General features: G+C 42.6%; 108 protein-coding genes (2 of these 108 running past the window's edge). 87 read left to right on the top strand and 21 right to left on the bottom strand.

Features of this window, described 5'->3' with window-relative positions; translation table 11 throughout:
• The 8 genes from H6550_12595 to H6550_12560 all read left to right on the top strand — a co-directional run.
• A protein-coding gene (locus tag H6550_12595; GenBank protein ID MCB9046963.1) for a mechanosensitive ion channel family protein crosses the window boundary here: on the top strand, nt 1-537 show its 3' portion. 378 nt of this gene lie to the left of the window's left edge; only the last 537 of its 915 coding nucleotides appear in the window; the start codon falls outside the window, past its left edge; the stop codon is at nt 535-537.
• A gap of 90 nt (nt 538-627) precedes the next feature.
• A complete protein-coding gene (locus H6550_12590; protein ID MCB9046962.1) occupies nt 628-1,077 on the top strand; it encodes a VOC family protein in 450 nt (149 codons plus the stop codon).
• Between the two features lie 81 nt (nt 1,078-1,158).
• A complete protein-coding gene (locus tag H6550_12585; GenBank protein MCB9046961.1) occupies nt 1,159-2,010 on the top strand; it encodes a tetratricopeptide repeat protein in 852 nt (283 codons plus the stop codon).
• Between the two features lie 150 nt (nt 2,011-2,160).
• Nucleotides 2,161-2,388, top strand: a complete 228-nt coding sequence (locus H6550_12580) for a hypothetical protein (GenBank protein ID MCB9046960.1) — start codon at nt 2,161-2,163, stop codon at nt 2,386-2,388.
• Between the two features lie 206 nt (nt 2,389-2,594).
• The gene (locus H6550_12575) at nt 2,595-3,452 is read left to right on the top strand and encodes a helix-turn-helix transcriptional regulator (protein MCB9046959.1); all 858 of its coding nucleotides are present in this window, start codon (nt 2,595-2,597) and stop codon (nt 3,450-3,452) included.
• Nucleotides 3,453-3,515: 63 nt separating this feature from the next.
• Nucleotides 3,516-4,451 carry a hypothetical protein gene (locus tag H6550_12570; protein MCB9046958.1) on the top strand — a complete coding sequence of 312 codons (936 nt, stop codon included), beginning with the start codon at nt 3,516-3,518 and terminating at the stop codon, nt 4,449-4,451.
• 463 nt (nt 4,452-4,914) lie between these two features.
• The gene (gene phaC, locus H6550_12565; GenBank protein ID MCB9046957.1) at nt 4,915-5,970 is read left to right on the top strand and encodes a class III poly(R)-hydroxyalkanoic acid synthase subunit PhaC; all 1,056 of its coding nucleotides are present in this window, start codon (nt 4,915-4,917) and stop codon (nt 5,968-5,970) included.
• A 68-nt stretch (nt 5,971-6,038) separates the two neighbouring features.
• The gene (locus H6550_12560; protein MCB9046956.1) at nt 6,039-6,905 is read left to right on the top strand and encodes an alpha/beta hydrolase; all 867 of its coding nucleotides are present in this window, start codon (nt 6,039-6,041) and stop codon (nt 6,903-6,905) included.
• Here H6550_12560 and H6550_12555 read toward each other — a convergent pair.
• The 3 genes from H6550_12555 to H6550_12545 form a co-directional block, all read right to left on the bottom strand.
• Nucleotides 6,895-7,641 carry a polyphosphate kinase gene (locus tag H6550_12555; GenBank protein ID MCB9046955.1) on the bottom strand — a complete coding sequence of 249 codons (747 nt, stop codon included), beginning with the start codon at nt 7,639-7,641 and terminating at the stop codon, nt 6,895-6,897. The two genes, H6550_12560 and H6550_12555, sit on opposite strands and share 11 nt — an antisense overlap.
• Before the next feature lie 10 nt (nt 7,642-7,651).
• A complete protein-coding gene (locus H6550_12550) occupies nt 7,652-9,913 on the bottom strand; it encodes a hypothetical protein (protein ID MCB9046954.1) in 2,262 nt (753 codons plus the stop codon).
• Between the two features lie 81 nt (nt 9,914-9,994).
• A complete protein-coding gene (locus tag H6550_12545) occupies nt 9,995-11,287 on the bottom strand; it encodes a serine hydroxymethyltransferase (protein MCB9046953.1) in 1,293 nt (430 codons plus the stop codon).
• Nucleotides 11,288-11,861: 574 nt separating this feature from the next.
• Between H6550_12545 and tsaD the strand changes: the two genes are divergently transcribed.
• Together tsaD and H6550_12535 are read left to right on the top strand one after the other, a co-directional pair.
• Nucleotides 11,862-12,872 carry a tRNA (adenosine(37)-N6)-threonylcarbamoyltransferase complex transferase subunit TsaD gene (tsaD, locus tag H6550_12540; GenBank protein MCB9046952.1) on the top strand — a complete coding sequence of 337 codons (1,011 nt, stop codon included), beginning with the start codon at nt 11,862-11,864 and terminating at the stop codon, nt 12,870-12,872.
• Nucleotides 12,872-13,582 (top strand): methyltransferase, encoded by a 711-nt coding sequence (locus tag H6550_12535; GenBank protein MCB9046951.1) that lies wholly within the window; start codon nt 12,872-12,874, stop codon nt 13,580-13,582. Before tsaD ends, H6550_12535 begins: the two co-directional genes overlap by 1 nt.
• Here H6550_12535 and H6550_12530 read toward each other — a convergent pair whose 3' ends face one another.
• Nucleotides 13,583-14,869, bottom strand: a complete 1,287-nt coding sequence (locus H6550_12530) for a chloride channel protein (GenBank protein ID MCB9046950.1) — start codon at nt 14,867-14,869, stop codon at nt 13,583-13,585.
• 522 nt (nt 14,870-15,391) lie between these two features.
• On the opposite strand from H6550_12530, the gene H6550_12525 reads away from it, so the two are divergent.
• From H6550_12525 to H6550_12320, 42 genes are all read left to right on the top strand, one after another.
• Nucleotides 15,392-17,863 (top strand): polysaccharide biosynthesis tyrosine autokinase, encoded by a 2,472-nt coding sequence (locus H6550_12525; protein ID MCB9046949.1) that lies wholly within the window; start codon nt 15,392-15,394, stop codon nt 17,861-17,863.
• Between the two features lie 204 nt (nt 17,864-18,067).
• Nucleotides 18,068-19,186: a glycosyltransferase family 4 protein gene (locus tag H6550_12520; protein ID MCB9046948.1), complete on the top strand. Its 1,119-nt coding sequence runs from the start codon at nt 18,068-18,070 to the stop codon at nt 19,184-19,186.
• 30 nt (nt 19,187-19,216) lie between these two features.
• Nucleotides 19,217-20,329, top strand: coding sequence for a GDP-mannose 4,6-dehydratase (gene gmd, locus H6550_12515; protein ID MCB9046947.1), 1,113 nt, complete (start codon nt 19,217-19,219; stop codon nt 20,327-20,329).
• Between the two features lie 8 nt (nt 20,330-20,337).
• A complete protein-coding gene (locus H6550_12510) occupies nt 20,338-21,267 on the top strand; it encodes a GDP-L-fucose synthase (protein MCB9046946.1) in 930 nt (309 codons plus the stop codon).
• Between the two features lie 18 nt (nt 21,268-21,285).
• A complete protein-coding gene (locus tag H6550_12505) occupies nt 21,286-22,140 on the top strand; it encodes an ABC transporter permease (protein ID MCB9046945.1) in 855 nt (284 codons plus the stop codon).
• A 9-nt stretch (nt 22,141-22,149) separates the two neighbouring features.
• On the top strand, nt 22,150-23,436 hold the full coding sequence (locus H6550_12500; GenBank protein ID MCB9046944.1) for an ABC transporter ATP-binding protein: 1,287 nt from the start codon (nt 22,150-22,152) through the stop codon (nt 23,434-23,436).
• Nucleotides 23,433-24,512: a DegT/DnrJ/EryC1/StrS family aminotransferase gene (locus H6550_12495; protein MCB9046943.1), complete on the top strand. Its 1,080-nt coding sequence runs from the start codon at nt 23,433-23,435 to the stop codon at nt 24,510-24,512. The genes H6550_12500 and H6550_12495 overlap by 4 nt, the downstream gene beginning before the upstream one ends.
• Nucleotides 24,513-24,542: 30 nt before the next feature.
• Nucleotides 24,543-25,226, top strand: a complete 684-nt coding sequence (locus H6550_12490; protein MCB9046942.1) for a WbqC family protein — start codon at nt 24,543-24,545, stop codon at nt 25,224-25,226.
• The gene (locus H6550_12485; protein ID MCB9046941.1) at nt 25,223-25,852 is read left to right on the top strand and encodes a class I SAM-dependent methyltransferase; all 630 of its coding nucleotides are present in this window, start codon (nt 25,223-25,225) and stop codon (nt 25,850-25,852) included. The genes H6550_12490 and H6550_12485 overlap by 4 nt, the downstream gene beginning before the upstream one ends.
• A gap of 5 nt (nt 25,853-25,857) precedes the next feature.
• Entirely contained in the window at nt 25,858-26,511 is a 654-nt protein-coding gene (locus H6550_12480; GenBank protein ID MCB9046940.1) for an acetyltransferase, read from the top strand.
• Entirely contained in the window at nt 26,511-27,458 is a 948-nt protein-coding gene (locus tag H6550_12475; protein MCB9046939.1) for a hypothetical protein, read from the top strand. The genes H6550_12480 and H6550_12475 overlap by 1 nt, the downstream gene beginning before the upstream one ends.
• A 1-nt stretch (nt 27,459) precedes the next feature.
• Nucleotides 27,460-28,293: a phytanoyl-CoA dioxygenase family protein gene (locus H6550_12470; protein MCB9046938.1), complete on the top strand. Its 834-nt coding sequence runs from the start codon at nt 27,460-27,462 to the stop codon at nt 28,291-28,293.
• Nucleotides 28,294-28,300: 7 nt separating this feature from the next.
• A complete protein-coding gene (locus H6550_12465) occupies nt 28,301-29,182 on the top strand; it encodes a glycosyltransferase (GenBank protein ID MCB9046937.1) in 882 nt (293 codons plus the stop codon).
• A gap of 13 nt (nt 29,183-29,195) precedes the next feature.
• Nucleotides 29,196-30,431 carry a glycosyltransferase gene (locus H6550_12460; GenBank protein ID MCB9046936.1) on the top strand — a complete coding sequence of 412 codons (1,236 nt, stop codon included), beginning with the start codon at nt 29,196-29,198 and terminating at the stop codon, nt 30,429-30,431.
• 6 nt (nt 30,432-30,437) lie between these two features.
• Nucleotides 30,438-31,565, top strand: coding sequence for an N-acetyl sugar amidotransferase (locus H6550_12455; protein ID MCB9046935.1), 1,128 nt, complete (start codon nt 30,438-30,440; stop codon nt 31,563-31,565).
• 13 nt (nt 31,566-31,578) lie between these two features.
• Nucleotides 31,579-32,490: a glycosyltransferase gene (locus tag H6550_12450; protein ID MCB9046934.1), complete on the top strand. Its 912-nt coding sequence runs from the start codon at nt 31,579-31,581 to the stop codon at nt 32,488-32,490.
• Nucleotides 32,491-33,633, top strand: coding sequence for a glycosyltransferase family 4 protein (locus H6550_12445; GenBank protein MCB9046933.1), 1,143 nt, complete (start codon nt 32,491-32,493; stop codon nt 33,631-33,633).
• Between the two features lie 52 nt (nt 33,634-33,685).
• Entirely contained in the window at nt 33,686-35,512 is a 1,827-nt protein-coding gene (gene asnB / locus H6550_12440; protein ID MCB9046932.1) for an asparagine synthase (glutamine-hydrolyzing), read from the top strand.
• Nucleotides 35,500-36,516, top strand: a complete 1,017-nt coding sequence (locus H6550_12435; protein ID MCB9046931.1) for an NAD-dependent epimerase — start codon at nt 35,500-35,502, stop codon at nt 36,514-36,516. The genes asnB and H6550_12435 overlap by 13 nt, the downstream gene beginning before the upstream one ends.
• Nucleotides 36,516-37,412 (top strand): glycosyltransferase family 2 protein, encoded by an 897-nt coding sequence (locus tag H6550_12430; protein ID MCB9046930.1) that lies wholly within the window; start codon nt 36,516-36,518, stop codon nt 37,410-37,412. The genes H6550_12435 and H6550_12430 overlap by 1 nt, the downstream gene beginning before the upstream one ends.
• A 10-nt stretch (nt 37,413-37,422) precedes the next feature.
• Nucleotides 37,423-38,055 carry an acyltransferase gene (locus tag H6550_12425; protein ID MCB9046929.1) on the top strand — a complete coding sequence of 211 codons (633 nt, stop codon included), beginning with the start codon at nt 37,423-37,425 and terminating at the stop codon, nt 38,053-38,055.
• A 2-nt stretch (nt 38,056-38,057) separates the two neighbouring features.
• A complete protein-coding gene (locus H6550_12420) occupies nt 38,058-39,665 on the top strand; it encodes a hypothetical protein (protein ID MCB9046928.1) in 1,608 nt (535 codons plus the stop codon).
• Nucleotides 39,666-39,701: 36 nt separating this feature from the next.
• Nucleotides 39,702-40,604, top strand: a complete 903-nt coding sequence (locus H6550_12415; protein ID MCB9046927.1) for a glycosyltransferase family 2 protein — start codon at nt 39,702-39,704, stop codon at nt 40,602-40,604.
• 47 nt (nt 40,605-40,651) lie between these two features.
• Nucleotides 40,652-41,794 carry an N-acetyl sugar amidotransferase gene (locus tag H6550_12410; GenBank protein MCB9046926.1) on the top strand — a complete coding sequence of 381 codons (1,143 nt, stop codon included), beginning with the start codon at nt 40,652-40,654 and terminating at the stop codon, nt 41,792-41,794.
• Nucleotides 41,794-42,408 carry an imidazole glycerol phosphate synthase subunit HisH gene (hisH, locus tag H6550_12405; GenBank protein ID MCB9046925.1) on the top strand — a complete coding sequence of 205 codons (615 nt, stop codon included), beginning with the start codon at nt 41,794-41,796 and terminating at the stop codon, nt 42,406-42,408. The genes H6550_12410 and hisH overlap by 1 nt, the downstream gene beginning before the upstream one ends.
• Nucleotides 42,409-42,418: 10 nt before the next feature.
• Entirely contained in the window at nt 42,419-43,168 is a 750-nt protein-coding gene (hisF, locus tag H6550_12400; GenBank protein MCB9046924.1) for an imidazole glycerol phosphate synthase subunit HisF, read from the top strand.
• A gap of 38 nt (nt 43,169-43,206) precedes the next feature.
• The gene (locus H6550_12395) at nt 43,207-44,217 is read left to right on the top strand and encodes a Gfo/Idh/MocA family oxidoreductase (GenBank protein MCB9046923.1); all 1,011 of its coding nucleotides are present in this window, start codon (nt 43,207-43,209) and stop codon (nt 44,215-44,217) included.
• An 8-nt stretch (nt 44,218-44,225) separates the two neighbouring features.
• Nucleotides 44,226-44,684, top strand: a complete 459-nt coding sequence (locus tag H6550_12390; protein ID MCB9046922.1) for an N-acetyltransferase — start codon at nt 44,226-44,228, stop codon at nt 44,682-44,684.
• Nucleotides 44,685-44,702: 18 nt separating this feature from the next.
• Nucleotides 44,703-45,806: a DegT/DnrJ/EryC1/StrS family aminotransferase gene (locus H6550_12385; protein ID MCB9046921.1), complete on the top strand. Its 1,104-nt coding sequence runs from the start codon at nt 44,703-44,705 to the stop codon at nt 45,804-45,806.
• Between the two features lie 5 nt (nt 45,807-45,811).
• Entirely contained in the window at nt 45,812-46,954 is a 1,143-nt protein-coding gene (locus tag H6550_12380; protein ID MCB9046920.1) for a hypothetical protein, read from the top strand.
• Between the two features lie 17 nt (nt 46,955-46,971).
• Nucleotides 46,972-48,183, top strand: coding sequence for a glycosyltransferase (locus tag H6550_12375; protein MCB9046919.1), 1,212 nt, complete (start codon nt 46,972-46,974; stop codon nt 48,181-48,183).
• A 7-nt stretch (nt 48,184-48,190) separates the two neighbouring features.
• Entirely contained in the window at nt 48,191-49,249 is a 1,059-nt protein-coding gene (locus tag H6550_12370; protein ID MCB9046918.1) for a hypothetical protein, read from the top strand.
• Nucleotides 49,234-49,989: a ChbG/HpnK family deacetylase gene (locus H6550_12365; GenBank protein MCB9046917.1), complete on the top strand. Its 756-nt coding sequence runs from the start codon at nt 49,234-49,236 to the stop codon at nt 49,987-49,989. The genes H6550_12370 and H6550_12365 overlap by 16 nt, the downstream gene beginning before the upstream one ends.
• A 35-nt stretch (nt 49,990-50,024) precedes the next feature.
• The gene (locus H6550_12360) at nt 50,025-50,897 is read left to right on the top strand and encodes a polysaccharide deacetylase family protein (protein MCB9046916.1); all 873 of its coding nucleotides are present in this window, start codon (nt 50,025-50,027) and stop codon (nt 50,895-50,897) included.
• A 26-nt stretch (nt 50,898-50,923) separates the two neighbouring features.
• A complete protein-coding gene (locus H6550_12355) occupies nt 50,924-52,093 on the top strand; it encodes a glycosyltransferase family 4 protein (protein MCB9046915.1) in 1,170 nt (389 codons plus the stop codon).
• A gap of 25 nt (nt 52,094-52,118) precedes the next feature.
• Nucleotides 52,119-53,033 (top strand): glycosyltransferase, encoded by a 915-nt coding sequence (locus H6550_12350; protein MCB9046914.1) that lies wholly within the window; start codon nt 52,119-52,121, stop codon nt 53,031-53,033.
• 44 nt (nt 53,034-53,077) lie between these two features.
• On the top strand, nt 53,078-54,514 hold the full coding sequence (locus tag H6550_12345) for a hypothetical protein (GenBank protein ID MCB9046913.1): 1,437 nt from the start codon (nt 53,078-53,080) through the stop codon (nt 54,512-54,514).
• Nucleotides 54,511-55,629 carry a glycosyltransferase gene (locus tag H6550_12340; GenBank protein MCB9046912.1) on the top strand — a complete coding sequence of 373 codons (1,119 nt, stop codon included), beginning with the start codon at nt 54,511-54,513 and terminating at the stop codon, nt 55,627-55,629. The genes H6550_12345 and H6550_12340 overlap by 4 nt, the downstream gene beginning before the upstream one ends.
• Before the next feature lie 21 nt (nt 55,630-55,650).
• Nucleotides 55,651-57,375 carry a carbamoyltransferase gene (locus H6550_12335; protein MCB9046911.1) on the top strand — a complete coding sequence of 575 codons (1,725 nt, stop codon included), beginning with the start codon at nt 55,651-55,653 and terminating at the stop codon, nt 57,373-57,375.
• 30 nt (nt 57,376-57,405) lie between these two features.
• Nucleotides 57,406-58,161, top strand: a complete 756-nt coding sequence (locus H6550_12330) for a glycosyltransferase (GenBank protein MCB9046910.1) — start codon at nt 57,406-57,408, stop codon at nt 58,159-58,161.
• Between the two features lie 11 nt (nt 58,162-58,172).
• The gene (locus H6550_12325) at nt 58,173-59,108 is read left to right on the top strand and encodes an NAD-dependent epimerase/dehydratase family protein (GenBank protein ID MCB9046909.1); all 936 of its coding nucleotides are present in this window, start codon (nt 58,173-58,175) and stop codon (nt 59,106-59,108) included.
• A gap of 81 nt (nt 59,109-59,189) precedes the next feature.
• A complete protein-coding gene (locus tag H6550_12320; GenBank protein MCB9046908.1) occupies nt 59,190-60,083 on the top strand; it encodes a UDP-GlcNAc--UDP-phosphate GlcNAc-1-phosphate transferase in 894 nt (297 codons plus the stop codon).
• Nucleotides 60,084-60,100: 17 nt separating this feature from the next.
• Here H6550_12320 and H6550_12315 read toward each other — a convergent pair whose 3' ends face one another.
• Nucleotides 60,101-60,613, bottom strand: a complete 513-nt coding sequence (locus H6550_12315; protein MCB9046907.1) for an RNA methyltransferase — start codon at nt 60,611-60,613, stop codon at nt 60,101-60,103.
• A 160-nt stretch (nt 60,614-60,773) separates the two neighbouring features.
• Between H6550_12315 and H6550_12310 the strand changes: the two genes are divergently transcribed.
• From H6550_12310 to H6550_12290, 5 genes are all read left to right on the top strand, one after another.
• Nucleotides 60,774-61,076 carry an ATP-dependent Clp protease adaptor ClpS gene (locus H6550_12310; GenBank protein ID MCB9046906.1) on the top strand — a complete coding sequence of 101 codons (303 nt, stop codon included), beginning with the start codon at nt 60,774-60,776 and terminating at the stop codon, nt 61,074-61,076.
• Between the two features lie 153 nt (nt 61,077-61,229).
• Nucleotides 61,230-63,407 carry a S9 family peptidase gene (locus H6550_12305; GenBank protein ID MCB9046905.1) on the top strand — a complete coding sequence of 726 codons (2,178 nt, stop codon included), beginning with the start codon at nt 61,230-61,232 and terminating at the stop codon, nt 63,405-63,407.
• Nucleotides 63,408-63,421: 14 nt separating this feature from the next.
• Nucleotides 63,422-64,366 (top strand): YihY/virulence factor BrkB family protein, encoded by a 945-nt coding sequence (locus H6550_12300; protein ID MCB9046904.1) that lies wholly within the window; start codon nt 63,422-63,424, stop codon nt 64,364-64,366.
• Complete coding sequence (locus tag H6550_12295; protein ID MCB9046903.1) at nt 64,338-65,735, top strand: hypothetical protein; 1,398 nt, start codon at nt 64,338-64,340, stop codon at nt 65,733-65,735. The genes H6550_12300 and H6550_12295 overlap by 29 nt, the downstream gene beginning before the upstream one ends.
• Nucleotides 65,736-65,810: 75 nt before the next feature.
• A complete protein-coding gene (locus H6550_12290; protein ID MCB9046902.1) occupies nt 65,811-66,419 on the top strand; it encodes a redoxin domain-containing protein in 609 nt (202 codons plus the stop codon).
• Nucleotides 66,420-66,499: 80 nt separating this feature from the next.
• On the opposite strand, the gene fusA is transcribed toward H6550_12290, so the two are convergent.
• The gene (gene fusA / locus H6550_12285; GenBank protein ID MCB9046901.1) at nt 66,500-68,644 is read right to left on the bottom strand and encodes an elongation factor G; all 2,145 of its coding nucleotides are present in this window, start codon (nt 68,642-68,644) and stop codon (nt 66,500-66,502) included.
• A 278-nt stretch (nt 68,645-68,922) separates the two neighbouring features.
• On the opposite strand from fusA, the gene H6550_12280 reads away from it, so the two are divergent.
• The 4 genes from H6550_12280 (at nt 68,923) to H6550_12265 (ending at nt 76,285) form a co-directional block, all read left to right on the top strand.
• Nucleotides 68,923-70,389, top strand: a complete 1,467-nt coding sequence (locus H6550_12280) for a trypsin-like peptidase domain-containing protein (GenBank protein ID MCB9046900.1) — start codon at nt 68,923-68,925, stop codon at nt 70,387-70,389.
• 217 nt (nt 70,390-70,606) lie between these two features.
• The gene (locus tag H6550_12275) at nt 70,607-71,740 is read left to right on the top strand and encodes a beta-ketoacyl-ACP synthase III (GenBank protein ID MCB9046899.1); all 1,134 of its coding nucleotides are present in this window, start codon (nt 70,607-70,609) and stop codon (nt 71,738-71,740) included.
• A 24-nt stretch (nt 71,741-71,764) separates the two neighbouring features.
• On the top strand, nt 71,765-72,691 hold the full coding sequence (locus H6550_12270) for a dialkylresorcinol condensing enzyme DarA (protein ID MCB9046898.1): 927 nt from the start codon (nt 71,765-71,767) through the stop codon (nt 72,689-72,691).
• A gap of 345 nt (nt 72,692-73,036) precedes the next feature.
• The gene (locus tag H6550_12265) at nt 73,037-76,285 is read left to right on the top strand and encodes a T9SS type A sorting domain-containing protein (protein ID MCB9046897.1); all 3,249 of its coding nucleotides are present in this window, start codon (nt 73,037-73,039) and stop codon (nt 76,283-76,285) included.
• Between the two features lie 64 nt (nt 76,286-76,349).
• On the opposite strand, the gene H6550_12260 is transcribed toward H6550_12265, so the two are convergent.
• The 3 genes from H6550_12260 to H6550_12250 all read right to left on the bottom strand — a co-directional run bounded on the left by H6550_12260 (nt 76,350) and on the right by H6550_12250 (nt 79,873).
• Entirely contained in the window at nt 76,350-76,961 is a 612-nt protein-coding gene (locus tag H6550_12260) for a DUF1684 domain-containing protein (GenBank protein ID MCB9046896.1), read from the bottom strand.
• 53 nt (nt 76,962-77,014) lie between these two features.
• Nucleotides 77,015-78,535 carry a lysine--tRNA ligase gene (gene lysS / locus H6550_12255; GenBank protein MCB9046895.1) on the bottom strand — a complete coding sequence of 507 codons (1,521 nt, stop codon included), beginning with the start codon at nt 78,533-78,535 and terminating at the stop codon, nt 77,015-77,017.
• A gap of 105 nt (nt 78,536-78,640) precedes the next feature.
• Nucleotides 78,641-79,873, bottom strand: coding sequence for a hypothetical protein (locus tag H6550_12250; GenBank protein MCB9046894.1), 1,233 nt, complete (start codon nt 79,871-79,873; stop codon nt 78,641-78,643).
• A 434-nt stretch (nt 79,874-80,307) separates the two neighbouring features.
• Between H6550_12250 and H6550_12245 the strand changes: the two genes are divergently transcribed.
• Nucleotides 80,308-80,688, top strand: coding sequence for a GxxExxY protein (locus tag H6550_12245; protein MCB9046893.1), 381 nt, complete (start codon nt 80,308-80,310; stop codon nt 80,686-80,688).
• A gap of 283 nt (nt 80,689-80,971) precedes the next feature.
• Complete coding sequence (locus tag H6550_12240; protein MCB9046892.1) at nt 80,972-81,316, top strand: TfoX/Sxy family protein; 345 nt, start codon at nt 80,972-80,974, stop codon at nt 81,314-81,316.
• A 41-nt stretch (nt 81,317-81,357) separates the two neighbouring features.
• On the opposite strand, the gene H6550_12235 is transcribed toward H6550_12240, so the two are convergent.
• The gene (locus tag H6550_12235; protein ID MCB9046891.1) at nt 81,358-81,903 is read right to left on the bottom strand and encodes a GNAT family N-acetyltransferase; all 546 of its coding nucleotides are present in this window, start codon (nt 81,901-81,903) and stop codon (nt 81,358-81,360) included.
• 207 nt (nt 81,904-82,110) lie between these two features.
• On the bottom strand, nt 82,111-83,358 hold the full coding sequence (gene rffA / locus H6550_12230) for a dTDP-4-amino-4,6-dideoxygalactose transaminase (GenBank protein MCB9046890.1): 1,248 nt from the start codon (nt 83,356-83,358) through the stop codon (nt 82,111-82,113).
• 236 nt (nt 83,359-83,594) lie between these two features.
• On the opposite strand from rffA, the gene H6550_12225 reads away from it, so the two are divergent.
• Nucleotides 83,595-83,951: a DoxX family protein gene (locus H6550_12225; protein ID MCB9046889.1), complete on the top strand. Its 357-nt coding sequence runs from the start codon at nt 83,595-83,597 to the stop codon at nt 83,949-83,951.
• On the opposite strand, the gene H6550_12220 is transcribed toward H6550_12225, so the two are convergent.
• Nucleotides 83,948-84,346, bottom strand: a complete 399-nt coding sequence (locus H6550_12220) for a hypothetical protein (GenBank protein MCB9046888.1) — start codon at nt 84,344-84,346, stop codon at nt 83,948-83,950. The two genes, H6550_12225 and H6550_12220, sit on opposite strands and share 4 nt — an antisense overlap.
• 210 nt (nt 84,347-84,556) lie before the next feature.
• Here H6550_12220 and H6550_12215 point away from each other — a divergent pair, with 210 nt between their 5' ends.
• Together H6550_12215 and H6550_12210 are read left to right on the top strand one after the other, a co-directional pair.
• Nucleotides 84,557-85,108, top strand: a complete 552-nt coding sequence (locus H6550_12215) for a hypothetical protein (GenBank protein ID MCB9046887.1) — start codon at nt 84,557-84,559, stop codon at nt 85,106-85,108.
• Between the two features lie 83 nt (nt 85,109-85,191).
• On the top strand, nt 85,192-85,968 hold the full coding sequence (locus tag H6550_12210) for a queuosine precursor transporter (protein MCB9046886.1): 777 nt from the start codon (nt 85,192-85,194) through the stop codon (nt 85,966-85,968).
• 32 nt (nt 85,969-86,000) lie between these two features.
• Here the strand turns inward: H6550_12210 and H6550_12205 are convergent, their stop codons facing one another.
• Both H6550_12205 and H6550_12200 read right to left on the bottom strand, forming a co-directional pair.
• Nucleotides 86,001-87,872: a hypothetical protein gene (locus H6550_12205; protein MCB9046885.1), complete on the bottom strand. Its 1,872-nt coding sequence runs from the start codon at nt 87,870-87,872 to the stop codon at nt 86,001-86,003.
• A gap of 12 nt (nt 87,873-87,884) precedes the next feature.
• Complete coding sequence (locus tag H6550_12200) at nt 87,885-88,463, bottom strand: RNA polymerase sigma factor (protein MCB9046884.1); 579 nt, start codon at nt 88,461-88,463, stop codon at nt 87,885-87,887.
• A 215-nt stretch (nt 88,464-88,678) separates the two neighbouring features.
• On the opposite strand from H6550_12200, the gene H6550_12195 reads away from it, so the two are divergent.
• From H6550_12195 to H6550_12165, 7 genes are all read left to right on the top strand, one after another.
• Complete coding sequence (locus tag H6550_12195; GenBank protein ID MCB9046883.1) at nt 88,679-89,506, top strand: FkbM family methyltransferase; 828 nt, start codon at nt 88,679-88,681, stop codon at nt 89,504-89,506.
• 213 nt (nt 89,507-89,719) lie between these two features.
• Nucleotides 89,720-89,935, top strand: a complete 216-nt coding sequence (locus tag H6550_12190; GenBank protein MCB9046882.1) for a hypothetical protein — start codon at nt 89,720-89,722, stop codon at nt 89,933-89,935.
• Nucleotides 89,929-90,234: a type II toxin-antitoxin system RelE/ParE family toxin gene (locus tag H6550_12185; protein ID MCB9046881.1), complete on the top strand. Its 306-nt coding sequence runs from the start codon at nt 89,929-89,931 to the stop codon at nt 90,232-90,234. Before H6550_12190 ends, H6550_12185 begins: the two co-directional genes overlap by 7 nt.
• A gap of 783 nt (nt 90,235-91,017) precedes the next feature.
• Nucleotides 91,018-91,458, top strand: a complete 441-nt coding sequence (locus H6550_12180) for a hypothetical protein (protein ID MCB9046880.1) — start codon at nt 91,018-91,020, stop codon at nt 91,456-91,458.
• A 108-nt stretch (nt 91,459-91,566) separates the two neighbouring features.
• Nucleotides 91,567-93,012, top strand: coding sequence for an LptF/LptG family permease (locus tag H6550_12175; GenBank protein MCB9046879.1), 1,446 nt, complete (start codon nt 91,567-91,569; stop codon nt 93,010-93,012).
• Nucleotides 93,012-93,653 carry a phosphatase PAP2 family protein gene (locus H6550_12170; GenBank protein ID MCB9046878.1) on the top strand — a complete coding sequence of 214 codons (642 nt, stop codon included), beginning with the start codon at nt 93,012-93,014 and terminating at the stop codon, nt 93,651-93,653. Before H6550_12175 ends, H6550_12170 begins: the two co-directional genes overlap by 1 nt.
• A 12-nt stretch (nt 93,654-93,665) precedes the next feature.
• On the top strand, nt 93,666-95,276 hold the full coding sequence (locus tag H6550_12165) for a glycosyltransferase family 39 protein (protein MCB9046877.1): 1,611 nt from the start codon (nt 93,666-93,668) through the stop codon (nt 95,274-95,276).
• 67 nt (nt 95,277-95,343) lie between these two features.
• Here H6550_12165 and H6550_12160 read toward each other — a convergent pair whose 3' ends face one another.
• The 3 genes from H6550_12160 to H6550_12150 all read right to left on the bottom strand — a co-directional run bounded on the left by H6550_12160 (nt 95,344) and on the right by H6550_12150 (nt 101,576).
• Complete coding sequence (locus H6550_12160) at nt 95,344-97,749, bottom strand: gliding motility-associated C-terminal domain-containing protein (GenBank protein MCB9046876.1); 2,406 nt, start codon at nt 97,747-97,749, stop codon at nt 95,344-95,346.
• A gap of 125 nt (nt 97,750-97,874) precedes the next feature.
• Nucleotides 97,875-100,382 carry a gliding motility-associated C-terminal domain-containing protein gene (locus tag H6550_12155; GenBank protein MCB9046875.1) on the bottom strand — a complete coding sequence of 836 codons (2,508 nt, stop codon included), beginning with the start codon at nt 100,380-100,382 and terminating at the stop codon, nt 97,875-97,877.
• A gap of 204 nt (nt 100,383-100,586) precedes the next feature.
• Complete coding sequence (locus tag H6550_12150) at nt 100,587-101,576, bottom strand: acyl-CoA reductase (protein MCB9046874.1); 990 nt, start codon at nt 101,574-101,576, stop codon at nt 100,587-100,589.
• A gap of 69 nt (nt 101,577-101,645) precedes the next feature.
• On the opposite strand from H6550_12150, the gene H6550_12145 reads away from it, so the two are divergent.
• Nucleotides 101,646-101,993, top strand: coding sequence for a 4Fe-4S dicluster domain-containing protein (locus tag H6550_12145; protein MCB9046873.1), 348 nt, complete (start codon nt 101,646-101,648; stop codon nt 101,991-101,993).
• Nucleotides 101,994-102,070: 77 nt separating this feature from the next.
• Here H6550_12145 and H6550_12140 read toward each other — a convergent pair whose 3' ends face one another.
• A complete protein-coding gene (locus H6550_12140) occupies nt 102,071-102,565 on the bottom strand; it encodes a hypothetical protein (GenBank protein ID MCB9046872.1) in 495 nt (164 codons plus the stop codon).
• Between the two features lie 63 nt (nt 102,566-102,628).
• Here H6550_12140 and dprA point away from each other — a divergent pair, with 63 nt between their 5' ends.
• Entirely contained in the window at nt 102,629-103,738 is a 1,110-nt protein-coding gene (gene dprA, locus H6550_12135) for a DNA-protecting protein DprA (GenBank protein MCB9046871.1), read from the top strand.
• Here the strand turns inward: dprA and rimO are convergent.
• Both rimO and der read right to left on the bottom strand, forming a co-directional pair.
• The gene (gene rimO / locus H6550_12130) at nt 103,735-105,042 is read right to left on the bottom strand and encodes a 30S ribosomal protein S12 methylthiotransferase RimO (GenBank protein MCB9046870.1); all 1,308 of its coding nucleotides are present in this window, start codon (nt 105,040-105,042) and stop codon (nt 103,735-103,737) included. The two genes, dprA and rimO, sit on opposite strands and share 4 nt — an antisense overlap.
• Nucleotides 105,043-105,063: 21 nt before the next feature.
• Nucleotides 105,064-106,374: a ribosome biogenesis GTPase Der gene (gene der, locus H6550_12125; protein MCB9046869.1), complete on the bottom strand. Its 1,311-nt coding sequence runs from the start codon at nt 106,372-106,374 to the stop codon at nt 105,064-105,066.
• Nucleotides 106,375-106,508: 134 nt separating this feature from the next.
• On the opposite strand from der, the gene H6550_12120 reads away from it, so the two are divergent.
• The 12 genes from H6550_12120 to tilS all read left to right on the top strand — a co-directional run bounded on the left by H6550_12120 (nt 106,509) and on the right by tilS (nt 114,977).
• Entirely contained in the window at nt 106,509-106,928 is a 420-nt protein-coding gene (locus H6550_12120) for a hypothetical protein (GenBank protein ID MCB9046868.1), read from the top strand.
• A 44-nt stretch (nt 106,929-106,972) separates the two neighbouring features.
• Complete coding sequence (locus tag H6550_12115; protein MCB9046867.1) at nt 106,973-107,758, top strand: hypothetical protein; 786 nt, start codon at nt 106,973-106,975, stop codon at nt 107,756-107,758.
• Between the two features lie 76 nt (nt 107,759-107,834).
• Nucleotides 107,835-108,074: a hypothetical protein gene (locus H6550_12110; GenBank protein ID MCB9046866.1), complete on the top strand. Its 240-nt coding sequence runs from the start codon at nt 107,835-107,837 to the stop codon at nt 108,072-108,074.
• A gap of 4 nt (nt 108,075-108,078) precedes the next feature.
• Nucleotides 108,079-108,381, top strand: coding sequence for a type II toxin-antitoxin system RelE/ParE family toxin (locus H6550_12105; protein MCB9046865.1), 303 nt, complete (start codon nt 108,079-108,081; stop codon nt 108,379-108,381).
• Nucleotides 108,382-108,473: 92 nt separating this feature from the next.
• The gene (locus H6550_12100) at nt 108,474-109,049 is read left to right on the top strand and encodes an RNA polymerase sigma factor (GenBank protein MCB9046864.1); all 576 of its coding nucleotides are present in this window, start codon (nt 108,474-108,476) and stop codon (nt 109,047-109,049) included.
• 21 nt (nt 109,050-109,070) lie between these two features.
• Nucleotides 109,071-109,388, top strand: coding sequence for a hypothetical protein (locus tag H6550_12095; GenBank protein ID MCB9046863.1), 318 nt, complete (start codon nt 109,071-109,073; stop codon nt 109,386-109,388).
• 148 nt (nt 109,389-109,536) lie between these two features.
• On the top strand, nt 109,537-109,833 hold the full coding sequence (locus tag H6550_12090) for a hypothetical protein (protein MCB9046862.1): 297 nt from the start codon (nt 109,537-109,539) through the stop codon (nt 109,831-109,833).
• Nucleotides 109,834-109,869: 36 nt separating this feature from the next.
• A complete protein-coding gene (locus H6550_12085) occupies nt 109,870-110,352 on the top strand; it encodes an Hsp20/alpha crystallin family protein (GenBank protein ID MCB9046861.1) in 483 nt (160 codons plus the stop codon).
• 180 nt (nt 110,353-110,532) lie between these two features.
• Nucleotides 110,533-110,871 carry a hypothetical protein gene (locus H6550_12080; GenBank protein ID MCB9046860.1) on the top strand — a complete coding sequence of 113 codons (339 nt, stop codon included), beginning with the start codon at nt 110,533-110,535 and terminating at the stop codon, nt 110,869-110,871.
• 455 nt (nt 110,872-111,326) lie between these two features.
• Nucleotides 111,327-113,261 (top strand): T9SS type A sorting domain-containing protein, encoded by a 1,935-nt coding sequence (locus H6550_12075; GenBank protein ID MCB9046859.1) that lies wholly within the window; start codon nt 111,327-111,329, stop codon nt 113,259-113,261.
• A gap of 72 nt (nt 113,262-113,333) precedes the next feature.
• Nucleotides 113,334-113,648, top strand: a complete 315-nt coding sequence (locus H6550_12070) for a hypothetical protein (GenBank protein ID MCB9046858.1) — start codon at nt 113,334-113,336, stop codon at nt 113,646-113,648.
• A gap of 3 nt (nt 113,649-113,651) precedes the next feature.
• Nucleotides 113,652-114,977: a tRNA lysidine(34) synthetase TilS gene (gene tilS / locus H6550_12065; GenBank protein MCB9046857.1), complete on the top strand. Its 1,326-nt coding sequence runs from the start codon at nt 113,652-113,654 to the stop codon at nt 114,975-114,977.
• Here the strand turns inward: tilS and H6550_12060 are convergent.
• Nucleotides 114,974-115,343 carry the 3' portion of a rhomboid family intramembrane serine protease gene (locus H6550_12060; GenBank protein ID MCB9046856.1) on the bottom strand. Its footprint extends 245 nt past the window's final position, so only the last 370 of its 615 coding nucleotides appear in the window; the start codon falls outside the window, past its right edge — the gene reads right to left on this strand; the stop codon is at nt 114,974-114,976. The two genes, tilS and H6550_12060, sit on opposite strands and share 4 nt — an antisense overlap.

Here is a 115,343-nt window from a genome sequence, read left to right as displayed (position 1 = left end):
GGTGATGTAGTAGATATTGGTGTGCTGCGTACTACCATCATGGAAACAGGAGAGTGGGTAGATGGTGACCTGTACAATGGCCGCATCGTATTTGTAGCTAATAGTTTTGTGTTCAAAGAGCCTGTATTCAATTATTCAGGAGAGTTCCCTTTTTTGTGGGATGAGATAAAAATTCCCGTACAGTATGGAAGTGATTACGCACAGGCTGAGAAGATACTGCTGGACGTAGCCGGACATGTGGCGGGCGACCTGACAACAGAGTCTAAAGAGAAATGGAACAGCATGTTGTATAAGTACAAACTGGAAGATGCTCAAACGGCACCTATGGTATCTGTTGTTGCTAATGAGAACTGGGTGGAGTTTACTTTGCGTTATGTAGTATTGTATAAGCGCAGGCGCAGGACGAAGACAGAATTGTTCACACAGATATTAGCTGAGATAGAAAAACCACACAGTAAGGTCAAGATAACTACAGCAACACTGAATATAGGTGCCATGCCACACCTGGATGTAGAGGTAAAGAACAGGATGCCGTAAAAACCCATTACCATTGTCGCTTTTCCACCATGTAATGTTGTATTCGCTGTTTTACTTTTGTTCCGTTATATCACACTAAAATGAAACATTATGAATAAGATAACACCATTCTTATGGTTTGACAACAACCTGGAAGAAGCGATCACATTTTATACATCGGTTTTCAAAAATGCACAGGTTGTTAATATACACAGGCAAACACCTGACGGTCCTGCATTTACAGCCACTTTTGAGTTGGAAGGACAACGCTTTATGGGACTGAATGGTGGACCGATGTTCAAATTTACTGAAGCGGTTTCGTTTTTTGTTCACTGCAAAGACCAGGAGGAAATAGATTATTTCTGGGAAAGCCTGACGGCAGATGGGGGAGAAGAAAGTATGTGCGGATGGTTGAAGGACAAGTATGGCTTGTCGTGGCAGATAGTTCCTGCGTCACTAGAACAATTGTTGTATCATGAAGACCCTGAGAAATCGGCGAGAGCCATGCAGGCATTGCTTAAAATGAGAAAGCTGGATATAGCCACACTGCAAAATGCATAGCATTTAACACAAGTTAAACAGGCCTTTAACTATTTGTTGCATCTTCAGGAGCGTCTTATAGGTACACTCGAACATGCTCTTATGAAAAATATACTACTCTTTGCCGCTTGCGTGTATCTGTCAGCAGGTTTTGCACAAACCGATAGTAAGTACCCGCCACACAAATTGTCTCATGAGGATTCTACCAAGGTGGATGAATATTGGGTAAAAGCAAACCACGTAAGGTTGGGCTCTGAGCTGCGGCAGTTGTATTTAGATAGTGCCCTGGCTATTATGCCCTGGAATGCTTATTTCTGGCAACAGAAGGCAATGCCTCTTAGCAAAGCCATGAAGCACGAACTGGCAGCTCCTTTCCTGGATAGTGCGGTAAAGTATGACCCCGGTCGTTGGCTGGAATACCGTGGATTCATTAATTGTATCTTCAGCAAACAGTATCGTGCTGCACTTGAGGATTTTTATGGTGCAACAGTCTTGAATGGTAATAGCGGAGTTATGGACCATCCCTATTATTTCTACGAAGCATTATGCCACCTGCAATTGAATCACGTAGATTCTGCCCGTTACCTTTTGCAGAAATGTATTGAAGAGCGGACAGCAAAACTAGGCGCAGATTGGACACACCACCTGCATTGGTTTTACCTGGGTATTACATGGTACGAGGAGGAAAACAAGGCTAATGCAATAGAATGTTTTGACCAGGCACTGAAACTGAACCCTACCTTTCCGGACGCGCTGTTTTACAAAGCACAATGCTTGTGGCAGATGGGCGATAAGAGAACAGCGCTGGATATGATGTATACAACTGATAGCCTGGTGCAAAAGGGATATTCAATGAATGAAGACAACAACCGCTATGAAACATATCCCTACCAGATGCGGCCCTATGCATTACAGTATGCTACCAAATGGTTGAAAAAGGAACTGGAAGAATAATATGTAGCCTTTTTATGCTATCTATTAACCCCTGATTATACAATTGTCATTATTTAGGTGTGTTTGTGTCAAGTTATTGTTAAACAGTTAGTTACAGCCTAACGAAGCGTAACGTTTCTCCGTCTTAACATACAACACAAACCTATTTTTATGAAACCGTCATTAGAGGAAGTTATGAAACAACTGTTAGTAATGAATACTAACAAAAATGCACAACACAACTGGATACTGCTTACTGACCTGGCGCAAGAGCTGAATACTCATATGGATAATATTATGCCATGCCTGTTACAGTTAAAACGCGACGAATGCCTTGAATTTAATAAGGGAAAATACCGCCTTGCCGTCAACATATTGAAGGGTGAGCCTGTGTCTTAACAAAGAGTAATTTTTAGATGTTTACGAAAACGAGAGTGATGCTTCTGTGTTACTCTCGTTTTTTATGGTATTAGTATTGTCACATTTTTGTCATAGGAATTGGTGATGATAAGGTTTGGCCTTTTTATTCGTCATACCACTTAACCCGCCAAGTGTCTATATAATGTTGCTTGGCGGGTGAATATCAGAACCAAAACTGCTTTATTATGCTGGCCAGACTACAACACCCGTTATGTGTGCTGAATATTACTGACGAATTAACCCGGGAATGTCACGACCTGGAGTACAGGAAAGACCTGTTAAGTGTACTTATTCTGAAAGATAACCATGGGTCTGTATTAGTAAATGGTGCAGATGTGTATGTTGAGGGACATGCCCTGTGTTTTCTTACTCATTACCAGCCGGTAGTATTTTCGGGTATGCCTTTGGGCGGAGCCTCGGTTATACAGTTCAATGCGGATGTGTTTTGCATACAGCAACACGATAGTGAGATCGGCTGTAACGGTACTTTGTTTAATTCAATATACGAGCCTCCTATACTCAATGTCACTACAGATCAATTGAGCATATTCAATGCAATAGTGCAGCAGATGTTGTATGAGTTGTCTGCAAATAAAGCGGGCAGGCTGGATATGTTGGAATGTTATATTAAGCAGATACTTGTTCATGCAGTGCGTATCAAAAGGTCAAGGCCGGCTTGTAGCATTCGGGCAGATGCAGGTAATGACGTTACAAGGATGTCGGAATTTCGGCAATTGGTGGGCGAACATTACAGGAATGAACGTAAACTCAAATTCTATGCCGATAACCTGCATGTTTCCGAGTCGTACTTATACAAGCTGGTGAAAAGATCTACCGGCAGGAATTTTACAGAGTTGCTGGGCGACAGGTTGTTGCTGGATGCCAAGTCGCAGTTGTTCGTTACAAATGATACGGTAAAAGAGATATCCTACGAACTGGGTTTCAACGATCCTGCTTACTTCAACCGATTTTTCAAAAAGCAGTGTGGTGTTACTCCCGAACAATACCGGCAAACAATACGGAATTGTCCTGTATCTGTATAGAATAGTACCATGATTTATGGTATTTGTTAATGACATTTATTCAAAAGACATAGAACAAGGATTATGAAAAGAAGTATTTTATTGTTATCAGCAGCCATCGTGGTAATGGCATCATGTAAAAAAGAAAATAACAACATTACTCCTGTCTCAACTATGGAGATGGGTAAAGACCCGGCAACGGCAGAAGAGGTGTCTGTAGACCGTTTCAGTTCAAGCGCGGGTATGCTTATGGTACGCGATGCCAATAATGGCTTGCCGGGACCCAACGAAGCCATTGATTATGATAAAGGAGAGCCATTTATAACAAAGGGCTTAGGACCTGATGGCCAGATGGTGGAATATTACAATTTTGATGTACAGCCGGTTCAGCCTGCACCGATATACGTATTGTTCAAAGATGGGGCAAGCGATCCGGTATCAGGTCAACTGAATATTATAGATGTAATACCGGGTGACGCAGGGTATAATGATTTTTGGAAGGTGATAAAAGTGACCGTGCCTGCCGATTATGTGGCCAATACTGTTACCAGTTTCGCTGAAATTACGGATAAAGGTTATGCAATGACACCAACTGATATGCTGGTCAACTGCCCGGTTGTGCCCAAAGGCTCAAAAGCTACCAGGCGTCTGACGAGTGAACCTGCCGGCCTGGTTATGGGCTGGTACAAGGGCAAAGTGGTGTATTATTTCTCCTTTACCGAGAGGAAACTTTCCGGTTCGGCAGTACCATTATCGCCCATATTTGTCACCTTCAACATTAATCCAGATATGATGGGCGGTGGTCCGCCATCAGGTTTCGTCTCAGAAATGGGTAGCGCGCAAACACATAATGTAGTAGCAACCATTCCGTCAGACAATGGTTATTCACCGTTGTGGAACGTGAATGTGTATGATAATGCGGACTTTATGAACGTTGGCAATTTATCACAGGCGCAGATGGCTAATATCCTGGCAACAGGTGTGGCTAATGTCAATTGTCCCATTGTTTCAGTCAGGTAAGTTATTTTTTATAAGTATGGTGCACAGGGGGCTTTAGCTCCCTGTGTTGTTTTGCAGAGTGAGTGTTCTTCTGGTGGATGAAGAGCGTACCGGGGGCATTCCTCAGAATTTAGGCTCATCACTAAGTATTGAGTGTTTTTTATAAGGTCAAAATTATGTATATTTGTATGTTATGTGTGGCTGTTGGTATGTCTGTGCTATTTGAAACATAATGCAACAAAAACAGCCGTTTTTTAATAACAAAACTTAACAAATTAGAATGTAACTATTTGGTTTTCAATAAAATAATCCCCAAATCATGAAAATGCACAATCATCACAGTAACAACAATACATCGCATTCTAAAATCAATTATTTGACACAGGCTGCCCGTTTTCGTATATTACTAGAGTATTATCTCATTTGCGAAGTTGGATTTATTTAAAAAAATCTCCATACCTTCGCGCAAATTTTAGAATTTACTATGAATTGGAACCCCGCAGCGCTGGCCGAAGAGTTGAGTGCAACTACGCAAAAGCTGGCCAAAGGTTACGAAACCTTACAGAGTATTGAGGATGTAGAAGTAGCTACCACACCTAAAGAAAAAGTTTGGCAGCGCGACCACGTAAGTATGTACCATTACACACGCGACAGCAAGCCAAAGTGCGCCACCCCCGTGCTGGTGTCTTTCGCTATGCTGAACCGCCACGACGTATTGGACCTGCAACCGGACCGCAGCCTGATGAAGAAGCTGCTGGACGAAGGCCTGGATATTTACATCATGGATTGGGGCTACCCGACAAAGGCTGATCGTTACCTGACAATGGAAGATTACATTGATGGTTATATGAACGACGCGGTAGACTTCATCCGCAAGAGCAATGGGGTGGATAAGATACACAAGATGGGTATCTGTCAGGGGGGTACGTATAGTATGATATATGCCAGCCTGTATCCTGAAAAACTGGCTTCGCTGACTACATATGTGGCACCGTTCGATTTTGAGCCGGGTGGCAACTGCATGCTGTATACATGGGCAAAATATATTGATGTAGATGCTATGGTAGATGCTGTAGGTACTATACCCGGCGATATGATAGACAGTGCTTTTGGTATGTTGAAACCTAGTATGAACATCAGCAAATACCTGGGTGTAATGGACAGCCTTGGTGATGAAGCTAAAATGATGAACTTCCTGCGCATGGAAAAATGGAAGGGTGACTTGCCTTCAATGCCGGGCGAGATGTATCGCAAATACATAAAAGACCTGTTCCGCGATAACCTGCTGATAAAAGGTGAATTTGAACTAGGTGGCCGCAAGGTAGACTTGAAGAATATGACTGTACCGTACCTGAATGTATATGCAACGGAGGATACGATCATACCTAATGACAGTACACTGCCTGTAATGAAGGCGATAGGTAGCAAGGACAAGGAAGAATATGCTTTCCCAGGCGGGCATATTGGCGTGTTTGTAGGTGGTAAGTCTCAGAAAGAATTGGGCCCTGCTGTAGCAAAATGGGTTATTAAACGTTGCTGATCAGCACTTTAAGTACTATATTACAGAAAGGTGTACTTATTTGGTACGCCTTTCTGTTTTATTAGATCATGTTTGAAACGATAACTAAATATACACAGCATTATGTACGCCTTTCCAATGGCTGCAATGTGGCATATATAGACGAGGGTAAGGGAGACAAGACTTTACTATTTGTTCATGGACTTGCCACGTATGCCCAGACATGGGCATTCAATATCGAAGCGCTGAAAGACCGTTATCGCTGTATAGCAATTGACCTGCCGGGCAATGGTTACTCTGACGGCGGCGATTATCCTTATGGTATCAACTTTTATTCAGGATGTGTATATGATTTCATGCTGCAACTTGGGCTGGATAATGTGGTGCCTGTTGGGCATAGTATGGGCGGGCATGTATTGTTGAACCTGGTTATTAATCACCCGACTGTCTGCAAGGAGATGATATTATGTGCGCCTGCCGGTTTTGAGACCTATTCGCATATTGAGCGTACAATATACTCCGCCAGTATTCATTTCCTGGATATGTTCTCGACAGAGGAGAACAGTTTACGGCAGATTCTAAAGGCAAGTTTCATGAACTACCCATCAAAAATGGATGGAATGGTGCAGGAGTTGGTAGACCTGATGAACAAACAACCAATGGTGCAATACCGGAAAATGATAGAAGCCTGCATTATGGGGATGATGGAAGAACCTGTATTTGATCAACTAAAGACCATCCAGCAGAGGGTGTTAGTCATATTTGGAGAGAGAGACGCATTGATACCCAATAATAAACTGCACTTCATGTCTACCCGTAACCTTGCCGAGCGTGGTGTAGCACAGATACCTCATGCAAGGCTCGAAATGTTGCCTCGTTGCGGGCACTTCCTGCAATTGGAAAAGCCTGAACAGACCAATAAGTTGATGCAGGAGTTCCTGGAAGCTACTTCTTAATACCGGGGTATTTCATGTTCAGGCCGTTGAGCAGGTTGCGCAGCTTTTCGGCTATGAAGTAGGATTTGTACCAATTCTGGTCGGATGGGACAATATGCCATGGAATATCGCTACAAGCATTAAATGCCTCTTCATAATACTTCATATAAGTATCCCATAGTGCGGATTCGTCAAAATCCCTGGAGTTATATTTCCACATTTTGCGGGGTATTTTCAGCCTTTCTTCAAGCCTGTCGTGCTGTTCCTCTTGCGATACATGCAGGTAGAATTTCAGTATATGGGTGTTGGCATGATTGGCCAGCAGGTTCTCAAAATCGTTTATGGCTTTGATGCGTTTTATGGCTGTTGCATCATCAATCATATTATGTACCCTTGTGACCAGTATGTCTTCGTAATGAGAACGGTTAAAGACATGTATCATGCCTTTGGGTGGGGTGACCTGGTGTACACGCCATAGGAAGTCGTGAGAGAGTTCCAGCTCAGTAGGAACCTTAAATGAATATACTCTTACGCCATTTGGATTGACATGGCTGAATACATCGCGGACAAGCCCGTCTTTGCCGCTGGCGTCCATTCCTTGCAGAACAATAAGTATGCTATGCTTATTTTCAGCATACAGCAGGTTTTGCAGTTCATCCAGCTCTGTAAGTATAGCCGTAAGCTTGTTTTTGGTTTCATCCTTATCCCAGCCTTTCGGTGCCCGGGTGCTAATATCTTTCAGCCTTATCTCTCCCATTTAATACGATTTACATATCAGCGTTGAACAGCCTGCGATAGGCTTTAATGAATATGGCACCCAGGTTTTTGTGTGGTGGCACATAGTCATCAAACATCTCTTTATATGGCCCGCGCACCTGGTCGAAATGGCCACTAAGGCCAGCCCATGTGTTGATCCAGTTGATGTCCTGTCCTGCAGATATCTGGTCGTTAATGGTTTTAATAATAGGCTCATTGATGCTCATAGCACCGGTTTGTTTAGAAGATATTATGTTTGCATTCGGCGCTTTAGCAAGTACGGTTGACAGGTTGTGGTATCCACCACAAGACCCCAGGATCACGATCTTGTTTTCTTTTGATATTCTGTCAATTGTCAGTGGGAGGTGGTAACTGTGCCCCCTGTGTACCAATACAGTTGGGTGGATATTGTTGGCTGCCAGATATTCGCATGTTTTGGCTACGGCTACTTCATCTTCGGGTTCTTCCAATGGCATATTTGCAAATACCACAATCGGTTTGCCGGAGATAGAAGTGATCTTGGTCCAGTATTCGGTTTTCTCAATAGCCCATTTGGTTCTGTCTTTAAAGTTGGTCAGGAAGCTATTGTAAGATGCTGCACCATCTTCGTCACCGTAAAAGAAGAATTGTTCGTAAACGACTTTATCCTGATCACTGGTCAGCTTGTTATAGGGAACAAGGTTGATAGGAGGCAATTTCAGCTTGGATGATTGTGCCTGCACCGCATCACTGTTGTCGTTGTTCTTGGTACCCTCAAATAAGGTCGCCAGCAAGCCGTACACGATCACTCCTTTTTTGCTGCCTTCCCTGTAAGATTGTTCGTAGTTATATTTTACCTCGTTGCGCAGAAAATTGGCCAGGTTCTCATCTTTGATACTGCCAAATGCGTCTGCAACATCCACTGCATCTTCCAAGTCGTCTTCTTTGCCATGTCCAAGGCCGGCGATAAAGTCTGTCATTACAGAAATACGCCTGGTTGAGTCCATGGTGCCAAGGAAACGATCCAAAGTGTTGTAGCCTGCGCACATGCGTATAAAAGTTCTGAATTTATCCCTGTGTACCATGTCCAGTAACTGGTCTCCGTGCATATTACCCATGCGCTCCATCATACGGTTGAAGGTGCCTACAAAGCTACTGGTGTATATTTCATCCTGGCCATATACCATGATGAAATACAGTACTTCGGGTGCCAGCCCGTTAATACATTTGAAGCGAACCGGAGGTTTTTCTTCATGCAGATCATTCATTTCGCGTATATACCTCAAACCGCGGTAGTGCAGTTCGTCAGTGTAAGTATCTCCCGCAAGGCCAACATTTTCCAGTTTTAGACGTACCAGGTTTTGGTAAAAGAGGTCTTCGTTCGCAGTGATCACGTCTATTTCCTGTATTGTCTTTCTTCCGGTAAAAATGTCGTTGAGAAAAGGCATAGCCCTTAGCGGAGATTTAGAGAAACGTGCAATTTTTACAATTGTTTGCACGAGTGGGTCGGGGCAGCGTTCTACTGCATAACGTATGTAGCTTGTAGAGGTAGCATAGTTGAATACTTTGTTGGGTACTACCCTGGCAGCTGCAGCAATAATATCGCAGGCATATGAATGCTGTGCAAACTCACTCAACCTGTCGATCATCATTGAAGGTTCTTTCCTCCCCATTTCGCGGTAAAGAAACTGCCTGTCCATATTGCCTGTATCCAGTATCTGGTTACAGTTGTTCAGGGTATACACATTTATATTGTCGTCTATGAAGCTGGACATTCTACCTTCATAGTGTGCAATAATGAACTCGCGTAGATTAGTGGTAAGTCTTTTGTAGAAATAGCCATCGGGAGCAGGATCAGATAGATACCGTTTCAGTAGATCGTCTACCTGCTGCAGGTAGCGCAGTTTATTATTGTGTTCCAATCGGGCGTCCCAGCCAGGCAGTTCCGGAGGGAGATTCTCGATCATTATTTCCAAATGGTCAACATCTTTCAGCAAAGATTCGGTGAAGAGCCTGCTAAAAACAGTATCATCCTTCACCGTTACCTTACCATCCAGCGCACCATCGGCTTCATCAATTCTTTTCTGAAATTCGTCAATATGCCCTCTGCCATCGTGCCATAATTGCCTCTGTAATGGTATAGGATTGATGAGCGTATCCACATCATAGATACTGACCGCAACTTCATTTTCCTCGTTGTCCTTTTTCTTCCTTTTCTGCGCTGACGCGGGTTGACTTACCCACAATAATATCAACGCCAATAACCCAGCAAAACGGAATATCCTTTTTGTCATTATAATACTTTATACACTTAACAAGCGAAAATACGTAAAGCAGCTGTTAAGCGTGTACAAATAATGGTTATTAACCATTTATTATGAAACTGCTGAAAGCTCTCCCGTATACATTGGGAAAGAGGTCATGAATTCATTTACTTCACCTTTTACTGCGGCAATAACACTTTCATTATCAGGATTCATAAGTACACGGTCTACCCAGTCTACTATCTGGGCCATGTGTTCTTCTTTCAGCCCACGTGTAGTGACAGCAGGTACACCTATTCTTATGCCCGAAGTAACAAAAGGAGAACGATCATCGAAAGGTACCATATTTTTATTGAGTGTAATATCAGCCTGTACCAAGGTGTTCTCAGCTTTTTTACCTGTAATATTTTTATTGTGCAGGTCTATCAATACCAGGTGGTTGTCCGTTCCGCCGGATACTACGTGGTAGTCTTTGGCTACCAATGCCTGTGCCAGAGCCTGTGCATTATTAATAACCTGTTGTGTGTATATGCCAAATTCCGGTTGTAATATCTCATGGAACGCAACGGCTTTTGCAGCAATAGTATGTTCCAACGGCCCGCCCTGTATACCGGGAAATACAGCAAGATCAATAAGCTGGCTCATCATACGTATCTCTCCTTTTGGCCCGGTAATACCCCAGGGGTTCTCAAAGTCACGCTTCATCATGATCAAACCACCACGAGGCCCGCGTAGTGTTTTGTGCGTGGTAGTGGTAACAAAATGGCAATGTTCGAAAGGGTCATTCAGGTGTTTTTTTGCAATAAGGCCTGCAGGATGTGAGATATCGGCCAGTACGAGCGCACCCACTTTGTCTGCAATAGCACGTATGCGTACATAGTCCCAGTCGCGACTGTAGGCAGAAGCACCACATATCAACAATTTAGGTTTATGCTCCATTGCCTTCTTTTCCATGTCATCGTAGTCTACCAGGCCATCTTCTTTACGCACGCCATAGTGGAAAGCCTGGTATAACTTACCTGAGAAACTAACCGCCGAGCCATGTGTCAGGTGACCACCCATACTCAGGTCGAGACCAAGTATCACGTCACCGGGATTGAGTACAGCCAGCATAACGCCTGCATTAGCCTGTGATCCGCTGTGAGGCTGGACATTGGCATAATCCACGCCAAATATTTCTTTCGCTCTTTCTATTGCTAAAGTTTCTGTTTTATCTACTACTTCGCATCCGCCATAGTAACGTCTGCCGGGATAACCTTCAGCGTATTTATTTGTCAGCACACTCCCCATAGCCTGTATTACCTGCGAGCTGGCAAAATTTTCAGATGCTATAAGTTCCAGGCCCCTGCGTTGGCGTTCCAGTTCTTCGTTTATCAATCCAAAGATGACAGTATCTTTTTGCATGTAGTAAAATTTACCTGCAATATAATTGAAACGGAGTGGAAAATGAAAGACAGGCTTTCAATAAAGGCCGTGACATGGGTAAGGAAGTCGTGCCAGATATTTGTAGACCTTTCGGCTGACTTTACTCATAATTGCGTTTATTGATATTTATTTTGATATTTGCAACAAGAGGATCATAAACTTACTGGAAACGTATTACACATGTTACGCGACTTTATAGTATTTCATGCTAAGCAAATAATCTTGCTCCTGATAGTACTTTTTATTTTTACCAAATTGCTGATGTTGTCTTTGTATGCGATCAAAGGCAATAGGCCGGGTATTTTCATGCTTTCGCTACGAATACTTGGCAGGGGAATGATAGAGAATACTTTTTATGAGCACTTACAACGGTATTACAAAGCAAGTAATAAGGTTAACAAGTTTTTCTACATCCTGGTTATCCTTCTGGGGGTGTCCTATTATATTTTGAAGTTTTATGTCAGGCGGTAGTATCCGGTTCGGTCAGGTCGCCTTGATATTACCATAGGGTAATTACTTAAAACAGTACTTTTGTGGGTCGAAACGTCTTCAGATGTCAGCAGATATTAACATATTGGCCATAGAGTCTTCGTGTGATGATACCAGTGCGGCTGTAATACGCAATGGTAAAGTGCTAAGTAACCTGGTAGCAACCCAAAAGGTACATGAGCGATTTGGGGGCGTAGTACCGGAAATGGCATCACGGGCGCATATGCAGCACATCGTACCGGTAGTGGAAGTGGCCTTGCAGGATGCGGGTATAGACAAACACAGCATCAATGCGGTTGCTTTTACACAATCGCCTGGTTTAATAGGTTCGTTGCTGGTAGGTTCGTGTTTTGCCAAATCATATGCGCAGGCTTTGAACCTTCCCTTGGTCTCTGTTCATCACATGCAGGCACATGTGTTAGCACATTTTATAGACGAGCCGCACCCGGATTTCCCGTTTTTATGTCTTACAGTATCCGGTGGTCATACCCAGGTAGTGCTTTGTCGCAGCCATCTGGATATGGAAGTGCTGGGCGAAACGATAGACGATGCTGCCGGTGAAGCATTTGATAAAACTGCTAAAATGCTGGGACTGCCATACCCCGGAGGCCCCGTTGTAGATAAACTGGCAAAAGAAGGCGACCCGCATAAATACAGTTTTCCGATATCGGATATGAAAGGGTATAATTTCAGTTTCAGTGGCATCAAAACATCTGTGTTGTATTTTCTTCAAAGAGAAAAAAAGAATAACCCTGATTTTGCCACAGAAAATATCAATGACATCTGCGCCTCAGTTCAGGATACTATAATCAGAACGTTGCTGAAAAAGCTTGAACTGGCCGCAAAAGAGCATAAAGTGCAGCACCTGGGCATTGCGGGCGGTGTTTCAGCAAATAGTGGTTTGAGAACAGCCTTCAGCGAGATGTGTATTAATAATGGTTGGCAGGCATATATCCCACAGTTTCAATATTGCACAGACAATGCTGCTATGATAGGTATAACCGGTTATTACAAATACCTTGCAGGCATGTTTGCTGATTTGGATGTGTGTCCTACCGCAAAAGCCTCATGGTAATGAGTAACTCCTATTTCCGGTTCAAACAATTTACAGTCCACCAGGAAAAGTGCGCCATGAAGGTTTCAACAGATGCTTGTATACAAGGTGCCTGGACCGATATACCTGCAGGGTGTGATAGAGTACTGGATATTGGCACAGGTACGGGGCTTCTGGCGCTAATGATGGCACATAAAGCTGACGTTTTGGTTGATGCCCTGGAAATTGATGAAGCTGCTTGCCTGCAGGCAAGGGAAAATGTTGCTATGTCAGACCGGGCTGATAAGGTACGCGTACTACATGTCAATGCACGGGCCTATCGTGGTGTAACTAAATACGACCTTATCATAACGAACCCACCTTTTTTTAATAACAGCCTTTTAGGGGAAACGCCCCAGCGCAATACAGCAAGGCATACAGTCACGTTGAGTTACACAGAGCTGTTTATCACAATAAAAGAAAACATTACTGATCATGGCCTTGTTTCAATACTGTTACCGGTTGACGAATTTACGCGATGGCAGAAATTGCTTGATGAAAATAACTGGCAGGTGATAAGAAAACTGAATGTGCATCCATCCGTTGGTCGTTCTGCCAACCGGATCGTTGCGATGTGTAGTGCCGGTGTTGGTAGGCAAACGATAACAGAAGAATTGTACATCAGGAAAGAAGGTAATGTCTATACACAGGAGTTTTGTAAACTGATGTCGCCGCATTACCTGAATATATGATCACAATATCTCATCTTCATCTCCATCGTACCGCTGACTGATGATCTTGCTTTCTATGAGTGATTTATGATAAAGTGATTGTTTTACATATTTGCGCGTCATAAAATATGAAATTGCCGAAACGATCATGAGTGGAATGAACAAAGTGTACCCTCCAGTTATTTCAGCCAGGAGGAATATGGCTGTGAGCGGGGCATGCATCACTCCGGCCAGTACCCCCGCCATTCCTGCTACTATAAAATTGGTTGATTTTACAGTAAAATTTGTCTCAAAACCGGGAAAGAATTGAGTAAGGCCCGAAAGAAGGTTGACAACATATGAGAACGCAAACCCGGCAGTACCGCCGATTATCAGTGATGGCGCAAATACACCGCCATTGCCACCGGCGCCAATAGTAAAACCCGCGCTAAATGGTTTTAGCAAGATGACCAGCAGACTCATCCCAATGATAGCAACATGTATATTGCCGAAGTTCTTCAGGAAAGAGTGTGTTGTCAATGCTTCTGTATTGCCGTTCAACAGGTTCGTTATCAGTCCGTACCCCTCACCATACAGGTTGGGTACAACAAATATTATCAGACATAGCGGAATGCTGCCCCTGAGCCATGTTTTATAGGTTTTAGGCATTTTTTCAAACCTGTTTTCCAATCGTTCAACAATATTAGTAGTGTAAACAGATAAAAGCCCGCAAATAGCGCCCAGCATGATATAAAAGGGGATAGATGCCATATCCCATGCCTGGATATTGAAAACAAAAAACTTTTCAGGATATAAGACCTGCGATATTACCGTTGCGGTAGCAGTAGATATGAGCAGAGGTATGAAAAATGGGATATTAAAGTCGAGCAGTAAGACTTCCAGTGCAAAAATTATTCCTGCTATCGGGCTGTTGAAGATCGCCGCGATACCACTGGCAGCTCCACAAGCCACTAATAAAGTTGTGTCTCTGTACGATAATCTCAGGTCGCGTCCTGTGTTTGAACCAATGGCACTTCCTGTGGCAACAATAGGGGCCTCGAGGCCAACAGAGCCGCCCATAGCAACGGTAACTGCGCTGGTGAGTATGTGCCCAAAAGTATGTTGTATACCTATTCTGCTCTTTTCTGTAAGAATACTTTTCAGTATAAATCCAACCCCCCGGGTAAGTTTGCCTCGGAACACTCTTTTGAGCAGCAAAAAGGAAATGCCAACACCAATAAGAGGGAAAATGGCAGTCAGCCAGTTGCTGTTCATCAGGTCGTTAAGTCTTCCCGCCTGGTGTTCTACAAAACCTACCAGTAATTTCAAAAAGACAGCAGCTAAAGCCGATAAAGCACCTATAATGAAACTTACGAATATGATGAAGTTCCTATGCCGTACGTATTTGGTCCTTACATGGTCGAGCTTGATCAGTAACCGCCCTAAGTGTTTTTGATAATACGTCATTGTTGCGCTGCAAAGGTACGTCACAGTAAAGATAAAAAGGTAGCGTGAATTTGTTTTATGTGTATGTGTTTAATTAATGCCTATTTACAAAGGCAAATATTGTCAGCGAAGCTACATGTGATTATAATATATAGATTAATAGCAGTATATTTATTAAATTATTCTTAATATAATTTGGTTTATTTTTCGATTAGTTAATATTGTCAGTTTTAGGTGTAACTTTTTTAAATTACTTTTGCACGCAATATCAGCCATGGAAGTGGATTGATATTTGTATTATTTTTCAAGTATGCAAAATAATAGGAGGTTAGTTGTTTGTATATTGACAAATGGCATGCAATCATACTAACCTTATAAAAGTATTGCGCTTTAATATTATAATTAATGGAGAACGGCGTTTCTAATAATAACAATACCAACCCGATAAGCGAGACAACAAATGAGACTGATGGTGGTTTACTCAACCTGAAGTGGATATTTACCACTTTGCTGGCCACCTGGCCATGGTTTATAGCCAGTCTTGGTATCGCATATTTGATCGCATTCCTCTACTTGCGTTACACTACGCCAGTATTCCAGATGGGCAATGAGATACTTGTTGAGGATAGCCGCAGTAGTATGACCGTTTCAGGTGAAGCAAAGATCCTGACTGAGATGGGATTTAACAGGAATAGTGGAGATAACATCAATAATGTAATGCGTTCGTTCAAGAAGAACGAACTGATGAAACAGGTTGTTGCCAAGCTAAGGTTGAATGTAAGGTATTACGAATACGGGCGTTTTAAGACCACTGAATTTTATAATAACAGTCCTTTTGTGTTGTCCATTCAAGATAGCACTTTGAGTGGTTTAGAGAGGGGATATTCATATATTTTCGTATTTAATGATGACGGATCATTTAAATATAAAACCAAAGGCACTGAAACATATACTGCAGGGAAACCCGATGTTGACCTGAATTTGCCATTTGGAGAGGCCATTATCAGGCTTACCGGGTACCCATTACATACCGGTAATGAATATGAGGTTGTGATAACTAGCCAGATGAGTGCCGCAAGGTCGTTTGTAGGTAGTATTGGCACAAACAGGCCTGACAAAACGGACAACTCAGTAAATATTACAACGACGGATGTGTTGCCACAAAGAGGTGTTGATATCATCAATACCCTTGTTGATGTATACATGGTGGCAAACGTGCATGAAAAGAACCAGAATGCAGAGAACATCATCAACTTTATTAATGAACGCATCAACGCGGTAGATTCTGAACTGGGCCGTGTAGAAACAGATATCGAGACGTTCAAAAAGGAATATGATTTTACAGCTCCTGAAATGCAATCTCAGTTGTTGTATTCAAATACTGACAGGTACTATCAGGAGTTGTCAGACCTTGAGTTGAAAATGGAGCTGATAAAGGTACTTGAAGATAATGTTGCGAAAGCGTCTAAGAATTACCAACTGGTGCCGACAACGTTGTTCATGGATAACGAGTTGTTGACGAATGCACTCTATGAGTACAATAAGTTATTGTCAGAGCGCGAATTGAAATTGATCAGTCACCAGGAGGGTGGTTTTCAGATACAGGCAATTGATAAGAACCTTGAAGGCCAGAAGAAATTGATAGATAACAATATCGCCGTAATAAAACAGGGGCTGCAGGTAAAGATCAAAGAGCTGAAAGAAAAGACAGGTCTTATTGACCAGCAGATAAAGATGGTGCCTAAAAAGGAGCGTCTTTTCCTTGAAAAATCAAGAAAACAATCTGTACAACAGGCACTTTATATATTATTGCTGACCAAAAGAGAGGAAACAGCTGTTACAAAAGCTGCCACAACCGCTAATATCACTGTTATCAACGAGGCTGTAAGCCACGGTGCCATATCTCCCAATGCCGGAAGGATCAAAAACAGAGCATTGTTGATAGGATTCCTGATACCTATGATATTCTTCTCAGTAAGACGTTTACTGAACAACAAGATAATTGCCAAAGCTGATATAGAAAATACCTCAGATATACCTGTGTTGGGCGAGATCGGACACTTTAAAGAGGACGAAAGCCAGATTGCGATCAAGCGAAACAGTAATACTGCTCTTGCTGAACAGTTCAGGGCATTGCGTACTAATATTCAGTTTCTTTTACCCAGAAAAGAAGATAAAACAATACTCCTGACGTCAAGTATGTCAGGAGAGGGTAAGTCGTTTGCGGCTATCAATCTTGCTATAACATTTGCAATTTCCGGAAGTAAAGTACTATTGATAGAGTTTGATCTTCGTAAACCTAAGATATCAAAACACCTGGGCCTGGATAAGTCCATTGGTATTTCGGGTTATGCTATTGGACAGTACGAATTGGATGATATAATAATTCCTTCAGGTATTGATGAGAATTTGTTTGTAATGTCTTCAGGTCATATCCCTCCTAACCCCGCAGAACTTATGATGATGCCAAGGATAGATGAGATGTTTGAACAACTTAAGCAGGATTTTGATTTTATAATAATAGATACTGCACCTGCGGGGTTGGTTACAGATGCCATATTGCTTAACAGGTTTGCCAATGCCTGTTTGTATATCGTAAGGCAAGGCTATACATACAAACAGCAGATACAATTGGCAAATGACCTGAAAAGGACCGGCAGAATATCCAGGATTAATTTTGTAATAAACGACGTAGTGGCTACCAGGGGCTACTCATATGGCTATGGTTATGGCTACGGTTATGGTTATGGCTATGGCTATGGTTACGGCTATGGTTATGGCGAGCATGGCTCGGGCTACTATCAGACAGAACAAACACCGATGGATAAACTGAAGGACCGATTTAAAAATGTATTTAAAGGCAAGCGCCGTAAATAGTCTTTAAATACACTATTTCTCCCGTTTATACATTGCCCTATCTAACAGTTGTACATCCTTATTGAGATCAAGAAAATCATCGTATAAGGATTTGTGCAGTTTTAATGGTTAATACCCGGTTCGTTACATGTTTGCAATGTGACTGACAATAGCGAAGCTGTATCAAAAACGGAACAAAAATAAAGGTACAACCAGACCAACCAGATGAAGCAAGTACTATTTCTTAATCTTACCGCATTTTCGCAAACAGGTGGGATAGAAAGGTTCAATAAGTGCTTTCTGAAGGCCTTGAATGAACTGGATATGACTGGGGAGACTGATAGTTACTCTATTTCTGCTTACGATAAAACTGCAACAGAACATTATTATCCGAAGAATAGGTATAAATGTTTCGCGACAAGGAAGGTGCCGTTTGTACTTAGCAGTATAATGACTGCAGGTAAGTATGATGTAATATTTATTGGTCATGTCAACCTGGCTATTGTAGGTGTGGCTATCAAGTACCTATATCCTTCAAAGAAGGTCATATTGATCACACATGGTATTGAGGTTTGGCAGGAGTTGAAGGGTATTAAAAGAAAGCTGTTGTATGTTGCTGACAAGATATTATCGGTAAGTAATTTTACCAGGAAGAAAATAGAAGATGTAAATGGCATAAAGGAGGGAGTAATCACGGTTTTTCCAAACACAATTGATCCTTATTTTCCGATCCCTGACACTGTTAGACGGTCGGATGAGTTGCGTAAACGCTATGGCCTGAGTAGTAAAGATTTTGTCATATATACACTTACAAGGATTTCTGATACCGAACTGTTTAAAGGATACGATAAAGTGATCGAAGCTTTGTCTATTTTAGTGAAAGAACATCCACAGGGCAAATATGTGATAGCAGGAAAGTATGACGCTGCTGAAAAGGCCCGGATTGATACGCTTGTGGCCAAATATAAACTACAGGGTCATGTTGTTCTGACCGGTTTTCTACGGGAGGAGGAATTGGTAGCACATTACCAGATGGCGGATGTTTATATTATGCCCAGTCGTAAGGAAGGATTTGGTATCGTGTTCATAGAGGCTCTGGTATGTGGTGTGCCGGTAATTGCCGGTAATGCAGATGGAAGTGTGGACGCGCTGATTAACGGTGAATTGGGTACACTTGTCGATCCAAATAGTGTAACAGAAATTGGTGACGCACTGAAGATGCATATAGAGAATAACAGGCGCAATAACGAACAGGAAAGAAGTACTATCAGGCAAAAAACACTTGATAATTTCTCATTTAACAAGTATAAACAACGCTTGTCTGATATTATTGCAGGATGTTAGGTCCTGCGGTATAACAATATAAATTTCAACATGGCGAAAGTTGCATTAATAACAGGTATTACCGGCCAGGACGGAGCCTATCTTGCGGAGTTTCTATTGAAAAAAGGATATGTAGTTCATGGTATTAAGAGAAGGAGCTCTCTTTTTAACACCGACAGGATAGACCACTTGTACCAGGATCCTCATGTAAGGGACAGGCATTTCATATTGCACTATGGCGACCTGACCGACAGCACTAATATTATACGTATCATACAGGAAGCGCAGCCTGATGAAATATATAACCTAGGGGCCATGAGCCATGTAAAGGTGAGTTTTGAAACGCCGGAGTATACTGCCAATACAGATGCGATAGGCACCCTGAGAATATTAGAAGCAGTACGCCTGTTGAATATGACTGAAAAGGTTAAGATATACCAGGCTTCAACGTCTGAACTATATGGTGAAGTTCAAGAGATACCTCAGAAAGAAACAACCCCGTTTTACCCCAGGTCTCCTTATGGTGTAGCCAAATTATATGGTTATTGGATAACAGTGAATTACAGAGAAGCATATAATATGTATGCTTGTAATGGTATCTTGTTCAATCATGAAAGCCCGTTAAGGGGTGAGACATTTGTTACGCGCAAAATAACACGGGCAGTCGCACAGATATCTCTCGGATTGCAGAACAAGTTTTACATTGGCAATATGGATGCGAAAAGAGATTGGGGACATGCCAGGGATTATGTGGAAGCGATGTGGTTGATGCTGCAACAGGAAAAAGCCGAGGACTATGTGATAGCAACAGGTGTAACTACTACTGTGAGGGATTTTATTATAATGGCCTTCAGGGAAGTGGGAGCAGAACTGGAGTTTGTGGGTGAGGGTGTGAATGAGAAAGGGATCGTTAAGCATTGCGGAGAAGATAGCATGATGAAAGCAGGACAGGAAGTTGTTTCTGTTGATCCGAAATATTTTAGGCCTACAGAAGTTGATCTGTTGATAGGCGATGCTACCAAAGCGAAAAAACAATTGGGTTGGCAGGCTAAAACACCACTGGATGAACTAGTAAAAGAAATGGTAGAAGCAGATGTGGAAGCATTCAAGAAAGACAAGTTGCTGAGGGACGCAGGCTACGATTTTATACAACAGCACGATTAATGAGGGAGATGAACAAAAATGACAAGGTATATATAGCTGGCCACAGAGGCATGGTTGGTAGTGCCATCTTGAGGAAGCTTGTGCTTGAGGGGTATACAAATATTATTTACAGGACCTCAGCGGAGCTGGACCTACGTGATCAACAGGCTGTAGCATCTTTTTTTAGCGAGGAACAACCCGAATATGTTTTTCTTGCAGCAGCAAAGGTTGGTGGAATACTGGCTAATAATACCTATCGTGCAGATTTTTTGTACGATAACCTGATGATACAGAACAATGTAATACACCATGCCTATAAAAATGGGGTGAAGAAGTTGTTGTTTCTGGGGTCTTCATGCATATACCCGAAGCTGGCACCACAGCCTATGAAGGAAGATGCACTACTGACAGGCCTGCTAGAACCCACAAATGAGCCTTACGCAATAGCCAAGATATCAGGAATTAAAATGTGCGATGCATATAGGGCGCAATATGGCTGCGACTTTATCTCGGCTATGCCAACCAACCTGTATGGCCCTAATGACAACTATGACTTGAACAACTCTCATGTGTTGCCCGCCATGCTCCGGAAGTTTCACGAAGCAATGCAGCGTAACGACGATAATGTAGCGTTGTGGGGCACAGGTTCACCTCTCAGGGAATTTTTGCACGTGGATGATCTTGCAGAAGCATGTGTTTTCCTGATGAACAGCTATAGCGAAGCGGGACATATAAACGTGGGCTCGGGGTCTGAAATAAGTATTAAAGCTCTGGCTGAATTGATAATGGATGTAGTTGGTTATGAAGGTGGTCTCAAATGGGACCAGTCAAAACCAGACGGTACCCCCCGCAAACTGATGGATAATAGTAAGATAAATGAACTGGGCTGGAAACCTAATATATCATTACGGCAAGGCATAGAAAGCGTATACAAAGAAAAATTTGCCGTGCAGGCATAACCTTTACTGAAAATAATAATGATCAAACAGGATAATGATTGGAACCTGGTCATAAAACCGAAAAGTGGCTTTTTTGACATCAATCTACAGGAAATATGGCGTTATCGTGACCTGGTATTTCTGCTGGTTAAGCGTGACTTTATTTCCTTTTACAAACAGACTGTATTAGGGCCGTTGTGGTTTGCCATACAGCCTATACTAACTACGGCAGTATATGTTCTGTTATTCAATCGAATTGCCCATGTGTCTACCAATGGCGCACCACCAATACTGTTCCAGATGGCAGGCATTACCTGCTGGATGTATTTTTCAGAGGTATTGATGAAAACATCTGATACATTTATAACCAACGCCAGCATATTTGGTAAAGTGTACTTTCCCCGTATTGTAATTCCTGTATCGATAGTTATGTCAAGTATGATAAGGTTGGGAATTCAACTATCCTTGTTCTTTTGTGTGTGGGCCTACTATTACTTTTTTACTGACGCGAATATTCACTTGACATGGGCGGCACTATTGTTCCCGGTACTTATAATACTAATGGGTATGCAGGGGCTTGGATTCGGCATCATTATTTCTTCGCTCACTTCAAAGTATCGCGACCTGCGATACCTGTTGACATTTGGAATCCAGTTGTTACAATTCACAACTACTGTAGCATATCCATTATCTACGGTAAGCAGTAGTGCCAGGAATATTATTGGTTATCACCCTTTCACATCTATCCTTGAGACATTTAGGTTTGGTTTTTTGGGTACCGGGCAGTTTTATGAAGGGTATTTTATTTATAGCGTAATAATAACATTTGTGTTTTTGAGTATCGGCATACTGATCTTTAACAGGGTCGAGAAAACGTTCATGGACACAGTTTAATATTAAAGCATGTCTGATATTGCAATTAGTGTAGCAAATGTTTCAAAGATGTACCGCCTGGGTGAGGTAGGTACAGGTACTATATCTCACGATCTGAACAGGTGGTGGCACAAGGTGACAGGTAAAGAAGATCCGTATTTGAAACTTGGAGAGGCAAACCGTAGGGATGCCAGGGGAGACAGTAATTATGTATGGGCACTCAGGGATGTGTCGTTTGACGTGCGCCAAGGAGAAGTGTTAGGTATAATCGGGAAGAATGGAGCCGGTAAATCTACATTGTTGAAGCTACTGTCCCGTATTACAGCTCCAACAACAGGAATAATAAAAGCCAAAGGTCGTATTGCAAGTTTGCTTGAGGTTGGTACAGGTTTCCATCCTGAGCTGACAGGCAGGGAAAATATATTCCTGAACGGCGCTATCCTGGGTATGACCAAAACAGAAATAAAAGCGAAGTTTGATGAGATCGTTGATTTTTCGGGCGTAGCAAGGTATATAGATACTCCTGTAAAGAGGTACAGCTCAGGTATGTATGTAAGGCTGGCTTTTGCTGTAGCCGCTTTCCTGGAGCCTGAGATACTTATCGTGGATGAGGTGTTGGCAGTAGGCGATGCTGAATTTCAGAAGAAATGCCTTGGCCGCATGAAGGATGTAAGTGTGAATGATGGTCGTACTGTGTTGTTTGTAAGCCATAATATGTCTGCTGTGCAAACCTTGTGCAACAGGGTGGTTGTTATGAATGACGGTAAAGTGTCATTTGAAGGTGGCGTATCGGCTGGTGTTGGGAAATACCTGGAGGTGTACAGCCAAAGCCTCAGGAAGAGAACATGGAGTATGGAAGAAGCACCGGGGAATGAACATGTGAAAATACTGGAGGCAATAGTAAGGCCTGCAGGCGGTACGGATGCCGATCCGATATTGATCAATGATATGATAGAACTTTTTTTTAAGATCTATATTGAAGATGACAATGATGCTATCCTGGATGTTACCTTTCACCTGAAAGATGAGCTGGGACATTTAGTGTTTGTGAGCGGTACAGCAGAAGATGATCAATCCCTAGAGTATAGGAAAGGAGTTGTTGAAGTGTGCGCACATATACCCAAAGGCCTGATGCATCATGGTAACTACCTGGTAGAGTGGGTATTGGTAGTACAGAATAGGGGTTCTGTATTGTACGGTATGGAGAATATTTTGCAATTTGAGATAGTTGACACCGGTAGCGATAAGTTGGGATGGATGGGAGCTAAAGAGGGGGTAGTTAAGCCCAGATTAAAATGGACAAATAGCAGATCATGATAAACGTAACCAAACCATTTTTGCCACCTATAGAGGAGTATAACTCGTTATTGCAGGGTATATGGAAACGTAGTTGGCTGACCAATAACGGTCCTTTGGTCAATGAATTTGAGCTGAAGGTTAAGGAATACTGTCGTTTGGATCATATGCTGTTCCTGAACAACGGAACAATTGCGATACAAATTGCCATAAAGGCACTTGAGCTGACCGGAGAGATCATTACTACACCATTTTCTTATGTAGCAACAACTTCAAGCATCGTATGGGAGGGTTTGAAGCCGGTCTTTGTAGATGTCGATGCTGAAACGTATAACATAGACCCGCACAAAATAGAAGAAGCAATAACACCAGCTACATCAGCCATACTGGCGACTCATGTATTTGGCAATCCATGTGATATTGAAGCGATACAGGCTATTGCTGATAAACACAACCTAAAAGTGATATACGATGCCGCTCATGCATTTGGGGTAAAGTATAAAGGCAAAAGTGTATTTGAATATGGGGATATCAGTACCACGAGTTTCCATGCTACAAAATTATTTCATACTGTTGAGGGTGGTGCCGTATTTACAAAAGATGCTGCATTGCTTAAGAAAATGACCTACCTCAGGAATTTCGGACACAGCGGTCCTGAACATTTTGCAGATTTGGGTATAAATGGTAAAAACTCGGAGTTTCATGCAGCAATGGGGTTAGTTAACCTGAAATATATTGATGGAATATTAGCGTCAAGAAAACGACAGACAGACTTCTATAAAGAGAACCTGGCTAAGCTCAGGCATTCAACACAAACCATAACTAAGGATACACACTATAATCACTCATACTTTCCTGTGGTTTTTGAAACTGAAGAACATACACTGAAGTATATAAAAGCATTGAATGCCGAATGGGTTTTTCCACGACGTTATTTTCATCCTGTGCTCAATAAGCTTCCTTATGTAGATAGGGTAGATATGCCGGTAGCAGAGTCTCTGAGTAACAGGATAATATGCTTGCCGTTATATCATGATCTTGCGGAAGAAGAGCAGTTATTTATTATTAGGTTATTAATGAGAGCACAAAATAACTAAAGTTTGAAGGTAGAGAACAGTATAGCTATAATGCAGCCTTATGTATTCCCGTATATAGGGTATTTTCAGTTGATAAGCGCTGTGGAGATGTTCGTTTTTTATGATGATGTTAATTTCATCAACAAAGGCTGGATCAACAGGAACCGGATACTGCTGAATAATAAAGATCATACGATAACGATTCCATGCCAGAATGCCAGCCAGAACAGGCTTATTAAGGATATTGAACTAAGTGCCGATAATAAAGTTGTTAAGAAGCTGCTAATGACCATTCATGCAGCATATTCAAAAGCTCCTGAATTCAAACAGGTTTATCCATTGATCGAAAATATCTTTAACTCCGGATGCTCAACTATATCAGAGTTGGCCATTCGCAGTATTCTGGATATTTGTGATTACTTGGATATAAGTGCCGAGTTCAAAACAAGCTCTGAAAGCTACAATAATATTGATCTGAAAAAAGGAGACAGGTTAATTGATATCTGTCAGATTGAACAGAAAGGTGTATATATAAATCCTGAAGGTGGTAAAGCTATTTACACGAAAGAATATTTTAAAGAAAAGGGAGTAAACCTTCAGTTTCTGACATCAAAAAAAAGTGAGTATTCACAGTTTAAGCAGCCATTTGTTCCCTGGTTATCAATAATTGATGTTTTAATGTTTAACTCGAAGGCAGATATAGTTGGTCTGTTAGGCAAATATGAACTGACATGAAGTACAAAGAAATAGTTGAGCATTACGAAAGTTGTTTTGAAAAACATGGTGATAATCATCGCGGTATGGATTGGCCTAAACTTGAGGATGTCGATACAAGGTACCAGGTGATGTTAGATCTGATCTATTTTAATAAAGACAGTTCCGCAAATGTTTCATTGCTGGACTTTGGTTGCGGTACGGCGCATTTGCTTGATTATATGGTGAAGGCAGGGAATGTGAAGTGTAAATACTCAGGCCTTGATCTGTCGTCAAAATTTGTTGACCTGGCAAAGGATAAACATCCGGATGTCTCATTTTATTGTGGTGATATACTTGATCCCGGATTTGAACTGCCAGCGCATGACTATATCGTTATGAACGGTGTTTTTACCGAAAAACGCAACCTGAGCTTTGAAGAAATGTGGTCTTATTTTACCTCTATGATCGATGCGCTAACCCCCAAATACAATAAAGGGCTGGCTTTTAATGTGATGTCGAAAAATGTTGATTGGGAAAGGGATGACCTGTTTCATCTTTCGCTAGATAAACTTACAGCGTATTTGTGCAAAAACATTACCAGGAATTTTGTTATCAGAAATGATTACGGTTTGTATGAATACACCGTTTACTTGTATAAAAAATAACGTACATGGCTAAAGTAGTAATATTCGGAGTGCAGGATTTTGCAGAGTTAGCACACTACTATCTTGTTAATGACTCAGAGCATGAAGTTGTGGCTTTTAGTGTAAATGAACAGTATATGCCTGAGCAACCAACATTTCACGGTTTGCCGGTTGTTCCTTTCGAGACTGTAGAATCTTCGTACCCACCTGTTGAATTCAGTTTTTTTGCACCTATGTCTCCGCAACGAATGAACAGGCTCAGGGAGAGTGTTTACAATAGCATTAAAGAAAAAGGATATAACCTGATAAGTTATATCAGTACCAAAGCAACATTATTTGACAACCCGATAGGAGATAATTGCTTTATTCTTGAGAATAACGTTATTCAACCATTTACTTCTGTTGGTAATAATGTTGTTCTCTGGAGCGGCAACCATATAGGTCATCACGGGAAAATCGAAGATCATGTGATGTTTACTTCTCACGTGGTGTTGTCAGGTCATTGTAAAGTTTGCAGTTATTCAGTGCTCGGAGTTAATGCTACGATAAGAGATGGAGTGACCATTGCAGAAGGCACATTTGTGGCTATGGCAGCCAGCATAACAAAGGATACAGAGGCCTGGTCTATGTATAAGGGTAACCCTGCAGTAAAATCGGACAGGTCAACAAAAGATATGTAGTGATGTGGGAAAAGAAAGGATTAATATTTAATGTAAATGGAGAATTTGACTGGAACAAAAGTCATGCACAGGTACCGGTTGTTGATGTATTGACAGATTCATTGAGGATTTACTATGCTACCCGGAACGCAGCAGGTCAAAGTAATATTTCCTATTTTGAAGTGGATAAGATGAATCCGGAAAAGGTGCTGTATATACACAATACTACCTTGCTAGATTTTGGGAAATTTGGTGCTTTTGACGATTGTGGAGTTATGCCTACTTCAATAATAAATATCAATAATAGAAAGTTCCTTTATTATATAGGATGGACAACTAGAGGAACTGTACCGTACCAAAATGCTATTGGTCTTGCAATTAGTGAAGATGGAGGTAAGACATTCCAGAAATATTCAGAGGGGCCAATAATAACAATTAACCATCGTGAACCATATTTTTCAGGAACAGCCTACGTTATGCAGGATTCAGGTGTATTTAAGATGTGGTACTTGTCATGTGTAAAATGGATAAAAAAAGATGATGCGATAGAGCCCTTATACAATATAAAGTATGCGGAATCCCTTAATGCAATTGACTGGCTGCAAACTGGCAAAGTTGCAATTGATTTGGCAGAAAATGAAGGAGGTCTTGCTAGTGCGTCAGTTTTGAAAATTGGAAACAGATATCATATGTGGTATGGAGTTAGGGGTATTTTTGATTATAGAAAGTTCAAAGATCAGTCTTATAAAATTGGGTATGCAATATCAAATGATGGGAATGATTGGATACGTAAGGATAAGGAAGTAGGTATAACTATTTCAGAAAATAGTTGGGATTCAGAAATGATCTCTTACCCATGTGTGATACAGAATGGAAATGATTTAATTATGTTTTACAACGGCAATGGTTTTGGACGTTCAGGAATCGGATATGCTGTAATTAGTTCTTCAAAAATCGTTGATATATAAAATGTTTTGTTTTATGGATTCGTTTAACAAAAACGGGTATACCCTAGTAAAGTCCTTTTTTTTAAAGGATGAGATTGCTAACGTTTTGAATCAGGCAAAAGGAATATTTTTTCGTCAATTTCACTACAAACGATATTTAAAGAATAATCAAACTTTGTTAGAAGATATTTCAGACGAAGAGTTTAATAATTGCCTATATAGGTTGTTTGAAGAGGATTTGACTTGTTTGTCAAATTGTGGCAAACAAGTTCAGCATCTAATTAGCTTACACCGTCTATCGTTGGATGAACGTATTTTGTTAAAGCTTAAAGATTTAGGAATTAAAACTCCGGTAATTAGTACACGTCCTGTCTTGTATTTTAATCATCCAAGATTGGCAAAACAAAAGGTATTTCATACGGTTGACGCACATCAGGATTGGCGAAGTATGCAGGGCTCATTAAACTCTATTGTTGTCTGGTTGCCATTAATTAGTGTGGATGTTAGCCTTGGTGCGTTGCAGGTGCTACCTGGGAGTCATTTGAGGGGATTGTATACTGATCACATTGAAAATGGCTTTGGTATGGTTGCTCTAAGTGAGAGTGATAAGGCCTCGATGATTTCTGTAGAAGTTGAACAAGGTGACGCGTTGTTTTTTTCCAGTTTTTTAGTTCATGCAAGTGGTGAAAATACAAGCGATACTCCTCGGTGGAGTTGTCATTTTAGATATAATGACTTGGAAGAACCTACTTTTATTGAAAGGAAATATGCCCATCCATATTTGTACAAACCGAGCGAGGAATTAATAACCGCAAATTTTCCAACTGTTGAGGATGTTCAGAATGTCTTTAAATAGCTATTAGGTGGTTACCAACGAAAATTACAAACCAAAAGTTGCGGTATTCGTGGTTACATACAATCATGAGAACTATATTGCAAAAGCATTAGAATCAATTGTAGCACAGAAAACGGACTTTCAGTATAAGGTTTTTATAGGAGAAGATTATTCTACAGACAAGACGAGAGAAATATGTCTGTCATATAAAAACGAATATCCACAAATAATCGAACTAATACTACATAGTCAGAATATAGGTTCTAGGAATAACGCACAGTTGGTTTACAAAGCTTGTTTTGATAGTGGAGCAGAATATATTGCTATGTGCGAGGGCGATGATTACTGGATTGATGATTATAAGCTACAAAAACAAGTAGATTTTTTGGATTTAAACCCCGAATTTAGTCTTTGTTTTCACGATGTGAAAGTTCTAAGTGATGAAAAGTTGGATGTAAATCCGATTAATTATTCTAAGGATGTTTATGACATTTACGATATCGCAAATGATAATGTTATCAATACAGTTTCAGTTTTGTGGAGAAAGTCAATGATTGATGGAGTGGCATCGTATATTCAAATTTCTATTTTGGACTATTATTTGTATATGTGTTTGGCTAAAAAAGGCAAAATCAAATATATTCCTGAAGTGATGGCGGTATACAGGTTGCACAACACGGGTATGTGGTCGGGAAAAAGTATAGAAAAACAATACCAGGTGAAGATAGACCTTTTTAAAAGTTTCCTGAAAGATGATTTTGATAGTAAGGTCAAGGATATATTGAGAGAGCGGCTGTGTGATATGTATGCTACACTGTATAAGCGAGGTAAAAAGGCATATGTTTTTAATGTGGCCAGTATAGATATACAACGCGCTGTTCAACTCGTTCTTTCGGAATTTAGAAGATAGCTGATCGCCTTTTATGAGATTATTTTATTTCACTACATCATATCCTTTTGGTTACCAGGAACAATGGAAAACCAATGAACTCAGGGTGCTGGTGAATTATTTTGACGAAATAACAGTTGTGCCTTATTGTTATGGTATTACTACGGAAGCTACTAAAGACCTGCCAAAAGGAGTGAAAGTACTAGGACCATTGTTCGAGACAGAGAATAACTTCTTTCCGGTAAGAAGCCGGCAGGATATTTTTAAGCTGATACGCTCAAAACACTTTTTTACATTTGCAGCCGAATACCTGAAAAAGAAGGTATATAAAGACCATAATAAGTATAAGAAGTGGTTGCGGTCTTCATTAGAAATGCTGAGGCTTACTGACAATAAGATACTACGGTCTGTGTTTGATGACGCAAGAGAAGATGATGTATTTTATTTTTATTGGGGGCTGGGTACTTGCGAAGTGATCCCTTTTCTGGGAAACGGAAATAAATTGAAAACCTTTGTACGGATGCATAGGTTCGACCTGTTTGAAGATGTGAATGATTTTTACATCCCATACCGTACAAATATGATGAAGGCGCTCAAGGTTGTAGCGCCAAGTTCACTCACAGGAAAAATAGAGCTTGATAAATATTATCCTGCTTATAAGGATAAGGTCAGTGTGTTCAGGTGTGGCACAGTTTCGGACGGAAGGATGAGTAAAGCTTCTGATGACGGAGTGTTGAGGATAGTTAGTTGTTCTTTGCTGAGTGATGTGAAACGGGTGCACATTATGATACAGGCACTGAAGATGCTAGACATCCCTGTTCAATGGTCTCACCTGGGTGATGGTTTGCTTAAAGAAGAGCTGAAGGAACTGGTTAATAGTCTTGGGTTGCAAGATAAATTCATTTTCCTGGGACAAGTAAATAGTAGCCAGGTATTGAGCTATTATAAAGAAAACACGATAGACTTGTTCATCAACGTGTCTAAAAGTGAAGGGGTGCCGTTTTCTATTATGGAAGCATTCTCGGTAGGTATTCCTGTAATAGCTACCGATGCCGGTGGGACAAAGGAGATCGTTGATGATGAAGTTGGAGAACTGTTGCCCAATGAAGTGACTCCTGAGATACTTGCAGCGTCTATTAATAGATTCTATTTACACGAAGGACAAATAAAAAATAAAAAGAGGACTACTGCATATGCTCGTTATAGGGAGATGTGCGATGCAGAGAAACTCGCGAATGAACTAGGGGAGTATTTAGTTCATAAATTGTAATTACCCATGGTTGTAGCATGTAAAAAATGTATACTCGACAGTACTGACGATCCGAACATTAAATTGGATAGCGAAGGGGTTTGTAATTATTGCCATGAGTATGACAGGAAATACAAAGAATGTGTACTGACTGGAACAGCTGCTGAAAAGAAGATAAATGACATAGTTCAGAAAATAAAAAGCAGTAAACCTGAAGGTGAATATAATTGCATTCTCGGGCTGAGTGGCGGTGTGGACAGTAGCTATCTTGCTTTACTGGCAAAGAAATATGACCTGAAACCTTTGTGCCTGCACTTTGATAATGGCTGGAACAGCGAGCTGGCGGTAAAGAATATTGAAAATATAGTTAATAAGCTGGGTTTTGAACTGGAAACCTACGTGATTAACTGGCCGGAATTCAGGGACCTGCAGCGTGCTTACCTGAAGGCAGGAGTAATAGATATTGAAGCGCTGACAGACCACGCAATATTTGCGGCCCTCTACCAAACTGCGGTTGACAGGAATATTAAGTACGTGTTGAGCGGATTCAATATTGTTACAGAAGGTATAATGGTGGATAACTGGACCTACCGTAAGGCTGATTATATCAACATCCTGGATATACATGAGCATTATGGGGAGATACCATTGAAGTCATACCCGATGATGAACAGGAAGCTGAAGAAGAAGATAAATAATTGGGTAGAGACGGTTGAGTTCCTGAACTGGATAGACTACAATAAGCAGGAGGTCAAGAATCAATTACAGAAAGAACTGGATTGGAAGGATTACGGCGGCAAACACTACGAGTCAATCTTTACCCGGTTTTACCAGGCGTATATATTGCCAGTAAAATTCAAAGTAGATAAACGAAAAGTACACCTTTCAAACCTGATATGCTCAGGGCAAATAACCCGTGAAGAAGCGCTGGAGGAGATGAAGAAACCGTTGTATGATGAGCAGCAGCTAAAAGTGGACAGGGAGTTTGTGTTGAAGAAACTGGGTTACACATCAGAAGAGTTTGACGAAATAATGCGTACCCCTCCAAGGAGGCATGACGAATTTAAAAAGGAAGGGTCGTTGTTTTATTATTACCCGATACTTATGCCATTGAGGCCTTTGTGGGAGCGTTATAAGAAAATGAAAAGCTCATAATTGAGTTGTGACGATGAGTGAACTTTTTTCAGTAATAGTAGCTAATTATAATAACGGTAGGTATTTGCCTTACCTTGTTGATAGTCTCAAGAAACAGACCTATGATAATTGGGAACTGCTGATAGCTGATGATGCCTCGACGGACGACAGTGTTGAGTACATCAAAAAGATAGTTGCAGAAGACCCGAGAATTAAATGGGTGTTGCATGAAAAAAATAAAGGTGCCGGCGCTACTTTCAGATCGGCGATGGATATCTCTTCAGGTGGCATAATTGGTATGCTGGGCGCTGATGATGCATTGGAACCTGATACACTGGAGGTGATGGCTAATGCACATCAAGATCAGCCGGGAGCTTCTGTTATTACTTCGCGGGCTTATGATTGTGATGATAAGATGCAGAAAACAGGTATTTGTGACATAAGTGATGAACAACCGGAAGGTGTTCCCTTTATTAAAGAGATAAAAGTCAGCAACTTTATTACGTTCAAAAGGTCGATGTATGAAAAGACATCTGGCTTTGACCCTGAACAACAAAGAGCTGTAGACCATGATCTTTTACTCAAGCTGGAAGAACTTGGGGAGAAAGGTTTTGTAGATAAGCCACTTTACTTATACCGCAGGCATGCGATGGGCATTTCTCAAGGAGGTAATGGATTGAAAGCTGCAAACTTTGCATTGCTTGCAAAGATGAAAGCCTACCGCAGAAGGAAGGAACGAAACTTTACACCGAATTTTACATCAAGCGAATATAATGCACTCGCGTGGCTGTATTATACAAGGATAGCATATCAATTTAGCGTTCAGAATAGTTTTAATGAAGCACTCAACTCAAACCTGAAGGCTATATATTATAAACCAACTTACATACTGAACAGGAGTTTCTGGTCTGTGTTCTATCGTTCATTTAAATCTCGTTTGGCGTAGATGCGTTTGGCATTTTTGACTATCAATTCAGATGCATGGGGAGGGAGTGAAGTACTGTGGGTGAAGACAGCCAGGCTTGCATTGCAGCAAGGACATAGTGTGCTTGTGTCAATGTTCGACTTTGAAGAACTACCTGAACCTATACAGGAATTGAAGCATTTGGGGGCCGAGTTCTATTTCAGGCGGAGGTATTATCCTGCATTGCCAGAAAGACTTAAAAAGAAAGTGAAAAACAGGTTGTCGGCAGGTAAGCAATTAAAAACTTACCATGACTACCTGATAGATTATAAAGCAGACAGGATATTTTTCAACCTGGGTGGTGGAGACGAGATCGCGAGGGATGAACAGGATATGCTCGTATTTGTAAAACAAACGAACATACCTTATTTCATATTCTGCCACAGCCTTTCAATCGTTCCTGATACGAATGAAAGGCTGAATGAGAACTTGAAGATATCTTATCGCAAGGCCGAACGGGTATTTTTTACCAGCAATATGCAGGTGCAGATGTTACGCCATCAATTGGCTGATGAATTGGCCAATGCACAGGTAGTATCACACCCTGTAAATATTGCTGAACCACAGGTATTGAAGAGTACCCAGTATGCTATCGTGAATTTTGCTATAATAGGTGTATTGACGATAAGACATAAAGGACAGGATGTGGCATTAAAAGCATTGTCGGGCAAAGAGTGGAAAGACAGGTCTTTTGTGCTGAATATATATGGCAAAGGACAAGATGAAGGATACCTGAAAAAGCTGATCGCCTATTACGGGCTTGAGGATAAAGTGCGTTTTCGTGGTTATGAAAAAAGCATGGAGCGCATATGGGAGGAGAATCACATGCTACTGATTCCTTCAAGACAAGATTCAGGGCCAATAACACTTTTTGAAGCCATGTGCTGTGGCAGACCGGCTGTTGGTACACGAATGGGGGCAATACCTGATTATTTGGAAACAGGGGTAAATGGTGTGCTTTGCGAGCCATTCAGTTACCAATCGTTTGCAGATGCATTAGAGTCTGCCTGGCAGCAAAAAGATAAATGGGAAGAGTGGGGTCAGGCATCATTAAGGATGATACAGGAGCGTTATGATTTTCATCCTGAACAAACAATGCTCAATTATATCATCAGTGAAAACTGATGATACTATAATGTCAGTAGAAAGGATATAAAGAAAAGATAGTCAGAACCATATGTGTGGTATATCAGGAATAGTAGCAAGGGATACATCAAGATACAGAGATGCTCAGGAACGTATGGTTAAGAGTATGTATCACCGTGGGCCTGACAGCAATGGTATTTATAACTTCGATAACTGTACGCTCGGACATAATCGTTTGAGTATTGTTGACCTTGTTTCCGGTGACCAGCCCATGCTGGGGAAAGAATCCCGGACGGGTATTGTATTCAACGGAGAGATCTACGGTTATAAGTCTATACGCGAGCAGTTGCAATACGACTTTGCCACTACTTCTGATACAGAGGTAATACTTGCATTGTATCAGCAATATGGTACGGATATGCTGGACAGGCTGCCGGGTATGTTCGCATTCGGTTTGTGGGACAATGAAAAGCAATCGTTTTTTGCCGCACGCGACAGGTTCGGCGAAAAGCCGTTTTATTATGCAATAACTGCAAATAATGAATTGGTTTTCGCTTCAGAAATAAAGGCTATCATCGCCAGCGGGTTGATAAAACCAGAGATAGATGCTGCTGCTGTCAGCCGCTACCTGAGTTATGGTTATATCGGTCCTGTAAAGACGATATATAAGAATGTACATTCATTACCTCCTGCTCACTACCTGACCTTCAGTAATGGGTCGCTGCATGTTGAGCGTTATTGGAATTATCCGACAACTACTACCGAAAATATCAGCCTGTCTGATGCTGCGGAAAAGTTTGAAGCATTGTTCACTGATGCAGTTAAGAAGCAAATGGTTGCGGATGTAGATGTATGTGCATTTCTGAGCGGTGGTTTGGATTCTACGTCAGTTGTCAGTGTGGCGCATAAGGTAAACCCGCAATTGAAAACACTGGCATTTGGCTATAAGAACGAAGTAAGTGAGTTGCCATATGCAAAGATGGCAGCTGATATGTATAAGACAGATCATCATGAGCTGTTTGAAGAAGGAGCGAATTTTGAAGATCTTTTCCTGAAGCTTCCTGATATATACGATGAGCCTTTTTCTGATTCATCGGCTATTGCAACTTACCTGATATGCAAGTCTGCAAGAAGGTTTGGGAAAGTAGCGCTTACCGGAGATGGAGGAGATGAGTTGCTGGGAGGATATACTTGGTGGTATAAACCCATGCTGGAAGAAATAGCATTGAGAGGCGCCGGCAGTATCAAGTCGGGCTTTGCATTTGCCATGGCTGTTTCAGAAAAAATAAAAGAAAAAGCAAAACTATCTACCGGGCGCGACTGGCGAAACAGGTATAGCGGCATACAAAGAAGTAAGCTGTACCCCACAGTAGCAGAGTCTGCCGCATATCGTGTCGTTGACAGGAGTATTACTACAAGGTTAGGCCTGCCGGGTATAGAGTCTCTGGATTGTTTCTGGCAACAGGATAATACTATTAATGACGCAATGAAAGTAGATATTGCAAACTACATGCCTGGCGATATATTAGTGAAAACAGATCGTGCCGCTATGGCTAACAGCCTTGAACTGAGAGCACCTTTCCTGGATGTGAACCTGGCTGAATTTTGCATTTCTATGCCTGGTAACTTGAAGATTGATGATAAAGCAGATAAGATATTACTCAGGGAGGCCATGGGTAAATACATGCCGGAAAAGATATTGAAGAGAGATAAACAAGGCTTCGGAGTGAGTCGTACACATTGGAGCGAATCAACGAAACTTCAGAAAATGTACGGGGATTTTGTGCACGATAAACAGAGTGCCCTGTATAATATATTACCGTATAAAGAAACTTCAGAATTACTTGCTGACAAACCGGAACTGATACACCAGTTTTTTGTTCTTGCAGTTTGGGCAAATAAAAAATACTCAATTTGAAAACGATACTAGTTACAGGCGCAGCCGGGTTTATTGGTTATCATACATCAGAATTGCTGGCACAAAAGGGTTATACCGTTATCGGTATTGACTCTTTGAATGAATATTATAACGTTCAGTTGAAACGTGACAGGATAGCGCAGCTTGCTCCGTATGATAATTTTACATTTTACCAGGTTGATATTAGTGATAAACCTGCTTTTGATAAGGTGTTTGAAGATCATAAGATAGATGTGGTCATCAACCTGGCAGCACAGGCAGGTGTAAGATATAGCCTGAAAAACCCATACCAGTATATAGATAGCAATGTGGTAGGATTTATGAATGTATTGGAAGCCTGCAGGAACCATAAGATTGAGCACCTGATATTTGCATCTTCTAGCTCTGTTTACGGTTCTAATCAGAAAATACCTTTCAGCGTAGACGATCATACAGATCATCCTATCTCTTTATACGCAGCTACTAAAAAGGCAAATGAAGCAATGGCTCATAGCTATGCTGCTTTGTACAATATACCATGCACTGGTTTGCGTTTCTTTACGGTATATGGCCCCTGGGGCAGACCGGATATGGCGTACTATCTGTTTACTGAGCGTATCTCAAAAGGCGAGCCAATACATTTATTCAATAACGGCAATCTGAGCCGGGATTTTACTTATGTAGACGATATAGTGAAAACTATAGATGCCCTCATAGATAAGCCACCTGTGTCATCACCCGAAAGAATCGGGGCTGACTTGGATATCTCGCAAAGTTTTGCTCCTTACAGGTTGTGCAATATAGGTAACCATAAGCCTGTGAAGCTGATGGAGTTTGTAGGGATACTTGAAGAACTGATAGACAAGAAGGCGATCATCGAGAATAAACCCATGCAACCCGGAGATATGTATGAAACATATGCTGACATCTCACACCTGACGGAGACTGTAGGTTTCTCGCCTGTAGTGGATATACGCACCGGATTGAAAAAATTTGTAGACTGGTATAAAGACTATTATAAATAATGGAGACTGCCGATACTCCTTTGATAAGCATATTGATGACTGCCTACAACAGGGGGAAGTTTATAGCTGAAGCGATAGAAAGTGTTCTGAATTCTACTTATCAGAATTTTGAACTGATCATCGTAGATGATGTTTCTAAAGATGATACTTATAAAATTGCTTCTTCTTATGCTGAAAAAGATAAACGGATATCTGTCTACAGGAATGAAGAGAACCTGGGGGACTATCCTAACAGGAATAGGGCTGCATCATATGCGAAAGGTGAATACCTGAAATACCTCGATGCTGATGATAAGCTATATCCCTATGGTTTAGAGATCATGCTGAAAAATATGGCTCAATTCCCCGAATCCTCATGGGGACTGATGTCTATTGTTCAGGATGACGACAGGCAATTCCCGATTCTCCTGTCTCCTCACGATATTTACGCAAGGCACTTTTTTAATACCAACCCATGTGTCAACCAACCTCATATTTTTCATAAGGCGCCTTTGTCCGCTATCATAAAGCGTTCCTCATTTGAAGATGTAGGAGGTTTTAAACATGTCCGTCACTACGGCGATAGCGATCTGTGGCAACGCCTGGCACGCAAACATTCCATGGTACTAATGCAGGATGGCCTGGTTTGGTGGCGGGGAGGAGACAGCACGCAGGAGTCCAGTAAACGTAAATCAAAACCCGAACTGCCGGTAATAACGAATAATAACTATATCGAGAACCTGATTCATGAGGATTGCCCTCTGAACCGGGAAGAGCGGGCATTGGCGATAGCTCAATGCCGCAACAGGATAAAAAAGAACATTCTTATACACGTGAAGAAAGGTAACATCAGTACTGCCATGAAACTCTCCAAATTGTATAAGGAAATTGACGCTGCTAAAAAGGTAGGGTTGTAATCATAACGTTTTGAGCGGAGTAGTATCAAAAATAACATCTTTGTTGCGTAAGCCTTATATGCTTATTGTGCTCCCGATTATTAAGCTACATCCTTATTTCCGTTTCTTATATGAGACCAACGATTATCAAAACAGGGTCTCCTTTGATTTCTGGTTCAAACAAAAGGTGTTGAACTGGGGCGGAAATAAACATGCCTACTGGCCGGTACACTGGACAAGTAAAGTGTTTGATGTAGAAAATATAAAGGTCGGAGTAGACGCATATCCCGGTATCATGGGAGGTTGCTATATAACCGGTAGAGGAGGGCTTGAAATAGGTGACTATACTCAAATTGCTCCCAACGTAGTAATCGTAACTGCCAACCATGATCCATACGATTCCCGCAAGCATATTTTCGGTAAAGTTGTTATCGGGAAATATTGCTGGATAGGTGCCGGTGCTAAAATAATGCCAGGCGTTACATTGGGCGACTGGACTATAGTAGCTGCTGGTGCGGTTGTGACAAAGTCTTTTGAGGAGGGTCACTGTATTGTGGGCGGTGTTCCGGCAAATAAGATCAGAGAACTGGATAGGAACAGGTGCATTCCATATGAGGTGAAGCACAAATATCGTGGATATATAAAAGCAGATAAATTCGCATAAATATGCGCACATACAAGTATATCATTGTTTTGTTGATACTTTCATGCGTAGGGCGGATAAGTCTTACGTTGCATTATATGGACCTGCTGCCGGATAAAGTAAGACATATTCTGGCAGCAAAGAACATGAATGAGGGGCATGGATTTGCAACATCCTATCAAAGCATTGAGAATGTAACTGAGACAGTATATACGCCGATAACGGCCTGGCCTCCGGGATATTCAATACTGGTTGGTGCAATGCAAAAGATTACAGGTGGATATTTATCTGCGGCAATAGCTATAGACGTATTGTCTGTGATATTGTTTTACCTCGGATTATACGTGTTGCTGGATCGCTATAAAGAGCAGCTTAATAAGAGCATTGCTGCATTTATACTGATATTCTTTGGAGTGTCATTGGCGCCATTCGGCCAATTGTCCTCAACCGATCTGTTATCCATATCGTTTTTCATGTTTGCTGTTGGGCTGTTCATGAAATGGATAGATAATGGCATGAAAACTAATTGGGTAGTACTGTTGTTTGTTTTGTCAGCATTTATACCTGCGTTTGCCAGGTATGGTTACTATCCTATTGTTTTTATATTCCCGATATTCTTGTTTGCATTGTTCCTGTTAAAGCGCGACAAAGCATATTTATTCCGTTCTGTCACGTTATTTGTTCTCTTTGGTGGGCTAATAGCATTGTATGCGTACTACCAGTACCGGTTGAGCGGTGTTACCCCGGCTACGACATTGCCTGAACGTCATAGGGTTGATGATGGCGTGTCAATATATTGGGAGAACATAAAAGAGTTCAACGAATTTGTTTATAATGGTATTTTAAGCGATTTTTTTATCACGAATCGTTTGAGTGGCACTCTTGCGCTGATCTATAAATCCATAAAGCTGCTGATAACATTTGCTTTCTGCTTTTTGATCATTCATGTATGCTACAGGGAGTACATAAGCAAGAGGTTGAGAAATGTCAATCTCTTTATTCTGGTTACATATTTGGTGAATGTTAGTTTTCTGGTCCTGCTTAGTTTAAAGAACCCCATGGATAGAAGTATGACCGGTGATGTGCTATACGTATGGACGTATGTTATAGAACTTAGATACTTTGCGCCATCTTATATACTTGCCTTAATATTTGTTTTGTACAACTATGGCAATTGGTCTCGTTTTGAAGGCCTGTTTGTCAATGCCATCATTATGCCACTGGTCATTGTCAGTTGTTTGTATTCATTATATACTGTTGCTTCCGGCAATAAAACGGGTGCCTATAAACACACACATAAAGATTTTCTTGCAATAAGAGAAGAATTGAAGGGGCATGATCCGGCGAATACACTTGTATTGGTAAATGGTTGGAACCGCACTTTGAATAATAATGCTTATTCATCGCTGATAGAATTAGAAGGTTATGACGTATTGCCGATAAATGATGTCGGGTTTGCTGATGCTTCTGCAAAATGGTACTGGAATAATATGAAGAGGTTTAAGCAATACGACAAGGTGTATTACGTAGGAGATGCCGAAAAACTTGAGGCAGTAATAGTTGACAGTAATTTGCATTTAGAACCAACAGGTGTTGCAGAGTTGTATTACATGCATACATCAGCAAGATAAAGAGCCTTCATGCCAGATCAACGCAAATAAAATTTAATGGAGCCGATATTAACCATAGTAATACCTTGTTATAATGAGGAGGAGAATATCCCCCAGGTGTTGCCTGCCATTCAGCAACATTGTGCCGAAAATAATTTTCGTTGCATTGTGGTGAATGATGGCAGTTCTGACAACTCGGCTTCAGAGCTGAATAAATTCAAGTCAGAGCAAATACAGGTGCTTCATCACTCAAAAAACAGGGGATACGGTGCTGCTATTAAGACGGGTGTCAGGAAGTGTAATACCCGCTTTGTTGTAACAATAGACTCCGATGGTCAGCATAGCCTGGATGATGTGAACATGATGCTGGGCAAAATGCAGGAAACAGGTGCGGATATGTGTGTAGGTAACAGGAATAACATGGGGTCTACACAGCTGAGGAACTTTGCCAAATCTATCATTGTGCGCTTTTCAAAGATGTTTATCAAGATAAGGGTAAATGACCTGAACAGTGGCATGAAGATGTATAAAACAGACGTGGTGAAATACCTTGTTAAATTTGCCCCTAACGGTATGCCTTTTTCTGATGTGATCGTCCTGTTGTTCCATCAGTTTAATTTCAAGATCATTGAAGTGCCTATAACGATAAAGGACAGGGAGCTTGGTACGTCAACCATAAATTATAAAACAGCTATACAGACGGTATATGAGATATTATATATCATCATACACTTTATGCCGTTGAAGTTTTTTGGTACCATTGGTTTAGTAACACTTTTAGGTGGTGTAGCGTGGGGGCTGCCATTTGTGTTACGTGGTGTAGGCATTACCGCGGGTACCGCTCTGTGTATCCTGTCCGGGCTTATTTTTGCAGGTTTTGGTATCTTGCTGGAAGTATTGATCAAACTCCAGTTTGAGAACTACTATCCGGATATTCCGGATAGTTTTACAGAGCAATAGCCTGTAGTTGTTCTGATCGCAAAAAATAGATAAAGAGATATTCCTTAATGGATAATAAAGATACATATCAGCAGTGCACTATATCTGTTATGGATAACATAGCAGACCCGGATATTGTGTTTGATGAGAAAGGCATATGCCAGTATTATTATGATTTTCAAAAGGCATATGCTGAGCAGGTATTTACCGGCGAAGAAGGGGAGCGCAGGCTGACTGAGATATTTGATAAGATAAAAGAAGACGGGAAGGACAAACCATACGATTGTGTAATGGGGCTTAGTGGTGGTGTGGATAGCACATATGTAGCTTATATAGCTAAAAAGCATGGTCTCAGGTCACTGGCTATCCACTTTGATAATGGCTGGAACAGCGAACTTGCGGTTAAGAATATTGAGAACATAGTGAGTCGCCTGGGCTTAGACCTGCATACCTTTGTTATCAACTGGGAAGAGTTCAAGGATTTGCAGATAGCCTATCTGAAAGCTTCCGTTATTGATATTGAGGCGATAACTGACCATGCCATATTTGCGACACTCTACAAGTTTGCCGGTGAGAAAGGATACAAGTACATTTTGAGCGGCACGAATGTACAGACAGAGAATACATTGCCGAAAAGCTGGATATACGCCAAGACCGACCATGTTAATATCAAAGCGATAAGCAAACATTTTGGTACAGTTCCATTAAAGACATTCCCTTTTATGGACTCTAAAGTGAAGCGGTATTACCAGAAGGTGAAAGGTGTGCAGTCTGTATCTGTGCTGAATTATATGGAATATAATAAGGCAAAGGTCAAAAAGATCATACAGGAAGAACTGGGGTGGAAAGATTACGGAGGTAAACATTATGAGAGTGTATGGACCCGTTTTTACCAGGGTTATATATTACCTACTAAGTTTAAGGTAGATAAGCGCAAGGCACACTTGAGTGACTTGATATTTTCTGGACAAATAACAAAAGAAGAAGCACTTGCAGAACTTGAAAAGCCGATATATGATGAGCAGCTTCTGAAAGAAGACTATGCTTTTGTGCTGAAGAAGCTTGGCCTTAGTGATGAAGAGTTTAAAGATATCATGAAAAAGCCTCGTGTTGATCACAGGGCTTACGATTATGAAATGCCGATTGATAAAAGGTACCCATTGTTGAAACCCATCAAGAGTTTATACAGGTTATTATTCCCCGTCAAGTAATGGTAGCGATAATAAATTATGGTTTAGGTAATCTCACGTCTATTCAGAATATGTTCAGGCGTTTAGGGATAGATTGTGTTATTACCAACGATGAGAATGAGATAAGAAATGCGTCAAGGTTATTACTGCCTGGTGTAGGACACTTTAAAAGAGGTATGTCCAATCTTGAGGAAAGCGGCCTTGTAGGATTATTAAACGAGTTGGTCATTGAGCAGAAGAAACCTATTTTGGGTATTTGCCTGGGGGCTCAATTAATGACCAAACATAGTGACGAAGGTGATGTAGATGGCCTGGGTTGGGTAGATGCTAAAACGGTAAAGTTTGACGCGGCTAAACTGAATAACCTGCCTGTACCCCACATGGGTTGGACTGACATAAAAGTGACCCGCTCCTGTCCTTTGCTGGAGGGGATACCAGATGAACCAAGATATTATTTTGTGCACTCATACCATTTTGCTTTCGAAGAGCCCAGCGAGGTGATAGCAACATCGGTATACGGATACGAATTTGCTTGCGCCTTCAACAAAGGGAATGTATATGGGGCTCAGTTCCACCCGGAGAAGAGTCATAAGTTTGGTATGAAAGTATTAGAGAATTTCAGTAAAATAAGTTGATATTCGCTGCATGAGGAGAATAAGAACTATCCCGGTATTGTTGTTGAAAAATGGTGGTCTGTACAAGACCATTAATTTCAAGAACCCTAAGTATGTGGGTGATCCTATCAATGCCGTGAAGATATTTAATGAGAAGGAAGCAGATGAATTAGTGCTGTTGGATTATAATGCGTCGGCAGATGGCCGTGGGGTCGATTATAAGTGGATAGAGGAAATATCTGGCGAGGCGTTTATGCCAATGGCTTATGGTGGAGGTATAAAGACCCTGGACGATGCTAAAAGAGTATTTGACAGTGGTTTTGAAAAGATAGTACTCAACTCTGTTCTGTACACTAACCCCGGCCTTATTGAACAAGTGGGTAGTGTATATGGTGCGCAATCAGTAGTAGGTAGTCTCGATTATAAAAAGAACCTCTTTGGCAAAAGCAAAGTATATGCCATGTCGGGTACCAAGAGTATGGGGTATGACCCGTTAGAATGGGCACAGAAACTACAGGAGTACGGAGTGGGGGAGATCATGATAAACAGCATTGACAGGGATGGCACATGGTCAGGCTACGACCTGCAACTGATAGAAAAGATATCTGCAAAAATAACCGTCCCATTAATCGCTTGTGGTGGTGCGGGCTCTGTACAAGACCTTAAAGACGCTGTTGTTGCAGGTGCGTCTGCAGTAGCTGCAGGTAGTATGTTCGTTTTTCAGAAAAAAGGAATGGGTGTATTGATAAGTTTCCCTACGGGGGTAGCTATTAATGGCTAAGACAATAATCTAAAAATAAATTATACAATCACGATACAATGGAAAAGAGTGGACTCCGTTTTGCACTGATAGGCTGTGGAAGGATAGCAAACAGGCATGCTGAACACATCAATAATTATGCGCACCTGGTTGCGGTTTGCGATGTTGATAAAGAGAAGGCTGATGCATTGGCACAACAATACAATGCTAAAGCATATTATGATCTTGGAGAATTGCTGGCGAATGAAAAGGACGTGGATGTAGTTTCTATATGTACACCCAACGGTCTGCATGCTCAACATAGTATCGCATCTCTGAAAGCAGGTTTTCATGTGCTTTGTGAAAAGCCATTGGCAACCAATGTGCATGATTGCGGTGAGATGATAAAAACTGCTGAGTTGTACAATAAACGCCTGTTCGCGATAAAACAGAACCGGTTCAATCCTCCTGTGGCAGCCGTTAAGAAAGCTATAGATGAAGGTAAGCTTGGTAAAATATACAGTGTACAGTTAAGTTGCTTCTGGAATCGTAACCCCCCGTATTACGAAAATTCATGGAAGGGTACTAAAGACCTGGATGGTGGAACACTTTATACACAGTTCTCTCACTTTATTGATCTGCTGTATTGGTTGATAGGTGATGTGAAAACAGCAAAGGCTTTTATGGGCAATTATGACCATAAGGGCATCATTGAGTTTGAAGATACGGGTGCTGTGATACTTGAATTTTATAATGGTGCCATTGGCACCGTTAATTATACCGTGAACAGTTACGGAAAGAACATGGAAGGTTCACTGACCATATTTGGTGAGAAAGGAACAGTGAAGATCGGCGGCCAGTACCTGAACGAAATGGAGTACCAGAATATTGAGGATTATAAAATAGAGAACCTGCCAGAAGGTAATAAGGCTAACAGCTATGGTGCTTACCAGGGTTCTATGTCCAATCATGACCATGTGTACATGAACTTGATAGATGTTTTAAGCAATAACGCTTCAATATCTACGAGTGCTTTCGAAGGTTTGAAAACAGTTGAGATAATAGATAAGATATATTCATCGGTTAAGTAACGAAGAGCATGGCAGAACCTACATTATACCAGTCGAAAATTGTGAACGTAGATTTTGGCGAGAATGTAAAGATCGTGGAGCCTGTTAATATCTACGGATGTAAAATAGGGAGCAACTGTTTTGTTGGTCCTTTTGTTGAGATACAAAAGGATGTAACGGTAGGTGACAGAACCAAGGTTCAGTCACACACATTTGTATGCGAGCTGGTTACAATCGGCTCTGATTGTTTCATCGGTCATGGCGTTATGTTTATTAACGACCTGTTTCAGAACGGAGGCCCTGCAGGTGGTGATAAAAACCTCTGGAAGTATACTAATATTGGTAACCATGTGTCCATTGGATCCAACGCAACAATATTGCCTGTTAATATCTGCGATAATGTAGTGATAGGAGCTGGCGCAGTTGTTACAAAGAATATAACAGAGCCGGGAGTATATGCAGGTAACCCGGCAAAAAAAATCAAATAAAAAATATATAATAACCATATGCACGTACCATTTGTTGATTTACATGCACAGTATCAAAGTATTAAACCCGATATAGACAAAGCAATACAGGACGTAATTGCTAAAACTGCGTTTATTGGTGGGGAATACGTTAAATCATTTGAAAAGGAATTTGCTGAATTGTATGGTGTTAAGCATGTAGTCAGTTGTGCCAATGGTACTGACTCGCTCTACATAATTATGAAGATGCTGGGTATTGGTGAAGGTGATGAGGTGATAACAGCAGCTAATAGCTGGATCTCCAGTTCTGAGACCATTTCACAGACTGGAGCACGTCCTGCTTTTACTGATCCTGATGATACTTATATGAGTATGAGTGCCGGGGCAGTAGCAAAAGCTGTTACTCCGGCTACCAAAGCTGTGCTCGTAGTGCACCTGCACGGGCAGATGTGCGATATGGAAGGCATTCAGCAATTGTGCAAAGAGAAGAATATCTATTTGATAGAAGATTGTGCTCAATCTCATTTCTCAGAATACAAAGGGGAGAGAGCCGCTACAATGGGTATTGCCGGTAGCTTTAGTTTTTATCCTGGCAAGAACCTGGGCGCATATGGAGATGCTGGTTGTATCGTTACTAATGATGACGAGCTGGCTGATAAATGCAGGATGTATGCAAATCACGGTGCACTGAAAAAACACCAGCACCAGATAGAAGGCATAAATAGCAGGCTGGATGGTCTACAGGCTTCGGTGTTATCTGCTAAGTTGCCGCATATACTTAAATGGACAGAACAGCGCATCGCAAATGCGGCGTTGTACAATAAATACCTTGATGGTATTTCAAATGTAAAACTGCCTGTTGTTCGTCCGGAAACAAAACATACCTTCCACTTGTATATGATACGTGCTGAAAAGCGTGACGAATTGCAACAGCATTTGAAACAATGCGGAGTGGATACAGCGTTACACTACCCAACAGCATTGCCTAACCTTCCGGCATATAAATACCTGGGTACTACACCTGCTGATTTCCCAGTTGCCACTCAGTTGCAAGGCGAAATATTATCTCTGCCCATGTATCCCGAACTGACAAAGGAAAGCATTAAGTACATAGCAGATTGCATCCGCGGTTTTTATAACTAAGGTTTTTGAAGTTTAAAGGCAAGACGATACTAATTATCTCTCAGCAGGATTGGGGGAAGATGTTCATCTCGAAACACCATTACGCTGTTGCATTAGCTAAGCTGGGCAACAAAGTATATTTCCTGAACAGTCCTGTGAAAGACGGCGAATTGAAGAGTGGAGAGATTGTAATAGAACCAACAAGCTACGATGGATTGAGTGTGATAAAACACCGTTTCTTCTATCCTTATGTTATCAAGCATAAGTTCAAAACATTGCACAACTTTCTGTTGAAATACCATGCAAGAAAAATAGAACAGCAGATAGCTCAGAGAGTAGATGTTGTTTGGTCTTTTGACGTGTCAGATACGGTTTCATTGCGTGCATTTTCCTCCGTTAGTTTCAAAATATTTATGCCGGTGGACGAACCTCAAATACCTGAAGGTGCTCATGGAGTGGATACAGCAGATGTTTTACTGTCTGTCACCAACGAGATCATCAGTAAGTATCATACAAAAATACCTGCCATGTTCGTTAATCATGGTGTAGCCGAAGAGTTTATTACAGAACAAGTGTCTTTGGCTATTAATAAACCTTTGCAGGTAGGATTGTCAGGCAATTTCCTGAGGCCTGACATTGATTGGGTGACATTGAATAAGATCGTGACAGAACATCCCGATGTAATATTCAATTTCTGGGGAGCAGTTGACAGAAAAGACGCTAACCTGGCAGGTGATGTAAATGCCGGCAGTTCAGCATCAGCTGCTATGATTGATAAATCGAATGTTCGCTTTCATGGAGCTGTTGATCCGGCAATACTGGCAAAGAACCTTAAAGCTATGGATTGTTTCCTGATTTGTTACGATATAGCCAAAGACCAGAGCGGAGGTACTAACTACCATAAGGTGTTGGAGTATATGGCAACAGGAAAAACAATTGTGGCTAATAATATAACCACCTACGAAAGTATGCCGGAGCTTGTAACTATGCCTTTAGAAAGGAATAACGAAAACTTACCTGCATTATTTACACAGGTAATTAAAGATATTGATACGTATAATAGTATAGATATGCAATCGAAGAGGATTGGATACGCTATGCAGCATACCTATCAAAACAATATCACGAGAATTGAAGATTTTATTACAGCCAACGTAAATCGTAATTAATTCTTCAGTACTGAGCAATGTCATCACCGGGTAGTATAGTAATTGTGACGGATCAGCATTTGAGTGCTAATCCAAGGGTGTGGAAAGAGGCGGATGCACTTGCAAGAAACGGGTATGAAGTAGAGATAATCACTAGGGCGAATAATGCGATGCGCAAAAAGAAGGATATGGCAATATTGCAAAAGTTACATCCTTCTGTTAGGTACAGCCCTGTTGTAAATGCCATAAAAGCCGAGATACCCGCATTAAGAGATATTTATTACAGAAGTAGGTTGAAATTGGTGCTGTTGGCAAAAAGATTGGGCTTTGAATCCCGCTACCTGTTAAGTACCGACCCTGATAAAATATATACAGAGTCACTGAGTCGGAATGCAGATCTGTATATTGCCCATGTAGAATGCGGCTTGTTTGTAGGAAAACATCTTATTCAGAAAGGCAAAAAAGTAGCTTTTGATTTTGAGGATTGGTACTCTCGCGATTACCTGAGTCCTGTAAGAGCCGTAAAATTGCTAAGCAGCCTTGAGCTACATGCTCTTCAGCATGGAGTGTATGTTACTTGCCCTTCAGTTGCTATGGCTGATGCCTTGAAACAAACATATAATGTAGCTGACAAACCTGAAGCATTATACAATGGATTTGCAGATAGCCCTGTGCAGGAGGTGGCAAATCTTAGAGATGACTCAATGGTGAATATGGTTTGGTTTTCTCAACGTGTAGGCCCGGGCAGAGGACTTGAAAAGATAGCGGCCGTTTTGAAAGAGGTGAATACTAAAGTAAAACTTACACTGATCGGAGACTGTCCTCCGGAATACGAAGCAACCCTTAATGATGTTTTTCCGAAAGAACATAAGTTAGAACTGGTGCCTCCTGTTTCGCATACTGAGTTGGATAACATGCTTCAGCAATTTGATATAGGGTTGGCATTAGAAGAAATTTATCCCGAAAGCAGGAATAAAACCATTACCAATAAGATATTACAATATTTACAGGCCGGAATAAAAGTGTTGGCTACCAATACAGACGGGCAGGTTGAAGTTGCCGGATGTTTCCCCTCATCAGTGAGAACAGTGAGAACGAATGATACAACAGGGTGGGCTGCAGAGTTGGATGCTCTTATTGCAGAGCCTGTTGAGAGAGAAAAGATAAAAGAAGTATACCACAAGCATTTTTCATGGGCCGCACAGGAGGTGAAACTGTTAAGCCTGGTTGAAAAAGCATTGAAAAATTGATCTCAGCATGAGTGCACTCGTATATAAAAAGTTGAAAGAAGAAGAAGTTGAAGCTGTAAACAGCTTGAACGATGTGGGAGTGGAAACGTGGCGTAATGAGTTCTTCTCTCCTTATAAGCCGGTTAGTTTCGTTATTCAATGTACGGATACGGAGAAAAACGAAATGGTGGGATGTGAGGGTTATGTAGATTATAAGCTCATGCTTAATGGCGAGATGGTGCAGACGCATAGAAGCGAGCGTACCCTGGTGAACCCCAACTATCGTGGACAAGGTATGTTCAATAAACTGGTAGAGGGTTGTGATGAACTGGCCATTGCCTCACACTCTCATATGTCATGGGGGGCAACTGCTGCACTGAAAGCCTTTGAGCGTGTAGGATTTGATAAGTTCACAGGTTTTCGCAATTATATATTCTACCCGGTACTATACTCTGTCGGGGAAAAGGTAGGCTTGATGTTTAAATGGAGCGAATTGCTCAATCCGTTTAAAGTATGGAAGATACGTAAGGAAGGGAAGCTAAAAGATGTCAGGAAGCTACTTTCCTTCTTGTCTATGCTGAAAGGTGCTAAGAAGCCGAAGGTAATAGGTAATGTAACGGAAGTGCCGATCGACTACGATGAAATAAAGAAGATGGTGGCCAATGGTGGTAAAGATGAATATTATCTTTCGCCTGAAGAATCTCTATTTAAATGGTTGGGTGAGAAAGATAAGAGCTATACACAGCTTGGGCTTTCGATAAATGGAGAATTGATAGGGCATTGCATCTACAAAGCAGAAAAAGAATTCGGCCATATACACGTGGTAGACATCTTCAGTAAAAAGCCCGAGTATTTTCCTGCTATTCTTGAATATGTAGCGAAAAAAGAAAAAGGTAATGGTATGCTGAGCATATTTGTACCTGTTAATGGTGCTAACCCCACTCATGCTTTATATATAAATGAGGTTAGTGCCCTTGGGGTGATGAATATCCAGAAAGCGGGGAACTTTGTAATAAAGACGCTGGACAGGAAAGAGAAGATAACCATCGATAAATTAGCGTTGACCGATCTGTGGCTGGAGTTATAATCAATAGTGATGATTTCGGGTATAATCCCGAAACCAATGAAGCTATAGAAATGGCTTTTGATAAAGGGTATATCAGCTCTACCTCAATGCTCACCAATTTCAATGAGGGCTTTGCAGATGCCCGTACCCGGATCAATAACGGGTCTGTTTCATCTGCTGCAGTTGGTATTCATCTGAACCTGACAGAAGGGACGCCTCTTACAAGCGGTATTAAGACTCAAAGCAGGTTTTGCGATGGACGGGCTTTTCATGGCAAAGCAAGGCAAACTAAAATGTTCAGGCTGAATGACGAGGAATGCAAAGCTGTGCATAATGAATTGAATGCTCAGTTAGAACAGTTTAAAACACTTGGGTTCCCTCCCTCTCATATCGACTCGCATCATCATGTACATACAGAGTGGGCTGTTATGAGTATTGTTGCAACACTCGCAAAAGAACACAATATAAAAAAGATAAGGCTAAGCAGGAATACAGGTGCAGGTATCAGTAAGTTTAAAAACATGTATAAGCTCATCTTCAACAAAATGTTGGTTGCAAAGGGTTTCCGTTGTACACAACTTATGGGGGATATAGATGATTATATGAATAGCGGCTTGCCGGGGAATGCTATTGCAGAGATAATGGTACACGCAGTTTTTACCGACGGAATGCTTACAGATATGGATGGGAAAGAATTAGGTAAAAAGTTGTCACAATTATCTTTTGACAGGTCCAGCTTAATGAATTTTAGTCAATTGTGATTTATACAGGGTTCCCCTGTTGAAAAATATTTGTCATGAAGAAAAATAATATGCCACCAATAGTTGCGCTGCATTATGTCAGCGATGATCCGGGACTGGATTCATTGAAGCCATGGGTGGTAACTCATGCGTCCTATAATATGCTGCTCGATTACCTGGAGGATAATGGCTACACTACTATCGGGTTTGAGGATGTGAAGTTGGGAAATGTACCGAAGAAAAGTGTGATACTAACATTTGATGATTGTGCAAAACAATTATTAGATTATGCAATACCTGAGCTGGTAAGACGTAATATGAAGGCTGTTTTTTATATGCCTACAGCACGAATAGATGGTATTAATCATTGGGATGCAAAACATGGATTGCCCGAGTTGGACATCATGAATGAAAAAGACCTGCAAGATATTGTTGCTGTGGGTATGGAGGTAGGCTCTCATGCACACTACCATATAATGCTGGAGGAGCACTCTGGTAACCGGGTTAAAGAAGAACTAAGTAAGAGTAAAGCTATTTTGGAAAAGGTGTTGAACAGGCCTGTTATCTCTATTGCATACCCTTTTAGCTCAGTACCTTCTGATTATAATGTATTGGTAAAAGCAGCTGGATATGATTTCGGGATCGCCGTGGTAGCCAACAAGGAAACAAGGTATGCGTTAAGGAGGTGGATATTTGACGATACAGATACAATAGATTCTATAAAATGGAAAATGTCTGCATTGTATGGATTATACAGGCCTTTTAAGGATAACTACGACTTTTATAAGACTGCGTTGGCTCGCGGCATATACCAACAATATTCAAGGCTGAAGAAGATGTTGCTGAATAAAGCCCTGGTACTCTATGCACTGGATAGTGCAATTGGTATTGATGCAATGGATATTGCCGCATGTTGCGAGGTTATATAATGAAGTGTAGGTAAGTCTGAGCAATAATGAAACTCGCTATAGTTACTACGCACCCCATACAGTATAATGCTCCCTGGTTCCGGTTGCTTGCACAGCAGGATGGTATCAGTGTAAAGGTTTTTTATACGTGGGAGCAGTCTGCAACTTCCGCCAAGTACGATCCAGGATTTGGCAAGGTCATAGAATGGGATCTTCCTTTGCTGGACGGGTATGAGTACACATTTGTGAAGAATGTTTCTGCTGAGCCGGGCTCTCATCATTATAAAGGTATCATCAATCCATCTTTGAATCAGGAAATAGAAGATTGGGGGGCGGACGCTGTTCTGGTATTTGGTTGGCCATTCAATAGCCACCTTAAGTGCATGAAATATTTTCATGGTAAAATACCGGTACTGTTCAGGGGCGATTCTACTTTGTTAATTGAGGCAGGTGGGATAAAAAAGATACTGCGCAGGCTCTGGCTGAAGTACATTTATTCTTTTGTTGATTATGCCCTTTATGTAGGAGCTAATAATAAGACCTATTTTAGGGCGCATGGTATGAAGGAACGAGAATTGATATTTGTTCCTCATGCCATAGATAATGAACGCTTCTCAGGTAATGCTGCAGCTAATGAACTTAAAGCGAAACAATGGAGGCAAGACCTGGGAATTGCAGACGATGAACTTACCGTAGTATATGCCGGGAAGTTTGATACAGTGAAGAATCCTTCTTTTTTGTTAGAAGTAGCCAAAGTATGTAAGACACCCGGGGTGAGGTTTATACTTATCGGTAATGGTCCCCTTGAGGCAGATATGAAACAAAGCGCCATTGATGACAGGGTTATTTTCCTCGATTTTCAGAATCAACAGAAAATGCCTGTTGTGTATCGCCTGGCAGATGTGTTTGTCATGTCATCAGTAAGTGAAACGTGGGGGTTGGGTATCAATGAGGCCCTGGTCTGTGGATGTAAGATAGTGACGAATAATAAAGTGGGTTGTGCCACAGACCTGGTAAAAGATGAAGATACAGGAATAGTTATAGAGCGCGGAGACGTACATGCCGCAGCCGGATATATAAATGAACAAATCAAACTAAAAGCGCAGGGCAGGTTTGTGAAGAATATAAAAGAAAGCCTGTTGCAAACATATTCATTCGCTACGATCGTGGCGAATATCTCTTCTTTGTTGAAACAACTGGAACAAGGAAAGAAATGATCGGAATTGTAAATTATTAGTAATAATGCCTGGGATCAGTGTCATATTACCTGTGTATAACGGGTTGCCTTATTTGAAAGAATCTGTTGAAAGTGTTTTAGCTCAAACATATAATGATTTTGAGTTGCTGGTACTGGACGATTGTTCCGCAGATGGTTCATGGGAATACCTGGAAAGTATTTCAGACCCAAGGCTGAAATTATCCCGTAATGATGTGAACAAGGGGCTTTTTTATAATCTCAATTTCATGAGTAAGAAAGCCGAAGCGCCGCTTGTAAAGCTTTGGTCCCAGGATGATTATATGGTTCCCGAGGCTTTGGGTAAGATCGTTGCTTTTCATAAAGAACATCCCGGCTTGGGTATGAGTTATACGGCTGTAAAGATCATAGATGAAAATAGTACTGTAGTAAAAGAAGCCAAGGAAGACATTACACCTACAATTGTAGATCAGGAAACACATGCCCGAATAGCCTTCAGGTGGGGGTCTATTGCCGGTAATATAGCTAATGTTACAATTGCAAAAGAAGCATACAATAATGTTGGCTACTTTGATGAGGGAATGAAGATATGTGGCGACTTTGATATGTGGGTGAGAATAGGTGAGTTTTATAATATTGGTTTTATGAATGAGCCTATTGTCTATCTGAGAAGTCACTCAGGCCAGTTAAGCAGGCAAGAGGTGTATTATATAAAACACGTCGTCGAAGATATTATCGTTTATAAAAAGCTATTTGCATACATTCCTCCGCAACTTAGAAGTGAGGGTTTGAGGGATATGAGGGAATCAAAGTTGGTATTTTATTATACTTTGATGATGAATGCATTAAAGAAAAGCGGAGTAAAACTCGCATATCAGTTTTGGAAGGAAATAAGCAAATTCGACAACCCATTTATCCTTACGTGGTATTTTGTCAAGGTGAAGGTATTGCACATTAAATAATGTATCAACTGGTTCGAAGCTTTAGATTGATCTAACGGAAATAAATGGTAGGAAATAATCAACAAATTAGTGTACGCAAGAACCCTATAGGGCAACTGGACGGTGCAATACTGGTATTGTTCTTCTTGTATGGACTTGCATCGCAGTATACACTGCTAACGCTGATAGCAGGTGTTGTATTTGTAGTGCTGCTGAAAAGCCTTTGGAAGCCATATACCCCTCCTGTTTTCTTATATTTTATTGGTTTGCAATGGTTACAGGTCTTTGCATGTATTTTGTATGCTGACTTTTTGGGGGAAAAAATGGACGTACTTTTCGATAGTTATGATCTTACATTTCTTTTTACAGTCACATTCTTGCAGTTGCTCGCAATAATATTTGTCCTCAGGAACTATGTCCGACCCCAGGCGAGACGGGTAGTGAACCGGGATGTAATGAGGGAAGCGGTCCAACAACTGAATACAAAGAATGTAATCATTGGCTACATCGTAATGGCAATTGTCCTGCCTCTCGTGCCGGTATTAACACGAGGTAATGCTTCTCTTTACCAGTTGGTTGTTTCATTTGGTATATTGAAATATGTTTTTCTGGCATTATTGGTGTTTATTTTGTTGTTGAAGACCGATACCAATAAGCCTCTAATTGTTGGTATATTGTTGTTTGATTTTGTTTTGAGCTTTGCCTCTTTTTTCTCTGATTTTAAGACTTTGTTGATCCTGATCATCATCGTGTATTTTACAGTTAACCCGAATTTGAGCCGCAGAGCCATAATGCGTATGGTGCCCATTGTGGTAGCCCTCTTGTTTTTTTTCTCGTTTTGGTCATATGTAAAAGGCGGGTACAGGGCGTACCTAAACCAGGGGTCAGGTGCTCAGGTGCAAACAGTTAGTAACACCGAGGCATTGGTATATATGTTTAACCAGGTAGTGAACTTCGATGTTAGCTCAGTATGGGATGGTGCAGCCATTCTATTATCAAGGGTTCAGTATATGGAACGATATTCAGAAGTGTACAAACGAGTACCCTCTGAAATTAACTATAAGGGTGGCGAGGAACTTCTTTCTGTTTTTGAATTTCTTTTGGTACCCAGGTTTATAAATCCTGATAAAGGTGTTAAAGATGCATCGCTGAGAACTTCCTATTATACGGGCAAGCGCTTTTCCAGTTCTTCACAGGGAACCTCTATATCCATGGGATATTTTTGTGATTTTTATATCGATTTTGGGCTGTACTTTATGTTTATCCCGATCATATTCCTTTACATGTTGATCGGTAATGTGTATAAACGTATCATAAATGCAGATAAGTACAATATTCTTTTGGTGTACGCAATTGCAATAGGTTTTTTCTTAAGTCTGGGTGCTTTTGAGTCTGATAGCCTTTTCTTTTTGGGTAAGTTGAGAAACAACCTCGCATTTATGGTTATTGGCTATTATACATTCTTTACACCATTACAAAAGTTTCTGCTCAGTAAAAAGTGAGGGTATTAATAACTTACCAGTATTTTCTGCCTGCATATAAGGCTGGGGGCCCGGTACAGTCTATTAAGAATACTGCAAACTTCCTATCCTCAATACAGGACGTAGAAACGTACATACTATGCTCTGATGCAGATATGGACGGAACAAAGTCAGATGTACAGCTTGATTGCTGGACAGACTTCCAAACAAACGTTAAGGTCTATTACAACAGTGTTTCAGGCAGCAAGACAGAAATATTGAACATCATAGAAGGTATAAAGCCTGATGTAATATTTATTAACGGTCTTTACTCAATGCTTTACACCATATACCCACTAATGTATAAAGGCAACGCACGCAAGATATTATCGGTGAGAGGAATGTTGCATCCCGGGGCTTTATCACAGAAGAGTGCTAAAAAGAAAATATTCCTGACAGCATTTAAAATGTTCGGGTTGCATAAAAACTGTGAGTACCACGCCACAACTGATGAAGAAACTGGTTATATAAAGGATCTATTTGGCGGTGATAAGAAAATATGGATGGTGCCCAACCTGCCCAATGTGCAAGACTATCAGAAACCCCTTAAAAAAGAATATGGCTCACTTTCACTTGTGTCTATATCCCTGGTAAGCCCGATGAAGAATATTTTGTTGGTGCTTAAGGCGTTGAAGAACTGTAGGTCTGCTATCAGCTATATGATATTTGGCCCAATTAAGGATAGTGCATATTGGGATGAGTGTCTTGCCATAATGAAACAGATGCCTCATAATATTCTGGTACAATATAAGGGTGAGATCGAGCCTTTGAAAATTCATGAAGCACTGAAGGAAGCACACTATTTTGTACTGCCTAGTAAAAGCGAGAATTTCGGCCATGCCATATACGAGGCATTATCTGCAGGCAAGCCTGTGATTACCAGCCACACCACACCATGGAATGGATTAGAGCAGGCCGGAGCAGGCTATAATGTAAACCCTGAAGACCTGGCACCCTTTACTGCATTGATAGATAAAATAGCTGGAATTCAGGACAAAGAATACGAACAGGCGACACTTAATGCCCGGAAATACATAACAGAACAATACGATCTGGAAAAAATAAATAGTCAATACAAAAAAATGTTCTCCGTATAGGGAGGGATAAATAAAAATAAGATGACGATTTTAGGAATTAATGCATACCATGCAGACTCAAGTGCGGCAATTTTTGTTGACGGTAAACTGGTAGCTGCTACTGAAGAAGAACGATTTACCCGTGTGAAACACTGGGCTGGCTTTCCGGCCCTGGCTATTAAGTTCTGCCTGGAGGAAGCAGGTATTACCCTGCAGCAATTAGACCACATTGCCATAGGCAGAGACCCGAAAGCAAAGTTCAAAAGCAAGATGGCTTTCCTGGCAAAGAATCCACTGGCAAATGTTGGTATGGTTATGGATCGTATCAAGAATGCGAAGAATGTTTCTTCGCTCGAAGAAGAGTTTGCAAAAGCATTCGGGGTAACTGCGGAGATGATAAAGCCTAAGATTCACCAGGTAGAGCACCACCGCAGTCACCTGGCATCTGCATTTTTTGCCAGTCCTTTTGATGAGGCCGCAATCCTGTCTATTGATGGTTCGGGTGACTTTACAACTACTATGATCGCTGTTGGCAGGGGTAATAAGATAGAGGTGCTGGATTCGGTAGATTTCCCTGTGTCAGCAGGTTTGTTTTATACTGCATTTACACAATATCTTGGCTTCCCACACTATGGCGATGAATACAAAGTAATGGGGCTTGCACCATATGGCGAGGCCAAGTTCGTGGACGAGATAAAGCAGATGCTCCATTTTACAGATAATGGTTTGTTCAGTTGGGATCAGAAGTATTTCACCTCACCTACCAAGATAAAACTGGATTACGAGAATAACATCCCTACAGTATCTCAATTGTACACTGATAAGATAGAAGGTGTTTTTGGTCCGGCAAGACAAAAAGGAGATGAACTGACACAAAAGCATAAAGATATAGCTGCTTCTGTACAGCGTGTATGCGAACAGCTAATTATGCATATACTTAACCATCTACAAAAAAGAACAGGATTAAAGAACGTATGTATTGCTGGTGGGGTAGCGCAAAACTCAGTTGCTAACGGTAAGATACTTTCAAGCACTCAGTTTGAAAAACTATACATCCCGTCAGCGGGTCACGATGCAGGTATTTCTATGGGCGCGGGATTATATCTATACAACCATATCCTTGATAATCCTCGTGCTGACGCTATATATAGTGCATATACGGGTAGCAGGTTTACTAACGAGCAGATAGAAGCCTATCTGAAAGAAAGGGGTATTGCATACACTCGTCTCAATGACGATGAACTGTATGATAAGATAACGGATAAACTGATAGAACCGGGAGTAGTAGGCTGGTTTTCCGGCAGGGCTGAGTTTGGCCCCAGGGCTTTGGGCGGAAGAAGCATTATTGCTGATCCCCGCAATGACAAGGCAAAAGAGTTGCTTAACAGCAAGATAAAAAGGCGCGAAAGTTTCCGTCCTTTTGCACCATCTATTCTCAGCGAGTATGTAGGGGAATATTTCACAAGGGTAGAGGACGTGCCTTTCATGGAGAAGGTGCTGCCGATCAAGCCGGAGAAATACGATGAGATACCTGCTGTTACCCACGTTGACGGCACCGGCCGTTTGCAGACGGTTATGAAAGATGTCAGCCCGAGGTACTATGCATTAATAGACGCCTTCAGGAAAAAAACAGGCACGCCTATCTTGTTGAATACATCGTTCAATGAGAATGAACCTATCGTTAATACGCCCGAAGAAGCGGTGAACTGCTTCCTGCGTACAGATATGGATATGCTCGTAATGGAAAATATCATTCTTGAAAAATAAATGTACTGCCGTAAGTAATACAGGTTATTAATGAAGATAAGTATCGTAACGGTAGTTTATAATTGTGCAAACACCATTCGTGGTTGCATTGATAGCGTGTTGGCGCAGGATTATGATGATGTGGAGTATATCATCGTAGATGGTGGTTCAAAAGATGGAACTGTTGATGTGGTGAAGAGTTATGAGTCAGGTATAGCACGTTTTGTTTCTGAAAAAGATAATGGCATATACGATGCTATGAACAAAGGCATACGTATGGCAACGGGTGACGTAGTAGGTATTTTGAATGCCGATGATTTTTTTTACAGTAATGACACCCTCAGCAAAATAGCAGCAGCTTTTAAAAAAGAACCGGAGTTGGATGCGACGATAGCGGATATAGTATTTGTCAATGATACTAATACCCGCATACTCAGGCATTATCATGCTCAGAAGTGGAAACCTGCGAAGTTTGCCTGGGGATTCATGCCTCCGCACCCTTCGTTCTTTTGCAAACGTCATTTGTTTGATAAGCTGGGTTATTACAAAACTGATTATAAGATTGCGGCAGATTACGAACTGCTGATTCGTTATCTTTATGTCAATAAGATAAATTTCAGATACCTGCCTGTCATGACAACAAGGATGAGGATGGGAGGAGTAAGTACCAAAAACCTCAATAGCATCATCACGCTGAACAAGGAGATAAAAAGAGCTTGTGAAGAAAATCATTTAAGTACGAATTACTTCATGATATATACCAAGTATATTTTTAAACCGTTCGAGTTTCTATTGAACAACCAATGATCACGACACCTATGAAAATACTCATTTCCGGAGCCTCAGGGTTTATAGGTACAAACCTCAGGCAATACCTCGATAAGCACATGCCGGGTATCACCTTCTGCATGCTGGTTCGTAAAAAGACAGGCGCAGGACGAGAAGTGCTGTGGGAAGACCTGCATACTACATCGCTGGACGATATAGATGCTGTTATTCACCTGGCTGGTTTGGCACACGACACTAAAAATACCAATGACGATGCGGCATATTTCTTGGTCAATTTTGAATTGACAAAGATGCTGTACGACTGGTTTCTGAAAAGCAAAGCCAAACGCTTCATATATGTCAGCAGTGTCAAAGCTATTGCAGATGTGGTTCAGGGTGTACTGACAGAAGAGGCTGAGCCTTCGCCGGTAACGGCTTATGGTAAGTCCAAGTTAAAGGCGGAAGAGTATATTCAACAGTTGTCATTAGGGGTTACAGATAAGAAATTTTACATACTCAGGCCATGCATGGTACATGGTCCTGGAAATAAAGGTAACCTTAACCTGTTCTATAAATTCGTTTTGAAAGGCTTGCCTTATCCTTTAGGAGCTTTTGAGAATACACGCTCATTTCTGAGTGTCGATAATTTCTGTTTCGTCTGTGAGCAATTGCTTACGGAAGATATTCCGAGTGGTGCATATAACCTGGCTGATGACCACCCTTTGTCAACAAAGGAGCTTTTCAATATTATTGCCGATACTTCGCAACGTAAAGCACGTATATGGAATATTCCTCGTGGGTTGGTCAGGACGATGGCGTGTACCGGAGGTTTATTTAAACTACCTGTCAACGCTGAACGTCTCGAAAAGCTGACTGAAAGTTATGTTGTCTGTAACAGGAAAATAAAAGCAGCTTTGAAGATAAAAACTATGCCGGTTGGTGTGAAAGAAGGTATAGCAAGAACTATTTCTTCATTCGAAAAATAAAAATAGGTTTTGTCATCAGCTCAACTCATACATCTCGCCCTGCTTCCTGTTTTAGCAGCTGTCCTGTTAATATATTTCAGGTTGGCTGTTAAGTATAGGATCATCGATAAACCTAATGACCGTAGTTCACACGTAAAACCAACCATTCGCGGCGGTGGTATCATTTTCCCGCTGGCCATTTTGGCTTTTGCCTTTTTCAATTCCTTCGCATATCCGTATTTTATATTGGCGGTGATGCTTGCGAGTGGTATCAGCTTCATGGATGATATCCGGGATATGCCGCGTGGACTCCGTTTTGGTATCCATATTTTGGCTGCATTGCTTATTCTTTACCAGGCAGGCATTACTACCGTTCCTATTATACTCGGTATACTCGCATTCATTTATGTTGTAGGTGCGGTAAATGCCTACAACTTCATGGATGGCATAAATGGCATTACAGGATTTTACAGCCTTGCCATATTACTACCGTTGATGCTTACGGAACAGGTAGATATCAATACAAAGTTGCAAACCTATGTACTCATGTCTTTGGTTATATTCCTGTTCTTCAATGCGCGCAAAAAAGCAAGGTGTTTTGCAGGTGATGTAGGCAGTGTTTCTATAGCAGTCATTATATGTTTTATGCTGGTGCAACGCATTATTACTGCCGACGATTATATATATATTGGTTTCCTTGCTTTGTACCTTGTAGATACAGGTTCTACATTTATACAGAGGTTAGCCTCAGGCGAGAAGGTTTTTGAGGCACACCGTAAACATCTCTTCCAGCTGCTGTCAAACGAAATGAAAATACCGCATCTGTTCGTGGCAGTTTTATATGCCATTTTGCAACTGGGTATTAACTATATCCTGATATCAACGGAGGCAGGCGTGCCAGGATTGATAATCCTGTTTGTCATCCTGATCCCTGTATATATCGGTGTGAAAGTTATGTTACTGAAAAAACACCGTAAAGCTTTGCAAGCTTCTTAGCCGGCACTGGAACTACACTACTTTTTGTTTCTCACCAGTTCCCACAATACCACCCCAAGACTTACGGATATATTCAAAGAGTGCTTACTACCCCATTGAGGTATCTCAATGCAGGCATCAGCCAAACGCATTACGTCTTCATTTACGCCACTCACCTCGTTACCGAATACAAGTGCAATTTTGGTTCTATGTTTAAAATCTGTGTCATTGAGCAAAGTGCTGCCATGTGCCTGCTCTACGGCTACTATGCTATAACCTTGATCCTTTGCAGCAGCTGCTGCATCCAAAGTACTGCTGAAATATTGCCAGTTTACGGTTTCTGTAGCACCTAATGCTGTTTTGTGTATGTCCCTGTGCGGTGGGTGAGGCGTATAGCCGCATAGATATAGGCTGTTCACCATAAACGCATCACAGGTACGAAAAGCAGATCCTACATTATGCATGCTCCTGATGTCATCCAGGATGATGATAAAAGGCTGCTTTTCAGCTTTTTGCATCTCTTCATTGCTCAGTCTGTTCAGCTCTTCCATCTCTTTTTTGATAAACATATATGCGTTTTTCTGTGTGTATATTATGTGGATACAAAGGTAGTTGTAATTGGTTAATAGGCTAAAAATATAGAGATGAATTAAATGTATTTAGATGGTGTTTTGTATCTTTGCCCCGTTAATAATAAAAAAAACATTGAAAATGAACACCTTTTATCAGCCACAAAGCAGTAATCAGTGGCAGACTCAGGAGTATGAAGATCAGGATGTATTGGTAGAGTCGTTACATAACCTGATTGTTTGGAATGATGAAGTAAACACTTTTGATCATGTTATTGAATCACTGATGGATATATGCGAGCATAGCCCGGAACAAGCCGAACAATGTGCTTTGTTTATACATCATAAAGGAAAATACGGGGTAAAAAAAGGTAGCTTTGAGTTGTTGCGGCCAAAGGCAGAAGCCCTTATAGACAGGGGGATACAAGCCACTATTGACTATTAGTAATATATTTTGAATATGCTTACGGCGCCTGTGTGTTAGCACAGGCGCTATTTGTTTATAGAAAATCACACTGCAAATACCCCCGGTAAGTCATTGATACATTTCCACCTCTGAATATAAGATGTTATTTTTGATAGAATTCAACGATATTCTATGCGACACTTACTATTGCTTGCAGCACTGTTCGTCTGCCAATATACATTTGCCCAAAAGGGAGAAAAGCTGATAACGCTTGACGACCTATGGAAGAATAATACCTTCAGTATGAAGTCTGTTCCTGGTTTTAATGGCATGAAAGACGGGCAGCATTTCTCTAAACTTGAAAACAGTGATAAGCATCAGTCGATAAGTATTTTCGAGCTGTCAAACGGGAACTGGGTAAGCACCGTTTTTAACAGCAAAGAATCTAAAGTAGATGGCAAGGAGATACAGGTCGCTGGTTATCGTTTCAGCGAAAAAGAGAACAGGTTGTTATTGTTTACCGAGCCTAAACATATATATCGTCATTCTACTTACTATAAAACGTATGTATTCGATATTGCCCGCAAAGATATTGTTGCTTTGGATGATGAAAAAGTACTACACGCAAGTTTTTCGCCTGACGCATCTATGGTTGCTTATGTGCAGGACAACAATCTGTATGTAAAAGAACTCGCAACCGGTAAAAGAACAGCCATAACAACTGACGGTAAATGGAATCATATCATTAATGGAAATTGCGATTGGGTGTATGAGGAGGAGTTCGGCTTCACGCAGGCTTTTCAATGGTCGCCCGATGGTAAGCATATAGCCTACTACCGCTTTGATGAAACCAAAGTGCCGGAATATACATTACCCATTTACAATGGACTGTACCCCGAAAATTATACATACAAATATCCTAAGGCAGGAGAAGACAATTCTGTTGTCGAGATACGGATCTATGATATGGCAACAGGTGCGTCTGTAACTGTCAATACAGGAAATGTAACGGACCAGTACATTCCACGTATCAAATGGACAAAAGATCCGAATGCTTTGTGCGTATATAGGTTAAACAGGTTACAGAATAAGCTGGATTTATTACTGGCAAATACCGGCACAGGTCTCACCAATGTTATCTATACAGAAACTAATAAGTACTACATTGACATCAACGACAACATTGAATTCCTGCCTGATGGACACTCGATGATCTTCACCAGCGAGCGCGATAAATACACTCACTTGTACAATTGGGATTGGAAGACAAGGGAGTTGAAAGAGCTTACACCGGGTGCTTACGATATTGACAACATAGTCGGCATAGATGTAAAGCGTAAGGAAGTATATTATACAGCAGCTGAGAATTCACCACTGGAAAGAAAGATGTACTCAGTAAACTTTTCAGGTAGGGGCAAAAAATTACTGACGGCTGAAAATGGTACACATGAGATAACACCTGTTGAAGGGTTTAACTATTTCCTGGATAAGTATTCTACGCTGACAGAACCTCCGGTATATTATCTGCGTAATAACAGTGGTAAGATCATTCGTACATTGGAAGATAATATCAAGTTCGCGATTAAGTTGCAGGAGTATGCCCTGGGTAAAGTGCAGTTTACCACCTTTAAGGGTGCCAAAGGAGATGATTTGAATGCATGGGTAATTACTCCTCCAGATTTTGATAAGAATAAGAAATACCCTGTGTTTATGCACCAGTATAGCGGACCGGGTTCACAACAGGTATTGGACCGCTTCCCATTGGGCAATTATTTCTGGCACCAGATGCTTGCGCAAAATGGGTACATTGTTGTTTGTGCTGATGGTACCGGAACAGGCATGCGTGGCGAAGAATTTAAGAAAAAGACTTACCTGCAACTGGGTAAACTGGAAAGCGACGACCAGATAGCTGTGGCCAATGATGTCGCGAAACTCCCTTATGTAGATAAAGATCGCATTGGCATCTGGGGCTGGAGCTATGGCGGTTTTATGAGTAGTACCTGTCTGTTCAAAGGCAACAGAACATTTAAGATGGCTATTGCTGTTGCGCCGGTGTCCAACTGGAGATATTATGATAATATCTACACAGAAAGGTATATGCGGACGCCAGAGGCTAACCCGTCAGGCTATGATAATAATGCCCCAGAAAAGATGGTAGACGGCCTCAAGGGTAAATTTCTTCTCATACATGGTACTGCCGATGACAACGTACACTTTCAGAATGCAGTTATGCTGACAGAGGCTATGATACAGGCCAATAAGGAGTTTGAAAGCGAGTATTACCCTGATAAACATCATGGCATTTCTGGGGGGAATACACGTTATCACTTATATAACCGTATGACAAATTTCATTCTCAACAATCTTTGACCTTACTTTGAGGTATGACGGTGCTTGAGAAAAAAATACTGGATTCTCTGCCGGTACGTTTATTGTTCAATTTGGCCAAAAGGGTCAAGGTTCCGGGCAAGGAAAAATTATCCCTTTATGAGATAGGAAGGTTCTTTATTGTAGAACTTGGCAATAACCGTTTGTTCGAAAGTTGCGCGGCCGTGACCTACAATTTTGTAATGGCACTGCCTCCTACATTACTGGTGTTATTTTCTTTGGTGCCATACTTGCCGCTGCATGGTGTGCAGGCTGCAATCTTAAATGCACTGAAACTTATAGCACGGAACGAAAGTTTGTATGAAAGTATCAGCCAGGTCATTATCGACTTTATGAATAATGAAAGGGGAGAGGTCCTTTCTTCCGGTATCTTGCTGACACTTTTCTTTGCTTCTAATGGCATGATGAGCCTGATCCGTAGTTTTGAAAAACTGCATCTGTCAGTCTATATAGATACGCCATGGTATGTACAGCGTTGGCAGGCTATTAAGCTTACTGTATTGTTGCTTTTAGTGGCCATCATGAGCATAATTGTGCTTATCATACAAAGCCAGGCACTCAACGAGATACTGTTGCTGATATTTAATAACGTCTGGGTAGTGAGGTTGTTAAGTGTTTTGATAGTTTCAACCATATTGTTTACCTCTATTGCCATCATATACAGGTATGGGCCTTCATTGAGCGAGCGGGTAAAGTTCTTTTCACCGGGTGCTATTGTTGCTACTTCGTTGTGCATTATTACGTCTACCATTTTTTTCTTTATGGTAGATAACTTTATTCACTACGACAAGGTGTACGGCTCTATCGGTACACTTATGGCATTTATGGTATGGATATGGCTCAATACATTGGTGATACTGATAGGATACGACCTTAACGTGAGCGTGATGATGGCAAAAAAACACAGGGAGGATGAAAGTCATGAGGATAGCGGGAGTTAGTATTGTTGCAGGAATGTTATTATTGTTGGTGCTGCAATCCTGTAGCAGTGAGCCCGACTTGCCACGCAAAGTAGTATTTACAGAGCATGTGGCACCTATTATATTCAACAACTGTACTATCTGCCACCGTCCTGAAGGTATAGGCCATTTCGACTTGCTAACTTACCAGGATGCTAAACGATACGCTTCGGGCATTGCATTTGCTGCAAAAGAAAGATTAATGCCTCCATGGCCGGCAGACCCTTCATACCGGGAGTTTGTAGGGCAGAAGCTCCTCACCGGTTACGAAATAAAAGTACTCGAGAAGTGGTTGGAAGATGGTTTGGAAGAAGGCCCTGCTGATAAACTTCCGCCTATGCCGGATTTTCCTTCTGGTTCCTTGTTAGGCGAGCCCGATGTTCATTTGCCGGTACAACCGGTGCATCTTGAGGCAAATAGCTCCGACAAGTTCCTGATCGTAAAGGTGCCTTTCGAGCTGCCCAGGGACACTTATGCAAGGCTGGTTGAGTTTGTGCCAGGCAGGCATAACGTAGTGCACCATGTTAACGGAGATATGGTTAAATACGAATTCAATAAGAAAGCAAACGTGTTCGAAGGTGAACGTGTCACAAATATGGCATTGGACAGCACCATAAAATTGGCTTTTGAGAATCTGGGCCTGCCCAATGACGATGGTACCTACCCTGTGTTACAGAAATCAGTAGTAAATTATCTGCCGGGTACCTATGGGCAGGTTTATCCACCCGGTATTGGTGGTTATTCAATACCCCGCAAAGGTGCTTTCCTGCTCAACGACCTGCATTATGGCTTCACAACAGACGAAGCACTGTGGGATAGTTCGTACATAAATATATTCTATGCTAAATCGCCACCCAAAAGGCCGGTACAGGAGTTTCAGATGGGTACGCTGGGGGTGTCGCCTGTAGAGCCTGACCTGGTTATTCAGCCCAATACCATAAAACAAGTGTCTACCCGCCTGATTATTCCCGATGATATATCATTGCTGACCATTAATCCTCACATGCACCTGCTGGGCAAGAGTTTTAAGGCATATGCTATACCGCCCAACGGGGATACGATAAAGCTCATATCCATCCCTCGCTGGGATTTTCATTGGCAGTATTTCTACACGTTTAAAAAGATGGTGAAAATACCGAAGGGTACCACTATTATTGCCGAGGGGGTATATGATAATACGCGCAGGAACCTTAATAATCCTAATAGCCCACCACGCCTGGTGCAGGATAACGATGGTAGTATGCGTGCCACTGATGAGATGTTCCAGTTCATCATCACCTATGTTATGTACCAGAAGGGAGACGAGAATATAAGTCTCGAAAATGTCTCTCTGAATAACATTGGCCAATAAAAAAATTGGCTGTTTAGCGAACATTGCTGAAATTAGTGTACTTACATTATTTTATCTGTTTGAAAATATTATATCATGAATAAACTATTTACGCTGGCATTTGCTGCATTCATCAGCTGTTCTGCCATTGCCGGAGAGAATATCAAAAGCATTGATATCGGCACAAAGATCCCAATGGCAACCGCCAAAATGAGGTCAGTAGACAAAAAAGAAGTATCGTTCAATGATGCCAAAACACAATCCGGCCTGTTGGTGATGTTCTCCTGCAACACCTGCCCATACGTTATCAAGAGCCAGGCGCGCACCAAAGAGATGGTCACATATGCTCAAAAAGCAGGACTAGGTATTGTGATCGTAAACTCTAATGAGGCAAAGCGCGATGGAGATGATTCGTATAAGGCTATGACTAAGTATGCTAAAGATCAGGGCTATGATGTGCCATATGTAGTAGATGAGAACTCTCAGCTTGCTGACGCATTTGGTGCAACACGCACACCTGAAGTTTACCTGTTTGATGGTAATGGCACACTGATGTATAAAGGAGCAATGGAAGATAATCCGGCCAATCCTTCAGAGTCTACTCAACTATTTTTGAAAGACGCAATAGACAAGATGACCACAGGTATGGTACCTGATCCTGGCACCACTAAATCAATAGGCTGCACAATTAAGAGAGTATCTTAATTAATAGAGAACGAAGAACGACTGAAAAATAAAAAGCCCCTGCATTGCAGGGGCTTTTACTATTATGGTAACTGCCGTTATTACTCGGCGCTTACTTTACCTTTTGCTTTTGCTACTACCTCATCCTGTATATTTTTAGGAGCTGGAGAGTAGTGGCTGAACTCCATTACCGAAGATGCGCGGCCTGAAGACAGTGAACGCAGTTGGGTTACATAACCAAACATTTCGCTCAGCGGAACTTTAGCCTTGATCACCTGTGCACCGTTACGGCTGTCCATACCTTCCAGCATAGCACGACGACGGTTAAGGTCACCTGTTACATCACCCATGTATTGTTCAGGGGTGATTACCTCAACTTTCATGATCGGCTCAAGTATTTGAGGCTTGGCTTTTTTACCCGCTTCACGGAATGCACTCTTAGCACAAAGTTCAAACGCCATTGCATCGGAGTCAACTTGGTGGAAAGAGCCATCAAACAATCTTACTCTCAAGTTGTCGACAGGGTATCCCGCCAACACACCTGTTGTCATTGAAGTTTGGAAACCTTTCTGAATAGCAGGGATGAATTCTTTAGGGATGGAACCACCGAAGATATCATTGATGAACTGATACTTACCGTTTCCTTCTTCTTTCAAGAAAGCTTCGTCAGCAGGTCCGATCTCTATCTGAATATCGGCGAATTTACCCTTACCACCTGTTTGTTTCTTATATGTTTCACGGTGCTGAATTTGCATTGTGAAAGCCTCTTTGTAAGCAACCTGAGGAGCACCTTGGTTGATCTCAACCTTGAACTCACGTCTCATACGGTCAACTATGATATCCAAGTGAAGCTCACCCATACCTTGAAGGATGGTTTGGCCTGTTTCTTCGTCTGTATTTACACGTAGTGTAGGATCTTCTTCAACAAGCTTGGCAATGGCCATACCCATTTTCTCAACGTCAGCCTTGGTTTTAGGCTCAACTGCAATCGCGATAACCGGATCAGGTATGAACATGTTCTCAAGTATGATCGGATGATCTTCATCACACAAAGTATCACCTGTTTTGATGTCTTTGAAACCTACTGCTGCACCGATGTCACCTGCCTCGATCTTCTCGATCGGGTTTTGCTTGTTGGCGTGCATTTGCATGATACGGCTGATACGCTCTTTACGTCCGCTACGCATGTTGAATGCATAAGAACCTGCGTCCAACTTACCGCTGTAACAACGGAAGAATGCCAAGCGACCAACGAATGGATCAGTCATGATCTTAAATGCCAATGCAGCGAAAGGTTCGTTTGCATCCGGCTTACGGGAGATAGGCTCACCTGACTCCGTAGTACCATTGATAGCCTCGATATCAACCGGGCTAGGCAGGTAACGGATAACCGCATCCAAAGCTGTTTGTACACCTTTGTTTTTATATGCAGAACCACAAAGCATTGGGATGATACTTAGATCGATCGTTGCTTTACGGATAGCTGCGTGTATCTCTTCTTCAGTAATTGTATCAGGATCGTCGAAGAATTTCTCCATCAACGCATCATCATATTCAGCTACTGCTTCAACCAACTCAGCACGGTATTGGTTAGCTTCATCAACCATGTCTGCAGGTATTTCACCTTCGGTATAAGTCATACCTTGAGTTGAGTCGTCCCATACAACGGATTTCATTGTAATAAGGTTAACGATACCTTTGAAGTTGTCTTCAGCACCGATAGGCAACTGAAGAGGAACAGCTTTTGCACCCAACATGTCACGCACTTGCTTAACAACCATAAGAAAGTCAGCACCGATACGGTCCATCTTGTTTACGAAACCGATACGAGGAACTCTGTAACGGTTAGCCTGACGCCAAACTGTTTCAGACTGAGGCTCAACGCCGTCAACCGCTGAAAACAATGCAACAAGACCGTCCAATACACGCATAGAACGCTCCACCTCAACCGTAAAGTCAACGTGGCCCGGAGTATCGATGATGTTGAACTTGTATTGTTTTGTATCATCTACAGGCTGGCCCTGTACGGTAGGGAAGTTCCAGAAACATGTTGTAGCAGCAGACGTAATGGTAATACCACGCTCCTGCTCCTGCGCCATCCAGTCCATTGTGGCAGCACCGTCGTGCACCTCACCTATTTTGTGGTTGATACCGGTATAATAAAGTATACGTTCTGTCGTAGTGGTTTTACCCGCGTCAATGTGCGCTGCAATACCAAAGTTGCGCTGTAAGCGTAAGTCTGCCATTGTTTAAATTATTGTATTATAAATGGTTTTTTAAATGAGGTGCAAAGGTAGTGAATTTTTGGATTGAAAAAATTTGTATTATTATTAGTCAGAAGTATTAAGATTAATATAATAAGATGTTGCGTTTGGATGCCTGAGCAACTTTTTATGGTTCAGGAAGGTATGCGTCAGTTATTACTGTTAAAGCTGTTTTAACTGCCCTGCTTTTAACAGTTTTATAATAAGTACAGGTTGTAAATTTGTACATACAACAAAGCAAAAGCATAAAAGGAGAAACTATGAGATCAAAACTAATTCCGGTAATTCTGACAGCAGCGCTCACATCAGTATTCACGCTGTTCCTGGCAGGTCAGTTTTCAGGACATCATGATTTCAGCCAGGCCAGGGGAAAAACTTCATTACCCGTTAATTACGTTAATTACGAGGGCAATGTCACGGCAAGTACTCCTCCTGCCGATTTTCAACCTGCAGCAGAAGCGTCGGTGCAGGCAGTTGTCCACATCAAAACAAAAACCAATGGTAAGCAGGTAGTTGTGAGGCGCCCGACTATTTTTGGAGACATATACCAGGATATGTTCCAGCCGCCGCAAATGGGTGCGGGTTCAGGAGTGGTTATTTCTCCTGACGGGTATATTGTCACCAATAACCACGTTGTGGCAGGAGCTGATGTTGTGACTGTTACTTTTAACGACAGGTATACTACAGATGCAAAACTGGTAGCTACCGACCCGGCAACCGATATTGCGGTGCTTAAAATAGAAGGCGAGAATCTGCCTTATATGGAATATGGCAACTCTGACGATGTCCGCCTGGGACAGTGGGTATTGGCCGTAGGGTATCCTTTCACGCTCGATGCCACAGTCACAGCAGGTATAGTCAGTGCCAAAAGCCGCTCTCTGGGTATCAATAGGTCGCAGTCTGCAGCTGCCATAGAGTCGTTCATACAGACAGATGCAGCCGTTAATCCCGGTAACAGTGGTGGTGCATTGGTCAATACAAAAGGGCAGTTAGTAGGTATCAACGCAGCAATAGCGTCCCCGACAGGTTCGTTTGCGGGATATTCTTATGCTATTCCATCCAATATTGTCAAAAAGGTGGTTGAAGATATAGTAGACTATGGTGCGGTACAGCGTGCATTTTTGGGTATCAGTTACATAGATATTAAAAATGCTTCACCCGAGCAGATTAAAGAGTTACAACTGGATCGGAATAATGGAGTATATGTGGCAAATATCTTCGAAAATGGTGCAGCAGAAAAAGCTGGCTTGAAAAAAGGAGATTTTATTGTCGCTGTTAGTGGTAACCAGGTCAACACTGCTCCCGAACTGCTGGAGCAAATAGCATTGTATAAACCGGGTGATAATGTCAGCATTACATATGTGAGAGACGGCAAACCGGTACACACCACAGTGCAACTGAAAAACATTGATGGTAACACCACTATAATAAAAAATGACGCAAGAGCCAGAGTATTGGGTGCTAAATTGAGAACCTTGAATAATGCAGAACTTAAGCAGTTGAATATCAGCGGTGGTGTAATGGTCGAAGAGATCGAAGAGGGGATTTTGTCTCACCAGACCGGTATGAAAAAAGGATTTGTTATCACCAAAGCCGGAAACAAAGCGGTTGCTTCGGTAGAGGAGTTACAAAACATACTTGCCGGAGCCTCGGGCAACCTGAGACTTACAGGGATCTATCCGGGGCATAATGGTATGTTCTATTACGGGATACAATTAAATGAATAATTGTCTTTTGTTTAATATAATTACCTGATATTTGCAGCAATAGCCCAACAAAAAGGGGCTATTGTTGTTTTTAAAATATATAAACTCTATAACGGGAAATGTACTATTTTCAAGGCTTTGGGGTTAGATGCGTACATATTCGCATCAATATATTTTTCATGAGTTAGTAAAGCAACTGAGAATAATTATTTTTGCAAGTCAAATTGAATTTCAGATAGTGAGACCTGTTTATATAACGCGCCTTTCAAAGTTTTTGCCAAACGAGCCCGTACCCAACAATGAAATGGAGCAAGTACTGGGAATGGTTAATGGCAAACCTTCTAAGGCGAGGGCTGTGGTATTGAGGAGCAATGGTATCAAAACACGCTATTACGCATTCAGAGATGGCAAAAGCACGCATAAGAATACCGAACTTGCGGCTATTGCTATCAAACAACTGTTTGACGAGAAAATACCTATCAGCAAATTAGAATTACTTACTGCCGGTACCGGATCAGCCGAACAACTGGTACCATCTCATGCGTCTATGGTGCATGGTGAGTTAGGCATCCATAATGTAGAGATCATATCAACTTCAGGAGCCTGCTGCAGTAGTGTGCAAGGCTTGAAATACGCCTTTATGTCCGTTGGTAGCGGTATGGTAGATTATGCGGTAAGCGTAGGCTCGGAGAAAGTATCTACTTGGATGCATGCATCCAGGTTTCAGCCTGAGGCAGATAATCACATCCGCCTGGAGGAAGACCCATATATAGCTTTTGAAAAAGATTTTCTCCGCTGGATGCTGAGCGACGGGGCAGCTGCGGCTTTGGTACAAAGCACACCCAATGACGATAGTGTGTCTCTTAAGATAGAATGGCTCGAGATTACATCGTATGCAAACGAGTTTGATGCTTGTATGTATGGTGGTGCCGTGAAAGCAGATGATGGTTCTTTGATTAGCTGGTACGATATGCCGGTGGAAGAGTGGGGCAATCAGAGCGTTTTTTCTCTGAAACAGGATACTCGCCTGTTGGGTGATAATATCGTACCCAAGGGTGGTGAATTCCTCAAAGAGTTGATGGAGAAACATAATATCACCGGTAATGACGTTGATTATTTTCTGCCACATATGTCCAGTGAGTTCTTTAAGCAGAAAATTAAAGATAGCCTGGCAAATGTCGGACTTGACCTGCCTGATGATAAATGGTTCTACAACCTTACCCGCGTGGGTAATGTCGGTAGCGCCTCTACCTTCCTGATGTTGGAAGAACTTTTTAACAGCGGCAAATTAAAAAAGGGAGAACACATATTGGTAATGGTGCCCGAGAGCGCACGTTTTTCTTATGCATACATCTACCTTACGGTGGTATGATGATCTAACCCACTCATTTGCCTGATGAAGAAAAGGATATTGGTATTATATTATTCCCAATCGGGCCAGTTGAGGGATATCCTGGATAATATACTTTATGACATTCAGCACAAAGTGGAGATCGATGTTGTGCAGGTTGAAATGGAAAATCCATTCCCCTTTCCCTGGACTTCGGCTACATTTTTCGATGCAATGCCGGAGTGTGTAGAATTGATACCATCAGCGATAAAACCTCTGCCTCATGAGGTAATGAACAATCACCACGATTTGGTATTGTTTGGATGGCAGCCTTGGTTTCTTAGCCCTTCTCAGCCCACTACTTCATTTTTGAAAAGCCAATATGCTGCTATACTGAAAGACAAACCTGTCATTACAGTTATAGGTAGTCGTAACATGTGGCTAAATGGTCAGGAGCAGGTAAAAGTGATGTTAAAAGAAGTCGGGGCTAAGCTGGTTGGAAATATCGTCTTAACAGATACTAATTCAAACCTTATTTCAGTACTAACCATAGCGCGCTGGGCTTTTACCGGACAAAAAGCAGCTTCCAGCATTTTGCCTGAGGCAGGTGTTCAGACACCGGATATCAAAAATGCACAGCGTTTTGGTATGCAGATATATAAACATCTGGAAAATAATAGGTTAGAAGTATTACAAAAGGAATTATTAATGCAAGGCGCGATACATCTGGACCCTGGTCTGGTTATATTGGAAAAAAGAGGAATCAAGAATTTCAGGAAATTTGCAAAGTACATCCGAGAGAAAGGTGGGCCGCTTGACCCTAACAGGAAGAGCAGGGTGAAAATATTTCAATATCTGCTCACAGTGATCATATTTATACTATCTCCTATATCTTCATTTACCGCCATGATACAGATGCATCTGCAAAAAAAGAGCCTCTTGAGAGATGTAGAATATTTTAAAAATCTGGCCTACCAGGAAGATATGCTATAGTTATAAGCAGATAAAGGTATAGTGTAAAAATCTACATTTAAATTAGCTGATTTATTTTCCACATGAAGTATCAGTTTTACCCGGATTGGTAACCGGTAGAACGTACTTTTCGGCTAACATTTTTTATGTAATGAATAATTCAAATGTGTTTCTACGGACATGTGACAATACAGCTTTATGGATATAACACTTGTTTTTGCTGCATTGTAGCATTAAAAGGTTTGAAAACAGCATGTTTTATGACATAAAAACGAGATTCTCATGACAAAAAACTTTGCAATTTTTTAACAGGAATATCTATCTTTGAGACCATTGTTTTAAACATAGTACACAATAATTTTTAACATGATAAGAAAAGTATTTTCATTACTACCTGTTGTGCTGATGTATTTGGGTGTCGCCAAAGCACAATTGCCGTGTACCACGGTTGAGGCCAACGATACTTACAAGAAAGCATATCCTCAGATAGAGCAGTATGAAAAACAACTGAACCAGTTCATTGCTGAGGGCATGAATTCTATGAACCTTGACAGGGCTCGTGCTAAAGGAACAGAATTTGGCCCGGATGATCTGTTGCATATCCCGGTAGTTGTACACGTGATACACGATTACGGTAGTGTAGACTATGTGTCAGATAACGATGTCTTTAAACTTATTGATCAGATCAATGAGATATACCTGAAACATAATTCGGATACTGCTGATGTGATAGCTCCTTTCAAGAGTTATATTGGCAATCCAAAAGTTATGTTTCACCTGGCTACAAAAGATCCGCAAGGCAGGCCTACTACTGGTATCACTCACCGCAGGTCTTACCTGACAAATGGCGGCGACGACCAGGCTAAATTTGACCAGTGGGATCCATCATCTTACCTTAATATCTGGACAATTGCCAAGATAGGCAGGGGAATCTCTAATGGCGTAGTTGCGGCTTACGCAGTATTCCCGTCAAGTGCTGCTGCTTTTCCTTACCCTGATGGTATTATAACAAGCGCCGGCAGTATGCTTAAGAACAAAACTATTCCGCACGAAATTGGACACATACTTGGACTGTATCACACGTGGGGTAATATTGCCGTGGCTACAAATTGTACAGGTGATGATGAGGTAGACGATACTCCTCCAACTACTGGTCACTTCAGCAATGGAGACCCATATGGTGCAACTGCGTCAGGTTCTTGTAATAATGCAAGTTTGTATGACACTTCATGTACTAACAATGTAACCAGCTTGTCTAAAATAAAGATAGATCCTTTGGCTACCCCGGTTGTAGATAATGGAAACAAAGGTATAGACTACCTGCCACGTACCAACCTGTCTATACAATCAGTTAAGATATACCCAGCAAGCATCGGACAGGAATTTGAGATAACACACTACAAGCAAAATAGCTCTGGTGTGTTCAATGTAACGGACGTGTATAAGACCAAGACAGGTACCGTTGGTATTGATATGCTCGGAAGTGCTAATATAGTTACAAATTACACTGCAAAGGACAGATCATCTATTACATTTACTGCTTCAAAACATTTATGGATTGACTCTTTCAATGTTTATCCGAATACTATTGGCGACAGCATAGTTGTATTGCTGACGAAACAGAACGGAGATACGTTGAAGATGTTTAAAGGAAAGACAACGACAAATACAGGTGCACAGGTGATACCATTCAGCGCATTTGTTCCTAATGCTGCAGGTTATGTGTTGCAGGTAGTAAAAAACCCGGGACTGAAATCGGATACCCTTGTAAAATCAACTCTGGATAGTATCAACAGCAACAGCGCAAACCAGTTGAAAAAATTCAGGACAATCGATGGTGCTATCAGCTTTACAGAATTTGTTGACACAACCAACCAGGATCAGGGTACAAATGCAACATCTTACAAAGGCCGTTATAATTATTTGTACAATTGGTCTGTCAGGTACGATGCTTTGACAACTACAGATAGCGGCGAGCAGGTTGTAACCTTAGGTTATAAAGTAATACCTGATACTACATACAGGCTGACAGTTACTAAAAATCCAGGTCTGAAAAATGACGCTGTAGGTGGAGCTCCTTATGTGAAAAATATTCCTTGTATCATTGATGTTAGAAACGATACAAGCGATGGCAGGTATAACTTATTATACGAGCTGACTATCAGGTATGGCTACATCAAAAACTGTATTGACTATCCTGATACTGTTAATACTCAAAATATCATGGATTACGCAGATTGTCCTAAGATGTTTACCAAACAACAGGTTCAACGTATGCGCGCCACATTGGCCAGCAACGTTGGTAACAGGAATAAACTTGTAAGCGATACTACGCACGTAAGAACAGGTATCCTTGACAAAATTGGTGGTACTTATGGTGTAAAGAATGACCTTAAACCAATTCCCGATGTATCTGTTGAAAGAGCAAGCAGCTTAGGTCAGGATCGTTCATACTTCCTTTGTGCAAGCAGTAAGTTTGCCTTCAAACAAAGGAGCTGGAGAGACACTATCTCATCGGTTGAATGGACATTCAGCAATAACGCTACCAACCCTACAATAAACCAAACAAACCTGGGATTGACTACAGAGGTTAATAACTCATTTGGTGATCCGGGATGGGTTGACGTTACCCTGAAAGCAACAGGTAATAATACAGGTGATTCTACTATAGAGTTCAAATCATTGGTTTATGCTGCCGATGAAGTAAATAAGATCAACCCTCTCGATGGTTATTTCATGGAGTTTGACCAGAATGATGCAAATAACTCTGTAGAGAAATGGCCTATATTCAACTATTATAATAATGAGAATAAGTGGCACCTGGATAAAAATGCAGGTTACTACGATAACACATGTATCACTTACTCAGGATATGATAAAAGGGCTTTCCCGGCTTATTATGTAGGAACGCCAAAAGGTGATTTTGACGACTTCTTTACGCCAGCATTTGACCTTAGCGGTATGACTTCTACTGAGTGCAGGCTGAACTTCCTTTCTTCCGGTGCTTTCAGGGTATCTGACAGTAGGTTGATGAAAGATACACTTGAGATCAGCTACTCACTGGATTGCGGTCAGAACTGGCAGAAACTGGCTACTTTGACCAAAGGCGATATTGCTAACAAAGGTTATGTAGCTATAGAATATGCTCCGCTTTATTTCGGCGACTGGGATCTTAAGAGCTACGACATACCAATGAGCGCAAGGAAAGACAAAGTGTTCTTCCGTTTCCGCTACCACCCTGGTGTTGATGATATCAACAACAGTGCATCTTTAACACTGCCCGGAACCGGTAACAACTTCTATATTGACCGTATCAACATCAGCCCGTACAAACTGGGTGTTAATACCCTGCTGAATGATACCAGGAACATAGCACTGGCTCCGAACCCAACCAATGGTAGCTCTCAGCTGGTTATCAGGTCTTCGTCAAGGGAGATGGCACAGGTACTGGTTACAGATGTAACAGGTAAAGTAGTGTATACTACACAGCACCAACTGAACGGTGACATCAACACAATTGAGATACCTGCTTCTGCTATAAAAGTGAAAGGTGTTTATATGGTACACCTGTCTGCAGGTAATATGAACTATACTGAGAAACTGGTATCATTCTAATAGATACCTGATCCAAATATTGATGATAAAGCCGGGCTCGTCCCGGCTTTATTGTTTTTTATACTTAATGCTCCACCACTTTCCCGAAATTCATTTCGCCGGCAGGGATGGCCACGCTCAAGCGGTTCTCTTTGGGCGGGATGGGGCAGGAATAACCTGATGCAAAAGCACACCATGGGTTGTAGCATTTATTGAAATCGAGCTCGATAGTGCCGTCATGCACATCCTGTAATGAAAGGTCGAGGTAGCGGCCGCCACCATAGGTCTCATTATATGTAGTAGCATCTGTAAAGGGGACAAAGAGGTGGTCTTTATACTTAGGGTCTTTCAGCAGTTTGAGACTGCGGAGCACCTGCAGGCTTACCAGTGTATCGTTGATGTTGAAGGTAAGCAGCCCATACTGTTGGTATCGTTTGGTTTGGCCGCTGGCGGTGGGCATGTCAAAAGCTTTGGCATCCGGGGTGAGTGTGAGCCTTGCGGTAACCCTATATTGCTCATCTATGGGAAAGAACCTGAGAAAGCCCGTGTCGGCCGCGGTAAGGGGGCTGCGTTCCTCTGTAAGGAACTCTTCTTTATAGTGCTGCCTGTATTGGTTGATACTGTCTTTGTATGATGCCGGCTGTGCGCAGGCTGATGCGCAAATGGCCATCAGCAGTATGGAGGAATAGTGTTTCATGGTATTAAAGGTACAACAGCGGGAGGTAACCCCGCTGTTGTTATATATTGTTATTAATCTTCTGTTTTCTCAGGCCTCATCTGCGGGAACAGCAGTACATCCTGTATCGATGTATTGCCTGTCAGCAGCATGGCCAGCCTGTCTATACCGAAACCGATGCCGGATGTTGGCGGCATACCGTATTCCAGCGCACGCAGGAAATCATAGTCGATAAACATAGCTTCGTCGTCGCCGCGCTCCATCAGTTTTACCTGGTCTTCGAAACGCTCGCGCTGGTCTATCGGGTCGTTAAGCTCGGAGTAGGCATTGGCTATTTCTTTACCGTTGATCATGAGCTCGAAACGCTCTACCAGGCCCGGCTTGCTGCGGTGCTTTTTAGTCAGCGGGCTCATTTCTACCGGGTAGTCGATGATGAAGGTAGGCTGTATGTAGTGGTGTTCGCATTTTTCGCTGAACAGTTCGTCTATCAGTTTGCCGCGCCCCATGGTAGCATCTACTTCAATATGCAGTTGCTTGCAGGTAGCGCGCAGTTCGTCCTCGTTCATGCCGCTAACGTCGATGCCGGTATGTTCTTTTATGGCATCGTATATGCTGATGCGCTTGTATGGTGCTTTGAAGTCTATCTCAGTACCATCTATAGTTGTTTTTGTATTGCCGTTGGTAGCAATGGCTGTAGACTCCAGCAACTGCTCGGTAGTTTCCATCATCCACAGGTAATCCTTATATGCCACATAGAACTCCAGTACCGTGAACTCAGGGTTGTGGGTACGGTCCATACCCTCGTTGCGGAAGTTGCGGCTGTATTCATATACCCAGTCGAAACCGCCTACGATGAGCCTTTTCAGGTACAGTTCGTTGGCGATACGCAGATATAGAGGCATATCCAGCGCATTGTGGTGGGTAACGAAGGGCCTTGCCGCCGCACCGCCGGGGATGCTTTGCAGCACAGGGGTATCTACCTCCAGCGCACCACGCTCGTTGAGGAAATTACGGATGGCATTCTTCATCTTCGTTATCTTAACGAAAGTATCGCGAACACCGGGGTTCACTATCAGGTCGGCATAACGCTGGCGGTATTTGAATTCCAGGTCCGTAACCTCATCGTACAGTTCACCGTCTTTTTCCTTAACAATCGGCAGCGGGTGCAGCGATTTGGTGAGCATGGTGAACTCGCTGACATGCACCGATGTTTCACCCGTTTTGGTGGTAAATACATACCCTTTTATACCTATGATATCGCCAATGTCCAGCAGTTTTTTCCAAACGGTGTTGTACATGGTCTTGTCTTCGCCGGGGCAGATGTCGTCCCTGCGTACATAAGCCTGTATGCGGCCGGTGCTGTCCTGTATCACGGCAAAATTGGCCTTGCCCATATCGCGCACGCTCATTACCCTGCCTGCCAGGCATACTTCTTTATAGTCCTCGCCGTTCTCTCCGTTATAACCCTCTTTTATCTGCTTTGCAGTGTGTGTTACGGGGTATTCGGGTGCAGGGTAGGGGTCTATGCCCAAAGCCTGTAATTCCTTTAGTTTCTCCCTTCTTACTACTTCCTGTTCGCTGAGTGTTGCGTGCATGTATTACGATTGAAATACTTGTGGTTTTATTAAAATGTTTGCAAAAATAATAAGTTAACGGTCAACTGCCTAATAAGAATGACGGGTGATGCATAACAAATGGTGTCATTCTGTATCGTTTTGTATCGGTGGAGGGGTGGGGCGCTCAAAAAAAGCATCGCCTCCTTCTGCCTTTATTTCGTTATAATTTTCCTGCAACCTGGTCATGATCTCTTCGATGGTGAGCTTTGGGGGGTGACAATCTTGAGGGAATGCCGCCGGGCTGACGCCCTTGCTGAGCAGGTATTCACGCTCGGCCTGTGCCTGCGGGGTGCCTTTGTGGTAGTAGGTGGTTTTCCCCCTATCGCCCTCCCGCTGAAGCGGGATTTTATTCCGGGGAGACGGGGCGAGTGTATTATCCTGCGCGAGAAAACCCACTCCTACACCTCCCGCTATGGCGGGACAGGCTCTCCGAAGAGGGGAATCTTCCGGTACGAGTGATTTCCCCCTATCCCCCTGAAGGGGAGACGGGGCGAGTGTTTTTTCATTGACCGGCAGGTTCGGTTGTGGGTTTTCCTGTTGGGTGAACATGGTGGGGGCGGAGGGAGGTTCGGGTGTATCGTCGTTGGTGAAGTCGGTTTCAAAACCGGCGTCGTCCAGTTGTTCTTCGGCAAACTTTTTCAGCTCGCGCCATTCGTTGTATTTACGTTCGTGAGCTTCTTTCATCTGGTCCAGCTGCTCATTGGTGGGCACATAGTCCAGCACGCGGAGGCCTTTTTCCCTGTACTGTTCTGCCAGGTGCGGGTTATCGCGTACCAGTTGGGCACGTAGCCCGGGCATGTAGTCGGGCCCGTAGAATATCTCAGTTCGCAGGCCAAGGTCGTCATCAGGATGGCTTTTTGATGTGTTTGCTTTTTGTTCGGCAGGTGGCTCACCATACTTTCGCTGCCTGTCGTACCATTGGTGCTCTATCTTCATGTCCAGCTCTATGCCCCGCAGTATGGCAAAGGGGCTCAGCTCCACTTCTATTTCTTCTATGCGGTCTTTGAACTTGAAGTGTTTTTTCTGTTTGGTTTTGCCGGTTATGATATCGCGCAGGCATTTGCGTTTCAGCAGCATGGTGGCGTATTCCTGCTCCAGCCGTTGCTGTTCCTCGTCGTGGTATTGCTTTACCACTTTTTCGCGCAGGGCGGTCAACTCCCGCTCTATATACTGCCTGACATGTGGTGTGTTGATGAGCCTGCGGGCGGCTATTTTCAGTGCTTCGCCCTGCGCCTGCGGATAGGCCAGTTGGTAGGCTTTTTCTTTGTCGCCTGTAATGATGTAATGGTGGGCAAAGAGTTCGTGCTCTATTTTCATGGTGAAAGATTTTCCCCTCTGTTCCCTTAAGGGAGAGGGATTGGTGACATGATGGGATAATGTTTTTATTATCCGTTTATGATAGCAAAAATACGTTAATTATTTTAATTTATCAAAATTAATTGTCCGGATCAGGATTAGCGGGATTGTGTTGTGTATTCGTCTGAATCAGGATTAGCAGGATTATAGGATTTTCGGGATTGTGTTATGTGTATTCGTATGAATCAGGATTAGCAGGATTATAGGATTTTCGGGATTGTGTTATGTGTATTCGTCTGAATCAGGATTTTCAGGATTATAGGATTTTCAGGATGTGTTGTGTGTGTTTGTCTGAATCAGGATTTTCAGGATTATAGGATTTTCAGGATGTGTTGTGTGAGCGAAAGAATAATCCTGTGAATTTATTTTATCTTGTAAATCCTGATTCAGACAAGATGCAAGAAGAAGAGATAACTTATAAGATCATTGGTTGTGCAATGAAGGTGCATAATACTCTTGGAAACGGATTTCAGGAAGTTATCTATCAGCGTTGTCTTGCCATTGAAATGGATAAGGCAGGACTTAATTTTGGGCGAGAGGTTGAACAACCCATTTACTATGATGGCATAGAGGTTGGTACAAGAAGGGCTGACTTTATTGTAGAAAATGATATTGTCGTTGAGTTAAAAGCTCTGATACAGCTTGAGGATGTGCATATTGCCCAGGCTAAAAATTATGTTGTGGCTTATGACAGGACGACAGGGTTGCTTATAAACTTCGGTGCAAATAGTTTGCAGTATAAAAAGATATTTAATCCCGGGTGTAATATGGGGTAGTTTGTCTAAATCAGGATTTTCAGGATTATAGGATTTTCAGGATTGTGTTGTGTGTGTTTGTCTGAATCAGGATTTTCGGGATTTAATGATTTTCAGGATTGGGTTATTTGTATTCGTCTGAATCAGGATTTTCGGGATTGTGTTGTGTGTGTTTGTCTGAATCAGGATTAGCTGGATTATAGGATTTTCAGGATTTGTTATGTGAGCGAAAGAATAATCCTGTGAATATATTTTATCTTGTAAATCCTGATTCTGACAAGATGCACGAAGTAAAAAAATAACTATGGCATACAATGAAAAATTAAATGACAGAGTAAGAGAAGCGATGTCTGAATTGCCGAATGTTGAAGAAAAGCACATGTTCGGCGGTACCTGTTATATGCTGAACGACAAAATGTGTATTGGTATTGTGAGAGACGAATTAATGTGCAGGATAGGACCAGATGTATATGAACAAGCTCTTGAGCAGCCGGGATGCCGTGAAATGATATTTACAGGAAAGCCAATGAAGGGTTATGTATTTGTGGACGAACAAGCCGTAAAGTCAAACAAAGACCTCAACTACTGGCTGGATCTATGCCTGGCATTCAACAAGCATGCAAAGTCATCTAAGAAAAAGAAAAAATAAACTATTATAAACCGGTAGCCAACCATCACAGTTGAAGATGCTTATAGTACTGGAGCCCTTTGCTCCCATTCTTCTTTAGTTATTTTCAGCCAATCGCAGGTAAGGTCTTTCCACTTATACTTTTCAATATAACACAAGCCGCATTTTTCTAACACTCGTCTTGATGCCTTGTTCTCTTCATGGCAGGTTCCGATCACTTCATCCAGGTTCATAGTGTTGAAAGCGTATTCCAATACAGCATTTGTTGCTTCAGTTGCATAACCTTTTCCCCAGTATTTTGGTATAAAACGATAACCGACATCATAAAAATCGGTTTGGCCATTTTCAATGGTGGTGATAAATTTCAATCCACTCCACCCGATAAATTCGCCTGAAGACCTTTCGATAGTGGCCCATCTGCCGATACCATACTTTTCATACTGCCTGCGTACATTTTCTATAACCTCCCGGGCCTGACCGATACTACTAATAGGGTTGTTGCCTAAATATCTGTGTACTTCAGCATCGGAATCCAATGTAAACATCCCTATGTCATCACCCGGCTGAAATTCGCGTAAGATCAGTCTTTCTGTTTCGATATTTTTCATTTGTATTCTTTGCAGCCTGATATGCTCATCAACTAAGTTAACCAGAGTTGTTTAAATAACCGGTAGCCTTGTGTGATTTACTATTCATTCTGCCTGCCATATCTTATCCCCGGTTGTGACATAACATGCATAGCCCCCAACGGAGGTATACATTAATAAAATGCCGGGAAATATTCCCGGCACTTTGTATCTGTAAGTTTTGATCGTTTAATTCTTTTGCAGGAAAAAGCGCCATACTTTGTTGATGACCGTTTTTTGTTCTGCGATGGTCATGTCGGCATACATAGGCAGGCGCAGCAGACATTGGTCGTATTTGTCGCAGTTGGGCAGTTGCCTGCCGTCGTGCTTATCTTCAAAGAAAGATGAGCTGTGCAGCGGGTTGTAGTGGAATACGGCCGCTATGCCCATTGATTTAAGATACTGCCTCAGGTTCTCCTGCGTTTCGTGGTCGGGCAGTACTATGTAGAACATGTGTGCGTTGTGCTGTGCATATTCGGGCACTACCTGCAAGCGTGCATGGCCCAGTATCTCCAGTTCTTTCAGTTCTTCGTAATAGCGGTTCCAGATAGCCAGCCTCTTCTTCTGTATCTTATCTACCTGTTCCAGTTGCGCATACAGGAAAGCAGCGGTCATTTCGTTGGGCAGGTAAGAAGAACCAACATCTACCCATCCGTATTTATCTACTTCGCCACGCAGGAACTTGGTACGGTCGGTACCTTTTTCCCTGATGATCTCTGCACGCTCAGCAAAACAAGGATCGTTGATGAGCAGCATACCACCTTCACCGGAAACAATGTTCTTGGTTTCGTGGAAGGACATTGTACCCAGGTGACCGATAGTACCCAGGGCACGGCCTTTGTAATAAGCGTCTACGGCCTGTGCGGCATCTTCAACCACATACAGGTTATGACGGTGGGCGATGTCCATTACTATATCCATATCGGTAGCTACACCTGCATAGTGTACTACCACAATAGCTTTTGTTTTAGGGGTAATGAGTGCCTCGATGCTATTCTCATCAATACCTGGATGATCGCCAGACGAGTCGGCAAAGATGACATTGGCGCCACGCAATACAAATGCATTGGCAGTGGAAACGAAAGTATATGAAGGGACGATGACCTCGTCGCCCGGTTGTATATCTAAAAGTATGGCAGCCATTTCCAGCGCATCGCTGCATGAAGTGGTGAGTACGCAATCATTGACATTGTACATGGCCGCGAACAGGTCCTGGCATTTTTTCGTGTAGCTACCGTCGCCGCATAGCTTGCCCGAGGACAGTACACTATTGATGTACTTTTGCTCAAAGCCTGTCATGTGTGGTTTGTTGAAAGGTATATCAGTATCAGGTATGATATTCTTCCTTAAAGGCTTTATCAGCTCTTTATTTACAGCAACACCCGCTACATAGAGTGCTTTTGCCGCCAGTTTTAGTGCCAGTAAGTGAGTGATCATTGTGTTTTTGCTTTAGTGTTCTCAATCTTATCTCAGCCCAAATATATAAAGTGTATATGCATAAGATAAATAAAATGGTACCGGATAACATCCGTTTTGCATGTGGATAACAAGCTGTTAAGAAATGAGCATGACCTTGCAGCACATTATTGTAATTCGTAACTTTCCTGTTCAAAATCAATACTTTGGCAATATTCAGTAAACTTGGGGACTACAGGAATTTCGCGCTTTTGGTGATGCGCGTAGGTATTGGCTGTATGATGGTGCTGCACGGATACCCTAAAATGCTGGGCGGGCCTGAAAAGTGGGAGAAGATAGGCCATGCAGTGTCATTGGCCGGAATAGATGGTTATTTCACTTTCTGGGGATTTATGGCTGCTTTTGCCGAAGCCATAGGAGGCATACTGTTAGTATTGGGATTTTTATTCCGCCCTGCGGCGTTATTGTTATTGATAACTATGATAGTAGCGAGTATGAAACACCTGGATGGGGGAGATGGAATTTCGGGCGCTTCGCATGCCGTTGAACTGGCATTTGTATTCCTGGGCATGTTCATCCTCGGCCCCGGAAAATATTCGATAGATAAGAGTTAGGAAGCCATTCCCAGGTTAAAACTGTTCAGCACTTTGCGGTTGCCGCCCAATGCTGTCCTTATACCGTCGATGATATTATCGACGATGAAGTTACGTTTGCCGCGGGCCGAAGTGCGCTTACGGTTCACCAAATAGACATCATCTTCGAGCAAGGTGTAGATGAGCGGTAGTTTGGCATACTTGATATTGTCCAGCAACCTGTTGTACAGGTGAGTGCTTGACTGCTCTTCGTCGATGGGATTGATAATGAGTACATCAGGGTGGAGTTCTTCTATCATATCATTAACAGAAGTTTCTTTGCACCTGTATACCAGGAATCCCCTTTCTCGCAGCAACTCAGCGTCGGCCTCATGGTCGAACCTGTCTTTGCCGGTAAGTAATACTTTTAGTCGCATAACTGTAGGTTTTTGCTTACTTATATAAACGTAAAAATCGTGCCAATGGTTTGACGTAAATGTTAAATAATACTTACTTATGACAATAAGACGATATAAACCGTTTGTATGTTAATCATTTGACAATGCCGTGATAATAAATGTTAAAATATTATAAAATGCCATAGGTGTTTGCTATCTTTACAGCCCGTTTCAAAAAAACGTATACATATGGACTTCAAGGCTATTGATCTGACGCTGAATCATTTCAACATTGAGGATAAGGTATTGCTGGCGGACCTGCTGGCGAATACGCAACAGCAACGTTTTCCTGTATTGAACAATATTTCTGCAGAGCAGGTGTCGGCTTTACTGGGCGCACATAAAGCAGAACATGGCACAGGTATCGGTTTTATCAAAGATGGTTATGAAGATGTATTGGGTTTTGCAGGATTGCATTACCTGGCCGATGTAGAGTTGTATGAAACGGTATGCCAGTTGCAACCTGAATTTGCTGACAGGGCTAACTATGTTATTGAATACCTGGTATATGAGGCCTTCTCGAACCTGGGGCTGGATAAAGTTTGTGCCAGGGCATTGCCGGGCCATACCGATGAGGTTGTACTGAAAGAGAACGGATTTGTATGCCTGGGCGAGCGTGTGTTTGCCGAAGAGGGCCTGGAGACCATATGGAACTATTACGAACTGGAGAATGAAGCCAATATGACATCGGCGGAGGAACGCAACAGCTATGCTACCAGCGACTGGGACAGCATATTTTAAGCTGCCTGTACACACATTACTGAAATTTATTACTGTATCATATTATTCTGCCTATTTTTAGTGCAGCAAATTCACTTATCAATATGATACAATACATTCTGAAGGATAAGCCTACGCGCTTGTTCATTTTCCTCACCTCATTTTTTGTAGCCAACGCCCTGATAGCTGAGTGTATAGGCACCAAGCTTTTTTCGCTGGAGCTGTTAATAGGCAGAGAGCCTTCTCCCTTCTCATTGCTGGGCGAGAGCGGACTTACCTATACGCTTACCTGTGGTGTGCTGCTATGGCCGCTTGAGTTTGTGATGACCGATATTGTGAATGAATATTTCGGGGCCAAAGCTGTGCGGCGTATTTCATATATCGCCATCGGGCTGATCAGTTATGCCTTTGTGATGTTTTATGTGGCTATTGCCGTGCCGGCAGAGCAATCATTTTGGGTAGGCAGCCAGAAAGAGGCCGGTATACCTGATATGCAGGTGACTTTCAGCAGTATTTTCGGGCAGGGCATGTGGATCATTGTGGGTAGCCTTATCGCCTTCCTGGTGAGCCAGTTGCTGGATGTATGGATATTTCATAAAATAAAGAAAGTTACCGGCAGTAAGAAGGTGTGGCTCAGGGCTACGGGCTCTACATTGGTATCCCAGTTCATTGACAGTTTTGTGGTATTGTATATAGCTTTTCATATTGGCCGCGACTGGAGTATGCAGCGAGTGCTGGCTATTGGGCTGGTGAATTATTCGTACAAGGCACTGATGGCATTAGTGCTTACGCCTGTTATCTATATGGTAGAGCATAGGATAGATAACTTTTTAGGCAAAGAAACGGCTGAACAAATGAAAACAGCCGCTATGAATACATAGCGGCTGTTCCAGATCTTCGCAACGTTTGCCTGTTATTTGTTTCTTTTATACGGCTTATTGTTGCTCAACTTAAATGTCAGGTTAACCTGGAATTGAGTTTTGCCGTACAGTTCTTTGAATATTTGTTTTCTTCCGTCGCTGTTTTTCGAATTGTTCCATAGAGGTTGACTTATTCTGAAGTCTAACCTCTTGCCCTGGGCCACCTGGTAGCCAAAGCCAAGCATCGGACCGATGTTCAGGCTGGAACCAAAATCGCTGAGCAGTACATTAGGTTCAGTTTCGAATTTAGGCTCAGAAGTACTGTAGTATTCTTTTTCAGACAAGTATTTTTTCTCTACTTCCTGTATAGAGTTGATGCCGAAATTGTACCTGAGATCAGCACCTGCCATAAAGGTGAACTTATCTTTCGTATAAGTGATCAGTACCGGAACATCCACACCCATATAGCTATTGAAGTTGAAGTAGTGCTCCATAGAGTCATATTTGTATACTGACTGACCGTTGATAACGGTAGGCTCTACATTATTAATATAATCGTCCTGCATGTTCACGTGGTTGTTATTGAACTTAAACATGAACTTGGTCTCAGCCAGTATAGACCAGCGCTCACTTACCGCGAGGTTGCCTGCCAGGCCGGCATGGAAGCCGTAGTTGCCGTTGAAGGCAGCATTGGCACCTGCTACTATACCGGGGTAGAATTTAACCGCACCCATCCTGAATTTGGCATTGTGTACCATCTCTTCAAAGCGGCTGGGGTTGAAGTTCTTATTCTTATTCCTGTTCTGGTTGTGTTGACCCAGCTTTTCGTTGTTGCTATCCTGGCTGCCTGCATCATTCTTAGCAGATGGTGCTGCTGATGAAGGCATCATGTTGCTGCCCGAATTATTATCGTCTGCATTGTTCATAGCCAGTGCCTGTTTGCTGTCATCGGGCACTCTTACTTTCATCATGTCCTCACCGTTGAATATGGTATCCTTAACGGTTTTGCCATTAGAGGCAGTTTTCTCGTGGATCACCGTTTTCTGATACGGTACATCTTTGAATTGAGGATCAGGTTGTGTAGTTGTTACAGCATTTGACTTGCTGTTGTTAGTAGCTAACTTCTCAACAGGCGATTCTTTTGTATTGTTCTTATTATCGTTTGTATTGTTTTTAGTTGTTGTTTTTGCAACGTTATTCATGCCCTGGCCATTGTTGTTGGCAGGGGTGTTATTCATTGTGTTATTTGTCGCAGCTGATTTGTTTGCTGCTACAGGTGCAGTTGTACTGTTACTATTGCTTGCTACTACCGGTTGAGTGGTAGCTGCAGAGGCCGCTGTTTTGTTGTTTGCAACGGGAGCTTCTGTTTTAGCAGCATCGGCAGCATTCAGTTTATTAGTAGCTGCGACATTTGTATTAGCCGCGGCAACTATGTGGTCTTTGGTCACTGCTTTATGCGTAGTGGCAGACTGTGTACCTGTGTTAGCTGTAGTACTGCTGCTATGCGTATTGGCAGGAGCAGTGGTTACTGCATTGTCCGCAACATCTGCTACGGGAGCAGTGGCAGGCTGAGTATTGATGCTTTCAGCGCCATCGGGCAGGCTGTTCTCTACCGCAGTGCCCGCCAGGCCGGTGGCCGGGGTTTTGCTGCGGTTGGCAGCTATATGCTCGCCAGCACCATCACCTGTGCTGTTAAAGGACTGAGACATCTGGTAGCCACCTACAGATAATGTTGCCAACAGGGCAACACCGGCCACGTATGCGAACATACGGCGCCAATTAGTGGCAGCTGGAACCTTACTCACCGGCATTTGCTTGTCCAGGAGGTCGCGCATGTTGCCCCAGGCCCCCGCGCGCTCCTGCTCTTCGGCATCGCCTAAGCGCTGTCGTAGCAAATCGTCAATCTTGATCATGTTTTTATCCATGTGGATAAAATTTTATTTTTTATAATGTAATTGTAACTTTTCAATTTTTTCCTTCAATATCCTTCGTCCTTCAGATAAGTGCCATTTTGAGGTGCCCTCGCTGATGCCGAGCATTTTGCCGATCTCTTTGTGAGAGAACCCCTCCATGATGTACATATTGAAAACAGATCTTGTAGCGTCGGGCAACTGGTGCACTAACTTGAGCAACTGCTCGTAATACAACTTATCTGCGTGGTCTTTATGTACGTACTCATCTTTTTCCACCAGCATTATCTTTTCATTATAACGGGTATTCTGCTTCACATAGTCTGATACAGAGTGAAAAACTATTTTCCTTAACCATCCTTCAAAAGAACCCTGGAACGTGTACTGGTCGATCTTTTGAAAAGCTCTTAAAAAGCCGTTGTTCAAAACCTCCTCAGCCTGTTCGTAATGATCAATATACCTCCTTACTACGCCCATCATCTTTGGATAGAAAAGCTTGTATAACTGCTCCTGGCATGCGCGGTCGTTCTTAGCGCATCCATTAATGAGTTCTTCCAACTCACTGGCCTGTCCAGGTATCATCTTATATGCCAAAGCTATAGGCAAGTAACGGGTATAATTGATTTACAAACTATAAGACTGTTAAACATGGCATATAGTTGGGTAAACCACGCTACTTATTAAATCGGGATTAACAAATTACAATATCGTTGCTAATATAATCAGCTTAAAATATAATTCCCAAAAATGGCAGATTAAAAGATGCACAAAGCCGATACATTTTAGAATATAATGTATATTTACCCTATATCATTGATTTTGTGAAGATTAGAAAGATCATATCTGCCTACCGCACCAAACTGCTGGGCACTAAGACACAATACGAAGAGGTTGGGTTACTGGGCCGTGTTTTAACAGTTTCTGTTGGTACTATTAACAAAAAAACTGACAAAGATGATGCCTGGTGGTATGCTTTAGCGGCCAGATATAATAAAATATACGATATAGGGGCCAATGTGGGCTACTCGACCATACTGGCCTGCCTGGATCAACCGGGCAAGGAAATAGTGCTGGCTGACCCTAATCCGCTGGCGCTACAGCAGGCAAAAGAGAACCTGGAAAGGAACGGGCTGGGTGAGCATAAAACCTACATCAACGCTTTTGCAGGGGAGAAAAAGGGCGAGCAGGTAAAGTTCTATACGTTGGGTACCGGATCGGCCGGCAGCATGTTTGGCAGCCATGCCGACAGTGCCAAAGCCGTGAATGCTTTTTACATGGTAGACACCACCACACTGGACGATATGGTGCGGGAAACAGGTATGGTGCCGGAGCTTGTGAAAATAGATGTAGAGGCTGCGGAAAGCTATGTGCTGAAAGGCGCAACAGAACTGGCAGCGAAACAGCAAACCGTATTTATGGTAGAGATGCATGCACCGTCCGAAATGCCGATGCTGAAAAATGCGGGGTTGATACTGGACTGGTGTGTTGCCAACCAATACTCTGCTCATTACCTGAAAGAACATGCACCGCTTACATCTCCTGAACAGATAGCCCATCGTGGCAGGTGCCACCTGCTGTTGCTGCCTGAGGGTATGGCTTATCCTGAATATTTGAGGAGTATTACAGAGGGGGATGAGGTCGTGTTTTAGATATTGGACGATGGTCCCGCTATTCCACTTAAAGGGGAGACTAATATTGTATGTTAGATGTTGGTCCTGTTGGGTAAATCAGGGGATTGACATCATTGTAAACGTAGTCGGGGATACGCTTAACAGGGATAACACTGGCCAAATGGGAAAGAAAACAATTATCAGCCCGATGTTATGTTTCCGGTAATTCGTAAATTTGAGTAAACAGATGTTATGGCGCAGACATTGGATAATGAATTGAGGATGTTTATAGATCAACTGAACAGTGAACAAAAGGAGTCGCTGTTGAGTATTATTAAGGCATTTTTCAAAAAGAACCGTACATCTGTAGAACAATATAATATAGAGATAGACGCAGCCATGATGCGTATGCAGGCTGGTGAATATATCAGTCAGCGGGACGTAGAGAAAGATGCTGAACAATGGTGAGTTCTTTACGCACCATATTCTGGGATAAAGAAGCAAGGAACTATCTGAAAGAAGCGATAAGCTATATCCGTAAAGATTCACCACAGAATGCAGATCTGGTAAAAGAACGAATACTTTCATCCATACGACAATTGTGTGAAAACCCTTACAGGCATCCCGCAGATAAATTCAGACGAAATAATGACGGTAGTTATCGTGCATATGAGATAACAAGGTTTCGTATAGCTTATCATGTTTCGCAAGAAGCTATTTATATTCTTAGGATAAGACATGTAAGTATGGAGCCGAAGGATTATTAGTGTTTGGATTTTTAGATGATGGATCTTTGATATGTATCTCGTCAATCAGGGGATTGACATCCTGTTAAACGTAGTCGGGGACTACGCTTAACAGGGATAGGGTTTGGATGATTGTCCCCCTATCCCCCTAAAGGGGAGACTAATATTGGGTGCTTGATGTTGAATAATGGATCTTTGTTTAGTCTATTGAGATATTGACGGCAGAAAGAACTTAGTTGTGCTCAGTTATTATCTGAATTTATTTTATAGCTACCGGCTACAAACCGGCGGTAGTGTTTTAGAGAATTATCAACTTAATAACCTGACGATTGCAAAAGAAGAATACGTTAAGGATCAGTATAATAATCACCTTGATTCACTTTGTTTTAGGTAACATTTTGGCAAAGTATGATATTTCTATTGTACTCGATATAGTATTTTTGCCCTATACATTTGTTGCCGGACTATCCTACCTTGTAGGTTGGGACTCCCTGAGCTATATTCTTGAGTTGGTTTCGTTAGCTATCGTCTTTTCTATTGTATATTTTATCATGAGGCTTTTTCAAAAATGAAGTGTTGAACCAGCCATAGTAATACGGTAGAAGTTTCTCTTGCACCAAGCCAAAGGCTGCTACTTCTTCCTGTTCATAATTCAGTAACCGACAGGTAACCTTGTCTTTACTATTTATTGTTTTTACAGGAATAGCTTCGCAGTTAAGAAATTATTGGTACAGTAAGCATAAATAAACACCTGTGTAAAATGGGGGACTATGTTCATAGTCCCCTTTTTGCTAATTTGGAGGCGTGAAAAGATCTCCCTGGTTAATGATATTGCCTGTGGCCTACCTGCTGTTGCTGTATGTGTCGCAATGGTGGTATATAGAGTTTGCAGACCATGCCAAAGTGGTGCTGCACGGTTTTCCGCTGGCATATACAGGCCCGTTGCACGATGGTGCGCCGGGGTTGGAATTGTACCTGATGGAGGGGATAGGGGATTACCTGTTCTATGCAGTCGTGATGTATGCCATATACCGGTTGATGAAGCCTTATTTTACGCATATCATTTTACCTAAAATGGCATATGCTGTAATGTGGGGAATTGTATCGCTGCATCTGCTGTTTTATATGTTCACATTGGTTGTTCCCGGTAAGCTGCATATATATGGGCGTATACCTTATGTAGTATCTCATATGCTGGAAAAAGGTTTTTCATTCGGGTGGATGGAGCCTGAGACTGGTGAGTAAACTTTTCTTCGATAAGTTGCAATGTCCCAATAAATGGTTAATAATGCTATGTAATCCAATGAAATAGCCTTGTTTTTAATTAGGTTTGTGCAAATTTTCAACCTGTTGATAAAAAAGCTGGACATACTGATCATCAAGAGCTTTATCGGGCCTTTTATCGTCACGTTCTTTGTTACCCTTTTCGTACTGGTGATGCAGTTCTTCTGGCTGTATATGGACGAACTGCTGGGCAAAGGGCTGGGTGCCTGGATGATCATCCAACTGCTGTTCTACATGTCTACCACGCTGGTGCCGCTGGCATTGCCATTGGGTATCGTGCTGGCATCTATCATGACCTTTGGTAACCTTGGGGAGAATTTTGAACTGGTAGCTATCAAATCAGCGGGAATATCGCTGCTCAGGTTCATGAGGCCGCTGTTCTTTTTTATCGTGTTCATCGCAGGCGCGGCATTTATTTTCAGCAATAATGTGATACCCTATGCCAACCTGCGGGCATTGTCTTTATTGTACGACCTGCGCAACTCCAAGCCCGCGTTCAACATCAAGGCAGGCCAGTTCAACCGGGATATGGATAACTACTCGATAAGGGTAGGTGAGAAGGATAAGGACGGGCGTACTATCAGGAATGTCATTATCTACGACCATAGCTCGGGCATGGGCAATGACAAGGTGACCTTAGCAAAAGAAGGGGAGATGCTTTCGTCGCCGGACAAGCAGTATATGGTGTTCAGGCTGAAAGATGGCTGGCGTTATGAAGAATATACCAATAAGGACGGCTCGGAGAATTATGAGCAGGTAAGGATGAACTTCAAGCAATGGGATAAGGTGTTCGACCTGTCCTCGTTCAAAATACAGCGTACCAACCAGGACCTGTTCAAGAACGCTTACCAGATGATGAATGTAAGCCAGCTGAGTTCTGAGATAGACAGCCAGGAACGCTACTATGCCAAGGTGCCGGATAAGATATTCAATTACCTGTCGCCGTACCTGAGTATTACATCAAAAGACAGTACAGAAGACCTGCCTGCAAAAGTAGCTGCTGTAAAAGCGGCGCCTGCTCAATATGATTCTTCGTTCATCACCCTTGTGCCCGATACGCTGAGAACAAGGGTGCTGCAACAAGCCAACAGCCAGGCACGCAGCAGTAAGAACCTGGTAGAAGTAACCGTATCGGATATGACACTACGTCGCATGAACTACGCAACCTACAAAATAGAATGGCACAGGAAATTCACGCTGTCGTTTGCCTGTATCCTGTTGTTCCTTATCGGAGCGCCGCTAGGGGCTATCATACGTAAGGGCGGACTGGGTATGCCGCTTGTGGTGGCTATTGTGTTCTTCGTGGTCTTTCATATCATGTCCATCACGGGAGAGAAGCTGGCACGTACCGAGGCTGTTGAGTCATGGATAGGCATGTGGATGGCTACGGCCATGTTACTGCCGATCGCTTTCATCCTTATCCGACAGGCTCGGAACGACTCACAGATATTCTCAAAAGAATGGTACCTGCGCATATGGAATGCCATAGCGGGACTGTTCAAAAAGAAAGCCTGATGCAGAAGCCTTATACTTCATACAATCCGTACTTCCTGGTGCCGTTTGGTACCTGGCTGGTAGCAGGTGGTATATTGCTGGCCGGGCAAGGTGATGAAGCTATTTTCAAGTTTGTGAACCTGCACCACAATTCATTCCTGGATGTGTTCATGTATCGTGCTACATTATTGGGTGAGGGGGCTGTGATTACATTAGTACTGCTGATATTGTTGGGTATGAACAAGCTGCGCAACTGGTGGTATTTCACCGCAGCGATACTTTGTAATGTATTGCCCTCCATCATTACACAGGTGATAAAAAGAAGTGTAGATGCACCAAGGCCGCTTAAGTATTTTAACGAGGCCCCCTGGATACATAGCCTGCCTGAGTGGCCACGGTTGATGGAACATAGTTTCCCTTCGGGGCATACCTGCGGTGCTTTCGGATTTTTTACTTTCCTGGCGCTGTTGCTGCCCGCCAGGTACCGGGTGTGGGGACTTCTATTATTCGTTTGTGCGCTGCTGGTGGCTTACTCACGTATCTATCTCGCCGTGCATTTTATGGCCGATGTGTATGTGGGCAGTATCATTGGTACAGGGTTCACATTGCTGGTAGTTACTCTTATGAACAGGTACCAGTCAGTATTTTTTAAAAAGGTATAGTAATATTGTGCTATGGCTTCTTCGCAAACAAGGTACATCATCATAGCACTGGCTGCTGCATGCCTGTTCTTCCCTTTCCTGGGGCAGGTGCATTTGTTCGATTGGGATGAGATCAATTTTGCCGAGTGCGCCCGCGAGATGATGGTGACCAACAATTACCTTCAGGTGCAGATAGATTACCAGCCATTCTGGGAGAAACCCCCTGTTTTTATATGGATGCAGGTACTGGCTATGAAGCTGTTTGGCGTAAATGAATATGCCGCACGTTTCCCTAATGCCTTTATCGGGGTTGTGACATTGCTTACACTGTTCTATGCCGGCAAGCGGGTGGTGAATGAAAAGATGGCTACATGGTGGGTAGCCTTATATGCCGCTACATGGCTGCCACACTTCTATTTCAAGTCGGGCATTATAGACCCCACTTTTAACCTGTTCATATTTCTTGCGTTCTTCCAGGTGTATTTAATAAGACATGGCAACAGGCCCTGGTTGCACGCGGTATTATCAGGTGTGTTCCTTGGTATGGCAGTGTTGACAAAGGGACCTGCAGCGATATTGATTGCCTTGCTTGCATTTGGTGTATATGTTATAATCAACAGAGGCATCAAAGGTTTTAAATGGTTGCATTTCCCAGTTATCGCCGTTATGGCATTTATTACTACCTGCATATGGTTCGGGCTGGAAGTGCTGAACCATGGCTGGTGGATGGTGAATGAGTTTATCACCTACCAGGTACGCCTGTTTCAGACCGAAGATGCCGGACATGGTGGCCCGTTCTTTTATCATTTTATCATCCTGTTGCTGGGCTGTTTCCCGGCGTCTGTTTTCCTGTTCCATAAGTCGACAACCAACGAAGAGGTACAGGTAAAAGACTTTAAGCGCTGGATGTGGGTGTTGTTTTGGGTAGTGCTGATATTGTTCTCCATTGTCAAGACGAAGATCGTGCACTACTCATCTATGTGCTATTTCCCGCTTACGTTCATTGCCGCTTTGCACATTCATAACATAGTGTCCGGGAAGGAAAATGCGGGCAGCGTGGTGAAGATTTTACTGGGCATTATAGGTAGCCTGCTGGCATTGGCTATCACCTTGTTCCCGGTTGTTGGGCTGTATAAGGACAAGCTCATTCCATACATCAAAGACCCCTTTGCCGTGGCTAACCTGCAGGCCGATGTGAGTTGGAGTGCAGCAGAAACACTCTGGGGTATATTTTACCTGGTGGGAATAATAGCAGCGGTGGTATTGATGTCGAAGAATATCCGTAGAGGTATTATTGTATTGTTTGCTGTGCAGATCGTTATTATACAGGTTACCGTACTGCATTTTACCCCCAAAATAGAAGCGTACTCGCAAAGGGCTGCTATTGAGTTCTTTGAATCGCTGGAAGGTAAAGATGTATATGTAAAAGTGCTGGGTTATAAAAGCTACGCACACCTGTTCTACACCAAAAGAATGCCGCAGGCTAACCCCAACCACTATAATGAAGAATGGCTGCTGTATGGTGATGTGGACAAGCCTACGTACTTTATTTGCAAAATAATGAATGCCGATGCTTACCGCACATTACCACAGCTTGAAGAGATAGGCAGCAAAAATGGTTTCGTGTTCTTTAAAAGAAAGTGATCAGGCAAAAAAGTGAAGCCGCTACTCTTACAGTAGCGGCTTAATATATAGAAGATAGGTTTTGGTATTATCTCACTAATATCACCTCTCCCGATTGGTTGATGGTCTCGTTTCCACAGTTGAAGCTGATGAGGTAGAAATAGGTGCCGATGTCTGCCGGTTTGCCATTCATGGTACCATCCCATCCTGTGTGTGCATTGGCTGTTTCAAACACTGCCTGTCCGTACCTGTTCACAATACGGAAGGTCTTCACCTGCCTGTTGCCTACTGTTATGGGACGGAACAGGTCGTTCCTCGAGTCGCCGTTGGGTGTAAAAGCAGTAGGGAAGGACATTTCGCAGCAAGGCTTAGTGGTCACCATCATGCTGTCTTTGTTGGTACAGCCGTAAATGTCCTCTACTTCTACATAGATGCGGCTATCAAAGTCGACCCTTGCATAAGTAACAGCATCGTTGCTGTAACTGTCAAAGAACCTTTCAGGTGACCATTTGTAAGCAGCATTCGGTTCTATTACTCCGACACTTACTTTCAGGCTGTCACTCGCGCAGATCACATCGCCTTCTTTGTAGTTCTGAGCTGTTATAGTAGCATCAGGTTTTGGGTGTACGGTAACTGTTTCGGTAGTAACAGATGTACAACCTTTATCTTCCACTGTTACTTTAATGTTCTTTGTTCCGGCAGTTGCCCAGTACACGCCATGCGCACCCTGGCCTGTAGCTTCATGAGTGATGAGCCCGCCGTCAAAATCCCAGTCAAATGATCTCAGTCCTTTGGTGTAGTTGTCTGATGCAATGAGGATATCCTGGCCTACGCATGCGTCAGATTTTGCCGATATGTTGGCATAAGGCAAAGGTTTCACAGATATGTTCTGTGTATACTCATCGCTCAGGCAGCCGGTATTGCCCACACGCAGTTTCACCTGGAATTGTCCCGGTGTATCCAACCTGATGACCAGCGGCCCCTGGTCGAAGCCTCCGTTCATAATGGTGGTTCCCTTATCTGGTAATATCCAGTTGTATTGTGATGTAGGGTCAGCACTGCCGTAATAGCCCAGCGTAAGTTCCTCGTTGGCGCATAGTTCTTTTTTGTTGGCCAGTATCAGGCCGTTGGGCTTGAATGTGACCACCACGTCTATCTTATTACGGTCGCTTTCGCACCCGTTCACGGTTTGGGTAACAAAATATTCCAGGCTTTGCAGTTTTGAAGTATTGGGTGTAGGAGCTGTCTCAGTATGGATAGTGCTCACGGGGCTGTAATACCATTTCAGGTTATCGCCAAAGGCATATAACTGGTCAGCAGGGGCTTCCTCGCAATAATAAACGGGTGTAGTAACAATAGGCACAGCCGGCTTGCGTGCGGCAGTGAAGTTCACCAGTGTTCTTTCGGAACTTTCGCATCCATTTACTGTTTGCGTTACATAATAAGTAAGGCTGTTGGGTGATGAAGTGTTTATAGTAGGCGCTACCGGTAGTGGTGAACCTCCGCTTGGTATATAGTACCATTTGGGATCTGTGCCATTGATGGTTATCTGTTCAAATTGTTCGTTAAGGCAGTAATGAAGTTTACCATCTATAGTAGGAGCGGGAGGGTCTGTAAACATAACATTCACCACTGCCTCTTCTGATGTCAGCGTGCCTTCGGTTACGGTACAGGTATATTTACCTGCTGTTGCAGCCGTCAGTCCGCCCGGCAGGTTGTAGGGGTTCCCGGTACCTACCGTAACACCGTTATACTTCCAGGTAAATACCGGATTGTTGATATACGATTCTGTTGTTGCTGTCAGTGAAACATAGTCGTATAAACAGTAATTGCTTTTATTAGGTGTAATAGTGATCTCCGGTTTTGGAATTCCTTTTTCAAATACGATGTTGCCACTGAATGCCTGCCCGTTCTGCTGACTGTTGTTGGGAAACAGACCCCACGGCAGTCCTGTGGTAGATAATGTTACATTATTGGTAGTGAAGGAGCCGGGTGTGGCAGGAGTTGTAGTATTACCTACCGCGGCTATCGAGTCGGAACATACGAGTACGAACCTGTATGTACTATTGGGCGGTACAACAACGCCCTTTATACCTGTCAAAACCTGTACCACACCATTGGCAACGGTAGAAATATTGGCTGATGAATCGGCAAAGACCCAACCTGTAGCCGGACCTACCGGAGCTGTAGCAGTGCTGCTCTCGTTATACCATAATGCATATCGACAATTGTTCTGGCTGTAGTTGATGACCGGGGGGCCGGCTATGGTAGCAGAGGCAATATGCAGGTTGCCCACCTCCCTGATGGCTATAGCGTAAGTATTGGCATTCTTTACGGTAAAACTAAGGTAGCCAGGTTCGGCAGCCAGGATATTTACCCCGGGGGCATTGGTGTAAGCGGTATTTATCTGGGTGGTTTGTGCGGAGGTGGTAGCTGCACAAACCACCAGGATCATCCCTGCCGCTAAATGACGGATAGTAGATGTATAAGCCATATGGTTCTTTTTGTTTAACTGAATGACATATACATTTTTTAAATAGTTGGGTAGGAAAATAGCCGGGCATAAAAAAAGCCCGCAAATGCTTGCAGGCTTTATATTAAATTGTTTTAATCGTTGTTTTATCGCATCAGTATCACCTCACCGGCCTGGTCAACCGTTTCACCGTCGCAAACAAAGCTCATCAGGTAGAAGTAAGTACCGACATCAGCAGGTTTGCCGTTGGTGTTACCATCCCATCCCCAGCCGATACCACCGCCTGTTTTAGACTCGTACACAGCTTGTCCGTACCTGTTCACGATGCGGAAGGTTTTGATCTCCCTGCGGCCGATAGTTATCGGGCGGAACAGATCGTTCTTACCATCGTTGTTAGGCGTGAAGGCATTAGGGAAGGTCATAGCGCAGCATGATTTTGTTGTCACATCCAGGCTGTCTTTGTTCTGGCAACCATATATGTCTTCAACCTCTACATATATTTTGCTTTTGAAGTCAACCCTTGCATAAGTCACAGGCTCATCGCTGTAGGTATCGAAGAACCTGGTTGGTGTCCATTTGTAAGTTGCACCCGGCTCAACTTTTTCTACTGTTACTTTCAGGCTGTCGCTGGCGCACAGTTCGTCACCGGAGTTGTAAGGCACGGTGCCAAACAGGTGAGACTGGTCGTTGTAAGACTGGTAAGTAGCCATGATCTTAGCGCTTGGTTTAGCGTGAACGGTAACGGTATCCATTACAGTTTCCTCGCAACCATCGTGAATGAATTTCACTTTTACCACCTTATCGCCCGGCTGAGCCCAGAATATACCGTAAGGACCCTGGTCTGTTGTAAAGTGTGTAGTTTGAGCATTGGCAAAATCCCATATAAATGTATCCAGGCCCGGTGTATATTTCAGTGCCTCTATCAGTTCAGGCTGGCCAAGACAAACATCTTGTTTTACAGATATAACACCATATGGCAGCGGTTTTACTTTTACCTCGCCAGTATATTCATCACTGATACAACCTGTGTTACCTACGCGCAGTTTCACCTGGAATTTGCCCGGTGAATCCAGTTGGATCTCAATAGGGCCCTGGTCGAAACCACCGTTCAGAATAGTAGCTCCTTTAGGAGGCAATATCCAGTTGTATTGTGAAGAAGGGAACGCGCTACCATAATAACCGATAATTATTGACTCCTTAGCACATATCTCTTTTTTGTCCAGCAACACTATACCGTTGGGTTTGAAAGTAACCACTACATCTATCCTGTTGCGATCACTCTCACAACCATCTATTGTCTGGGTAACATAATATTGGAAAGAGTCTTTTACAGAAGTATTAGGTGTTGGCGCTATTTGCGTTGGAACGCCGCCCTGTTCGAAGTAGTACCAGCGTAATGTATCACCAAAGGCATACAACTGATCAGGAACTGCTTCTTCGCAATAGTAGACAGGAGTATTCACTATCGGCGGGAAAGGTTTCTTAGCCGCCCTGAACCGCACCTCTGTACGTTCCTGGCTTTCGCAACCGTGAATGTCAGTTTGAGAAACGTAGTAAATAAGTGCGTTAGGAGAAGATGTGTTGATAGTAGGCACTACTGGCAAAGGAGAACCACCTGAAGGTATGTAGTACCATTTAGGATTGGTACCATTTACAGTTACCGCTTCAAATTGCTCATTCAGACAGTAATCGAATTTACCGTCAACTGTTGGTGCCGGTGGTACGCTTACAATTACAGTTACAGAGTCAGATGCAGATTCAGCACCGCACAGGGAATAGGTTACATAATACCTGCCGCCTTGTGCTTCTGTGATAGAATCTATTACAAATGTTCCTGTAGAGTTGGATGAGATGATCGTTCCACCCGCATTTCTCCATGTATATACACCTGCTGCGTTAGGTGCAGGGTGAGAAGCTTTTAGTGTTACATCGTCGCCGATACAAGCATATTTAGGTTTCAGGGACACATCTGCCACAGGCGCAGCAGGAGGCAACTGTATGAAAGTAGCGCTTCCTACCCAGTGGAAACTAACGATCGGTGGGTTAGGAGGCGTACCCCAAATGGCGTTTGCTGCTGTTACGGAAGGAGTAGGGAAAATGCCTGCATAGATATTTGAAGCTCCACCACTGGTCAGAGTGATACCGTTTTGTGTAACTGACGGAGGTGTCGTGTTGGTCATTACACTCATCGTGCTTTTGTACTGTATAGCGAAACGGGCTTTTGAACTTGGTGGTATAACAACATTCATACCAGCGAATATCTGTGTTACCTGGTTGAAGGTATCGATATTGATAGCTCCTGAATTACCAACGAAGGTCCAACCACCACCGGTGGTAACGTTGGGTGCACCACTCAGGCTGGTAAGACTGTACCACAAGTTGTAGGAAGAGTCGTTTGCAGAGGGGATACCATTGGCGGGAACACCTTTACCCCAGTGAAAAGTAGACAGATTTGTCAATGCGATCGGGCAGATATTCGTGTTTTCTACTTCGAAGATCATACAATCCCATGGAACGCCTCCGGTGCTGATAAAATAGGCACCTGATGTCGGATTGGGAGTGGTCAGTACAGTTTGAGCCCTGAGACTACTACCTACCAACAGTAAAAGCGCAAATAATGACAAAAAACGCTTGGTAAATAACTTTCCTATCATGTTAATTAATTTCGATACTGTAAACTTCATGTCTGTTATTGATACAAGACATGTTTTTCCCGTTAATTAGTTTGGTTTCCGTAAAGTATTATACGACCATAACTATATGTATGGTTGTATTAGCTGACAAATTACTAATATTTTTCACTTCGGCAAAGCATTTTGTTAAATTTTGCCCACATTTGGAATTTTTAATATCCGAAGCTATAAAGTGCTCAGAAACATCATAGTATCAACGCCATCAGCATAATCTGCAAGGGCAGGTTGCTGCGCTGAACCGTATATTACATGTTGGTTATCTACTATGCATTGTACATTGTCATCTGAATGTAATGTTTTCAGCAGGTCAGCTTCATTTGAGTAGTATTCGTAATGTAAGACACTTACAGCTGAAAATGGTTCTTTATTCTCTACCATCAGCAGGAACTCATTGGTCATATAGGGCACTTTGTTGAGCAGGTAGATAGCCAGTTGGTAGTCGTAGTTGTTTTTGTACTTATGATGCAGTATGATGTCTTTGTATCCCTCCAGCCCTTTTAGCAACGATGCAAAGTCATATCCCTCAGGCACATATACCTTGGTTACGTTGCGGCAGCCCAGTCCGTAATAGCTGAATATATCTACTCCCAGTTTTTCCAGTTCTTCCGGTGTTTCATTACCCCTGAGTATGGCCACCGAGGTTCGGTTTTTCCGGATGATGTTGGGCCATTTGCTGAAATATTGTTCAAAATACCTGGCTGTGTTATTGCTGCCGGTGGCGATATAAGCATCACAGCCTTTCAGGTTGTCGGCAAAGGTGATGTGTTGTGCCAGTTGTGGCTGCCATTCTACCAGTTTACCTGCCAGGTGGCTGAGCATTATATCGTCTTTTGAGGAAAGTTTGATAAACAGGTCGTGCCCGGAAACAAAACCACACAGAAAGTCATGAAAACCTACCAGGGGAATATTTCCCGCCATAACTATACCCAGCTTTTTGGGCCTATGTGGTTGTGGGTATTGGCTTGTCCACTGTTCCAGCTTGTCTTTTTGCAGAAATTGCTGCACAATGCCATGCACAGCCATGTTGATAGTATCTTCATTGAACCAGGAGTTGCGCATAGTGGCATGGTCTTTTGCCTGCAGCCAGGCCTCCTCGTCAGACGACATATAGGTTCCTAATTTTTGCAACAGGTCAATTCTCTCGTTCAGGGGTATCATTCTTGTTATTTTTGTGGCGGCGAAATTGTAACTTTACGGGCAAATTTATAACATAAATACAGAGCTATGGCAATCAAGATAACAGATGAGTGTATCAACTGCGGCGCCTGCGAGCCCGAATGTCCTAATAATGCAATATACGAAGGTGGTGTAGAGTGGGCTATTACAGACGGTACTTCGGTAAAAGGTGCTTTTACTTTAATGGATGGAACAACTACGGATGCTGAAGCACGCCACGAGCCTAAGTCGGTGGATGTGTACTATATCACGGCTGATAAATGTACTGAGTGCCAGGGTTTCCACGAAGAGCCGCAATGTGCTGCTGTCTGCCCGGTAGACTGCTGCATACCTGATGAAATGTACCAGGAGACTGTAGATGAACTACTGGCCAAAAAAGAAAAATTACACCTGTAGTATCAAAGGGTATAAAAAATATTAAGCCCCGTCAATTTGATATTGACGGGGCTTTTATTATGCCTTAAAAGCAATAGTTATCGTTTTTCCGCTTCGGCGGTTTTGGTCCAGCTATCGTCTACTTTTGAGAAAGAGTCAGTTTCGAAAGACAGTGTTTTCAGAAATTGCGGACCGAAATGCGCATTGGTAATTGTTTTTTCAGAATCAGGATAAGTGATGGTGTAGCTAACACCGGGTACGTCCTGCAGCAAGCTGTTGTATTCTGGTGAGCAGGTATCTACCCTGTATTGACTGAATTGTTTGAACAGTGCCGCTACCTTTTCGGCAGGGAACTGTTTTTCGTAGGTGCCTTCGTAAGTGGTGTATGCCCAGCTTTTGAAAATCACCTTGCCGTCTTTGTTTACCGTTACCCTGTAGGCAGGGCAGGTGCCGAAGCAAGGTGTTCTGTCCATTGCGATCTGCTGAATGCGGCTTTCCGTCATTACTTTAGACTTTACCGTCTTTTTTTGGTGGGCACAGGCGCTGAATATCACCGCCGTCATTACCATGAAACTTAAAAGATATTTGTTCATTTTTTCTATTTTCAGTGCCAAAGATAAGCGATATGCCAACCTTTTTATAAGTTTATTACAAATATGCTGCCCGAAACCGATCACGAACTTTTTTATAGAATAGCTTTAACATTTGTAAAGGATGTAGGTACCATTACCGCCTGCAAACTAATAGAGCATTATGGCTCTGCAGAAGCGGTTTTCAAAGCTCCGCTGAAAGAACTGAAGACACTTACCAGGCTCGGGGAGACACGCACAAAAGGTTTTAAGGAGTCAGCTGTTTTAACAAGGGCCGAGGAGGAATTAACATATATAGAGAAAAACAACATTACGGTTGTCTGCCGATATGATGACGATTATCCGCCGCGGCTGAAAAGCTGTGTAGATGCTCCGCTGCTGATGTATTACACAGGCAATGCGGAGTTGAACCCCAAAAAGGTGGTTGCGGTAATTGGCACAAGGAAGTACACGGATTATGGACAACGTGCTTGTGAACACCTGCTGGAAGACCTGAAAGACAGTGGCATATTGATAATGAGCGGGCTGGCACATGGTATTGATACTATTGCACACAAAGCGGCATTGAAAAACAACCTGCCCACCATAGGTGTGCTGGCGCATGGGCTGGACAAGTTGTACCCGGCGGCCAATAAGAACCTGGCCAAAGAAATGATGGAGAAGGGTGGCCTGCTGACTGAGTATGCATCCGGCACAAACGGCGACAGGGGACATTTCCCTATGCGCAACAGGATAGTAGCAGGTATGAGTGATATTACTGTAGTAGTAGAAAGTGATATAAAAGGTGGAGCCTTAATTACGGCCCGTATAGCGGATAGTTACAACCGCGATGTAGCAGCTTTTCCCGGCAGGATATATGATAATAAATCCTCGGGTTGCAACGAACTGATACGTACCAATATTGCCAGTATGATAACCTGTGCAGACGACCTGCTGGAGCTGATGAACTGGAAAGACAGCACGAAAAAGAAACCTGTACAGAAACAACTGTTCATCAACCTGAGCACCGAGGAACAGGCTGTATATGATGCACTGACAGGCAAGGATAATGTACATGCTGATGAACTGTTGTATCAATGCAACATGAGCAACTCAATGCTGGCAGCAACACTGTTGCAAATGGAAATGCAGGGGCTGGTAAAAGCTCTGCCCGGTAAGCTGTACCGGCTGGATTAAACAACTACACCCTCCAAATCAAAATCATACGCTTTCTCAATACGCACGTTCACGAACTCTCCGATAGGTAATTCGGAATCTGTATTGATGATAACCTCGTTGTCTACTTCTACGCTGTCAAATTCAGTACGTCCCAGGTAGCGGCCTGCTTCTTTCTTGTCTACGATCACTTTGTAAGTGTTCCCCACTTTATCCTGGTTCTTTTCGTAAGATATCTCCTGCTGCACTTCCATTATCTCCTGCGCGCGTGCTTCTTTCTCATCAGCGGAAATGTTGTCCTCCAGTTCGTAAGCGCTTGTATTCTCCTCGTGGCTGTAAGTGAAGATACCCACGCGGTCCAGCCTTGCTTCTTCCAGGAATGCTTTCAGGTCTTCAACATCCTCTCTCGTCTCTCCGGGGAAGCCGGCTATCAGCGTACTGCGTATAGCAATGCCCGGCACACGGTCGCGAACATTGTTGATGAGTTCCATTATCTCTTTGCGGGTTATCTGGCGCTTCATGGCCTTGAGCATATTGTCTGATATGTGCTGCAACGGCATATCCAGATAGTTGCAGATGTTGTCACGCTCGCGCATTACGTCCAGCACATCCAGCGGAAACTTGGTAGGGTAGGCATAGTGCAACCTGATCCAGTGCAGCCCCTCTACATCCGAAAGGTGTTTCAGCAGGTCAGACAATGCACGTTTCTTGTATATGTCCAGTCCGTAGTAGGTTAGCTCCTGCGCTATGAGCATGATCTCTTTTACGCCCATCTTCACCAGCTTCTTCGCTTCGTTCACTATCTCTTCGATAGGTTTTGAAACGTGGCCGCCGCGCATCAGTGGTATAGCGCAAAAGGCGCAGGTGCGGTTACACCCTTCAGATATTTTCAGGTAAGCATAATGTTTAGGTGTGCTCAGCAGGCGTTCGCCTATCAGCTCCTGCTTGTAGTCGGCCTCAAACTGCTTCAGTATCATGGGTAGCTCCATCGTGCCGAACCATGCGTCTACTTCAGGTATCTCTGCCGACAGGTCGCCACGGTAGCGCTCGCTCAGGCAGCCGGTTACATATACTTTATCTAATCGTCCTTCCTTCTTCAGTTCTACCTGCTCCAGTATGGTATTGATGCTTTCTTCTTTCGCTTTGTCTATAAAACCACAGGTGTTCACCACTACTATGTTGTGGTCCAGCCTGGTGTTCTCATGCTTCACTTTAATACCATTGGCCACCAGTTGTCCGCTCAGCACCTCGCTGTCTACCATGTTCTTGGAGCAACCCAGTGTAATGATATTTACCTTATCCTTTTTTAGCTTCTTCGTCTGCACCTGTCTGTGATTTTATATTGATTATTTATTCCTGAAAAATATACGGATAGGCACGCCATTAAAATTAAAATGGCTGCGCAGCTTGTTCTCCAGGAAGTTCTTGTATGGCGTTTTGATAGCGTCAGGGTAGTTGGCAAAAAATGCGAACGATGGCACCACTGTGGGTATCTGTTGCACGAACTTGATCTTTACGGAGTGTCCCCTTGTCATAGGAGGCGGGTAGCGCTCTATCTCTTTCAGCATGATGTCGTTCAGCTTAGAGGTAGCTATGCGCTGCTGCCTGTTGTCGTACACCTCCAGTGCTTTTTCCATGGCCTGGAATATTCTTGTTTTGTCTTTGGCCGAGATGAATATCACCGGTACATCTGTGAACGGCGCTATCTTCTCCTGCAACCTTTTTTCGTAGTCGCGGGCGGTGTTGGTCTCCTTCTCAATGGTATCCCATTTGTTCACCAGTATCACGATACCTTTACCTTTCCTCGCCGCCAGGCTGAAGATGCTCACGTCCTGCGAAGTGATGCCTTTTTCTGCATCTATCACCACCATGCACACATCTACATCGTCCATAGCACGCACGGCGCGTATCACCGAGTAGAACTCAAGATCTTCGTGCACGTTCTTCTTCTTGCGCAATCCGGCAGTGTCTATCAGTATGAATTCTTTGCCGAACTGCTTGTAGTGGGTATGTATGGTATCCCTTGTCGTGCCGGGTATGTCTGATACGATAGTTCTTTCCTGCCCTGTAAGCGCGTTCAGCAGGGTAGACTTGCCCGCATTGGGTTGGCCTATAATGATGAACTTAGGTAATGGGTTCTCCTCTATCTCTTCGGCAGGCTCGGTGATGTGGCTGGTTACTTCGTCCAGCATCTCGCCGGTGCCGCTGCCCGATATAGAAGATATGAAAAAGGTATGTTCAAAGCCCAGGGAGTAGAACTCTGTAGCATCCAGCGCACGCTCGGCATTGTCTACCTTGTTCACTACCAGCAGTACAGGTTTGCTGCCGCGGCGCAGTATGTCGGCCATTTCAGCATCCTGGTCGGTAATGCCCGTGGTGGTATCGCATACGAATATCAGCAGGTCGGCCTCTTCCAGTGCTATGTGCACCTGTTTCTTTATCTCTATCTCAAATACATCGTCAGAGTGGCTAACGAAACCACCCGTGTCTATCAGGTTGAAATTCTTGCCGTTCCAGTCGGCCACGCCATACTGGCGGTCGCGGGTAACGCCGCTTACATCATCTACAATGGCCTTTCTTTGTTCCAGTAAACGGTTGAACAAAGTTGACTTTCCCACATTGGGCCTTCCTACTATGGCTACGGTAAATCCCGGCATATTTTTAAATTAGTGCGCAAAGGTACTATATATTAGCCGCTAAGACGTTAAAAACATGACAAATATTTGTGGTGTGTTGGGGAGGGAGGAGAATTGAGAGTAATACATACCTTTAGCGAATAAACAAACCACCTTTGACAAAGCCAAGGAAATACGGATCAAAAGGAAGTATATTCTCAATTGCTCAACTTGTACTTTTTCTTGCTGTTATTGCTTTAATGGGAAGTATACCTTTTCTCCTAATTGCGGGAGGGTTGTTTTACTCATTTGTTGCAAGTATTTTATCTGTTATTTATATAAAGGACGAGCAACTGTATGTTCATTCCTTCCTCATTCCATTCAGTAAAAAGCATGTTTTTCCTCTTGCTCAAATTAAATGTGTCAATATTAATCCGAGCACTTTTATTGGTAAAACTGGTTATACATTTAAATTTAAAGATGGCTTGAGCTTTGCCACTTACAATAAGCTTTTAAGTAGCGAACGAAAAGCATTAGTAAAAGAACTGCGACAATACGGTATTGAGGTACACGTAACTACGTTTTATGATTTTTAACAGGTATTTGACTGTAACTAGTAACAACTGTGTATATTTATTAAATGAGTAATTTTTCCTGTATTGGATTCCCTGTTCAAGACAAGGATAGCTTTTTCGAGTTGATAAATAAGGTGTATCCTTTAGGTGTTCAATATAGGGTAAATGAGGGAGCGTATATTTTGTATTCAGACTCTTCTGGTGCTCAATTATGGATGCAGGTAAATAGTAGTGGACAATTAATTGGGGTTAATCCACATTTCAGAGGTCTTAGCAAGTTTACTGTCTTTATTACGAACGCAATTGAGAGTGAAGAGAGTGAACTGGATGGTAGTTGCCATGCCTGGGCTGCTCCTACGGATGAATCAAATCCTGAATCTGGCGCCTATCCTTTTGTATTTGATATGCCTGATTACAGACTCGTTGATATAGCAGAGATTAAAGGTGTCCATAAAGTTCAAATCACTGCCTTTGCACAACAAATAGATATGTATGATACAGAAGATGAGTTCTACAATAGTCAGTCTTCTGACATAAAATTTTCGAGCCAGTCTTTTATCCCTTCCGGTTTGTTTACTGAAAAGGAATTTCGGGCAGAAGGGTCACTTTCCGGGAGAATTATAGATTTTAGCAGGTTGCAAAATCAATATACAAAGACCTTTTTTTACTGGTTGTACGTTGAAACACTCGGAGGTTTGATAGATATTGTGTACGATATTAATATTACTGATAAACAGCCTCAGGTTGGTGGCATAGTTCGCGGAGTATTCTGGCTTTCTGGACGGGTGCTCTCAAAAAAAGAAGTAAAAAAGAATTTCTTTCAAAAACTCTTTTCAACAGTAGCAGATTAATCCTCCCTTTATTTTGTGTTATCACCAACCCAAGGGGCACCGTTTAATGATAAAAATCCGGTAACTTTATAATATCATGAAAGTAGCAGTAATACGGGAACGCCTGCAAAGGTTCATTGAGACCGCTGAAGAGAAAAAACTTCTGGCTATATATACTTTGGTTGAAAATGAGATAACAGAGCAGGAACGTTGGGAGGATGAAAGTTTTGTAGCGGAAATGGAAGGAAGGTATCAAAACTATAAGTCTGGCAATAGTAAGCCATTATCTCTGGACGAGGTGGAAGATAAAGCAAGGAAATCCGCCAAACGAAAATGATCTCATGTCTTTTACCTGTTACTTACTACCTGAAGCTGAAGAAGAATACATAACATCATACACCTGGTATGAAGAACAACAGGAAGGCCTTGGTGAGCGATTTGCATCGCTGTTCAGGAAAAAGTTATTACAAGTAGCCCGGAACCCATATAAGTACAAGGTTGCAATAGGTGATTTTCGGGAAACAGTTTTAGGTAAACCGTTTCCGTTTGTTATCGTGTACGTAATTGATGAAGAACAGGGTCGTGTATTGGTTGTCTCCGTTTTTCATACCAGTCGTCATCCTAAAAAGAAATTCAAACAATAGGTTGCCTCTCGCAATACCCCCCGAAACATAAAATCTTATCTTTAAAGTAAAATGGGCAGTTATTCGTCATTATATATAATACAAATGATGGAATGAACTATTTAATGGATATTACGATGCCCGATAACAGGTCACTCAACATAACCGAAACGGTAAAGAAATACAGTGCGCAGTTGCTGGGCTTCATCAGGGGCAAGGTAAAGCTGCTGGAAGATGCCGAGGATGTGATGCAGGATGTGTGGTACCAGTTCAGCAACCTGGCCGATACCGATGAGATACAGAGTGTAAGCGGCTGGCTGTACCGTGTGGCACGCAATAAGATAACCGACAGGTACCGCAAACAGACCAACGACCTGCTGGACGACTACCTATATGAAGATGAGGATGGCAACCTGAGCCTGAAAGATATCCTGCTGGCCGACGAACACAACGATCCTGAGTTATCTTTGTTCAGGGATACCTTCTGGGATGTTTTTATGGAGGCCATACAGGAGCTGCCGGAAAACCAGCGGAAGGTATTTGTGCTGAATGAGCTGGAGGGTAAGACCCTGCAGCAGATAGCCGATGAGGAAGGCGTGCCTTTAAAGACCATTATCAGCAGGAAGGGCTATGCGGTAAAACACCTGAGGAAACACCTGTTGCCATTATATGAAGAGCTTAATAAATAATATGTATCTATGAACAGAAATATGTCACACAGGCGCGGCAAAAAAGTATGGTTGTTATTGCTGATAGTACCTGCGGTAGTAGCACTGGCAGGGCTGGCTGTCATGCTGCTGTGGAATGCTATACTGCCTTCGCTGCTGGATGTGCGCCGTATCAACTTCTGGCAGGCATCCGGGTTGTTCATACTGAGCAAGATATTATTTGGCAATTTTCGTCCGCGTGGTGGTGGGCACCGTTTCGGCCCGCATGCAGCCGGTCACCTGCGCGAGAAGCTGATGAATGCTACTGATGAAGAACGTGCCGCCCTGCGCGAAGAGTGGAAGCGCCGTTTCAGGCATTGATAAACACAACGAACATTTTTTATACAGCCGCAACTATGTTGCGGCTTTTTTGTGCCTGTAAAAAAAACTTTGTTGAAGCTTAAAGTAAAAGAAGTCGATGTTCGTCTACAATACAAAGGGCCCGATAACAACAAAAAACTAAAGAGAAATGAACAATAAAATAAAATTTATTCTGTCGAGGGTAGTGATACTCACCCTCATGGCCGGACTGGCATCGTTCGTGCTGATGATGATATTCAAGATGCTGGTGATGGTATTGGCCGTAGGCCTGATAGTAATGGCCGCAAAAACATTCATGAACACAGGTCGCCACAGGGGCGGGCTACACTACCATGGTGAGGAAGAGATACCCACACGCCATAGGGGCATTGTACCTGTGCAGCAAGGCAGCCCTTTCGTGCCTGCCACAGCAAGAGTAAGGTCTGCTATTATACCTATCAACTAAAACAACAATTTTTCAATTTTTTAAATCAATTACAACATGTTCAATAAAGGAGCTTTTAAAGCAAGAAATGGTCAACAAGGATTTGACAATAATTATGGTGGATGCAAAGGTGGTTTCGGCGGAATGTTCGGAGAAGGGTTCGGACGTTCTCACGGAGGGCATCATCCCTGGGCTGATAAGCTGCGCAGGCATATGGCCGGGCACAAAGCAGTAAACATTGAAGAGACGGAAGACGCATATATGCTGTCGCTGTATGCCGCCGGACTGAAAAAGGAACAGTTCAACATATCAATAGATGAAGAAGTGCTGACCATCGGCTACCAACCAAAGAACGACGAGGGTAAAAAAGAATTCATCTACGAAGAATACCAGCCTACAGCTTTTGAACGCTCGTTCAGGCTGAATGGTAAGGTGCTGACAGACAAGATATCTGCCACCTATACCGATGGTGTGCTGACCGTGACCTTACCCAAAGACCCTGAAGCGCAGGAGGCCGTACAGGAGATAAAGGTTGCCTGATATAGTAATGTAAGCGTGGTTCATAATAAATAAAGCAGGAGTCTGCCTGGTTGGGCAGGCTTTTGTGTTTTAATATATTATTGCCGGGGTATGTTTTTTCATGTGCAGGAGATGAGTATTCTCATGTATGACGATGTTGGGGGAGTGTCTAATATTGTATTTCACCAAAAAGCAAAAGCAATGAAAAAGTTATCAGCATTATGGGTTGTTATGATAGTTGTATGTACTACGGGTTATGCGCAAAACAGTACAAAGGATATAATAATGAAGGACCTGCAGCCTTCCAACACCAACTACAACAACATCAACTACAACTCGCAGGGGCAGTATGGTAAGGCCGATCCTAAGCCCCCTGAGAAAAGCAGTGGTTTCCCTACTGAGTATAAGGTTAATAACAATGTGTCTATCGGGCAAACACCTGCACCCACTCCTGACCCAAGGAACCATACCGATAAAGAGATACAACAGTTTAAGGATAACAACCCTACAGGTGTTGGGGTAAAGGTTATCGGACAATAGTAACAACAACAGGATCATTCTTGTAAACACGACTCATTTTTATGAGCATATACCCGCTACTTGTACGGAGTTTCTTTTTGAGACTCCGTATTTTTTTAATTTTATAATAGTTTATTTTGTATTATATTTGTTATTGTTACTTACGACTGAAAATACCACCTTATGAAAACGAACTTATATATTAATTCTTATGACGATGCGAAAGGCCGCGAAAAAGGTAGAAATGTCTACCTTATTGAAAATGAACTGTTTAATAAAAAACGGAAAATTTACCTGTCCACATTTTCGATACAAAACAGAACAAAACGATACAAAATAGCTTACCTGTCTACGCAGGGCGATAAATGTGTATATGTAACGATGTTAAGACTGTATCAGTCAGGATTTACAAAACCATGACAATCTACCCACTCTATTATGTTTTTGCTATTTTTACCCTCTTAACAAATATGAATATGAAGAAGATATTACTGGCAGTGTTTAGTTTGTTGGCTATCAATGCGATGGCTGCACCGGGAGATACTACCTGGGTACAGGCTCATAATGACATCTGGATGGATCATAATGGCGCATTCGATACGACGGTAGAATTTCCGGATGGCAGTAAATCTTACCGTAAAATAATGATGATATTTACCCTGGGTAAATACCAATGCCCCGTTAGCGCGCAATACTGCGGTGACTGGGATTATACCGTGAGCCTGCATATTCGTCCCAAAACAGGCGATACTATGGAACTGGCGCGTTTCATAACTCCTTATGCCAATGTTTCCTATGCCCGTTTCCCGTGGACATGGAAGGAACGCTATGAATTTGACGTAACCGATTTCTACAACGAACTGAAAGACAGCGGTACAGTACGTATCAGCTATTCAGGTTATTCATGGGGATTTACGGGTAATGTAAAATTTGCCATGATCGAGGGTACGCCGCCGAGAAATGTGTTAGGTGTAACCAAGGCCTGGGGCACCAGTAGTCGTTTTGGTGATACATCAGCGGCACAGTTCATTGAAAATAAGATAGACACAAAATCGCTGACTGCACCAGCCAATACACAATCTGCTGAACTGATGTTCACCGTTTCGGGGCATGGCAGCGACAATAACGGATGCTGCGAATTCAGTAAGAAATATTATGAAGTAAAGCTGAATGGCAACAAGTTTGATAAGACAGAAATGTGGCGTGATGATTGTGGCCTGAACCACTTATACCCGCAGTCGGGTACATGGATATATGAGAGGGGCAACTGGTGCCCTGGCGATATCGTGTTCCCTAATTTTCATAAGCTGAGTGGGGTAACAGGCGGTAATACCTTCGACCTGGATGTTGACTTCGAATATTACATAGGTAGTGGCTCGTGGGGTAGTTATATCGTACAGGGTAATGTGTTCTATTATGGTGGTTTCAATAAAACGCTGGATGCATCGCTGGATGACATCATAGCACCAAGCGACCACGAAAAGCATTATCGCTACAATCCATACACAGGCAGGCCGATGGTAGAAGTGCAGAATACAGGTAGCACTACTATTACCAGTATCAAGTTCAAATACGAGATGGTGGGCGGCAGCGGCCAGAAAGAATATATATGGAATGGTTCGTTGGCACCACTGGAAAAAGCAACGGTTAAATTTGACCCCTTGCTTGACCTGAGGACCATTACAGGTACACATGAGTTTAACGTGGAAATAGCTGAAGTAAATGGCAAAGCTGATGATGATGCGACCAATAATAAGTTCTCTTCTTCCTTTACTGCCGCAAAACAACTGCCGACAACATTTGTGGTAGAAATGTTCACAAATGCCAGTGTTTCAGCAGGTGTTAGCGAGACAAGCTGGAAGATAGTAGACCAGTATAATGATAATGTACTGGCCAAAAGAGAGAACTGTGCTCCGAACACAACCTACAGAGATACGGTTTCATTAACAGTGGGTGTTTTTAAACTGGTAGTAGAAGATGCAGGTTGCGATGGCTTATCATGGTGGGCCAATTCAAGTGCCGGTTCAGGGTATCTGAAAGTTGTCAGGACCAACTCTCCGTTGCCATACCAACTGGATGGTTATTTCAGCGGTGATTTTGGTTGTGGCTTTACACAATACTTCAATGTGCTATGGCCCAATGAAGTTCAGGATGTTACCAAGTCGCCTGTTATAGCCGTATATCCTAACCCGGCACAGAACACAATAAAGGTGTCGCTGGATGGAGTGAATGACCTGAGCGGACAACTACAACTGAAAGACATGATGGGCCGCACGGTATTGCAGCAGCATGTTGAGGAGGCTGCTACTGAGATAAACATTTCGGCTATGCCTAATGGGGTTTATACCGTGGTATATGTAAACAGCACGGGCACTGAGAAGTTACAGGCAAGGGTAGTAGTGGCCAGGTAACATATACATGAATTAATGATTTTTTTGACGGGCTACCATATGGTAGCCCGTTATTATCTAACTTCGCCGGCAATGAACGACAGAATAGAAAAGATCAGGGCATACCTGCAGCAGAACCCGGATGATTGTTTCCTGAACCACGCGTTGGCACTGGAGTACATTAAGCTGGGTGACGATGTATCGGCAGGAGAGTTGTTCAAAAAAAATATGGAGTATGACGCTGCCTATGTGGCTACCTATTATCACTATGCCAAACTGCTGGAGCGGCTGGGTGAAGAGCAAAAGGCGATAGCTGTATATGAACAAGGGATGGAACAATGCAAAGCAGCCGGCGATAACCACTCGTACAGCGAGTTGAGAAGTGCATACGAAGAACTGACATTTTAGATCATGTCTTTACAGAAAAAATTCAGCGATCATTTTAAGGTAAAGGGTTTCCCTGTTACTGAACCGGTGCTGCTGGCCGTTAGTGGCGGGGTAGACTCAATGGTCATGGCGCATATGTTCCTTACTGCAGGATCACCTTTTGGCATGGCACATTGCAATTTTCAGCTTAGGGGCGAGGAGTCGGACAAAGACGAACAACTGGTGCTGGGCTGGTGCGCGCAACATAATGTGCCGGTACATCATGTCAGGTTTGATACACAGGCTAAAGTAGATGAGTGGAAGAAAGGTATACAGGAAACGGCACGCATACTCCGTTATGAATGGCTGGAAAAAGTAAGGAAAGAGAACGGATATGCGGCTATTGCCACAGCACATCATGCCAATGATAATGCAGAGACCCTGCTGATGAACCTGTTTAAAGGAACGGGTATCAGTGGGTTGCATGGCATACCTGTAACGAACGGACGTATCATCCGTCCGCTGTTGTTTGCAGCAAAAAAGGATATACTGATATACGCTGAGGAGCACGCGGTGCCTTATCGAAATGATGCTTCCAATTCATCCGACAAATACCTGCGTAATGATGTACGCCTGAATATACTGCCGGTTGTACAAAAGGCGTTCCCGAATGTTATCTGTAATCTGAATAACAGCATACAGCGATTTACAGAGGTCGAAGTGTTGTACAACAAAGCAGTTGATGCGGAACTGAAAAAGCTTTTGGAGTTAAGAGGAAAGGACTACTATATCCCTGTGCGAAAAATGCTGAAGGTTGATCCTTTACAAACAATCTGTTATGAGTTGTTCAGGAAATTTGGGTTCGCCACGGGACAGATCAATGATATTATTGCATTGCTGAATTCGGAAAGCGGGCATTATGTTTCATCTGCTACCCATCGTGTCATCCGTGACAGAGACTTTCTTATCATTATAGTTTTCGATACCCGCCAGACGGATCTTGTTACAATTGACAAGATACCTACAACATTTATGGTAGATGGAAGGCAGTATAAATTCCAATACAAAAGTTTTGAAGGTTCTGTACCGGCAGATGAGAATATAGCATATATCAATACAGCCAAACTGGAGCAACCACTGATACTGCGTCGCTGGAGACAAGGTGACTATTTATACCCTTTAGGTATGGGTATGAAAAAGAAGAAGGTCAGTCGCTACCTGATAGATAAAAAGGTACCCGTTCATGAGAAAGAGCATATATGGGTGCTGGAAAGTAATAGACGTATAGTGTGGGTAGCAGGTCATCGCCTGGATGAACGCTTCAAGGTTACACCGTTAACAACAGAGGTATTGATCGTTAAGCGCTCCTAAAGATTGAAGGATGGCCTGATGATCTGCTGGATGAATATTTGTCCGTGCGTAGGCTCAAATATCAGCGTAAATAAGAAGCCGAAAATGGCACCATAAAAGTGTGCGTCGTGACCTACGTTGTCTCCACCCCTGCGTGATGCGTAAGCAGAGTAGACCAGGTAAGCTATGGCAAACAGGATACTCGGCATAGGTATGAACCATACATATAGTACAGACCATGGCGAATAATACACATAAGAGAACATAACTGCAGCTACAGCACCTGATGCGCCTAATGCCCTGTAGTAGTAATCGTGCCTGTGTTTGGCAAATGACGGCAGGGAAGAAAATACAAGTGCGAAAATGTATAGTACTGCATAGAGCATG

The organism is Chitinophagales bacterium (assembly GCA_020636495.1).
GTDB lineage: Bacteria > Bacteroidota > Bacteroidia > Chitinophagales > Chitinophagaceae > UBA5543.
Note: the sequence above shows the minus strand (reverse complement) of the source record. Positions and strands in the feature narration are given on the sequence as shown.

Bases quoted from the DNA above. Each gene is read 5' to 3' on its own strand.
- H6550_12590 (MCB9046962.1), top strand. From the start codon at position 628: ATGAATAAGATAACACCATTCTTATGGTTTGACAACAACCTGGAAGAA.
- H6550_12585 (MCB9046961.1), top strand. From the start codon at position 1,159: ATGAAAAATATACTACTCTTTGCCGCTTGCGTGTATCTGTCAGCAGGT.
- H6550_12580 (MCB9046960.1), top strand. From the start codon at position 2,161: ATGAAACCGTCATTAGAGGAAGTTATGAAACAACTGTTAGTAATGAAT.
- H6550_12575 (MCB9046959.1), top strand. From the start codon at position 2,595: ATGCTGGCCAGACTACAACACCCGTTATGTGTGCTGAATATTACTGAC.
- H6550_12570 (MCB9046958.1), top strand. From the start codon at position 3,516: ATGAAAAGAAGTATTTTATTGTTATCAGCAGCCATCGTGGTAATGGCA.
- phaC (MCB9046957.1), top strand. From the start codon at position 4,915: ATGAATTGGAACCCCGCAGCGCTGGCCGAAGAGTTGAGTGCAACTACG.
- H6550_12560 (MCB9046956.1), top strand. From the start codon at position 6,039: ATGTTTGAAACGATAACTAAATATACACAGCATTATGTACGCCTTTCC.
- H6550_12555 (MCB9046955.1), bottom strand. From the start codon at position 7,641: ATGGGAGAGATAAGGCTGAAAGATATTAGCACCCGGGCACCGAAAGGC.
- H6550_12550 (MCB9046954.1), bottom strand. From the start codon at position 9,913: ATGACAAAAAGGATATTCCGTTTTGCTGGGTTATTGGCGTTGATATTA.
- H6550_12545 (MCB9046953.1), bottom strand. From the start codon at position 11,287: ATGCAAAAAGATACTGTCATCTTTGGATTGATAAACGAAGAACTGGAA.
- tsaD (MCB9046952.1), top strand. From the start codon at position 11,862: ATGTCAGCAGATATTAACATATTGGCCATAGAGTCTTCGTGTGATGAT.
- H6550_12535 (MCB9046951.1), top strand. From the start codon at position 12,872: ATGAGTAACTCCTATTTCCGGTTCAAACAATTTACAGTCCACCAGGAA.
- H6550_12525 (MCB9046949.1), top strand. From the start codon at position 15,392: ATGGAGAACGGCGTTTCTAATAATAACAATACCAACCCGATAAGCGAG.
- H6550_12520 (MCB9046948.1), top strand. From the start codon at position 18,068: ATGAAGCAAGTACTATTTCTTAATCTTACCGCATTTTCGCAAACAGGT.
- gmd (MCB9046947.1), top strand. From the start codon at position 19,217: ATGGCGAAAGTTGCATTAATAACAGGTATTACCGGCCAGGACGGAGCC.
- H6550_12510 (MCB9046946.1), top strand. From the start codon at position 20,338: ATGAACAAAAATGACAAGGTATATATAGCTGGCCACAGAGGCATGGTT.
- H6550_12505 (MCB9046945.1), top strand. From the start codon at position 21,286: ATGATCAAACAGGATAATGATTGGAACCTGGTCATAAAACCGAAAAGT.
- H6550_12500 (MCB9046944.1), top strand. From the start codon at position 22,150: ATGTCTGATATTGCAATTAGTGTAGCAAATGTTTCAAAGATGTACCGC.
- H6550_12495 (MCB9046943.1), top strand. From the start codon at position 23,433: ATGATAAACGTAACCAAACCATTTTTGCCACCTATAGAGGAGTATAAC.
- H6550_12490 (MCB9046942.1), top strand. From the start codon at position 24,543: ATGCAGCCTTATGTATTCCCGTATATAGGGTATTTTCAGTTGATAAGC.
- H6550_12485 (MCB9046941.1), top strand. From the start codon at position 25,223: ATGAAGTACAAAGAAATAGTTGAGCATTACGAAAGTTGTTTTGAAAAA.
- H6550_12480 (MCB9046940.1), top strand. From the start codon at position 25,858: ATGGCTAAAGTAGTAATATTCGGAGTGCAGGATTTTGCAGAGTTAGCA.
- H6550_12470 (MCB9046938.1), top strand. From the start codon at position 27,460: ATGTTTTGTTTTATGGATTCGTTTAACAAAAACGGGTATACCCTAGTA.
- H6550_12460 (MCB9046936.1), top strand. From the start codon at position 29,196: ATGAGATTATTTTATTTCACTACATCATATCCTTTTGGTTACCAGGAA.
- H6550_12455 (MCB9046935.1), top strand. From the start codon at position 30,438: ATGGTTGTAGCATGTAAAAAATGTATACTCGACAGTACTGACGATCCG.
- H6550_12450 (MCB9046934.1), top strand. From the start codon at position 31,579: ATGAGTGAACTTTTTTCAGTAATAGTAGCTAATTATAATAACGGTAGG.
- H6550_12445 (MCB9046933.1), top strand. From the start codon at position 32,491: ATGCGTTTGGCATTTTTGACTATCAATTCAGATGCATGGGGAGGGAGT.
- asnB (MCB9046932.1), top strand. From the start codon at position 33,686: ATGTGTGGTATATCAGGAATAGTAGCAAGGGATACATCAAGATACAGA.
- H6550_12430 (MCB9046930.1), top strand. From the start codon at position 36,516: ATGGAGACTGCCGATACTCCTTTGATAAGCATATTGATGACTGCCTAC.
- H6550_12420 (MCB9046928.1), top strand. From the start codon at position 38,058: ATGCGCACATACAAGTATATCATTGTTTTGTTGATACTTTCATGCGTA.
- H6550_12415 (MCB9046927.1), top strand. From the start codon at position 39,702: ATGGAGCCGATATTAACCATAGTAATACCTTGTTATAATGAGGAGGAG.
- H6550_12410 (MCB9046926.1), top strand. From the start codon at position 40,652: ATGGATAATAAAGATACATATCAGCAGTGCACTATATCTGTTATGGAT.
- hisH (MCB9046925.1), top strand. From the start codon at position 41,794: ATGGTAGCGATAATAAATTATGGTTTAGGTAATCTCACGTCTATTCAG.
- hisF (MCB9046924.1), top strand. From the start codon at position 42,419: ATGAGGAGAATAAGAACTATCCCGGTATTGTTGTTGAAAAATGGTGGT.
- H6550_12395 (MCB9046923.1), top strand. From the start codon at position 43,207: ATGGAAAAGAGTGGACTCCGTTTTGCACTGATAGGCTGTGGAAGGATA.
- H6550_12390 (MCB9046922.1), top strand. From the start codon at position 44,226: ATGGCAGAACCTACATTATACCAGTCGAAAATTGTGAACGTAGATTTT.
- H6550_12385 (MCB9046921.1), top strand. From the start codon at position 44,703: ATGCACGTACCATTTGTTGATTTACATGCACAGTATCAAAGTATTAAA.
- H6550_12375 (MCB9046919.1), top strand. From the start codon at position 46,972: ATGTCATCACCGGGTAGTATAGTAATTGTGACGGATCAGCATTTGAGT.
- H6550_12370 (MCB9046918.1), top strand. From the start codon at position 48,191: ATGAGTGCACTCGTATATAAAAAGTTGAAAGAAGAAGAAGTTGAAGCT.
- H6550_12360 (MCB9046916.1), top strand. From the start codon at position 50,025: ATGAAGAAAAATAATATGCCACCAATAGTTGCGCTGCATTATGTCAGC.
- H6550_12355 (MCB9046915.1), top strand. From the start codon at position 50,924: ATGAAACTCGCTATAGTTACTACGCACCCCATACAGTATAATGCTCCC.
- H6550_12350 (MCB9046914.1), top strand. From the start codon at position 52,119: ATGCCTGGGATCAGTGTCATATTACCTGTGTATAACGGGTTGCCTTAT.
- H6550_12345 (MCB9046913.1), top strand. From the start codon at position 53,078: ATGGTAGGAAATAATCAACAAATTAGTGTACGCAAGAACCCTATAGGG.
- H6550_12335 (MCB9046911.1), top strand. From the start codon at position 55,651: ATGACGATTTTAGGAATTAATGCATACCATGCAGACTCAAGTGCGGCA.
- H6550_12330 (MCB9046910.1), top strand. From the start codon at position 57,406: ATGAAGATAAGTATCGTAACGGTAGTTTATAATTGTGCAAACACCATT.
- H6550_12325 (MCB9046909.1), top strand. From the start codon at position 58,173: ATGAAAATACTCATTTCCGGAGCCTCAGGGTTTATAGGTACAAACCTC.
- H6550_12315 (MCB9046907.1), bottom strand. From the start codon at position 60,613: ATGGAAGAGCTGAACAGACTGAGCAATGAAGAGATGCAAAAAGCTGAA.
- H6550_12310 (MCB9046906.1), top strand. From the start codon at position 60,774: ATGAACACCTTTTATCAGCCACAAAGCAGTAATCAGTGGCAGACTCAG.
- H6550_12305 (MCB9046905.1), top strand. From the start codon at position 61,230: ATGCGACACTTACTATTGCTTGCAGCACTGTTCGTCTGCCAATATACA.
- H6550_12300 (MCB9046904.1), top strand. From the start codon at position 63,422: ATGACGGTGCTTGAGAAAAAAATACTGGATTCTCTGCCGGTACGTTTA.
- H6550_12295 (MCB9046903.1), top strand. From the start codon at position 64,338: ATGAAAGTCATGAGGATAGCGGGAGTTAGTATTGTTGCAGGAATGTTA.
- H6550_12290 (MCB9046902.1), top strand. From the start codon at position 65,811: ATGAATAAACTATTTACGCTGGCATTTGCTGCATTCATCAGCTGTTCT.
- fusA (MCB9046901.1), bottom strand. From the start codon at position 68,644: ATGGCAGACTTACGCTTACAGCGCAACTTTGGTATTGCAGCGCACATT.
- H6550_12280 (MCB9046900.1), top strand. From the start codon at position 68,923: ATGAGATCAAAACTAATTCCGGTAATTCTGACAGCAGCGCTCACATCA.
- H6550_12270 (MCB9046898.1), top strand. From the start codon at position 71,765: ATGAAGAAAAGGATATTGGTATTATATTATTCCCAATCGGGCCAGTTG.
- H6550_12265 (MCB9046897.1), top strand. From the start codon at position 73,037: ATGATAAGAAAAGTATTTTCATTACTACCTGTTGTGCTGATGTATTTG.
- H6550_12260 (MCB9046896.1), bottom strand. From the start codon at position 76,961: ATGAAACACTATTCCTCCATACTGCTGATGGCCATTTGCGCATCAGCC.
- lysS (MCB9046895.1), bottom strand. From the start codon at position 78,535: ATGCACGCAACACTCAGCGAACAGGAAGTAGTAAGAAGGGAGAAACTA.
- H6550_12250 (MCB9046894.1), bottom strand. From the start codon at position 79,873: ATGAAAATAGAGCACGAACTCTTTGCCCACCATTACATCATTACAGGC.
- H6550_12245 (MCB9046893.1), top strand. From the start codon at position 80,308: ATGCAAGAAGAAGAGATAACTTATAAGATCATTGGTTGTGCAATGAAG.
- H6550_12240 (MCB9046892.1), top strand. From the start codon at position 80,972: ATGGCATACAATGAAAAATTAAATGACAGAGTAAGAGAAGCGATGTCT.
- H6550_12235 (MCB9046891.1), bottom strand. From the start codon at position 81,903: ATGAAAAATATCGAAACAGAAAGACTGATCTTACGCGAATTTCAGCCG.
- rffA (MCB9046890.1), bottom strand. From the start codon at position 83,358: ATGATCACTCACTTACTGGCACTAAAACTGGCGGCAAAAGCACTCTAT.
- H6550_12225 (MCB9046889.1), top strand. From the start codon at position 83,595: ATGCGCGTAGGTATTGGCTGTATGATGGTGCTGCACGGATACCCTAAA.
- H6550_12220 (MCB9046888.1), bottom strand. From the start codon at position 84,346: ATGCGACTAAAAGTATTACTTACCGGCAAAGACAGGTTCGACCATGAG.
- H6550_12215 (MCB9046887.1), top strand. From the start codon at position 84,557: ATGGACTTCAAGGCTATTGATCTGACGCTGAATCATTTCAACATTGAG.
- H6550_12210 (MCB9046886.1), top strand. From the start codon at position 85,192: ATGATACAATACATTCTGAAGGATAAGCCTACGCGCTTGTTCATTTTC.
- H6550_12205 (MCB9046885.1), bottom strand. From the start codon at position 87,872: ATGGATAAAAACATGATCAAGATTGACGATTTGCTACGACAGCGCTTA.
- H6550_12190 (MCB9046882.1), top strand. From the start codon at position 89,720: ATGGCGCAGACATTGGATAATGAATTGAGGATGTTTATAGATCAACTG.
- H6550_12185 (MCB9046881.1), top strand. From the start codon at position 89,929: ATGGTGAGTTCTTTACGCACCATATTCTGGGATAAAGAAGCAAGGAAC.
- H6550_12170 (MCB9046878.1), top strand. From the start codon at position 93,012: ATGCAGAAGCCTTATACTTCATACAATCCGTACTTCCTGGTGCCGTTT.
- H6550_12165 (MCB9046877.1), top strand. From the start codon at position 93,666: ATGGCTTCTTCGCAAACAAGGTACATCATCATAGCACTGGCTGCTGCA.
- H6550_12160 (MCB9046876.1), bottom strand. From the start codon at position 97,749: ATGGCTTATACATCTACTATCCGTCATTTAGCGGCAGGGATGATCCTG.
- H6550_12155 (MCB9046875.1), bottom strand. From the start codon at position 100,382: ATGATAGGAAAGTTATTTACCAAGCGTTTTTTGTCATTATTTGCGCTT.
- H6550_12145 (MCB9046873.1), top strand. From the start codon at position 101,646: ATGGCAATCAAGATAACAGATGAGTGTATCAACTGCGGCGCCTGCGAG.
- H6550_12140 (MCB9046872.1), bottom strand. From the start codon at position 102,565: ATGAACAAATATCTTTTAAGTTTCATGGTAATGACGGCGGTGATATTC.
- dprA (MCB9046871.1), top strand. From the start codon at position 102,629: ATGCTGCCCGAAACCGATCACGAACTTTTTTATAGAATAGCTTTAACA.
- der (MCB9046869.1), bottom strand. From the start codon at position 106,374: ATGCCGGGATTTACCGTAGCCATAGTAGGAAGGCCCAATGTGGGAAAG.
- H6550_12115 (MCB9046867.1), top strand. From the start codon at position 106,973: ATGAGTAATTTTTCCTGTATTGGATTCCCTGTTCAAGACAAGGATAGC.
- H6550_12110 (MCB9046866.1), top strand. From the start codon at position 107,835: ATGAAAGTAGCAGTAATACGGGAACGCCTGCAAAGGTTCATTGAGACC.
- H6550_12105 (MCB9046865.1), top strand. From the start codon at position 108,079: ATGTCTTTTACCTGTTACTTACTACCTGAAGCTGAAGAAGAATACATA.
- H6550_12100 (MCB9046864.1), top strand. From the start codon at position 108,474: ATGAACTATTTAATGGATATTACGATGCCCGATAACAGGTCACTCAAC.
- H6550_12095 (MCB9046863.1), top strand. From the start codon at position 109,071: ATGTCACACAGGCGCGGCAAAAAAGTATGGTTGTTATTGCTGATAGTA.
- H6550_12090 (MCB9046862.1), top strand. From the start codon at position 109,537: ATGAACAATAAAATAAAATTTATTCTGTCGAGGGTAGTGATACTCACC.
- H6550_12085 (MCB9046861.1), top strand. From the start codon at position 109,870: ATGTTCAATAAAGGAGCTTTTAAAGCAAGAAATGGTCAACAAGGATTT.
- H6550_12080 (MCB9046860.1), top strand. From the start codon at position 110,533: ATGAAAAAGTTATCAGCATTATGGGTTGTTATGATAGTTGTATGTACT.
- H6550_12075 (MCB9046859.1), top strand. From the start codon at position 111,327: ATGAAGAAGATATTACTGGCAGTGTTTAGTTTGTTGGCTATCAATGCG.
- H6550_12070 (MCB9046858.1), top strand. From the start codon at position 113,334: ATGAACGACAGAATAGAAAAGATCAGGGCATACCTGCAGCAGAACCCG.
- tilS (MCB9046857.1), top strand. From the start codon at position 113,652: ATGTCTTTACAGAAAAAATTCAGCGATCATTTTAAGGTAAAGGGTTTC.